104 protein-coding genes, 2 tRNA genes, 1 pseudogene and 1 riboswitch (1 of these 108 running past the window's edge) are annotated in these 113,412 nt (G+C 63.4%); of the genes and pseudogenes, 71 read left to right on the top strand and 36 right to left on the bottom strand.

Going from position 1 to position 113,412, the window contains the following annotated elements; translation table 11 throughout:
- A protein-coding gene (locus MUO32_RS17020) for a DUF1049 domain-containing protein (RefSeq protein WP_257949559.1) crosses the window boundary here: on the top strand, nt 1-101 show its 3' end. It extends 238 nt beyond the left edge of the window; only the last 101 of its 339 coding nucleotides appear in the window; its start codon lies off the left edge, out of view; it ends in the stop codon at nt 99-101.
- A gap of 1 nt (nt 102) precedes the next feature.
- On the opposite strand, the gene MUO32_RS17025 is transcribed toward MUO32_RS17020, so the two are convergent.
- Entirely contained in the window at nt 103-549 is a 447-nt protein-coding gene (locus MUO32_RS17025; RefSeq protein ID WP_257949560.1) for a carbon monoxide dehydrogenase subunit G, read from the bottom strand.
- A gap of 135 nt (nt 550-684) precedes the next feature.
- Here MUO32_RS17025 and MUO32_RS17030 point away from each other — a divergent pair, with 135 nt between their 5' ends.
- The 5 genes from MUO32_RS17030 to MUO32_RS17050 all read left to right on the top strand — a co-directional run bounded on the left by MUO32_RS17030 (nt 685) and on the right by MUO32_RS17050 (nt 6,404).
- Nucleotides 685-1,764 (top strand): class I SAM-dependent rRNA methyltransferase, encoded by a 1,080-nt coding sequence (locus MUO32_RS17030; protein WP_308311303.1) that lies wholly within the window; start codon nt 685-687, stop codon nt 1,762-1,764.
- Nucleotides 1,761-2,615: an RNA methyltransferase gene (locus tag MUO32_RS17035; protein WP_257949561.1), complete on the top strand. Its 855-nt coding sequence runs from the start codon at nt 1,761-1,763 to the stop codon at nt 2,613-2,615. Before MUO32_RS17030 ends, MUO32_RS17035 begins: the two co-directional genes overlap by 4 nt.
- Nucleotides 2,612-3,103, top strand: a complete 492-nt coding sequence (lspA, locus tag MUO32_RS17040; protein WP_257949564.1) for a signal peptidase II — start codon at nt 2,612-2,614, stop codon at nt 3,101-3,103. The genes MUO32_RS17035 and lspA overlap by 4 nt, the downstream gene beginning before the upstream one ends.
- Before the next feature lie 56 nt (nt 3,104-3,159).
- A complete protein-coding gene (locus tag MUO32_RS17045) occupies nt 3,160-5,442 on the top strand; it encodes a hybrid sensor histidine kinase/response regulator (RefSeq protein WP_257949565.1) in 2,283 nt (760 codons plus the stop codon).
- 83 nt (nt 5,443-5,525) lie between these two features.
- Nucleotides 5,526-6,404, top strand: a complete 879-nt coding sequence (locus tag MUO32_RS17050; protein ID WP_257949566.1) for a GNAT family N-acetyltransferase — start codon at nt 5,526-5,528, stop codon at nt 6,402-6,404.
- A 149-nt stretch (nt 6,405-6,553) separates the two neighbouring features.
- Here the strand turns inward: MUO32_RS17050 and MUO32_RS17055 are convergent, their stop codons facing one another.
- Nucleotides 6,554-8,836 (bottom strand): NADP-dependent malic enzyme, encoded by a 2,283-nt coding sequence (locus tag MUO32_RS17055; protein WP_257949567.1) that lies wholly within the window; start codon nt 8,834-8,836, stop codon nt 6,554-6,556.
- A gap of 114 nt (nt 8,837-8,950) precedes the next feature.
- Between MUO32_RS17055 and mutS the strand changes: the two genes are divergently transcribed.
- The 3 genes from mutS to murJ all read left to right on the top strand — a co-directional run bounded on the left by mutS (nt 8,951) and on the right by murJ (nt 16,225).
- Nucleotides 8,951-11,689: a DNA mismatch repair protein MutS gene (mutS, locus tag MUO32_RS17060; protein WP_257949568.1), complete on the top strand. Its 2,739-nt coding sequence runs from the start codon at nt 8,951-8,953 to the stop codon at nt 11,687-11,689.
- A gap of 94 nt (nt 11,690-11,783) precedes the next feature.
- Nucleotides 11,784-14,627, top strand: coding sequence for a [protein-PII] uridylyltransferase (locus MUO32_RS17065; RefSeq protein WP_257949577.1), 2,844 nt, complete (start codon nt 11,784-11,786; stop codon nt 14,625-14,627).
- Nucleotides 14,624-16,225: a murein biosynthesis integral membrane protein MurJ gene (murJ, locus tag MUO32_RS17070; RefSeq protein ID WP_257949579.1), complete on the top strand. Its 1,602-nt coding sequence runs from the start codon at nt 14,624-14,626 to the stop codon at nt 16,223-16,225. The genes MUO32_RS17065 and murJ overlap by 4 nt, the downstream gene beginning before the upstream one ends.
- A 9-nt stretch (nt 16,226-16,234) precedes the next feature.
- Here murJ and MUO32_RS17075 read toward each other — a convergent pair whose 3' ends face one another.
- Nucleotides 16,235-16,705, bottom strand: a complete 471-nt coding sequence (locus MUO32_RS17075) for a DUF882 domain-containing protein (RefSeq protein WP_257949581.1) — start codon at nt 16,703-16,705, stop codon at nt 16,235-16,237.
- 283 nt (nt 16,706-16,988) lie between these two features.
- On the opposite strand from MUO32_RS17075, the gene trpS reads away from it, so the two are divergent.
- The 15 genes from trpS (at nt 16,989) to trmB (ending at nt 30,327) form a co-directional block, all read left to right on the top strand.
- Entirely contained in the window at nt 16,989-18,056 is a 1,068-nt protein-coding gene (trpS, locus tag MUO32_RS17080) for a tryptophan--tRNA ligase (protein WP_257949582.1), read from the top strand.
- A gap of 36 nt (nt 18,057-18,092) precedes the next feature.
- Entirely contained in the window at nt 18,093-18,584 is a 492-nt protein-coding gene (locus tag MUO32_RS17085; protein ID WP_257949584.1) for a universal stress protein, read from the top strand.
- Nucleotides 18,585-18,681: 97 nt separating this feature from the next.
- Nucleotides 18,682-19,251: a NifU family protein gene (locus tag MUO32_RS17090; protein ID WP_257949585.1), complete on the top strand. Its 570-nt coding sequence runs from the start codon at nt 18,682-18,684 to the stop codon at nt 19,249-19,251.
- A 30-nt stretch (nt 19,252-19,281) separates the two neighbouring features.
- The gene (gene tsaB, locus MUO32_RS17095) at nt 19,282-19,923 is read left to right on the top strand and encodes a tRNA (adenosine(37)-N6)-threonylcarbamoyltransferase complex dimerization subunit type 1 TsaB (RefSeq protein ID WP_257949592.1); all 642 of its coding nucleotides are present in this window, start codon (nt 19,282-19,284) and stop codon (nt 19,921-19,923) included.
- 3 nt (nt 19,924-19,926) lie between these two features.
- Nucleotides 19,927-20,421 (top strand): GNAT family N-acetyltransferase, encoded by a 495-nt coding sequence (locus tag MUO32_RS17100; protein WP_257949593.1) that lies wholly within the window; start codon nt 19,927-19,929, stop codon nt 20,419-20,421.
- 37 nt (nt 20,422-20,458) lie between these two features.
- On the top strand, nt 20,459-20,884 hold the full coding sequence (locus MUO32_RS17105; RefSeq protein WP_117367711.1) for a Fur family transcriptional regulator: 426 nt from the start codon (nt 20,459-20,461) through the stop codon (nt 20,882-20,884).
- A 40-nt stretch (nt 20,885-20,924) separates the two neighbouring features.
- Entirely contained in the window at nt 20,925-21,713 is a 789-nt protein-coding gene (locus MUO32_RS17110) for a 1-acyl-sn-glycerol-3-phosphate acyltransferase (RefSeq protein ID WP_257949595.1), read from the top strand.
- Between the two features lie 39 nt (nt 21,714-21,752).
- Nucleotides 21,753-23,144 carry a tRNA (N6-isopentenyl adenosine(37)-C2)-methylthiotransferase MiaB gene (gene miaB / locus MUO32_RS17115; protein ID WP_257949597.1) on the top strand — a complete coding sequence of 464 codons (1,392 nt, stop codon included), beginning with the start codon at nt 21,753-21,755 and terminating at the stop codon, nt 23,142-23,144.
- Between the two features lie 27 nt (nt 23,145-23,171).
- A complete protein-coding gene (locus tag MUO32_RS17120; protein WP_257949598.1) occupies nt 23,172-24,224 on the top strand; it encodes a PhoH family protein in 1,053 nt (350 codons plus the stop codon).
- A gap of 14 nt (nt 24,225-24,238) precedes the next feature.
- Nucleotides 24,239-24,748, top strand: a complete 510-nt coding sequence (gene ybeY / locus MUO32_RS17125; protein WP_257949599.1) for an rRNA maturation RNase YbeY — start codon at nt 24,239-24,241, stop codon at nt 24,746-24,748.
- Nucleotides 24,749-24,757: 9 nt separating this feature from the next.
- Complete coding sequence (locus MUO32_RS17130; protein ID WP_257949601.1) at nt 24,758-25,909, top strand: hemolysin family protein; 1,152 nt, start codon at nt 24,758-24,760, stop codon at nt 25,907-25,909.
- Nucleotides 25,910-26,030: 121 nt separating this feature from the next.
- Entirely contained in the window at nt 26,031-27,617 is a 1,587-nt protein-coding gene (lnt, locus tag MUO32_RS17135) for an apolipoprotein N-acyltransferase (RefSeq protein ID WP_257949603.1), read from the top strand.
- Between the two features lie 147 nt (nt 27,618-27,764).
- Entirely contained in the window at nt 27,765-28,184 is a 420-nt protein-coding gene (locus MUO32_RS17140) for a helix-turn-helix domain-containing protein (RefSeq protein WP_257949604.1), read from the top strand.
- Between the two features lie 194 nt (nt 28,185-28,378).
- Nucleotides 28,379-29,617 (top strand): methionine adenosyltransferase, encoded by a 1,239-nt coding sequence (metK, locus tag MUO32_RS17145; RefSeq protein ID WP_257949605.1) that lies wholly within the window; start codon nt 28,379-28,381, stop codon nt 29,615-29,617.
- Between the two features lie 8 nt (nt 29,618-29,625).
- Nucleotides 29,626-30,327 carry a tRNA (guanosine(46)-N7)-methyltransferase TrmB gene (gene trmB / locus MUO32_RS17150; protein WP_257949606.1) on the top strand — a complete coding sequence of 234 codons (702 nt, stop codon included), beginning with the start codon at nt 29,626-29,628 and terminating at the stop codon, nt 30,325-30,327.
- A 22-nt stretch (nt 30,328-30,349) separates the two neighbouring features.
- Here trmB and MUO32_RS17155 read toward each other — a convergent pair whose 3' ends face one another.
- Both MUO32_RS17155 and MUO32_RS17160 read right to left on the bottom strand, forming a co-directional pair.
- Nucleotides 30,350-30,610, bottom strand: coding sequence for a DUF1150 family protein (locus MUO32_RS17155; protein ID WP_257949607.1), 261 nt, complete (start codon nt 30,608-30,610; stop codon nt 30,350-30,352).
- A gap of 131 nt (nt 30,611-30,741) precedes the next feature.
- Nucleotides 30,742-31,173: an Hsp20 family protein gene (locus tag MUO32_RS17160; RefSeq protein ID WP_257949609.1), complete on the bottom strand. Its 432-nt coding sequence runs from the start codon at nt 31,171-31,173 to the stop codon at nt 30,742-30,744.
- A gap of 183 nt (nt 31,174-31,356) precedes the next feature.
- Between MUO32_RS17160 and MUO32_RS17165 the strand changes: the two genes are divergently transcribed.
- Together MUO32_RS17165 and MUO32_RS17170 are read left to right on the top strand one after the other, a co-directional pair.
- Nucleotides 31,357-32,298: a nucleoside hydrolase gene (locus tag MUO32_RS17165; protein WP_257949610.1), complete on the top strand. Its 942-nt coding sequence runs from the start codon at nt 31,357-31,359 to the stop codon at nt 32,296-32,298.
- Nucleotides 32,298-32,657 (top strand): hypothetical protein, encoded by a 360-nt coding sequence (locus MUO32_RS17170; RefSeq protein WP_257949611.1) that lies wholly within the window; start codon nt 32,298-32,300, stop codon nt 32,655-32,657. Before MUO32_RS17165 ends, MUO32_RS17170 begins: the two co-directional genes overlap by 1 nt.
- A gap of 17 nt (nt 32,658-32,674) precedes the next feature.
- Here MUO32_RS17170 and MUO32_RS17175 read toward each other — a convergent pair whose 3' ends face one another.
- The gene (locus MUO32_RS17175) at nt 32,675-33,562 is read right to left on the bottom strand and encodes an LOG family protein (protein WP_257949612.1); all 888 of its coding nucleotides are present in this window, start codon (nt 33,560-33,562) and stop codon (nt 32,675-32,677) included.
- 185 nt (nt 33,563-33,747) lie between these two features.
- Between MUO32_RS17175 and dapD the strand changes: the two genes are divergently transcribed.
- The 4 genes from dapD (at nt 33,748) to MUO32_RS17195 (ending at nt 36,860) form a co-directional block, all read left to right on the top strand.
- Nucleotides 33,748-34,605, top strand: a complete 858-nt coding sequence (gene dapD, locus MUO32_RS17180; RefSeq protein ID WP_244761236.1) for a 2,3,4,5-tetrahydropyridine-2,6-dicarboxylate N-succinyltransferase — start codon at nt 33,748-33,750, stop codon at nt 34,603-34,605.
- 3 nt (nt 34,606-34,608) lie between these two features.
- On the top strand, nt 34,609-34,995 hold the full coding sequence (locus tag MUO32_RS17185) for a DUF805 domain-containing protein (protein WP_257949613.1): 387 nt from the start codon (nt 34,609-34,611) through the stop codon (nt 34,993-34,995).
- Between the two features lie 88 nt (nt 34,996-35,083).
- The gene (gene dapE, locus MUO32_RS17190; protein WP_257949614.1) at nt 35,084-36,277 is read left to right on the top strand and encodes a succinyl-diaminopimelate desuccinylase; all 1,194 of its coding nucleotides are present in this window, start codon (nt 35,084-35,086) and stop codon (nt 36,275-36,277) included.
- The gene (locus tag MUO32_RS17195) at nt 36,264-36,860 is read left to right on the top strand and encodes a hypothetical protein (RefSeq protein WP_257949615.1); all 597 of its coding nucleotides are present in this window, start codon (nt 36,264-36,266) and stop codon (nt 36,858-36,860) included. The genes dapE and MUO32_RS17195 overlap by 14 nt, the downstream gene beginning before the upstream one ends.
- Here the strand turns inward: MUO32_RS17195 and truA are convergent.
- The 3 genes from truA to def all read right to left on the bottom strand — a co-directional run bounded on the left by truA (nt 36,857) and on the right by def (nt 39,159).
- Nucleotides 36,857-37,600 (bottom strand): tRNA pseudouridine(38-40) synthase TruA, encoded by a 744-nt coding sequence (gene truA / locus MUO32_RS17200; protein WP_257949616.1) that lies wholly within the window; start codon nt 37,598-37,600, stop codon nt 36,857-36,859. The genes MUO32_RS17195 and truA overlap by 4 nt on opposite strands.
- Nucleotides 37,600-38,544 (bottom strand): methionyl-tRNA formyltransferase, encoded by a 945-nt coding sequence (fmt, locus tag MUO32_RS17205; protein ID WP_257949617.1) that lies wholly within the window; start codon nt 38,542-38,544, stop codon nt 37,600-37,602. The genes truA and fmt overlap by 1 nt, the downstream gene beginning before the upstream one ends.
- Nucleotides 38,545-38,634: 90 nt before the next feature.
- Nucleotides 38,635-39,159: a peptide deformylase gene (def, locus tag MUO32_RS17210; RefSeq protein WP_257949618.1), complete on the bottom strand. Its 525-nt coding sequence runs from the start codon at nt 39,157-39,159 to the stop codon at nt 38,635-38,637.
- A 124-nt stretch (nt 39,160-39,283) separates the two neighbouring features.
- On the opposite strand from def, the gene MUO32_RS17215 reads away from it, so the two are divergent.
- The 3 genes from MUO32_RS17215 (at nt 39,284) to MUO32_RS17225 (ending at nt 44,044) form a co-directional block, all read left to right on the top strand.
- Entirely contained in the window at nt 39,284-40,477 is a 1,194-nt protein-coding gene (locus MUO32_RS17215) for a DNA recombination protein RmuC (protein WP_257949619.1), read from the top strand.
- 43 nt (nt 40,478-40,520) lie between these two features.
- Entirely contained in the window at nt 40,521-41,423 is a 903-nt protein-coding gene (locus tag MUO32_RS17220; RefSeq protein WP_257949620.1) for a ribokinase, read from the top strand.
- A gap of 290 nt (nt 41,424-41,713) precedes the next feature.
- Entirely contained in the window at nt 41,714-44,044 is a 2,331-nt protein-coding gene (locus MUO32_RS17225) for a methyl-accepting chemotaxis protein (protein ID WP_257949621.1), read from the top strand.
- Nucleotides 44,045-44,213: 169 nt separating this feature from the next.
- Here the strand turns inward: MUO32_RS17225 and MUO32_RS17230 are convergent, their stop codons facing one another.
- Complete coding sequence (locus tag MUO32_RS17230; protein WP_257949622.1) at nt 44,214-45,182, bottom strand: EF-hand domain-containing protein; 969 nt, start codon at nt 45,180-45,182, stop codon at nt 44,214-44,216.
- 135 nt (nt 45,183-45,317) lie between these two features.
- Complete coding sequence (locus tag MUO32_RS17235) at nt 45,318-46,013, bottom strand: pyrimidine 5'-nucleotidase (protein WP_257949623.1); 696 nt, start codon at nt 46,011-46,013, stop codon at nt 45,318-45,320.
- Nucleotides 46,014-46,114: 101 nt separating this feature from the next.
- Between MUO32_RS17235 and MUO32_RS17240 the strand changes: the two genes are divergently transcribed.
- On the top strand, nt 46,115-47,017 hold the full coding sequence (locus tag MUO32_RS17240) for a DMT family transporter (RefSeq protein ID WP_257949624.1): 903 nt from the start codon (nt 46,115-46,117) through the stop codon (nt 47,015-47,017).
- A 34-nt stretch (nt 47,018-47,051) separates the two neighbouring features.
- On the opposite strand, the gene argB is transcribed toward MUO32_RS17240, so the two are convergent.
- Nucleotides 47,052-47,939, bottom strand: a complete 888-nt coding sequence (gene argB, locus MUO32_RS17245; RefSeq protein WP_257949625.1) for an acetylglutamate kinase — start codon at nt 47,937-47,939, stop codon at nt 47,052-47,054.
- A 123-nt stretch (nt 47,940-48,062) separates the two neighbouring features.
- Between argB and MUO32_RS17250 the strand changes: the two genes are divergently transcribed.
- The 3 genes from MUO32_RS17250 to MUO32_RS17260 all read left to right on the top strand — a co-directional run bounded on the left by MUO32_RS17250 (nt 48,063) and on the right by MUO32_RS17260 (nt 50,078).
- Nucleotides 48,063-48,602 carry a sigma-70 family RNA polymerase sigma factor gene (locus MUO32_RS17250; RefSeq protein WP_257949626.1) on the top strand — a complete coding sequence of 180 codons (540 nt, stop codon included), beginning with the start codon at nt 48,063-48,065 and terminating at the stop codon, nt 48,600-48,602.
- Nucleotides 48,599-49,333, top strand: a complete 735-nt coding sequence (locus MUO32_RS17255; RefSeq protein WP_257949627.1) for an anti-sigma factor domain-containing protein — start codon at nt 48,599-48,601, stop codon at nt 49,331-49,333. The genes MUO32_RS17250 and MUO32_RS17255 overlap by 4 nt, the downstream gene beginning before the upstream one ends.
- A 187-nt stretch (nt 49,334-49,520) precedes the next feature.
- Nucleotides 49,521-50,078 carry a fasciclin domain-containing protein gene (locus tag MUO32_RS17260; protein WP_257949628.1) on the top strand — a complete coding sequence of 186 codons (558 nt, stop codon included), beginning with the start codon at nt 49,521-49,523 and terminating at the stop codon, nt 50,076-50,078.
- 108 nt (nt 50,079-50,186) lie between these two features.
- Here MUO32_RS17260 and yihA read toward each other — a convergent pair whose 3' ends face one another.
- From yihA to rpmH, 5 genes are all read right to left on the bottom strand, one after another.
- Nucleotides 50,187-50,840 (bottom strand): ribosome biogenesis GTP-binding protein YihA/YsxC, encoded by a 654-nt coding sequence (gene yihA / locus MUO32_RS17265; protein WP_257949629.1) that lies wholly within the window; start codon nt 50,838-50,840, stop codon nt 50,187-50,189.
- A gap of 52 nt (nt 50,841-50,892) precedes the next feature.
- Complete coding sequence (locus MUO32_RS17270; protein ID WP_257949630.1) at nt 50,893-51,804, bottom strand: DMT family transporter; 912 nt, start codon at nt 51,802-51,804, stop codon at nt 50,893-50,895.
- Nucleotides 51,805-51,967: 163 nt separating this feature from the next.
- Nucleotides 51,968-53,761 carry a membrane protein insertase YidC gene (gene yidC, locus MUO32_RS17275; RefSeq protein ID WP_257949631.1) on the bottom strand — a complete coding sequence of 598 codons (1,794 nt, stop codon included), beginning with the start codon at nt 53,759-53,761 and terminating at the stop codon, nt 51,968-51,970.
- Entirely contained in the window at nt 53,761-54,150 is a 390-nt protein-coding gene (rnpA, locus tag MUO32_RS17280) for a ribonuclease P protein component (protein WP_257949632.1), read from the bottom strand. Before rnpA ends, yidC begins: the two co-directional genes overlap by 1 nt.
- 33 nt (nt 54,151-54,183) lie before the next feature.
- Nucleotides 54,184-54,321: a 50S ribosomal protein L34 gene (gene rpmH, locus MUO32_RS17285; protein WP_083242913.1), complete on the bottom strand. Its 138-nt coding sequence runs from the start codon at nt 54,319-54,321 to the stop codon at nt 54,184-54,186.
- A 425-nt stretch (nt 54,322-54,746) separates the two neighbouring features.
- Here rpmH and MUO32_RS17290 point away from each other — a divergent pair, with 425 nt between their 5' ends.
- The 10 genes from MUO32_RS17290 (at nt 54,747) to MUO32_RS17335 (ending at nt 67,403) form a co-directional block, all read left to right on the top strand.
- A complete protein-coding gene (locus tag MUO32_RS17290; RefSeq protein WP_257949633.1) occupies nt 54,747-56,753 on the top strand; it encodes a methyl-accepting chemotaxis protein in 2,007 nt (668 codons plus the stop codon).
- Nucleotides 56,754-56,936: 183 nt separating this feature from the next.
- A complete protein-coding gene (locus tag MUO32_RS17295; protein WP_374708672.1) occupies nt 56,937-58,406 on the top strand; it encodes a sensor histidine kinase in 1,470 nt (489 codons plus the stop codon).
- Between the two features lie 137 nt (nt 58,407-58,543).
- Nucleotides 58,544-58,620 (top strand) — tRNA-Arg (locus tag MUO32_RS17300).
- Nucleotides 58,621-58,875: 255 nt separating this feature from the next.
- Nucleotides 58,876-60,180 carry a PHB depolymerase family esterase gene (locus MUO32_RS17305; RefSeq protein ID WP_257949634.1) on the top strand — a complete coding sequence of 435 codons (1,305 nt, stop codon included), beginning with the start codon at nt 58,876-58,878 and terminating at the stop codon, nt 60,178-60,180.
- A 408-nt stretch (nt 60,181-60,588) separates the two neighbouring features.
- A complete protein-coding gene (ytfQ, locus tag MUO32_RS17310) occupies nt 60,589-61,551 on the top strand; it encodes a galactofuranose ABC transporter, galactofuranose-binding protein YtfQ (RefSeq protein WP_257949635.1) in 963 nt (320 codons plus the stop codon).
- Between the two features lie 149 nt (nt 61,552-61,700).
- Nucleotides 61,701-63,218 carry a galactofuranose ABC transporter, ATP-binding protein YtfR gene (gene ytfR, locus MUO32_RS17315; RefSeq protein WP_257949636.1) on the top strand — a complete coding sequence of 506 codons (1,518 nt, stop codon included), beginning with the start codon at nt 61,701-61,703 and terminating at the stop codon, nt 63,216-63,218.
- Nucleotides 63,215-64,240, top strand: a complete 1,026-nt coding sequence (locus MUO32_RS17320) for an ABC transporter permease (protein ID WP_257949637.1) — start codon at nt 63,215-63,217, stop codon at nt 64,238-64,240. The genes ytfR and MUO32_RS17320 overlap by 4 nt, the downstream gene beginning before the upstream one ends.
- Entirely contained in the window at nt 64,237-65,205 is a 969-nt protein-coding gene (gene yjfF / locus MUO32_RS17325) for a galactofuranose ABC transporter, permease protein YjfF (RefSeq protein ID WP_257949638.1), read from the top strand. Before MUO32_RS17320 ends, yjfF begins: the two co-directional genes overlap by 4 nt.
- Nucleotides 65,206-65,290: 85 nt before the next feature.
- Nucleotides 65,291-66,022, top strand: coding sequence for a FadR/GntR family transcriptional regulator (locus MUO32_RS17330; protein WP_257949963.1), 732 nt, complete (start codon nt 65,291-65,293; stop codon nt 66,020-66,022).
- A 133-nt stretch (nt 66,023-66,155) separates the two neighbouring features.
- Nucleotides 66,156-67,403, top strand: coding sequence for an alpha/beta hydrolase (locus tag MUO32_RS17335; protein ID WP_257949639.1), 1,248 nt, complete (start codon nt 66,156-66,158; stop codon nt 67,401-67,403).
- Nucleotides 67,404-67,452: 49 nt separating this feature from the next.
- Here the strand turns inward: MUO32_RS17335 and MUO32_RS17340 are convergent, their stop codons facing one another.
- A complete protein-coding gene (locus MUO32_RS17340) occupies nt 67,453-68,088 on the bottom strand; it encodes a DUF1236 domain-containing protein (RefSeq protein ID WP_257949640.1) in 636 nt (211 codons plus the stop codon).
- 123 nt (nt 68,089-68,211) lie between these two features.
- Nucleotides 68,212-69,018 (bottom strand): phosphodiesterase, encoded by an 807-nt coding sequence (locus MUO32_RS17345; protein WP_257949641.1) that lies wholly within the window; start codon nt 69,016-69,018, stop codon nt 68,212-68,214.
- Between the two features lie 164 nt (nt 69,019-69,182).
- Here MUO32_RS17345 and MUO32_RS17350 point away from each other — a divergent pair, with 164 nt between their 5' ends.
- Nucleotides 69,183-70,217: a proline racemase family protein gene (locus tag MUO32_RS17350; RefSeq protein WP_257949642.1), complete on the top strand. Its 1,035-nt coding sequence runs from the start codon at nt 69,183-69,185 to the stop codon at nt 70,215-70,217.
- A 46-nt stretch (nt 70,218-70,263) separates the two neighbouring features.
- On the opposite strand, the gene MUO32_RS17355 is transcribed toward MUO32_RS17350, so the two are convergent.
- Entirely contained in the window at nt 70,264-71,289 is a 1,026-nt protein-coding gene (locus tag MUO32_RS17355) for a tetratricopeptide repeat protein (protein WP_257949643.1), read from the bottom strand.
- Nucleotides 71,290-71,477: 188 nt separating this feature from the next.
- On the opposite strand from MUO32_RS17355, the gene MUO32_RS17360 reads away from it, so the two are divergent.
- On the top strand, nt 71,478-72,119 hold the full coding sequence (locus MUO32_RS17360; protein ID WP_257949644.1) for a FecR family protein: 642 nt from the start codon (nt 71,478-71,480) through the stop codon (nt 72,117-72,119).
- Between the two features lie 2 nt (nt 72,120-72,121).
- Here MUO32_RS17360 and MUO32_RS17365 read toward each other — a convergent pair whose 3' ends face one another.
- The 3 genes from MUO32_RS17365 to MUO32_RS17375 form a co-directional block, all read right to left on the bottom strand.
- Nucleotides 72,122-73,963 carry a CHASE2 domain-containing protein gene (locus tag MUO32_RS17365; RefSeq protein WP_374708684.1) on the bottom strand — a complete coding sequence of 614 codons (1,842 nt, stop codon included), beginning with the start codon at nt 73,961-73,963 and terminating at the stop codon, nt 72,122-72,124.
- Between the two features lie 36 nt (nt 73,964-73,999).
- Nucleotides 74,000-74,704, bottom strand: coding sequence for a Crp/Fnr family transcriptional regulator (locus tag MUO32_RS17370; protein ID WP_257949646.1), 705 nt, complete (start codon nt 74,702-74,704; stop codon nt 74,000-74,002).
- A gap of 117 nt (nt 74,705-74,821) precedes the next feature.
- Nucleotides 74,822-75,010: a hypothetical protein gene (locus MUO32_RS17375; RefSeq protein WP_257949647.1), complete on the bottom strand. Its 189-nt coding sequence runs from the start codon at nt 75,008-75,010 to the stop codon at nt 74,822-74,824.
- A gap of 194 nt (nt 75,011-75,204) precedes the next feature.
- Between MUO32_RS17375 and MUO32_RS17380 the strand changes: the two genes are divergently transcribed.
- From MUO32_RS17380 to MUO32_RS17395, 4 genes are all read left to right on the top strand, one after another.
- The gene (locus MUO32_RS17380) at nt 75,205-75,630 is read left to right on the top strand and encodes a DoxX family protein (protein ID WP_308311305.1); all 426 of its coding nucleotides are present in this window, start codon (nt 75,205-75,207) and stop codon (nt 75,628-75,630) included.
- Between the two features lie 133 nt (nt 75,631-75,763).
- Nucleotides 75,764-76,462, top strand: coding sequence for an orotate phosphoribosyltransferase (locus MUO32_RS17385; RefSeq protein WP_257949648.1), 699 nt, complete (start codon nt 75,764-75,766; stop codon nt 76,460-76,462).
- 63 nt (nt 76,463-76,525) lie between these two features.
- Entirely contained in the window at nt 76,526-77,455 is a 930-nt protein-coding gene (locus MUO32_RS17390; RefSeq protein WP_257949965.1) for a carbohydrate kinase, read from the top strand.
- A gap of 48 nt (nt 77,456-77,503) precedes the next feature.
- A complete protein-coding gene (locus MUO32_RS17395) occupies nt 77,504-78,589 on the top strand; it encodes a glycosyltransferase family 1 protein (protein ID WP_257949649.1) in 1,086 nt (361 codons plus the stop codon).
- Here MUO32_RS17395 and pgi read toward each other — a convergent pair whose 3' ends face one another.
- Both pgi and MUO32_RS17405 read right to left on the bottom strand, forming a co-directional pair.
- Nucleotides 78,590-80,215 carry a glucose-6-phosphate isomerase gene (pgi, locus tag MUO32_RS17400; RefSeq protein ID WP_257949650.1) on the bottom strand — a complete coding sequence of 542 codons (1,626 nt, stop codon included), beginning with the start codon at nt 80,213-80,215 and terminating at the stop codon, nt 78,590-78,592.
- A 126-nt stretch (nt 80,216-80,341) separates the two neighbouring features.
- Complete coding sequence (locus MUO32_RS17405; RefSeq protein ID WP_257949651.1) at nt 80,342-82,042, bottom strand: long-chain-fatty-acid--CoA ligase; 1,701 nt, start codon at nt 82,040-82,042, stop codon at nt 80,342-80,344.
- Nucleotides 82,043-82,339: 297 nt separating this feature from the next.
- Here MUO32_RS17405 and MUO32_RS17410 point away from each other — a divergent pair, with 297 nt between their 5' ends.
- Nucleotides 82,340-83,536 carry an AI-2E family transporter gene (locus tag MUO32_RS17410; protein ID WP_257949652.1) on the top strand — a complete coding sequence of 399 codons (1,197 nt, stop codon included), beginning with the start codon at nt 82,340-82,342 and terminating at the stop codon, nt 83,534-83,536.
- Nucleotides 83,537-83,643: 107 nt separating this feature from the next.
- Complete coding sequence (locus MUO32_RS17415) at nt 83,644-83,880, top strand: DUF4189 domain-containing protein (protein ID WP_257949653.1); 237 nt, start codon at nt 83,644-83,646, stop codon at nt 83,878-83,880.
- A gap of 721 nt (nt 83,881-84,601) precedes the next feature.
- Here MUO32_RS17415 and MUO32_RS17420 read toward each other — a convergent pair.
- Nucleotides 84,602-85,090 (bottom strand): histidine kinase, encoded by a 489-nt coding sequence (locus MUO32_RS17420; RefSeq protein WP_257949654.1) that lies wholly within the window; start codon nt 85,088-85,090, stop codon nt 84,602-84,604.
- 501 nt (nt 85,091-85,591) lie between these two features.
- Between MUO32_RS17420 and MUO32_RS17425 the strand changes: the two genes are divergently transcribed.
- Nucleotides 85,592-86,692 carry a helix-turn-helix transcriptional regulator gene (locus MUO32_RS17425; protein WP_257949655.1) on the top strand — a complete coding sequence of 367 codons (1,101 nt, stop codon included), beginning with the start codon at nt 85,592-85,594 and terminating at the stop codon, nt 86,690-86,692.
- Between the two features lie 388 nt (nt 86,693-87,080).
- Here MUO32_RS17425 and MUO32_RS17430 read toward each other — a convergent pair.
- Together MUO32_RS17430 and MUO32_RS17435 are read right to left on the bottom strand one after the other, a co-directional pair.
- A tRNA-Thr gene (locus MUO32_RS17430) sits at nt 87,081-87,156 on the bottom strand.
- Nucleotides 87,157-87,269: 113 nt separating this feature from the next.
- Complete coding sequence (locus MUO32_RS17435; protein ID WP_257949656.1) at nt 87,270-88,232, bottom strand: nitronate monooxygenase family protein; 963 nt, start codon at nt 88,230-88,232, stop codon at nt 87,270-87,272.
- Between the two features lie 374 nt (nt 88,233-88,606).
- Here MUO32_RS17435 and MUO32_RS17440 point away from each other — a divergent pair, with 374 nt between their 5' ends.
- Nucleotides 88,607-89,755: a biotin transporter BioY gene (locus MUO32_RS17440; protein WP_257949657.1), complete on the top strand. Its 1,149-nt coding sequence runs from the start codon at nt 88,607-88,609 to the stop codon at nt 89,753-89,755.
- A gap of 9 nt (nt 89,756-89,764) precedes the next feature.
- On the opposite strand, the gene ppk2 is transcribed toward MUO32_RS17440, so the two are convergent.
- The gene (gene ppk2 / locus MUO32_RS17445) at nt 89,765-90,646 is read right to left on the bottom strand and encodes a polyphosphate kinase 2 (RefSeq protein ID WP_257949658.1); all 882 of its coding nucleotides are present in this window, start codon (nt 90,644-90,646) and stop codon (nt 89,765-89,767) included.
- Nucleotides 90,647-90,791: 145 nt separating this feature from the next.
- Between ppk2 and phoR the strand changes: the two genes are divergently transcribed.
- The 7 genes from phoR to phoB all read left to right on the top strand — a co-directional run bounded on the left by phoR (nt 90,792) and on the right by phoB (nt 98,558).
- The gene (phoR, locus tag MUO32_RS17450) at nt 90,792-92,093 is read left to right on the top strand and encodes a phosphate regulon sensor histidine kinase PhoR (RefSeq protein ID WP_374708673.1); all 1,302 of its coding nucleotides are present in this window, start codon (nt 90,792-90,794) and stop codon (nt 92,091-92,093) included.
- A gap of 189 nt (nt 92,094-92,282) precedes the next feature.
- Nucleotides 92,283-93,317 (top strand): substrate-binding domain-containing protein, encoded by a 1,035-nt coding sequence (locus MUO32_RS17455; protein ID WP_257949659.1) that lies wholly within the window; start codon nt 92,283-92,285, stop codon nt 93,315-93,317.
- A gap of 119 nt (nt 93,318-93,436) precedes the next feature.
- A complete protein-coding gene (pstC, locus tag MUO32_RS17460; RefSeq protein ID WP_257949660.1) occupies nt 93,437-94,921 on the top strand; it encodes a phosphate ABC transporter permease subunit PstC in 1,485 nt (494 codons plus the stop codon).
- Nucleotides 94,918-96,246, top strand: a complete 1,329-nt coding sequence (pstA, locus tag MUO32_RS17465; protein ID WP_257949661.1) for a phosphate ABC transporter permease PstA — start codon at nt 94,918-94,920, stop codon at nt 96,244-96,246. Before pstC ends, pstA begins: the two co-directional genes overlap by 4 nt.
- Before the next feature lie 13 nt (nt 96,247-96,259).
- A complete protein-coding gene (pstB, locus tag MUO32_RS17470) occupies nt 96,260-97,075 on the top strand; it encodes a phosphate ABC transporter ATP-binding protein PstB (protein ID WP_257949662.1) in 816 nt (271 codons plus the stop codon).
- A 50-nt stretch (nt 97,076-97,125) separates the two neighbouring features.
- The gene (phoU, locus tag MUO32_RS17475; protein ID WP_257949663.1) at nt 97,126-97,854 is read left to right on the top strand and encodes a phosphate signaling complex protein PhoU; all 729 of its coding nucleotides are present in this window, start codon (nt 97,126-97,128) and stop codon (nt 97,852-97,854) included.
- A 20-nt stretch (nt 97,855-97,874) separates the two neighbouring features.
- The gene (gene phoB / locus MUO32_RS17480; RefSeq protein WP_244761181.1) at nt 97,875-98,558 is read left to right on the top strand and encodes a phosphate regulon transcriptional regulator PhoB; all 684 of its coding nucleotides are present in this window, start codon (nt 97,875-97,877) and stop codon (nt 98,556-98,558) included.
- Nucleotides 98,559-98,689: 131 nt separating this feature from the next.
- Here phoB and MUO32_RS17485 read toward each other — a convergent pair whose 3' ends face one another.
- The gene (locus MUO32_RS17485; protein WP_257949664.1) at nt 98,690-99,220 is read right to left on the bottom strand and encodes a GcrA family cell cycle regulator; all 531 of its coding nucleotides are present in this window, start codon (nt 99,218-99,220) and stop codon (nt 98,690-98,692) included.
- Nucleotides 99,221-99,644: 424 nt separating this feature from the next.
- Between MUO32_RS17485 and MUO32_RS17490 the strand changes: the two genes are divergently transcribed.
- From MUO32_RS17490 to MUO32_RS17500, 3 genes are all read left to right on the top strand, one after another.
- On the top strand, nt 99,645-100,835 hold the full coding sequence (locus MUO32_RS17490; protein ID WP_257949665.1) for an aspartate aminotransferase family protein: 1,191 nt from the start codon (nt 99,645-99,647) through the stop codon (nt 100,833-100,835).
- Between the two features lie 28 nt (nt 100,836-100,863).
- Nucleotides 100,864-101,775 carry an ornithine carbamoyltransferase gene (gene argF, locus MUO32_RS17495; RefSeq protein WP_257949666.1) on the top strand — a complete coding sequence of 304 codons (912 nt, stop codon included), beginning with the start codon at nt 100,864-100,866 and terminating at the stop codon, nt 101,773-101,775.
- Nucleotides 101,776-101,971: 196 nt separating this feature from the next.
- On the top strand, nt 101,972-102,964 hold the full coding sequence (locus tag MUO32_RS17500) for an Hsp33 family molecular chaperone (protein ID WP_257949967.1): 993 nt from the start codon (nt 101,972-101,974) through the stop codon (nt 102,962-102,964).
- A gap of 15 nt (nt 102,965-102,979) precedes the next feature.
- Here MUO32_RS17500 and apaG read toward each other — a convergent pair whose 3' ends face one another.
- Together apaG and MUO32_RS17510 are read right to left on the bottom strand one after the other, a co-directional pair.
- On the bottom strand, nt 102,980-103,372 hold the full coding sequence (gene apaG, locus MUO32_RS17505; RefSeq protein ID WP_257949667.1) for a Co2+/Mg2+ efflux protein ApaG: 393 nt from the start codon (nt 103,370-103,372) through the stop codon (nt 102,980-102,982).
- A 126-nt stretch (nt 103,373-103,498) separates the two neighbouring features.
- Nucleotides 103,499-104,683, bottom strand: a complete 1,185-nt coding sequence (locus MUO32_RS17510) for an O-succinylhomoserine sulfhydrylase (RefSeq protein WP_257949668.1) — start codon at nt 104,681-104,683, stop codon at nt 103,499-103,501.
- Nucleotides 104,684-104,726: 43 nt separating this feature from the next.
- Nucleotides 104,727-104,805: riboswitch (SAM riboswitch) on the bottom strand.
- 78 nt (nt 104,806-104,883) lie between these two features.
- Between MUO32_RS17510 and MUO32_RS17515 the strand changes: the two genes are divergently transcribed.
- The 4 genes and pseudogenes from MUO32_RS17515 to MUO32_RS17530 all read left to right on the top strand — a co-directional run bounded on the left by MUO32_RS17515 (nt 104,884) and on the right by MUO32_RS17530 (nt 108,442).
- Nucleotides 104,884-105,990 carry a 2'-deoxycytidine 5'-triphosphate deaminase gene (locus tag MUO32_RS17515; protein WP_257949669.1) on the top strand — a complete coding sequence of 369 codons (1,107 nt, stop codon included), beginning with the start codon at nt 104,884-104,886 and terminating at the stop codon, nt 105,988-105,990.
- 93 nt (nt 105,991-106,083) lie between these two features.
- Nucleotides 106,084-107,115, top strand: coding sequence for a LacI family DNA-binding transcriptional regulator (locus MUO32_RS17520; RefSeq protein WP_257949670.1), 1,032 nt, complete (start codon nt 106,084-106,086; stop codon nt 107,113-107,115).
- 198 nt (nt 107,116-107,313) lie between these two features.
- Nucleotides 107,314-107,688: pseudogene (locus tag MUO32_RS17525) on the top strand (transposase); the annotation flags it as partial.
- Between the two features lie 70 nt (nt 107,689-107,758).
- Complete coding sequence (locus MUO32_RS17530; protein ID WP_257949671.1) at nt 107,759-108,442, top strand: transposase; 684 nt, start codon at nt 107,759-107,761, stop codon at nt 108,440-108,442.
- Between the two features lie 176 nt (nt 108,443-108,618).
- Here the strand turns inward: MUO32_RS17530 and MUO32_RS17535 are convergent, their stop codons facing one another.
- Genes MUO32_RS17535 through rfaD form a run of 4 tightly spaced genes read right to left on the bottom strand, consistent with a single transcriptional unit; the run spans nt 108,619 to nt 112,760 of the window.
- Nucleotides 108,619-109,794, bottom strand: coding sequence for an AGE family epimerase/isomerase (locus MUO32_RS17535; protein WP_257949672.1), 1,176 nt, complete (start codon nt 109,792-109,794; stop codon nt 108,619-108,621).
- Nucleotides 109,791-111,227 carry a D-glycero-beta-D-manno-heptose-7-phosphate kinase gene (rfaE1, locus tag MUO32_RS17540; RefSeq protein ID WP_257949673.1) on the bottom strand — a complete coding sequence of 479 codons (1,437 nt, stop codon included), beginning with the start codon at nt 111,225-111,227 and terminating at the stop codon, nt 109,791-109,793. Before rfaE1 ends, MUO32_RS17535 begins: the two co-directional genes overlap by 4 nt.
- Nucleotides 111,227-111,781, bottom strand: coding sequence for an HAD family hydrolase (locus MUO32_RS17545; protein ID WP_257949674.1), 555 nt, complete (start codon nt 111,779-111,781; stop codon nt 111,227-111,229). The genes rfaE1 and MUO32_RS17545 overlap by 1 nt, the downstream gene beginning before the upstream one ends.
- Complete coding sequence (rfaD, locus tag MUO32_RS17550; RefSeq protein ID WP_257949968.1) at nt 111,771-112,760, bottom strand: ADP-glyceromanno-heptose 6-epimerase; 990 nt, start codon at nt 112,758-112,760, stop codon at nt 111,771-111,773. Before rfaD ends, MUO32_RS17545 begins: the two co-directional genes overlap by 11 nt.
- Nucleotides 112,761-113,412 lie beyond the last annotated feature (652 nt).

A 113,412-nucleotide genomic window follows, 5' to 3' on the forward strand; every position in this document is an offset into this window, starting at 1 on the left:
GTGTTGAAGCGAACGAGGCGGTGAAGTGGCACGGTGAAGCCGAAAAGCACCGCACCCGCGCCGAAGCGATCGCCTCGCAGGCCGTCATCCCCGCAAAATAGTCTATGGCGCGCCGTTTAGCCGCGCGCCAAAATCGGCGAAGAACTGGGTGGCGAGCTTCTTCGACGAGGAATCGATGAGGCGTGAGCCAAGCTGGGCGAGCTTACCGCCGATCTGCGCCTTCACGTCATAGGACAGGATGGTGCCGTCGCCATCCTCGGTGAGCCGCACATCCGCGCCCCCCTTGGCAAAGCCGGCGATGCCGCCCTTGCCTTCGCCCGAAATCGTATAGCTCTCGGGCGGGTTGAGGTTGGAAAGCGTCACTTCGCCGCTGAAGCTTGCAGAAACAGGGCCGATCTTGATCTTCACGGTCGCTTCCAGCTCGGTCGGCGATTTCATGGTCAGCGACTGACAGCCGGGAATGCAGGCTCTGAGGATGTCGGGGTCGTTGAGCGCTGCCCAGACGGCGTCGCGCGGCGCGGCAATGCGTTCTTCGCCGGTCATGTCCATGATCGATCCTCCCTTGAACCTTTCCGATTTATCGCAATCGGAAAGCGCTTTGCCAAGTGGGGGAGGGATGGTATGGGAGCCGCTTGTTTTCCGGCGCCGCCGGCACCCCATTCAACCGACGACGGACGACCCATCGTGAAGGACAGACCCCGCCGGCCGAAGAGCGGCCCCGCCGCGCCCGTGAAGGCGCCCGTGAAGGCGTATGTGCAAAAGGCCCCTGCCGCGAAAGCCAGCGCCCCGAAAAAGGAGCCGCGCCCGGCCCCCGAAACGCCCGCCCGCCCGCTGATGCGTCGCGAGGGCGACAAGCCCGCCGAGCGCGTGCCGGTGATCCTCGAAACCGCCGGCTCCGACCAATATCGTCTCATCGACAGCGGCGCCGGCGAAAAGCTGGAACAGTACGGCCCCTACCGCATCGTGCGGCCCGAGGCGCAGGCGCTCTGGCAGCGCAGTCTTCCCGATAGCGTCTGGGACAAGGCCGACGCGCTTTTTACCGGCGATACGGACGAGGACGGCATGGGGCGCTGGAAGTTCCCCAAGGTCCTGCTCGGCGAGACCTGGCCGATGCAGCTGCTCGGCGTCGATTTCCACGGCCGCTTCACCGCCTTTCGCCATGTCGGCGTCTTTCCCGAGCAGCTCGCCCATTGGAGCTGGATGAAGGAAAAGGTCGAGACGGCCGGTCGCCCGCTCAAGGTGCTGAACCTCTTCGGTTACACCGGCGTCGCCTCGCTGGTCGCCGCTTCTGCCGGTGCTGAAGTCACCCATGTCGACGCCTCCAGGAAGGCGATCGGCTGGGCGCGGGAAAACCAAACGCTCGGGCGCATGGACAAGCTGCCGATCCGCTGGATCTGCGAAGACGCGATGAAGTTCATCCAGCGCGAGGAACGCCGCGGCAGCAAATACGACATCATCCTCGCCGACCCGCCGAAATTCGGCCGCGGCCCGAACGGGGAGGTCTGGCATCTCTTCGATCACCTGCCGCTGATGCTCGACATCTGCCGCGAGATCCTGTCGCCCAAGGCCATCGGCCTGGTTCTGACGGCCTATTCGATCCGGGCGAGCTTCTACTCCATCCACGAGCTGATGCGCGAGACGATGCGCGGTGCCGGCGGTACGGTGGAATCGGGCGAGCTTGTCATCCGCGAGAGCGGTCCTGACGGCCGAAATGCCGGCCGCGCGCTCTCCACTTCCCTCTTCAGCCGATGGATCAGCGCATGAGCCAGGAACACCATGGGAGCCGCCGCGTCGGACAGGTGAAGGAGGTCACGAGCCTTTCCAATCCGATCGTCAAGGACATCAAGGCGCTCGCCAACAAGAAGGACCGCGACGAGACGAAAAGCTTCATGGCCGAAGGCCTGAAGCTCGTCATCGACGCGCTGGAGCTCGGCTTCGAGATCAGAACGCTGGTCTATGCCAAGAACGTCAAGGACAAGCCGCAGGTCGTGCAATGCGCGACCAAGACCGTGGCGCGTGGCGGGCTGGTGCTCGAGGTCAGCGAGAAAGTGCTGTCTTCGATCACCCGGCGCGACAATCCGCAGATGGTCGTCGGCATTTTCACGCAGCGCTGGACGAGCCTGCGCGACATCAGGCCCAAGGCGGGCGAGACCTATGTGGCGCTCGACCGCGTGCGCGATCCCGGCAATCTCGGCACGATCATCCGCACGGCGGACGCGGCGGGTGCGAGCGGCGTGATCCTCGTCGGCGAAAGCACCGATCCCTTCTCGATGGAAACCGTGCGCGCCACCATGGGCTCGGTCTTCGCCGTGCCGCTGGTGAAGGCGAGCGTGGCCGATTTCCTCGGCTGGAAGAAGGGCGCGGGCGTCTCGGTCGTCGCGACCCATCTCGCCGGCGCGGTCGACTACCGCACCATCGACTACAAGAAAAAACCCGTCGTGCTTCTCATGGGCAACGAGCAGTCCGGCCTGCCGGAGGAGCTTGCCCGCGAGGCCGATGCGCTTGCTCGCATCCCGCAGGTCGGCCTTGCGGATTCGCTGAACCTCGCGATTGCCACGGGTGTTATGCTCTTCGAGGCGCGCCGCCATCTGCTCACGCTGGAAGCGCGCGCATGAACGCTCGCATTCCGCTGATGTCGCGGCCGGTGCCGGTCGTCGTCTTCATCCTGTGCGCCCTGCTTCTCGACCAGGCCGTGAAATTCGCCGTCGAGATGTGGCTTCCCTTCCAGGAGGCGGTGCATGTCACGCCGATGCTGGCGCTCTACCGCACCTACAATTACGGCGTCGCCTTCTCCATGCTGTCGGGCATGGAGGGCTGGTTCATCGTGACGCTCCGGCTTTTCGTCGTCGGTTTCGTCATCTGGCTGTGGCGGCAGACGCCGAAGGAGCGTGGCTTTGCCCATGCCGGCTATGCCTTCATCATCGCCGGTGCTTTCGGCAACCTGATCGATCGCGCGCTGTTCGGTTATGTCATCGACTATGTGCTGTTCTACACCGAGACCTGGTCGTTTGCCGTCTTCAATCTCGCCGACAGTTTCATCACCATCGGCGCCGGCCTCGTCATCCTCGACGAGTTGCTTCTCCTGCGCCGCCGGGATCGATAAAATTTGAGCGACTTGCTGAAGCCGATTTGAACGGTCCGCGTGATAAGCGGATCGTCATGAGCGAACCCGTCAAGCTACAGAACCGGCTCCAGGCCGAATTTGCCGAAGCGCAGCGCCGTTCCAGCCGCGCCGACTCCCAGGGAGACACGGTGTCCGGTTCCCCCGACGTGGACGTCGATATCGTCGTGCCACACCCGGAGCCGGAGCGCCATGCGACGATCCGCAGCGTGATCGCCGGCATCGGCCTGTTGTCGGCCGCACTGGTTCTGGCGACCGGCATGGCGACCGGTTTCTACATCGCCGCCGCCGCGCTCGGCCTCGCCGGCATTGCCGGCGTCGTGTTCCTCTATCGCACCCGCCGTCCGTCCGTCGCCGAGACCGATCGCGATCGTTCCTGGGAGCGTAGCGAGACCTCGGAAATCCTTTCGGCCATTCATGACGTGCTCGGTGACATCGTCGTCATGCGCGCGCTCGACGGCCGCATCCTGCGCGCAAATGCCGTGCTTTCAGAGCTTACCGGCATCGCCGACGTGAAGGGCAGGACCTGCGAGGAGATCGGCCTTTCCTTTCGCTCGCAGGCAATCGCCCACCGCTACGATGTCGCTGTGAGCGGCACCGCCGGAAAGCGCATCTATTCCTGGCACGATGTCACCGTGCGCGACCCGGCTTCCGGGGAGCTCGTGGTGCATTCCATCGCCCGCGAGGTTACGGAGGAGCGCCGCGCCGAGGGCGAGCGCGAGCGCGCCCGCCAGCGCGCGGAAGAGGCCAGTGCCGCGAAATCCCGCCTGCTCGCCACCGTCAGCCACGAAATCCGCACGCCCCTGTCGGGTATTCTCGGCATGTCGCACCTGATCGGCCAGACGCGCCTGACCGCCGAGCAGAAGAACTATCTGGCCGGCATCCGCCAGTCCGGCCACGCGCTCGTGCAGCTCGTCGACGATCTGCTCGATTTCTCGACCATCGAAGCCGGCCGCTTCCAGCTCCGTCCGTCGGAAGAGCCGGTGCGTCCGATGCTGGAAAGCGTCGTGGAAATGCTGTCGCACCGCGCCCATGAAAAGGGCATCGAGATCGGTTCCTTCGTCTCGCCTGAGGTGCCGGGCCTGCTCACCTACGATGCACCGCGCCTGCGCCAGGTGCTCTACAACGTCGTCGGCAATGCGGTGAAATTCACGCATACCGGTGGCATCTCCATGGAAACGACGATGGAACGCGGCGCCGTCGTCGTCCGCGTCACCGATACCGGCCCCGGCATGAATGCCGAGGAACAGGCGCGCATCTTCCACGAATTCGAGCAGACCGGCAGCGCCGCCCAGCGCAGCGGCGGCACGGGTCTCGGCCTTGCCATATCCGCCCGCATCCTCAACGAGGCCGGCGGTGCGCTGACACTGGAGAGCACGCCGGGCAAGGGCAGCACCTTCACCATCCGCATGCCGGTCGATACCCGAAAAACCGTCGGCGGCACCTCGCGCAAAGGCGTGCTGAAGGGCAGCATGGTTTTCCTGCTGGCGCCGGCCGGTCCGGCGTCGAAGGCGCTGGTGCGCACCATCGATGCGCTCGGCGGCAGTTGCCATCTTGCCAGCTCCGTCGATGAAGCTTTCGATCTCCTGCAGGGTCTCGCCGGCCGCAAGGCCGAGCTGACGGATATCATCGTCGACAACAGGCTCGCCGGCGTCTTTCGCCGCGAACTCGCCGATCTCCACTATGTCAGAGACAGCCGCGCCCGCCGCATCTACCTCGTCAATCCCGAGGAGCGGACGGGTCGCGCCATCGGCAATGGCGAGGGCTACGATTCCTGGCTGATCCGGCCGCTGCGCGAGCGCTCGCTCGTCGAGGTGCTGCGCGGCCGCATGAAGGGCATCGAGGTGCGCGATGCGATCAACGACAACCGGCCGATCCTGAAGGACCTGCCGCAACTGGCCGAGCCCACGCCGTCATCAGCGACGGGCGCGCGCATCTTGCTTGCCGAAGACGACCCGGTCAATGCCATGCTGGTGCGCGCGGTTCTGGAGCGTGCCGGTCATACGGTGCGGCATGTGCCCGATTATCCTGCCCTCGTCTCAGCGCTTGCCGGCGCCACCGATGCCGGACCGTTTGCGGCCGATCTCATCGTCACCGATCTCGGCATGCCCGGCGGTGACGGCAGGGAGATGATCGCGCGGATCGTGCAGCGCGACTACGGCAACGCCCGCCTGCCGGTCATTGTGCTGACGGCCGACAGCCGGGCCGGCCTTGCCGAGGACCTGCTTGCCGTGGGTGCCGATGCGGTGTTGGCGAAGCCCGCCGATCCGGTGCAGCTCATCGCGGAAATCGCGCGCCTTGCCCGCTATGTGACAGCCTGATCTTCTCAAGCCGTCCTTGCGTCATTATCTTGTTGCAGAATCGTGGTTAAACCCACGGAGTTCCTGATAACGGGTATACTGCCATGACGCTCGACCTTGCCCAGACCATCGCCCCGGTGGAGATCGCCCAGAAGACCGTTCCGGTCGCCGGACGTTCGGGAACGGACGTGCTCGGCCGCATCGGCAACCTGGAAACGCGCATCGCCCGCTCCGTGAGCGAGATCGACGCCGCCCAGGCCGTGCGCTACCGCGTTTTTGCAGAGGAAATGAACGCCCGGCTATCGCCGGATGCCGTGCGCCGCAAGCGCGACATCGATGCCTGGGACATGGTCTGCGACCACCTGCTTGTGCTCGATACCTCGATCGAGGGCGACGCGGAAGAACAGATCGTCGGCACCTATCGCCTGCTGCGCCAGGACGTCGCCACCGTCTCCGGCGGCTTCTATTCCCAGTCGGAATTCGATGTGGACACGCTGATCGCCCGGCATCCGGAAAAGCGTTTCATGGAACTGGGCCGTTCCTGCGTGCTGCCGGCCTACCGGACCAAGCGTACCGTCGAGTTGCTCTGGCAGGGCAACTGGGCCTATGCGCTGAAGCACGGCATCGACGTCATGTTCGGCTGCGCGTCCTTCCATGGCGTCGTGCCGGAGGAGCATGCGCTGGCGCTCTCCTTCCTGCACCACAACGTGCAGGCTGAGGACGAGTGGAACGTTTTGGCCCGCCCCGAGATTTTCCGCACCATGGATCTGATGCCGTCCGAAGGCATCGATCCGCGCAAGGCGCTCTTCGCCATGCCGCCGCTCATCAAGGGCTATCTGCGCCTCGGTGCCACAGTCGGCACCGGCGCCGTCGTTGACCACGGCTTCAACACGACGGACGTTCTCATCGTGTTGCCGATCGGCAAGATTTCCGGCCGCTACCTCAACTATTACGGTGCGGACGCCGGACGTTTCGCCAGCTAGAGCACTTCCGCATTTCCGGACGCAAAACCGCTTCGCGCTTTTGCTGGAAATGCTCCCGGCAATCGCCCGGTTGAAACTTTCATGACGGTCAGCACAGCCAGATTTTACCGCCCGTCCCGTTATCGGGGCGGGCGGTTTTTCAGGTCTGATCAGCCGGCATTGTGGGCGGCGAGCGTCGCCATGTTGACGATGTCGCTGTCCTTCGCCCCCATCGAGACGATCTGCACGGACTTGTCGAGGCCGACGAGCATCGGGCCGATGACGGTCGAGCCGCCGAGTTCCTGCAGCATCTTGGTCGAAATCGACGCCGAGTGGAATGCCGGCATGACGAGCACGTTGCCCGGCCCCGAGAGGCGGCAGAACGGGTACTGTTCCATGATGCGCGAATTCAGCGCCACATCCGCCGCCATCTCGCCGTCATATTCGAAATCGACGCGGCGGCGGTCGAGGATTTTTACCGCTTCCCGCACCCGTTCGGACCGTTCGCCCGAGGGGTGGCCGAAGGTCGAATAGGCGAGCATCGCGACACGGGGCTCGTAGCCGAGGCGGCGGGCGAGGCCGGCCGCCTCTTCGGCGATGTCGGCCAGCTCATCGGCATTCGGCATGTCATGCACGGCCGTATCGGCGACGAGCACGGCACGGCCGCGGCACAGCGCCAGCGAGGCGCCGATCACCCGGTGACCGGGCTTGGCGTCGATGCAGCGGCGGACATCCTCGAGCGCCGTGGAATAGTTGCGCGTCAGGCCGGTGACCATCGCGTCCGCATCGCCCAGCGCCACCATGCAGGCGGCGAAATGATTGCGGTCGTTGTGGATCAGGCGCTGGGCATCGCGGTACAGAAAGCCGTTTCGCTGAATGCGGGCGTAGAGATAGTCGATATAGGCGTCGTTGCGGGTCGAGATGCGCGCATTGAGCAGTTCGATGCCCGGCCGGTCGAGATCGATGCCGGCGCGGTCGGCGACTTCCCGCATCCGGTCGTCGCGGCCGACGAGGATGGCGGTGCCAAGCTGCTGGTTGGCATAGGAGACGGCGGCGCGCATCATCTGCTCTTCCTCGCCCTCGGCGAAGACGACCCGCTTGGGGTGACGGCGCACGCGGGCGTAGATCTGCTGCAGCGTCGAGGCGATGGGGTCGCGGCGGGCCCTGAGATCGCGCGCATAGGCGTCGAGATCGGCAATGTCCTTGCGCGCGACGCCCGTCTCCATCGCCGCCTTGGCGACCGCGACGGGGATCGCCGAGATCAGGCGCGGATCGAACGGCACGGGGATGATGTACTGCGCGCCGAAGCGCGGGCGCACACCCTGATAGGCGGCGGCGACGTCGTCGGGCACGTCTTCCTTGGCGAGCTTGGCGAGTGCCTCGGCAGCGGCGATCTTCATCGCGTCGTTGATCGTGGACGCCCGCACGTCGAGTGCGCCACGGAAGATATAGGGGAAGCCGAGCACGTTGTTGACCTGGTTCGGATAGTCCGAACGGCCGGTCGCGACGATCGCGTCGTCACGGATGCGGGCGACTTCTTCCGGTGTGATTTCCGGATCCGGGTTGGCCATCGCGAAGATGATCGGGCGCGGCGCCATGGCGCGGATCATGTCTTCCGAGAATGCGCCCTTGGCGGAGAGGCCGAACACCACGTCGGCACCTTCCATGGCCTCCGCCAGCGACCGCCGGTCGGTTTTCACCGCATGGGCCGACTTCCACTGGTTCATACCCTCTTCGCGGCCCTGGTAGATGACGCCCTTGGTGTCGCAGAGGATGACATTGTCGGGTGCAAAGCCCATCGACTTGATGAGCTCGATGCAGGCGATGGCGGCGGCACCGGCCCCGTTGCAGACGAGCTTGGTCGTCTTGAAGTCGCGGCCGGTCAGCGCCAGCGCATTGATCAGGCCGGCGGCGGCGATGATGGCGGTGCCGTGCTGGTCGTCGTGGAAAACGGGGATGTCCATCAATTCGCGCAGGCGCTGCTCGATGATGAAACAGTCGGGTGCCTTGATGTCCTCGAGATTGATGCCGCCGAAGGACGGGCCGAGATAGCGCACGCAGTTGATGAACTCGTCGACATTCTCCGTGTCGACCTCGAGGTCGATGGAATCGACGTCGGCAAAGCGCTTGAAGAGGACGGACTTGCCTTCCATGACGGGCTTGGAGGCGAGCGCCCCGAGATTGCCCAGACCGAGAATGGCGGTGCCGTTCGAAATGACGGCGACCATGTTGCCGCGCGTCGTGTAGTCATAGGCGGTCGACGGATCCTCGGCGATGGCCTTCACCGGCACTGCAACGCCGGGCGAATAGGCAAGCGACAGGTCGCGCTGGGTCGCCATCGGCTTGGTCGGCGTGATCTCGAGCTTGCCGGGACGGCCGGACGAATGGAAATCCAGGGCTTCCTGGTCCGTGACGGTTGCCCTCTTACGATCTGTTTTGTCGGTTCCCGGCATATTCCCCCCTTCACACTCTTGTGGGCGATAGGCCCATAGCTTCTTACAGCTGTTGTTTTCTATATCGCTGCATGGCTAGGGTGACACCTCTTTTTTAGGAAGAACAGACTCTCCGTGAACGATCAGATCGCGCGCCAAAACGATATCCTGACGACATCCGAACTTGCCAGCGACGAAAGCCGCGCATCGGCGACGCCGATGATGGAGCAGTTTATCGAGATCAAGGCTGCCAATCCCGACAGCATGCTGTTTTACCGCATGGGGGATTTCTACGAGCTGTTCTTCCAGGACGCGGTGGATGCATCGCGTGCGCTCGGCATCACGCTCACCAAGCGTGGTCAGCATATGGGCCTCGACATCCCCATGTGCGGCGTGCCGGTCCATGCGGCGGATGACTACCTGCAAAGGCTGATCGCCGTCGGTTTCCGTGTCGCCGTCTGCGAGCAGGTGGAGGACCCGGCGGAGGCGAAGAAGCGCGGCTCCAAGTCCGTGGTGCGCCGCGATGTCGTGCGCCTGGTCACGCCGGGCACGTTGACCGAGGAAAAGCTGCTCTCGCCGTCGGACGCCAACTATCTCATGGCCGTCGCGCGCATCCGTGGCGGCGCGGAGCCTTCCATGGCGCTCGCCTGGATCGATATTTCCACCGGCATCTTCCGTTTGTCGGAGACCGCGCAGGGACAGCTTCTCGCCGATATTCTGCGCATCGATCCGCGCGAGCTGATCGTGCCGGACACGCTGTTCTACGATCCCGAATTCCGCCCCGTACTCGACGTGATCGGCCGCGTCGCGGTGCCCCAGCCGGCTGTGCTGTTCGACAGCGCGACGGCCGAGGGCCGCATCGCCCGCTATTTCGGCGTCTCGACGCTCGATGGCTTCGGCACCTTTTCGCGCGCGGAGTTTGCAGCAGCCTCCGCAGCCATCTCCTATGTCGAGAAGACGCAGATCGCCGAGCGCCCGCCGCTCGGCCGGCCTGAACGCGAAAGCTCGGCCTCGACGCTGTTCATAGATCCCGCCACCCGCACCAATCTCGAACTCGTGCGCACGCAATCGGGAGACCGCAGCGGCACGCTGCTGAAAGCGATCGACCGCACCGTCACGAGCGGTGGTGCGCGTCTGCTCGCCGAGCGCCTGATGTCGCCGCTGACCGATCCCGACACGATCAATATCAGGCTCGATTCGATCTCGACGCTCGCCGACCGTGCCTCCTTCTGCGAGGATTTGCGCCGGACGCTGAAGCGCATCCCCGACATGCCGCGCGCGCTGTCGCGCATTGCGCTTGGCCGTGGCGGCCCGCGCGATCTCGGCGCCATTCTGCAAGGTCTCTCTACCGCCGCGGAAATCGCGGGATTGATGGCGGCCGAAGAGCTGGAGGGAGAGCTCGCCGCCGCTCGCACCGCCATCGCGGCGCTGCCCGTCGCGCTTTCGCACCGCCTGTCCTTCATGCTGTCAGACGAGCTGCCGCTCCTGAAACGCGATGGCGGCTTCATCCGCGAGGCGGCCGATGGCGAGTTGGACGAGGTGCGGGGGCTGCGCGACCAGTCCCGCCGCGTCATTGCCGGCCTGCAGCTGCAATATGCCGAGGAAACCGGCGTCAAGTCGTTGAAGATCAAGCACAACAACGTGCTCGGCTATTTCATCGAGGTCTCCGCCGGCAATGCCTCCGCGCTGACCGAGGGCGACGAGGCGAAGGCCCGTTTCATCCATCGCCAGACCATGGCCGGCGCCATGCGTTTCACGACGACGGTGCTCTCGGAACTTGAAACCAAGATCGCCAATGCCGCCGACCGGGCGCTCGCCATCGAGCTTGCGGCCTTCGACGGTCTTGTCGAGGCGGTCGTCGCGGAAGCCGAGGCCATCAAGGCGGCCGCACGCGCGCTCGGCGTCGTCGATGTGTCGGTGGGCCTTGCGGCACTTGCCGAGGAACAGGCCTATTGCCGCCCGGTGGTCGATAGTTCCACGATGTTCGCCATTGTCGGCGGACGCCACCCCGTCGTCGAGCAGGCGCTGCGCCGCCAGCATGCTACCGCCTTCGTCGCCAATTCCTGCGACCTCTCGCCCGTGGACGGCAAGAGCCATGGTGCGATCTGGCTTTTGACCGGCCCGAACATGGGCGGTAAGTCGACTTTCCTGCGCCAGAACGCGCTTATCGCCATCCTCGCCCAGATGGGTGCCTATGTGCCGGCCGAAAGCGCCCATATCGGCATCGTCGACCGTCTCTTCTCGCGCGTCGGGGCATCGGACGATCTGGCGCGCGGCCGCTCCACCTTCATGGTGGAAATGGTCGAAACGGCCGCGATCCTCAATCAGGCGACCGACCGCTCGCTCGTCATCCTCGACGAAATCGGCCGTGGCACCGCCACCTTCGACGGCCTTTCCATTGCCTGGGCTTCGGTCGAGCACCTGCACGAGGGCAATCGCTGCCGCGGTCTTTTCGCCACGCATTTCCACGAATTGACCGTGCTTTCGGAAAAGCTCGCACGCCTTTCCAACGCCACAATGCGCGTCAAGGAGTGGGATGGCGACGTGATCTTCCTGCACGAGGTTGGTCCGGGTGCGGCGGATCGCTCCTACGGTATCCAGGTGGCGCGCCTTGCCGGTCTGCCCGCCTCGGTCGTGGCACGCGCAAAAGACGTGCTCGCCAAGCTCGAGGATGCCGACCGCAAGAACCCGGCAAGCCAGCTCATTGACGATCTGCCGCTGTTCCAGGTCGCGGTGCGTCGCGAGGAGATGAAGCGCGACGCCACGCCGTCGAAGGTCGAGGCGTTGGTGAAGGATTTGAACCCTGATGACATGACGCCGCGCGAGGCGCTGGATGCGCTCTATGCGCTGAAGAAAGAACTTGGCAATCGGTAGCGGCTAGGATCATTGTCCTCGCGTGCTGAAAGGGTCTATAGGCATGCGAACCGAACGGGCGATGGACGAGAAGCGGGACGCAGGCCGGCATCCAATGGAACACAAGCTCTTGGCACCGGCTCAGTCCGGTCTTCTCGACGTGCCGGCGCTGCGCGCCAAATGCGAATTCATCGCCAGCACCAATGCAGACTACCGCGACCGCATGCGCAGCGCGTTGCTGGCCGAGTTCAAGGCCGCCAATGCCGCCGGCCGCGAACGCGCCCGCGAACTGCTCTTTGCCGATGGCAGCGGGCTGCAATGCGCCGCCCGCATTTCCTGGCTGCAGGACCAGCTGATCGCCGTCCTGCATGATTTTGCGCTGAACCACGTCTTCAGCGCCGGCCAGGCGCCGCCGGCAACGCGCATCACGGTGACGGCTGTCGGCGGCTATGGTCGCGGCACGCTGGCGCCGGGCTCGGATATCGACCTGCTCTTCCTGCTGCCGGCAAAACCCGCCGCCTGGAGCGAGCCGGCCATCGAATTCATGCTCTATATCCTGTGGGATCTGGGCTTCAAGGTCGGCCACGCCACCCGCAATCTGGAAGAGTGCATCCAGCTCTCCAAGAGCGACATGACGATCCGCACCGCGATCCTCGAAGCGCGCTATATCGGCGGCTCGGTCGCGCTGTTCGAGGAGCTGGCGGTGCGTTTCGACCGCGAGATCGTGCGTGGCACCGGGCCGGAATTCATCGCCGCCAAGCTTGCCGAGCGTGACGAGCGCCACCGCAAGGCCGGCGACACGCGCTACCTCGTCGAGCCGAACGTCAAGGAAGGCAAGGGCGGGCTTCGCGACCTGCACACGCTGTTCTGGATCGCCAAGTATTTCTATCACATCAAGGACCCGGCCGAACTGGTGAAGCTCGGCGTGCTCTCCAGGCAGGAATACAAGCTCTTCCAGAAGGCCGACGATTTCCTCTGGGCCGTGCGCTGCCACATGCATTTCCTGACGGGCAAGGCCGAGGAGCGGCTGTCCTTCGACATCCAGCGGGAAATCGCCGAGTGCCTCGGCTACCAGCCGCATCCGGGCCTCTCGGCCGTCGAACGCTTCATGAAGCACTATTTCCTCGTCGCGAAGGATGTCGGAGACCTCACGCGCATCTTTTGCGCCACGCTGGAAGACCAGCAGGCCAAGGAAGCGCCCGGCATCACCGCCGTCATCAGCCGTTTCACCCGCCGGACGCGCAAAATCGCCGGCACGCTGGATTTCCTCGAAGACCGAGGCCGCATCACGATTGCCGATGCGGAAGTCTTCAAACGCGATCCGGTCAATCTCGTCCGTCTCTTCCACATTGCCGATCTCAACGGCCTGGAGTTCCACCCCGACGCGCTGAGGCTGGTGACCCGTTCGCTCGGGCTGATCAATTCGGCGCTACGTGAGAACGAGGAGGCGAACCGGCTGTTCCTGTCGATCCTCACCTCGCCGCGCGACCCGGCGCTCATCCTTCGCCGGATGAACGAGGCGGGCGTGCTCGGCAAGTTCATTCCGGAATTCGGCAAGATCGTCGCGATGATGCAGTTCAACATGTATCATCACTACACGGTCGACGAGCATCTGATCCGCGCTGTCGGCGTGCTCGCCAATATCGACCAGGGCCGCGAGAAGGATGCCCACCCGCTGAGCTATCAGGTGATGCCCTCGATCGAGGACCGCATGCCGCTTTACGTTGCCGTGCTCCTGCACGACATCGCCAAGGGCCGGCCGGAGGACCACTCCGAGGCGGGCGCCAAGGTGGCGCGCAAGCTCTGCCCGCGCTTCGGCCTGTCGCCCAAGCAGACGGAACTGGTCGTCTGGCTGATCGAGGAACACCTGACCATGTCCATGGTCGCGCAGACCCGCGACCTCAACGACCGCAAGACCATCGTCGACTTTGCCGAAAAGGTGCAGTCGATGGAGCGGCTGAAGATGCTGCTGGTGCTGACCGTCTGCGACATCCGCGCTGTCGGCCCGGGGGTGTGGAATGGCTGGAAGGGCCAGCTGCTGCGCACGCTCTACTACGAGACGGAACTGCTGATTTCCGGCGGGTTCTCCGAGTTGTCGCGAAAAGAGCGCGCCCAGGCCGCCCGCGAAATCCTCTCCAATGCGCTGCCGGCGGACTGGAACCAGAAGGATCGCAAGACCTATACCAAGCTGCACTACGATCCCTACCTGCTGACTGTGTCGCTGGAGGATCAGGTGCGCCATGCCGGCTTCGTGCGCGAGACGGACAAGGCGGGTCAGTCGCTTGCCACCATGGTGCGCACTCATTCCTTCCACGCCATCACCGAAATCACCGTGCTCTCGCCGGACCATCCGCGCCTGCTGACGGTGATTGCCGGTGCCTGCGCGGCCGCTGGCGCCAACATCGTCGACGCGCAGATCTTCACCACGTCGGATGGCCGCGCGCTCGACACGATTTTGGTCACCCGCGAGTTTCCCAACGATGCCGACGAGACCCGCCGGGCCGGCACGATCGGCCGCATGATCGAGGACGTGCTGGCGGGCCGCAAGCGCCTGCCCGAAGTGATCGCGACCCGCACCAGGAGCCGCAAGCGCAGCCGCACCTTCACCGTGTCTCCGGCCGTCACCATCTCCAATGCGCTGTCGAACAAGTTCACCGTCATCGAGATCGAGTGCCTCGACCGCCCGGGCCTGCTCTCGGAGGTGACGGCCGTGCTGTCCGATCTCTCGCTCGACATCGCGTCGGCGCATATCACCACCTTCGGCGAGAAGGTCATCGATACCTTCTACGTCACCGACCTCGTCGGCCAGAAGGTCACCAACGAGAGCCGGCACGCCAATATCGCCGCCCGGCTGAAGGCCGTGATGGCCGACGAGGCGGACGAGCTGCGCGACCGCATGCCGCCCGGCATGATCGCGCCGGTCGCGCCGACGCCAAGAAGGGTCAAGGCACAACAATGAGTCTGGTCAAGAAATTCGCGACCGTCGGCGGCGCGACGCTCGGCAGCCGCGTGCTCGGCTTTGCCCGCGAGACGCTGATGGCCGCAGCGCTGGGCACCGGCCCGATGGCCGACGCCTTCTATGCCGCGTTCCGTTTTCCGAACCTCTTCCGTCGCCTCTTCGCCGAGGGTGCCTTCAACGCCGCCTTCGTGCCGCTCTTCGCCAAGGAGATCGAGGCGGGTGGCCTCGACGGCGCGAAACGCTTCTCAGAAGAAGTCTTCGGCGTCCTGTTCTCCGTGCTCTTGATGCTGACCATCGCGATGCAGCTGCTCATGCCGCTCATCGTCGCCTGGGTCATCGCGCCGGGCTTCGTGGACGATGCGGAAAAGTTCGACGTGACGGTCAAACTCGCCGTCGTCATGTTCCCCTATCTCATGTGCATGTCGCTGACGGCGATGCTGTCGGGCATGCTGAATTCGCTGCACCACTATTTCGCCGCCGCCATCGCTCCCGTCTTCCTCAATATCGTGCTGATCGGTGCGCTGGGCTATGCGCTTTGGGACGGTGCCTCTCCGTTGGAGACGGCCTGGTATCTCTCCTGGGGCGTGCTTGCCTCCGGCCTTCTGCAGATGGCGGTGCTCTATGCCGGCGTGCGCCATGCCGGCATGCGGATCGGTTTTCGCCGCCCGCGCATAACGCCGAACGTCAAGCGCCTGCTTTGGCTCGCCTTCCCGGCGGCCGTCACCGGTGGCATCACCCAGATCAACCAGCTCATCGGCCAGATGATCGCCTCCACCAAGGACGGTGCGATCTCGGCCCTACAATATGCCGACCGCGTCTACCAGCTGCCGCTCGGCGTCGTCGGCATCGCCGTCGGCGTGGTGCTTCTGCCGGAACTGGCCCGGGCGCTGAAGGGCGGCCACGAGCGCGAGGCCGGCAATCTGCAGAACCGCTCGATGGAATTCGTGCTGTTCCTGACGCTGCCCGCCGCCGCCGCTCTCTGGGTCATCTCCGACGAGATCGTGCGTGTGCTCTACGAGCGCGGCGCCTTCAGCCCGGAGACCACCTCCGTCGTCGCCGGCACGCTCGCCATCTATGGTCTCGGTCTGCCGGGCTTCGTGATGATCAAGGCGCTCAATCCCGGCTTCTTCGCCCGGGAGGACACCAAGACGCCGATGCGCATCACCCTGCTGTCGGTCGTCATCAACTGCGTGCTTGCCGTCTCGCTCTTCCCGCTGTTCCATGAGCGCGGCATCGCCACGGCCGAGACCGTCTCCGGCTGGCTGACGGCGTTGCTGCTCTTCGTGACGCTGGTGCGCCGTGGCCACTGGCCGCTGGAGAAGGCGCTTGTCTGGCGCGTCGCACGCCTGCTGATCGCCGCGGTCATCATGGCCGTCGCGCTCGAATACGCCTCCGACTACCTGGCCGATCGTCTCGTATCGGCATCGCCGCTCTTCGAACAGCTCATGGCGCTCGGCCTTCTCATCGGCTTCGCCATGGTCGTCTACTTCTCCGTCGCCTTCCTCATCGGCGGCGCCGATCTCGGCATGATCCGCCGCAACATGAAGCGCCGGCCACGCGCCGAGAGCCCGCCGTCCGAGGGCGGGTCGGCGGAGTAAGGCGCGGTGTCAGCGCGCGGCGAGCTTTGCGCGTGCCTTCAAGCGGGCCAATCCGCCGCAATGGTGCCAGTTGCGCTTCGGCCCGACATCGACATGGACGATGCCATTGCAGTAGGTCCCGATACCGCCGATGGCGGGCGCGGAGCGGGCTGCTGCGATGATCCTCTTCACGGAGACGCCGGGCACGCGGATGTCCGCTGCCAGGCATTTGCGATGATAGGATCCTCTACGGCCTTTTGATCGATGCCCTGACGTGACGAGGGGCCGACGCCCGACACTGCGGGCGATATGGGCCAGAACCGCGCGCAGCTTTCCGGGAAAACATCGGTGCCGTACGCGCGGCGTCTGGATCGCGTAGACTTTCGTCACGGTCGCCTTGTCGCTTCTGTGCTTGTGGCTGCGGCCTGCCTCGGTCTCGCTCGCGAACAGGGATGTCAGCGCTACGACGCAGGCAAGCAGAATAGAACCGTTCTTTCGCACGGGTCAGCTCCGTCTTGTGCCCCTTCGTCACAAAACGACCGATCGGGATCGGCCTTCCCCTCCAAATCCCCGGCGGGAGGGAACGACCGGAAAATGTCTTTTATAAGGGCTTCCTCATGCGCCATGGCGCCCGGTGCCAGCCCCCTTGATCGGCGCTGCGGTGCCGTGCATAAGCGCCCCGTATTTTCTTACGCAGTTCCGGCTGGAAAACCGCTTCGGATTTTTCCTGGAATTGCTCGTGCAACAGGGACCAGGCCCTCCACCCGCCTGAAGGAAAACCGTCATGAGCGCATTCAAGCCTCTCGTCTTCTCCGGCGTCCAGCCGACCGGCAATCTGCATCTCGGAAACTATCTCGGCGCGATCCGCAAGTTCGTGGCGCTGCAGGCAGACAACGACTGCATCTATTGCGTCGTCGACCTGCACGCGCTGACCGCGCAACTGGTGCACGAGGACATGCGGGGCCAGATCCGCTCGATCGCCGCGGCCTTCATCGCCTCGGGCATCGACCCGAAGAAGCACATCGTCTTCAACCAGTCCGCCGTGCCGCAGCATTCGGAGCTCGCGTGGATCTTCAACTGCGTGGCGCGCATCGGCTGGATGGAGCGCATGACCCAGTTCAAGGACAAGACGGGCGGCAAGAATGCCGAGCAGGTCTCGCTCGGGCTGCTCGCCTATCCGAGCCTTATGGCAGCGGACATCCTCGTCTACCGGGCAACGCATGTACCTGTCGGCGACGACCAGAAGCAGCATCTGGAACTGACCCGCGACATCGCGCAGAAATTCAACATCGACTTCGGCGGCCATATCCGCAAGGAGGGCACCGGCATCGACATCGTTGTCGGCGAAGAGCCGGTCCACGCCTATTTCCCGATGGTCGAACCGCTGATCGGTGGTCCGGCGCCGCGCGTCATGAGCCTGCGTGACGGCACCAAGAAAATGTCGAAGTCGGATGCATCCGACCTCTCGCGCATCAATCTCACCGACGATGCCGACACGATCTCCAAGAAGATCCGCAAGGCCAAGACCGATGCGGATGCGCTGCCGAGCGAAGTCGAAGGCCTCAAGGGTCGCCCGGAGGCCGAAAACCTCGTCGGCATCTACGCCGCGCTGTCCGACAAGACCAAGGCGGACGTGCTTGCCGAATTCGGTGGACAGCAGTTCTCGGCCTTCAAGCCGGCGCTGATCGACCTCTCGGTCAACGTGCTCTCGCCGATATCTGACGAGATGCGCCGCCTGATGGACGACACCAGCCATATCGACGCGATCCTCAGGGACGGCGGCGAACGGGCGCGGGCGCGGGCGGAAAAAACCATGAAGGAAGTCCGCGACATCGTCGGTTTTGTGCAGTAAGGTCCCCGCGAAACGTCCTTGAGATAAGGGGGCCATATGGTTTCTCGACGACTTTCCCGCCTTGAAGGCCATCGCCGGAAATTTCTGGCGGTCATTGACGACACGCCGGAATGCCAGCGCGCCGTCCACTATGCGGGAATGCGGGCGAAGAACTCCAATGGCGCCGTCGTGCTGCTCTATGTGATCGCCAATGGCGACTTCCAGCAATGGCTGGGAGTCGAGGAGATCATGCGGGCGGAAGCGCGCGAGGCGGCGGAAGCGGTGCTGGCCAAGGCCGGGCAGGCGCTTCGCGAAGCCATCGGCATCGAGCCGGAAACGGTGATCCGCGAGGGTGTCGCCAGCGAGGCGATCAACGGCCTGATCGAGGAGGACCGCGACATCGCGATCCTCGTTCTCGCCGCAGGCTCGGCCAAGGAAGGGCCGGGACCGCTGGTCACGTCGCTTGCCAGCCGCGCGCAGGCTTTCCCGATCCCGGTCACGGTCATCCCGGATCAGCTGAGCGACGAGGAACTGGACGCGCTGAGCTGAGCTTGCGACCTTGAAGAACGGCGCCAAAACGCCTATCTTCTTTTGAACCATTCTAAGATTTTGGCCGACGAAGACGCCTGGCCGGACGGAGACGAACATGTTCATCCAGACCGAATCGACGCCGAACCCGTCGACCCTGAAGTTCCTGCCCGGCAAGGTGGTGCTGGAGACCGGCACGGCCGAGTTCCGCGACGAGACGGAAGCGCGCGCCGCGTCCCCGCTCGCCGCCCGCCTTTTCGGCGTTCCCGGCGTCACCGGCGTGTTCCTCGGTTACGATTTCATCACCGTCACCAAGGACAGCGCCGACTGGCAGCACATGAAGCCGGCCATTCTGGGCAATATCATGGAACACTTCATGTCCGGCCAGCCGATCCTCGCCAGCGGCGCGCTCGGCGGCAGCGACGAGGACGAGGGCGAATTCTTCGAAGAGGGTGACGAGACCATCGTCGCCACCATCAAGGAACTGCTCGACACGCGCGTGCGGCCGGCCGTGGCGCAGGACGGCGGCGACATCACCTTCAAGGGGTTCCGCGACGGCGTCGTCTATCTCAACATGAAGGGTGCCTGCTCCGGCTGCCCGTCTTCGACGGCAACGCTCAAGCACGGCGTCCAGAACCTTCTTCGCCATTTCGTACCGGAAGTGCAGGAAGTTGAAGCCGTCGTATAAGGTCCGCTCCGCAACGGGGAGGTGCCCGGCATGATCGTTCTGGCGATCGATACGGCAGGCACCGGCTGTTCCGCGGCGCTCTATGATTCCGACAGGGATGTTGTGCTCGGTGCTGCCGGCGCCGATATCGGCCGCGGCCATGCCGAGCGGCTGATGGAGTTCGTCGACGGCGCCCTCGAAGCCGCCGGTATCGACCTTCCCGCCGTCGACCGTATCGCCGTCACCGTCGGTCCCGGTTCCTTCACCGGCATCCGCGTCGGCGTTGCCGCCGCTCGCGGGCTGGCGCTCGCGCTTGGCGTTCCCGCCGTTGGCGTCTCCACGCTTGCCGCCCTTGCCGCCGACCGCCAAGGCCCGCTTCTGGTTGCGATCGATGCCAAGCGTGACGAGGTTTACTGGCAGGCCTTTGCAATCGATGGCAGCGAAGCCACGCCTCCGGCCATTGCCTCGGTCGAAGAGGCGAAGGTCATCGCCGGAATGCACAAAGGCGCGCTTGCCGGCTCGGCTTCCGCTTTGCTGCGCGAGGGCGCCATCGCGGAGACGGACGGCGTTTCCATCGCTACCGTTGCCCGTCTCGGCGCCGGCCTCGACCCGGCGGCCAATCTGCCCCGGCCGCTTTATCTGCGCGGTCCCGATGCCAAGCCGCAGGCGGGTTTCGCGATTCGGAGAGCATGATCCATGGCGCTCACCGACTATTTCACCCGCAAGCCGGTCTTCGAAATCTTCCCGCTCGAAACGACCGACGCTCGTCTCGCGGCGGCGCTGCACCAGGCGCGGTTTCCCCAGCCGTGGAACGACGGCGAGTTCCATTCGCTGCTGTCCCAGGATCCGGTCTTCGGCTTTCTCGCACTGAAGCAGGGCGTGCCCGGCCGCACCGCCGGCGGCTTCGTGCTGGCGCGCGCCACGGCGGGCGAAGCGGAGATATTGACGATCAGCGTGGACCAGCGCTTCGGGCGCGCCGGCCTTGGCTGGCGGCTGATGCAGGCGGCGCTGCGCGAGGCCAGGATGCGCGGCGCGGAGGACATTTTCCTCGAGGTTGACGAGGTAAACCACGCCGCCCGTGGCCTTTACGGCAAGCTCGGCTTCATCAAGGCCGGCGAGCGCAAGGCCTATTACGCCGCCGCCGACGGCAGCCGTTCCTCGGCGCTTGTCATGCGGCGCGATCTTCGCTAGTCCCCTATCGGGGGGCGACAAGAGAAGGGCAGACGGTATGGCGGATGCGGAAAAATCGCTGGAAGAGCTTTGTGTCGAGCGCGGCATGCGCATGACCGAGCAGCGCCGCGTGATTGCGCGCGTGCTGGAATCCTCCGCCGATCACCCTGACGTCGAAGAACTCTATCGCCGTTCCTCCGCCGTCGATTCGCGCATTTCCATCTCCACCGTCTATCGTACCGTCAAACTGTTCGAGGATGCCGGCATCATCGAGCGGCACGATTTCCGCGATGGCCGCTCGCGTTACGAGACGGTGCCGGACGAGCATCACGATCACCTGATCGACCTGAAACACGGTCAGGTCATCGAGTTCCATTCGCCGGAGATCGAGGCGCTGCAGGAGCGTATCGCGCGCGAGCATGGCTTCAAGCTCGTCGGCCATCGGCTGGAACTCTACGGCATTCCGCTCAAGGAGGGCGAGTGAGGTGGATTTTCGCGCCTTGTGACCGCCCGCCGGTGATCCCTTGATCACCTGGCTGCGCATTGCTTTCGGTGCGATCGTTCTTCTCGCTGCAACGCTTGTCCTGCTGCCGATCCAGCTCGTCGGCCTGCGCTTCAATCTCAATATCCGTCGCCGCCTGCCGCGTCTGTGGCATCGCGTCGCCTGTTGGGTCCTGGGCCTCAGAGTGCGCTTGCATGGTACGCTGGAGCCGAACCGGCCGCTGCTTCTGGCCGCCAACCATGCTTCCTGGAAGGATATTCTCGTGCTCGGCTCGGTGGCCGACGTCGTCTATATCGCCAAGGCGGAGGTGCGCGGCTGGCCGGTCTTCGGCATCCTCGCCCGTCTGCAGGCGACGATCTTCGTCGAGCGCGAGCAGCGCCAGAAGACCGGCGATCAGATCAACGAGATTGCGCAGCGCCTTACGGCGGGCGAGATCGTCGTGCTCTTCCCCGAGGGCACGACATCCGACGGCAACCGGCTCATGGACATCAAGACCTCGCTCTTCGGTGCCGCGGCGTCGGCCGTGCCGCATGCGCCCGATGGCGTCGTGTTCATCCAGCCGATCTCCATCGCCTATACCGGGGTGCACGGCATGGCCATGGGCCGTTTCCACCGGCCGCTTGCCGCCTGGCCGGGTGATATCGAGCTTCTGCCGCATCTCATGGGCGTGGTGCGCGAAGGGGCCGTCGATGTCGACATCGATTTCGGCGAGCGCGTGGACTATTCGCGGGCAAGCAACCGCAAACAGGTGAGCCGTGAAGTCGAGACGCGAATCCGGGCGATGCTGGGCGCGCGGCTGCGCGGCAGATAAAGCTTCATTTTTCGGGGTATTTCCAATATGGAAGCGGCCATGAGCGAACAGTCCCTTACCCTGCCCGAACCCACCATGGCCACGCCGAACACCCGCAAAGTCTTCGTGAAGACCTACGGCTGTCAGATGAACGTCTATGACAGCGAGCGCATGACGGACGCCCTGGCAAAGGACGGCTATCAGGCGACGGACGTGCTGGAAGAGGCCGACCTCGTTCTCCTCAACACCTGCCATATCCGCGAGAAGGCGGCGGAAAAGGTCTATTCCGAACTCGGCCGCCTGCGTGACATGAAGAAGGCCCGCGCGATGGACGGTCGCGAGATGGTGATCGGTGTCACCGGCTGCGTTGCCCAGGCCGAAGGCAAGGAAATCCTGCGCCGTGCGCCGGCCGTCGACCTCGTCATCGGCCCGCAGACCTATCATCGGCTGCCCGAGGCGCTGCGCCGCGCCAAGGGCGGCGAGCGCGTCGTCGAGACGGACTATGCTATCGAGGACAAGTTCGAGCATTTGCCGGCGCCGGAAAAGGCCAGGACCCGCGCCCGCGGCGTCACCGCCTTCCTCACCGTGCAGGAAGGCTGCGACAAGTTCTGCACCTTCTGCGTGGTGCCCTACACGCGAGGCTCGGAGGTTTCCCGTCCCGTCGCGCAGATCGTCTCCGAGGCCGAGCGTCTCGTCGAGGGCGGCGTGCGCGAAATCACGCTGCTCGGGCAGAACGTCAATGCCTGGCACGGCCTCGGTCCTGATGGCGCCGAATGGAGCCTTGGCGACCTTCTCTGTCGGCTTGCGGAAATCGAGGGTCTCGCGCGCCTGCGCTATACGACGAGCCACCCGCGCGACATGGATGACCGGCTGGTCGAGGCGCATCGCGACCTGCCCAAGCTGATGCCCTACCTGCATCTGCCGGTGCAGTCCGGTTCCGACCGTATCCTGAAGGCCATGAACCGGCGTCATACGGCGGCCGAATATATCGCCCTCATCGCGCGCATCCGCGCCGTCCAGCCGGACCTCGCGATCTCCGGCGATTTCATCGTCGGCTTCCCCGGAGAGACGGACGAGGACTTCGAAGACACGATGCGCCTCATCGAGGCCGTTGGTTATGCACAGGCATTTTCGTTCAAATATTCCATCCGTCCCGGCACGCCCGGCGCGGAGATGGATGGGCATATCGACGAGCGCGTGAAGTCCGAACGCCTTGAAAGATTGCAGGCTTTGCTGTTTCGCCAGCAACGGGAATTCGCCGCCGGCTGCGTCGGCAAGGAGATTGACCTGCTGCTGGAGAAGCCCGGCCGCATGCCCGGCCAGCTCGTCGGCCGCTCGCCCTGGCTGCAGCCTGTGAATGTTGATGCAAAAGTGTCTGAAATCGGTGACATTATACGGGTACGAATCACCGATGCCGGGCCCAACAGCCTCTTCGCAGAAGCGATCGGGTGACGGGCGGATCGCAAGGAGCTTGACCGCTTGAACGGACACGAACTGACGACGTCATCGCCGCGCCAGTCAAAAACACAGACCGACGCAAATCAATTCGTGCTCACGTTCGAGAACAATCGATACGCAAGCGAGCTCTTCGGACAGTTCGACCAGCATCTGAAACTGCTCGAGCAGCGCCTCCATATCGATGCGCGGGCACGGGGAAATTCCGTCTCGATCTCCGGCGATGTGGTGGCCACCAACCAGGCCCGCCGCGCGCTGGATTATCTCTATGATCGTCTCCAGAAGGGCGGTTCGATCGAGCTATCCGACGTGGAGGGTGCCATCCGCATGGCGATTGCCGCCGACGACCAGCTTTCGCTGCCGACCATGGAGCGCAAGGCCAAGCTGTCGATGTCGCAGATCTCCACCCGCAAGAAGACCATCGTTGCCCGCACGCCGACGCAGGATACCTATATCCGTGCGCTGGAGCGGTCCGAGCTGGTCTTCGGCGTCGGCCCTGCCGGCACGGGCAAGACCTATCTCGCCGTCGCCCATGCCGCCCAGCTTCTGGAGCGTGGTGCGGTCGATCGCATCATCCTGTCGCGTCCGGCCGTCGAAGCCGGCGAGCGCCTCGGCTTCCTGCCCGGCGACATGAAGGAAAAGGTCGATCCCTATCTGCGCCCGCTCTATGACGCGCTCTATGACATGATGCCGGGCGACAAGGTCGAACGCGCCATCGCCGCCAACGTCATCGAAATCGCCCCGCTCGCCTTCATGCGCGGCCGCACGCTCGCCAACGCCGCCGTCATTCTCGACGAGGCGCAGAACACGACGTCGATGCAGATGAAGATGTTCCTGACGCGTCTTGGCGAAAACGGCCGCATGATCGTCACCGGCGATCCAAGCCAGGTCGATCTGCCGCGCGGCGTGAAGTCCGGCCTCGTCGAGGCCCTGCAGATCCTCAAGGGCGTCGAGGGCGTCTCGGTCGTGCGCTTCAAGGATGTCGACGTCGTGCGTCACCCGATGGTCGCCCGCATCGTCCGGGCCTATGAGGCGACGACCGCCGTGCAGGACGAAAGCGAGCAAACCGACCGCTGAGCGGTCCGAGCCCCATGAGTACACTCGATATCCAGATTTCCGTAGAGGAGGGCACCTGGCCCTCCGAAGAGCGCTTGCTTGAAATGAGCGAGCGCGTGCTCGGTGCCGCCGCGGACTATCTTCGCAAGACGGAAAAGCAGCCCTTCCCGAAGACCGGTGCGCCGGAAGTCTCCCTCGTCTTCACCAACGATGCCGCGATCCGCGGCATCAATGCGGAATGGCGCAGCCAGGACAAGCCGACCAATGTTCTATCCTTCCCCGCTTTCCCCGTAATACCGGGAAAGATGCCGGGTCCCATGCTCGGCGATATCATCTTTGCGCAGGAAACATTGACCCGCGAGGCGGGTGAACTCGGCAAGTCCTTCGACGATCATCTCACGCATCTGATGGTGCATGGATTTCTGCATCTCTTCGGTTATGATCACATGGAAGATGAAGAAGCGGAAAAAATGGAGGGGCTTGAGACTCGCATTCTTGCCGAGCTTGGCCTATCTGACCCCTACGGGGATGACCCCGATGAATAGTTTGGACCAATGAGCGACTTCAGAAACCAGTCGGCAACGACGGAAAAGCACGAGGCGGACGCCTCAAGTCAGGACGAGGCGGGCAGTAGTAGCAGCGCGCCGAAGCAGGAAAGCGGGGGCCGGACATCCTTCTGGTCCCGCGCGACACGGCTTTGGCGCATGACGGGCGCCTCGACGCTGCGCAAGGACCTCGCCGAGGCCCTGATGACGGAAGACAGCGGCGGCGAGCCGGCCTTCCTGCCCGAAGAGCGGGCAATGCTGCACAACATTCTCCGGTTCCGCGAGGTGCGGGTCGAGGACGTCATGGTGCCGCGCGCCGATATCGAGGCCGTCGACCAGGACATCACGATTGCCGAACTGATGGTGATCTTCGAGGATTCCGGCCGCTCGCGCATGCCGGTCTATAACGAGAGCCTCGACGATCCGCGCGGCATGGTGCATATCCGCGACCTGCTCGCCTATGTCACCAAGCAGGCCCGCAACAAACGCCGCACCGGCGCCAAGGCCGCATCCGCCAATGGCGAGAAGCCGGCGCGTGCGCCAAAGGCCGAATTCGACCTCGGCCGCGTCGATCTCTCCAAAACCGTCGCCGAAGCCGGCATCATCCGCCAGGTTCTTTTCGTGCCGCCGTCCATGCTGGCCGCCGACCTGATGGCCCGCATGCAGGCCGACCGCACGCAGATGGCGCTCGTCATCGACGAATATGGCGGCACGGACGGCCTCGCTTCGCTGGAAGACATCGTCGAGATGGTCGTCGGCGACATCGAGGACGAGCATGACGACGAGGAAGCGATGATCCAGAGCGTCAGCGACGACGTCATCATCGCCGATGCCCGCGTCGAGCTGGAGGAGCTCGCCAAGACGATCGGCCCGGATTTCGATATCCGCGAACAGCTTGAGGATGCCGATACGCTCGGCGGCCTGATCTTCGCGTCGCTTGGCCGCATTCCGGTGCGTGGCGAGGTCGTTCAGGCGGTGCCCGGCTTCGAATTCCACGTGCTCGACGCCGATCCGCGCCGCGTCAAGCGCGTGCGCGTCACCCGCAAGCGCGCCGGCTCGGTGCGTCGCCGTGAGCGCCGGCCGGAAGGCGAGGGCGCCAACGCGTCCACCGATCGGCAGAAGACACCCGAGCAGCAGGTTGGCGAAGCGAACGCCGACTGAAGCCATCTGCCTGATTCCTAAAATGATCTGCGCCTTGTCCTGTGTTACGGCAGGACAAGGCGTTGGTTTTTTGGAAGACTGGCGCGGCTGATTCGGGGATAGCAAAACAAAAGGGGACGGCATGGAGCGGCTCGCGGGCACGGTCATGCTCCTGTCTGGAACGAGACGGGCGCTTGCGGCATTTCTTGCGGGTCTGATCGGGGTGCTGGCGCTGCCGCCCTTCGGTTTCTTTGCCGCCTTCTTCGTATCCTTTACCCTTCTCGTCTGGCTGCTGGATGGTGCGAGTGCTGCACCGGAGGCGGGTTTTCTCAGGCGTCTCGCGCCCGCTTTCCGTGTCGGCTGGTTTTTCGGCTTCGGCTATTTCGTCGGCGGGCTCTGGTGGCTCGGCAACGCGCTGCTGGTAGAGGCTGACGACTATGCCTGGGCGCTGCCGCTCGCCATGCTCGGCCTGCCTGCTTTCCTCGCCATCTACTACGGGCTCGCCGCCGCCATCGCGCGTCTGCTCTGGTCGGACGGCATGGGCCGCATCGCCGCCCTTGCCTTCGCCTTCGGTGTCGGCGAGTGGCTGCGCGGCACGCTCTTCACCGGCTTTCCCTGGAATGCGGTCGGTTACGGCGCCATGCCCGTGCCGCTCCTCATGCAATCCTCCGGCGTGCTCGGCATCGCCGCCATCAATGCGCTCGCCGTCTTCGTCTTCGCGGCCCCCGCGCTGATCGGTACGCGACGCGGCCGGATCCCCGGACTGGCGCTTGCGGCCCTGCTTTTCTTCGCCCATGTCGGCTACGGATACTACGCTCTCCATATCGTACCGGCGCCGGCAAACGCGGCGACCGTCGTCCGCCTCGTCCAGCCGGTCATCGACCAGGCGATGAAGCTCGACGATTCCGCACGCGCCGAGATTTTTGAAAAACACCTGAAGCTGAGTGCCGAAAAGCCCGTAGACGGTGGCAAGCGACCGGATATCGTCGTCTGGCCGGAGACGTCCATTCCCTTCATCCTCACGGACAATCCGGATGCCCTGGTGCGTATCGCCGATGTGCTGGAAGACGACCAGGTGCTGATCGCCGGCGCGGTGCGCACGGAAAGTGCGGGCTCCGGCAAGGCGCCGCGCTACTACAATTCCATCTATGTGATCGACGGCAAGGGCCAGATCGTCGCCGCCGCCGACAAGGTGCACCTCGTGCCCTTCGGCGAATACATGCCTTTCGAGGAGGTTTTCGAAAGCCTTGGCGTCGCGGCTGTCGCGGCCATGCCCGGCGGTTTCTCCGCCGCCCGCGAGCACCAGCTTCTGACGGCCTCGGGCCAGGGCTTCTATCCACTGATCTGCTATGAGGCGATCTTCCCGTCCGAGATCAATGCATCGGCCGAGGAGGCCGCAGCTCTCCTCAACGTCACCAACGACGCGTGGTTCGGCAACACACCCGGCCCCTACCAGCATTTCCTGCAGGCGCGTCTGCGCGCCGTCGAACGCGGTCTGCCACTGATTCGCGCCGCCAACAACGGTATTTCGGCGGTCGTGGACAGTCGGGGGACTATCGTCACGGGCCTATCATATGATACGCCCGGCTTCGTCGATGCAACTCTCCCGGGAAGAAATCCAGCGGTCGATCGGGTGAAACGGCAGAACTGGTCGTTTCTGGCGACGCTCGCTGTTCTCTTGGCGACGGCCGGCATTTCTCGCATTGGTTTTAGAAACAGGATGAATTGACCCAAAACCCCTAAAATAGCATAGTGCCCTCCGCCGGCCGTTCTCCTGTAATGTGGTGACCCTTAAGAGGTTGCGCATACAACGTGACGTTAAGTCTCCGTTAGGGCAGCCGGAAGGGTGGGGCCATTCCGCGTTAGGACGAAAGTGATGATGGAAAACAAAAAGAAGCCGAATCCGATAGATATTCATGTCGGCAGCCGGATCCGGCTTCGCAGGACCATGCTTGGCATGAGCCAGGAGAAGCTGGGCGAAAGCCTCGGCATCACCTTTCAGCAGATTCAGAAATACGAGAAGGGCACGAACCGCGTTGGCGCCAGCCGCCTGCAGAACATTTCGAGCATTCTCAACGTACCCGTCTCCTTCTTCTTCGAGGATGCGCCGGGCGAGCAGGCGGACCTTCAGTCCGGTCTTGCCGAGGCATCGAGCTCCAACTACGTGGTCGATTTCCTGTCCTCCTCCGAGGGCCTGCAGCTCAACCGCGCTTTTGTGAAGATCGGCGATCCCAAGGTTCGCCGCAAGCTCGTCGACCTCGTCAAGGCGCTTGCCGCCGAAGCCGAAGCCGAGTGATCTTTTCCATCGTTGCAATGGATGAAAGGGCGGCGGGCAGGCCGCCCTTTCTCTTTGCGCATCTGCGTTTTCGCGGCGGCATATCGCCCGGAAATCCGGGACATAAAGACATTCTTATGTCCTTGTGTGCTTGTCTTTCCCCGACGAACTGAATAACAACGTCGAAGTCTATTTTCTTTGAGGGGAATTCCCGCATGCGCAGCAGCTATCTCTTCACCAGCGAGTCCGTCGCCGAAGGCCATCCGGACAAGGTATGCGACCGTATCTCCGACGAAATCGTCGATCTGGTCTATCGCGAAGCCGTGAAGTCGAAGGTCGATCCCTGGTCGGTCCGGATTGCCTGCGAGACGCTTGCGACGACGAACCGTGTTGTGATTGCCGGTGAAGTGCGGCTGCCGCCGAGCCTTTTGAAGAAGGACAAGGACGGCAAGGACGTCATCAACCCCTCCAAGTTCAAGTCGGCCGCCCGCAAGGCGATCCGCGATATCGGCTATGAGCAGGACGGCTTCCATTGGAAGACGGCGAAGATCGACGTGCTCCTGCACTCGCAGTCCGCCGATATCGCCCAGGGCGTCGACAATGCCGCCGACAAGCAGGGTGACGAGGGTGCCGGCGACCAGGGCATCATGTTCGGTTACGCCTGCCGCGAGACGTCGGAACTCATGCCGGCGCCGCTTTACTATTCGCACCGCATCCTTCAGCTGCTCGCGGCCGCCCGCAAAACGGGCGAGGGCGATGCCGGCAAGCTCGGGCCGGACGCCAAGAGCCAGGTGACCGTGCGGTACGTCGATGGCAAGCCCGCCGACGTCGCCTCGATCGTGCTTTCCACCCAGCATCTCGACGAAAGCTGGGATTCCGGGAAAGTGCGCGAAGTGGTCGAGCCCTATATCCGGGAGGCCCTGCACGACATCAAGATCGCCGACGATTGCGCCTGGTACATCAACCCGACGGGCAAGTTCGTCATCGGCGGCCCGGACGGCGACGCCGGCCTCACTGGCCGCAAGATCATCGTCGATACCTATGGCGGTGCTGCCCCGCATGGCGGCGGCGCCTTCTCCGGCAAGGACACGACCAAGGTCGACCGGTCGGCGGCTTATGCCGCGCGCTACCTCGCGAAGAACGTCGTGGCCGCCGGCCTTGCGGATCGCTGCACGATCCAGCTGTCCTATGCCATCGGCGTCGCCCAGCCGCTTTCGGTCTATGTCGATCTGCACGGCACGGGCAAGGTCAGCGAAGACGCTGTGGAAGCTGCGATCCGCAAGGTCATGGACCTCTCGCCGTCGGGCATCCGCCGTCATCTCGACCTCAACAAGCCGATCTATGCCAAGACGTCCGCTTATGGCCATTTCGGCCGCAAGGCCGGCCGTGACGGTTCGTTCTCCTGGGAACGCATCGATCTCGCCAAGGCCCTCAAGGACGCCGTGAAGAACTGAGACCCGATATGAGCGATGCCGAGCACCCCACCCGCGCAAGCGAGGCCTTCTTCGGTCGCCGCAAGGGAAAACCCCTGCGCGAGCGGCAGGTGCAGCATCTCGAAACCCTGCTGCCGGAACTGAAGGTCGATCTGTCGGCCGAGGCTCCGGCAGACATCACGTCGCTTTACGGCTTCAAGCCGGAGCGCATGCGCCTCGAAATCGGCTTCGGCGGCGGCGAACATCTCATTCACCGCGCGCTGGAAACGCCTCAGACCGCCTTCATCGGCGTGGAACCCTTCGTCAATTCCATGGCGAAGCTGATCGGACGCGTCGAGGAAACGGGCGCGAAGAACATCCGGCTCTACGATGACGATGCGACGGAGTTGCTCGACTGGCTGCCGGCCAATTCGATCGACCAGATCGATCTGCTCTATCCGGATCCGTGGCCGAAGAAGAAACACTGGAAGCGGCGGTTCGTGTCCAAGGTCAATCTGGACCGCTTTGCCAGGGTGCTGAAGCCGGGCGGGCTCTTCTGCTTCGCGTCCGACATCGACACCTATGTCAACTGGACGCTGATGCACTGCGGGGCGCATCCCGCTTTTGTGTGGACCGCGGAAAACGCGGCCGATTGGCTGACGCCCTATGCCGGCTGGCCGGGCACGCGCTACGAGGCCAAGGCCAAGCGCGAAGGCCGCAAGTCGGCCTATCTCACCTTCCGTCGTCTCTGACGGAAGGTCCGATCTTCAAATCTCAGTGCAAGCTGACGGTGCGCAGTTCGTCCTCGGCAGCCTTGTAGAAGGTGCTGGAACGGTTGTCGGTCAGCAGGATCGGCGTGCCGTCGGCGCCGAACAGGGCCCACAGGTCCAGGCTGGGGTCGATTTCCGGCGCTTCCGGGAAGACGCGCGACACTTCGTCGGCCTTCATCTTTCTGATGTATCCGACTTCGCCCGCGCCGAGATGCGCAAGGTCGGCCTTCGATACGGTGGTCGGAGTTGCGGTTTTCAGTCCCATCTTTGCCTCCATGGCAATGCCGGCAGGTGCCGGCCGCTGGGCGCCCGCGGCCACAATGGCGCTCGGTGCGTCAGCGATCAGGTTACGCTCGAGACGGTCCGGCGGATGTTCCCGCAGGAACGGCTCATGATCTAGTCTGATACGGAAATGTTAATTTTCTTTACCATTCGCACCGGCTCGGGCCGGACGAGATCGACCGCCAGAAGGCCGTTCTTCAGTTCGGCGCCCGAAACGCGCATGCCGTCGGCAAGCACGAAGGTGCGCTGGAACTGGCGGGCGGCAATGCCGCGGTAAAGATAATCCCGTTCGCCGCTGTCGACCTGGCGGCCGCGAATGACGAGCTGGTTTTCTTCCGTCGTCACGTCGAGCTCCTCTTCGGAGAAACCCGCGACGGCGAGCGTGATGCGCAGGCGCTCGGGCGCGCCGGTATCGCCGTTTGGTCGGAGACGTTCGATATTATAGGGGGGATAGCCATCATTACCCTTGGCGATGCGCTCGAGGGTCTTTTCCATGGCGTCGAAACCCAGCATCAGCGGGCTGGCAAAAGGGGTCATGCGTGTCATCGTCTAGTCCTTGGCTTTCAAGCGACTGTGGCGGGACCCGGTCTCGGCATCCCGATGGCTGCAATATGGTGATTGCGCGCCTGTGGCGCAAGACGCTTGCGAACGGCGATTTCGCAAATATAGTCGCCGCTTCGCCTGCCCGAGCGTCGGCAGGATTCATAAACACCAAGGGACGGAAACGGCATGTCTGAGCCAAGGAAAATCATTATCGACACCGATCCGGGGCAGGACGATGCCGCCGCGATCATGCTGGCGCTCGGCAGCCCGGAACTTGATATCCTCGGCATCACCACCGTTGCCGGCAACGTGCCGCTGTCGCGCACCTCGACCAATGCCCGCATCATCCTGGAATTCTGCGCGCGTACCGACGTGAAGGTCTTTGCCGGCGCCGACAAGCCGATCGCTCGCCCGCTGATCACCGCCGAGCATGTGCACGGCAAGACCGGCCTCGACGGCCCGGAACTGCATGAGCCGCAGATGCCCTTGCAGACGCAGCACGCCGTCGATTTCATCATCGAGACGCTGCGCAGCGAGCCGGAGGGCACCGTCACCCTCTGCACGCTCGGCCCGCTCACCAATATCGCGACGGCGCTCGAGAAGGCGCCTGATATAGCCGGCCGCGTGCGCGAACTCGTCATGATGGGTGGCGGTTTCTTCGAGGGCGGCAACATCACGCCGGCCGCCGAATTCAACATCTATGTCGACCCGGAAGCAGCCAGCATCGTCTTCCAGTCGGGCATCCCGATCGTCATGATGCCGCTCGACGTCACCCACAAGGTGCTGACGCTGAAGAGCCGCGTGGCCGAGCTGCGCGCGATCGGCAACCGCCCGGCGACCGCGCTGGTGGAGATGCTCGAATTCTTCGAACGCTTCGACGTGGAAAAATACGGCTCCGACGGCGGCCCGCTACATGACCCCACGGTCATCGCCTACCTCCTGAAGCCGGACCTCTTCGCCGGCCGCGACTGCAATGTCGAGATCGAGACGGCGTCGCCGCTGACGGTGGGCATGACGGTCGTCGACTGGTGGCAGGTCACGGGCCGCAAGCACAATGCGCGCGTCATGAAGGATGTCGATGCCGACGGCTTCTTCGCGCTGCTGACCGAGCGCGTCGGCCGGCTGTGATGCGCGGCCCCCGTAGCGCCAGCCCTGCCGTGGAGGCCCGTTTCCACAAGGAGATGATGGGCCTCTACGACCGTTTTGCCGACCTCGGCTTCCGTCCGGTCCTGCTGCGTCGCTTCGTGCTGCTGAACGGCGGCGTGGCTGCCGCGAAGGACCTCGTCTTCAAGCCCGGCACGACCGGGCTTGAGCGCATGCTTGACGCGGGCACACCGGAGTTTTCCATGGAAGCCCTGATGCTGCGGCCGGAATACCAGTCGCTGTTTTCCGAGCTGGAGCTGAAGGAAGCCACGCAGCGTCTTGCCAGCGCCGCGCGCTCCCGGTCGCGCGGCCGGCTGCAAGCGCAGCCGACCGAGCGAAAGTAGCAGAGGGCGAGGCCGTCTCAGCCGTGTGCGGCCTGCTCGGCTTCCATCTTCTCGTAGAACTTCACGATGATGTCCCAGGCCTCGTCGGCCGTCTCGACGAACTGCATCAGCTCGACATCGCCGGGCGCGATCGTGCCGAAGGCGGCGAGCGCGTCGAAGTCGATGATCTTGTGCCAGAAGTCCTTGCCGAACAGGATGAGCGGCACCAGCGCCATGCGGCCGGTCTGCATCAGCGTCACCGTCTCGAACAGCTCGTCCAGCGTGCCGAAGCCGCCCGGAAACACCGTGACCGCCTTGGCGCGCAGCAGGAAATGCATCTTGCGGATCGCGAAATAGTGGAAATTGAAGCTCAGCTCCGGCGTCACATAGGGGTTCGGCGCCTGCTCGTGCGGCAGCACGATGTTGAGGCCGATCGAGGGCGCGCCGACATCGGCCGCCCCGCGGTTGCCCGCCTCCATTACGCCCGGCCCGCCGCCGGTGACGACGACATATTCCTTGTGGTCCAGCTCCGCCGACCGCTGCGAGCACATGCGGGCGAATTTGCGCGCTTCCTCGTAGTAGACCGAGGCTGCCTCGAGATTGGCGCGCTGCGTCTCGTTGCGCGCCGCCCATGCTTCCTGACCGGGGGCCGGAATGCGCGCGCCGCCGAACATGACGACGGTCGACTTGATGCCGCGCTCGGCCAGCATCATCTCGACCTTCAGCAGTTCGAGCTGCAGGCGCACCGGGCGCAGCTCCTCGCGGCAGAGGAAATCGTCATCGACATAGGCGAGCCGGTAGGCGGGATGCGCCGATTGCGGCGTCTGCGGCACCACGGCGGCGCGGTGCTTGTCCTGCGCGCTGTCGGCCAGCGGATCCCACACGCCGTCCTTGCGGCGCAGGTTCTTCTTCTTCAGTCTTGCCATGTCACTTTCCTGCTTTCCGGTCTGCTTTCGGCCGCGCGGGATTACCATTTCGCCCGTGCGACAGTATCTGCCGGAAAGGGGCTTCATCTTTCCCGGCACTTGCTCTAGAGCATCTGCTGATTGATGAAATCGACCTTCCGGCATCCCGACAACAGAAAATAAGCGTCGAAGTTTAAGGAATTCCGATGAGCACGTCCAACCTGTCCGCATTGTCTGCAACCATCGACCGCGCCTTCGAGGAACGCGACAGCATCTCGACCTCCACGCGCGGTGAATTCCGCGATGCGGTAGAGACATCGCTGAACCTGCTCGACACCGGCAAGGTGCGCGTCGCCGAGCGTGGCGAGGACGGCAACTGGACGGTCAACCAGTGGCTCAAGAAGGCCGTGCTGCTCTCCTTCCGCCTCAATCCGATGGAAATCGTCAAGGGTGGCCCGGGCGAATCGTCCTGGTGGGACAAGGTGCCTTCCAAGTTCGACGGCTGGAGCGTCAACGAATTCGAGAAGGCCGGCTTCCGCGCCGTGCCGAACTGCGTCGTGCGCCGTTCGGCCTATATCGCGCCGAACGCCATCCTGATGCCCTCCTTCGTCAATCTCGGCGCCTATGTCGGCGAGGGCACGATGGTCGACACCTGGGCGACGGTCGGTTCCTGCGCGCAGATCGGCAAGCATGTGCATCTCTCGGGCGGTGTGGGCATCGGCGGCGTGCTGGAGCCCATGCAGGCCGGCCCGACCATCATCGAGGACAATTGCTTCATCGGCGCCCGCTCGGAAGTCGTCGAAGGCTGCATAGTGCGTGAAGGCTCCGTGCTCGGCATGGGCGTCTTCATCGGCAAGTCGACCAAGATCGTCGACCGCGCCACCGGCGAGGTGACCTATGGTGAAGTGCCGCCGTATTCCGTCGTCGTCGCCGGCTCCATGCCGTCGGACAAGACGATGCCGAACGGCCTGCCGGCGCCCGGCCTCTACTGCGCCGTCATCGTCAAGCGCGTCGACGCCCAGACCCGCTCGAAGACCGGCATCAACGAACTTTTGCGAGACTGAGCCATGGCTGCCGTCGAAGAGCAGGGGCCGAGCCTTACCTGGCTCTTCTTCGGCTGGTCCGGCCGCCTCAGCCGTGCGCCCTTCGCGCTCGGCTGGGCGTTCTGGCTGATGCTGCTGTCGGCCGCGCTGACGCAGATCATCGTCGTGCCCAAGGAGGATCCGTCCTTCCTGTTCTGGTCCTTCGTCTTCGTCGGCGTCGGCATCGCCTCGACGGTCTCCTCCATCCTGCTGACGATCAAGCGGCTGCACGACATGAACCTGCCGGTGCCGCTGATCATCTGCCTGTTCATTCCCGCCATTTCCTTCTTCGCGCTCATCGCCTTCCTGGTCTGGCCGGGCACCGACGGCCCGAACCAATATGGCCGCGTGCCCAACCGTCCGAAAGACTGACGGCAGCGGCCCATGGCCGCGCGTGACAAATCCCCGGGCGACCGCTACATCTCGATTCTCTCTGTACTCATGCCGTGACCGCGTGCCCATGACCCCTGCCGACCCGATCCAAAACCTCGCCACGCTCATCCGCTGCCCCTCCGTGACGCCCGCCGAGGGCGGTGCGCTGACGGCGCTTTCCGCCATGCTGGAGCCGCTCGGCTTCACGGTGGAGCGCATGGTCGCGACAGAGCCCGGCATGCCCGACATCGAGAACCTCTATGCCCGCATCGGCACGGAAGGTCCGCACCTGATGTTCGCCGGCCATACCGACGTCGTGCCCGTCGGCGATGCGGACGCCTGGACGCATGACCCGTTCGGCGCGGAGATTTCCGGTGGCGAGATGTTCGGCCGCGGCGCCGTCGACATGAAGGGCGGCATCGCCTGCTTCGTCGCCGCCGTCGCCCGCCACATCGAGAAGAACGGCCCGCCGAAGGGATCGATCTCCTTCCTCATCACCGGCGACGAGGAGGGCCTTGCTGTCAACGGCACGATCAAGCTCCTGCAATGGGCAGCAGAACGCGGCGAGCGCTGGGATGCCTGCCTCGTCGGCGAGCCGACGAACCCGGACCAGCTCGGCGACATGATCAAGATCGGCCGGCGCGGTTCGGTTTCCGGCACGATCACCGTCCATGGCGTGCAGGGCCACGCCGCCTATCCGCACCTTGCCGACAATGCCGTGCGCGGCATCGTCGCGCTCACCGATGCGCTGATGTATCCGCCCTTCGACGCCGGCACGGAAAGTTTTCAGCCGTCGAACCTGGAAGTGACGACCATCGATGTCGGCAACCGCGCGACCAATGTCGTGCCGGGCAAGGCGACGGCAAGCTTCAACATCCGCTTCAACGATACCTGGACGGCCGAGACGGTGATGGGCGAGATCGTACGCCGTCTCGATGCCGCGGCCGCCGACGGGAGGCTGCGGCCGGACCGCGCGCCGCTCAGCTACGACATCACCTGGGCCGAACGCCCGAGCCACGTCTTCCTGACGCGCAACAACAGCCTGATCGCCTCGATGTCCGGCGCCGTGGAAGCCGTCACCGGCCGGGCACCGAAACTCTCGACGACGGGCGGCACGTCGGACGCGCGCTTCATCAAGGACTATTGCCCGGTGCTGGAATTCGGCCTTGTCGGCCAGACCATGCACATGGTGGACGAGCGCGTGGCAGTTGCCGATCTGGAAACGCTGACCGTGATCTATCAGACCTTTATCGAACGCTGGTTCGGCGATGCCCGGGCTTGACGAGGTTCTATACTATCTCACCGGCATCTACCTGCTCCTGAAACAGAAGCAGGAGGGTTTTGGCTGGCTGGACCTGACGATGCGCGGGCTGGCGCGGTCCTTCTGGGCCGTCGTCTGGTGCCTGCCGGCCTTCGCCGTCATCTGGGCCTCCTGGCGGCTCTACTATCTCGCCGGCATGCCGGCGGAGACGCAGGCCGGGGTCAGCTTCTTCGTCAAGCTCGCCGTGATCGACATCGTCGGCTGGCTGTTGCCGCTGGTGCTGCTCGCCGTACTGGCCCGCCCGCTCGGTTACGGCAAATATCTCGCGACCGTCGTGACGGCGAGCAACTGGCTCGCCGTGCCCTTCGCCTATGCGGCGGCCGTTCCCTTTGCGCTGACGCTGGTTCTGCCGGCCGGCGCACCCTTTGCCGGTCTGCTGCTCTATGCCGTCTTCGGTGCAAGCGTGATGCTTCAGTTCCGGCTGGTCTGGATGTGCGTCGGGAAACAGACGCTGCTCGCCGCGGCCATAACGACAATCTTCGTGCTGCCACCCATGATCGTCGGACAGGAATTGCAAGGCCTGCTCGGCACGCTGCCGGCCTAGTAATCCACGGCCATGAAGTAGAGCCCGTCCGGCGGCGCCACGGGACCGCACGCCGTGCGGTCGCATGCTTCCAGCGCCGCGCGCACATCGTCCGCCGTCCACTTGCCTTCCCCTACAAGCTTCAGCGTGCCGGCAAACGAGCGGATCTGGTTGTGCAGAAAGCTCTGCGCGGAAACACGCATCTCGATGAGGTCGCCGCTGCGCGTCACCTCCAGCCGGTCGATGGTGCGTATAGGGCTGTTCGCCTGGCATTTGACGGCGCGGAAGGTGGTAAAGTCGTGCCGTCCGACCAGCCGCTGCCCAGCCTCATGCATGGCCACATGGTCGAGTTCTCTGGTAACGAACCATGCCCGGTTCGCCTCCAGCGCCAACGGTGCGCGCCGCGAGATGAACCGGTAGAGATAGTGCCGCTTGACGGCCGAGAAGCGGGCGCTGAAGTCATCGGGCACTTGCGCGGCGTCGAGGATCACCACTCGCTCGCGGGCCTTGCCCAGATACGCGTTGAGGGCATTCCTCAGCGTATGCTCCGGCCATGGGCGCGTAAGGTCGGTATGGGCGACCTGCCCCATGGCATGGACACCCGAATCCGTGCGCCCCGCGCCATTGACTGAGACCGTCTCGCCGGTCAGCAGAAGGATCGCCGATTCGATAGCGCCCTGCACGGAATGACCATTCGTCTGCCGCTGCCAGCCGACATAGGGCGTACCGTCATATTCGATCAGGAGGCGATAGCGTGGCATCAGGCGACAACCTGACCGACGGCGACCGGCGTGCCGTGCAGGAAGTCGGCTGCATCAAGCGGCTTGCCGCCGGCCTTCTGCAGGCGCAAGAGCCGCACCGCACCGCCATCGCCGCACGCCACCGTGAGATTTTCGTCGAGCACCGTTCCTGCGGTCTTGGAAGAGGTTTCGCCGGCGAACGCGCTCGCCAGAACCTTCACGCGCTCCGGCTTGCCAGCAATCGGCAACTCGAACCACGCACCGGGAAAGGGCGAGAGACCACGGATATGATTGTGCACGTCTCTGGCGGGGCGGGAAAAGTCGATGCGCGTCTCGGCCTTGTCGATCTTGGCGGCATAGAGCACGCCCGCTTCGGCCTGCGGCGTCAGCGGCAGATCGCCGGCCTCAAGCTTGGCCATGGCCTCGGCCATCAGCGTGCCGCCCGCCTGCATCAGTTTGTCATGCAGCTCGCCGGCCGTCATGGTGTCGCCAATCGCAACACGGCGTGTCATCGCGACGGGGCCGGTATCGAGCCCCTTGTCCATCTTCATGACCATCATGCCGGTTTCGTTGTCGCCCGCCATGATCGCCCGCTGGATCGGCGCCGCGCCCCGCCAGCGCGGCAAGAGCGAGGCATGGCCGTTATAGCAGCCGAGGCGCGTTCCGGAGAGAATGGCCTCCGGCAGGATGAGGCCATAGGCGACGACGACGGCGACGTCGGCATCCAGCGCGCGAAAAGCGGCGCGATCGGCTTCTTCGCGGAAGTTGACGGGCATGTGGACGGGAATGCCAAGCAGTTCGGCCGCCTGATGCACCGGCGATTTCACCAGTTCCAGTCCCCGTCGTCCGGCGGGGCGGGGCGGCTGCGAATAGACGGCGACGATCTCGTGGCCCGCATCAGCAAGCGCTGCCAGCGTCGGAACGGAGAAATCCGGCGTGCCCATGAAAATGATGCGAAGGGCCATCGGTCAATCTCCGTGAAAGCAATTCCAGCAAAAGTGTAAAGCGGTTTTGCGTCCGGAACTGCGTAAGAACAAAAGCCGCTGCAAGCGCGCTTAGAGCGCCTTGCTGCCACGCATCTTAGAGGCTTTGGTGAACTTGCGGATCACCATTTCGCGCTTCAGCTTGGAAATGTGGTCGATGAACAGCACGCCGTTCAGATGGTCAATCTCGTGCTGGAGGCAGGTTGCAAGCAGGCCGTCGGCCTCCGTCAGCTGTTCCTTGCCGTCGCGGTCGAGATACCTGACGGTGATGCCGGCCGGGCGCTCGACCTCGGCATAGTAATCCGGGATCGACAGGCAGCCCTCTTCATAGACCGAACGGGCATCCGTGGACGAGACGACTTGCGGATTGATGAAGACGAGCGGCTGCTTGTCCTCGCCGTCCTTCGACACGTCGAGCACCAGCATGCGGCGGGCGACGCCGATCTGGATCGCGGCCAGGCCGATGCCGGGGGCATCGTACATGGTTTCCAGCATGTCGTCGGCGAGCTTCCTCACCTCGCTGTCGATGGTCTCGATTGCGCTCGAAACCTGGCGAAGGATGGGATCGGGAAGGATAATCAGCGGCTTGATGGTCATGCGCCTCCTTAGCGCGGTTTTTTTGCGCTTTCAATCGGGTTTGACTGCGCCGCGAGGCGCGGTGCCCTGGATATGTTCACGTTATGATCTGGTTTTCATGCGAATCCATGTTATGGTCGCCCGCATGATTGATCCCAGCTTCGATATTCTGCTTTCCGCTTTTCTCGCCCGCCTTGGTGGTCCCGGCCCGGCGCTGATGTTGCTTGCGGCCGTGCTCCTTGGGGCCTTCGGCCTGATTTCGGCTCTCCGAAGCCGGTCGCGCCAGCGCGAAGAGGCGGTGATCGCCGAGCAGCGCTTCACCGAACTTCTCAAGGCGCAGACGGAAATGCAGGGGCGTGTCGCCGCCATGGCCGAGGTTTTCGGCGCCAAGCAATCGGAGACCAACCAGGCGATCAACACGCGGCTCGACGGGCTGACGCAGCGGCTCGGCCAGTCGATCTCTGAACAGACCCGCTCGACGCATGAAAACCTGCGCCGCCTGCAGGAGCGCCTTGCCGTCATCGACACTGCCCAGACCAATATCCAGTCTCTGGCCAAGGACGTCGTCGGGTTGCAGGCCATCCTCTCCAACAAGCAGACGCGCGGTGTCTTCGGTCAATCGCGCATGGAGACGATCATCGCCGATGCACTGCCGTCGGGCGCCTACCAGTTCCAGGCACAGCTTTCCAATGGCGTGCGTCCGGACTGCACCATCCGCATGCCGAACGGCCAGCCGCCGCTGGTTGTCGACGCCAAGTTTCCACTGGAGGCGTGGAACGCCATGTCGGATGGGCGGTCGCCGGAAGCGGCCAAGGCTGCGGCCCAGCAGTTTCGCCGCGATATGGAGACCCATATCCGCGATATCGCGGAAAAATACCTCGTGGCCGGCGAGACGCAGGATACCGCCTTCCTCTTCGTGCCTTCGGAATCGATCTTCGCCAGTATCCACGAGAATTTCGAGGCCGTCGTGCAAAAGGCGCACCGCGCGCGCATCGTCATCGTCTCGCCCTCGCTGCTGATGCTCTCCGTGCAGGTACTACAGGCACTGCTCAAGGATCAGCGCATGCGCGAGCAGGCCCATGTCATCCAGGGCGAGGTCAGCAGGCTGATGGACGATTTGACGCGGCTCGACGATCGGGTACGCAAGCTGCACGGCCATTTCACCTCGGCGCAGAAGGATGTCGACCTTATTCTTACCTCGACCGAGAAGCTGACGCGCCGTGGCGCGCGCATTGGCGAGCTGGAATTCGAGACTGTTGCCGCCCTTTCGCAGCCTGCGGAAAAGGTTGTCGAGAACAGGACAGGGCAGTTGCACCTGAGGGTGGTTGACGAGGACTGACCGCCTCAGGCAGTGTCCGGCGGAAACAACAGGGGCAGCTCTCATGATCACCGTCTTCGGCTCCATCAACATGGACCTCATCGCCACGCCTGAACGCCTGCCGAAGCCCGGCGAAACCGTCATGGGCACGAGCTTCACCACCGCGGCCGGCGGCAAGGGCGCCAACCAGGCGCTCGCCGCCCGCCGCGCCGGCGCCATTGTGCGCATGGCCGGTGCCGTCGGCGACGACCGCCTCGGCAGCCAGGCGCTCGCGCTGCTCGCCGATGCCGCCGTCGACCTCAACGGCGTGCGCTATGCCGCCGAGGCCACCGGCACCGCGCATATCCTCGTCGCCGAGGATGATGGCGAAAACGTCATCGTTGTCGTTCCAGGCGCCAACGCCACCGTCACCGACGAGGATGCCCGGCGTACCGTCGGCGGCATGACGCGCGGTGACTACCTGATGCTGCAGTTCGAGATCATGAACGGTTCCATCGAGGCGGCCCTTGTCGCCGCCAAGCAGAAGGGCGTCACCTCGATCGTCAATATCGCCCCTTTCAGCGCGGAAGCCCGTCGCCTCGGCGCCATGGCCGACATCCTCGTCGCCAACGAGACGGAATTCGACCTCTATGTCGGCAAGGGTGAATTGTCGGACGAGGCGCGCGAGGCCACCATGCGTGGGCTTCACGCGGAAAGCAGCCAGACGATCATCGTGACGCTCGGTGCCGATGGCGTCATCGCCATCCGCAAGGGTGAAATCTTCCGCGCCGCCGGCCTCGCCATCGAGCCGGTCGATACGGTGGGGGCGGGCGATACATTCTGCGGCTATCTCGCCGCCTCGCTCGATGCAGGCCTCGCCTTCAAGGATGCGCTGCGCCGCGCGTCGGTCGCGGGTTCGCTTGCCTGCCTCAAGCCCGGCGCCCAGCCTTCCATCCCCTTCGCCGCAACCGTCGATGCCCGGATCTAGGCTGGTTACACAACCGTTCCGGTCATGAAGTTTCGCAAATGGCAAACCAGGCGTCGCATTGTCCGCGACGCCTGAAAATTCAAACGGTTGAGCCGTTTTGGCGCGCCGAAATTTGGTTATTTATTAATATTTTATGGGTTACTGAAGTTTTCAGACACCGTATCCGGAAGGGAGCGGTCCGTCTCTGGCGCTGGTCGTGCGCCCCGCCCTCCATGATGGAGACCCCCAGCCCAAGTGAATGTGCTTCTTCGCGGCCGTCCGCCGCGGACGTCTATCATCGTGAGGATTTCATGTTCAAGTTCAAGGCCAAGTCGCTCGCGACGAAGCTCATCGCCGTCACCGGCGGTACGATCGCCCTGGTGATGCTTGCCTCCAACACCGTTCTCATCAGCCAGACCCAGAGCCGCGTCTCCGACCTCGTCTATGCGCAGGCCGACACCGAGGCGAAGGCGATCGCTTCCGACATCGCTGCGGACATCGGCGCCCTTGCGGGTGCGGCCCGTGCCATGGGTGGCGTCATCGAGCAGGGCCATGCAGGCGGCCTGATGGACCGCAAGGAAGTCGTCAGCATCATCAAGGCGAACACCGAGAAGAACAGCTTTGCGCTCGGCAGCTGGTTTGCCGAAGAGCCGAACGCCTTCGACGGAAAATCGCGCGAGACGGCGGAACAACTGGACACCGGAACGTTCAAGGACGGCTCGTTCAACCCCTATTGGACGAAGCGCAAGGACGGGTCGATCACGCTGTCGACCTTCGAATCCGACTATAAGGCCGAGTGGTATTCGCTCGCCGCCAAGAGCGGCAAGGGCGCCATGAGCCAGCCCTATCAGGAGACCTCCACCGGCGAAGGCCTGACCATGGCCTCCATCGCCTACCCGGTCAATGTGAACGGCAAGATGATCGGCGTCACCGGCGTCGATGTCTCGCTGAAGACGCTCTACGAAAAGCTTAGCCAGCTAAAGCCCTTCGGTGAAGGCCGCGTCATGCTGGTCTCGCAGGGCGGCAACTGGATCGTCGCGCCGACGGTCGAGCTGCTGATGAAGGCATATGACGGCGAGGGTAACGAGGTCGTGAAAGACTCGCTGGCAACCGGCAAGGTCGGCCATATCGCCAACCTGAGCTTCGGTGAGCTGGCTTCCTTCGACCGCGTCGTCTACCCGTTCGCGCTGCCGGACATCAACACGACCTGGGCCGTCATCGTCGACGTACCGCGTGCGGCGATCAATGCGCCGGTGCAGGACCAGACCTATATGATGATCATCGGCGGCCTGATCGTTCTCGGCGCCGTGCTCGCCGGTCTCTACTTCGCCGTGCGCACCTTCGTGCAGAAGCCGCTTGCCGGCCTCGTCGCCGACGTGGCGACGCTCAGCAACGGCGTCTATACCCAGCCGATCGCCGGCCAGGACCGCTCGGACGAGACGGGCTCCGTCGCCAAGGCGCTCGAAGGCTTCCGCCATCAGCTCGCCGACACCAAGCGCCTCGAAGCCGAAGCCAACAGCCAGCGCCAGCTGACCGAGGCCGAACGCGGCCGCTCGGAAGCCGAGCGTGCGGAATCAGGCGCCCTCCAGCGCGATATCGTCGCCCGCCTTGGCGACGGCCTTGCTCAGCTTTCCTCCGGCAACCTGACCTTCCGTCTTTCCGGCGATTTCCCCGGCGAATACGGCAAGCTCAAGACCGACTTCAACTCGGCCATCGCCAGCCTCGAAGAGACGATCCAGACGGTGAACGCCTCGGTCGGCAATATCGGCGGCGGCACCGGCGAAATCTCCAAGGGCGCGGCCGACCTTTCGCAGCGCACCGAGCAGCAGGCGGCAAGCCTGGAAGAGACAGCAGCCGCCCTCGATGAGTTGACCTCGCAGGTCAATTCGAGCGCCGACAATGCCCGCGTCGCCGCGAAATCCGTGGAAACGGCAAGCAGCGACGCCAGCAAGTCCGGCGAGGTCGTGCAGAAGGCGATTGCCGCCATGCATGGTATCAAGAATTCGTCGGGCGAAATCTCCAACATCATCGGCGTGATCGACGAGATCGCCTTCCAGACCAATCTGCTCGCCCTGAACGCCGGTGTCGAAGCCGCCCGCGCCGGTGAAGCCGGCAAGGGCTTTGCGGTCGTCGCCCAGGAAGTGCGCGAGCTTGCCCAGCGTTCGGCCAAGGCCGCCAAGGAAATCAAGGCGCTGATCAACACCTCGGAAGTGCAGGTGCGTGATGGTGTCGATCTCGTCGGCAAGGCCGGCGAGGCACTGGAAAACATCGCCGATCAGGTCATCCAGATCAACGGCCTGATCCGGCAGATCTCGCAGTCCGCTTCCGAACAGGCCGTCGGCCTCAAGGAGATCAACTCGGCCGTCAACCAGATGGACCAGGTGACGCAGCAGAACGCCGCGATGGTGGAGGAAACCACTGCCGCCTCCATGACGCTGAACGACGAGGCCCAGATGCTGAAGTCGCTCGTCGCCCGCTTCCGCGCCGGTGCTTCGGCCATGGCCGCCCAGCCGGTCCAGCAGGCGGCCCGTCCGCAGGCTGCCGCGCGCAGCAGTTACCAGGCGCCGCGCATGACGGCCCGCTCCATCCCCCAGGTTGCCGGCAACACGGCACTTGCACAGGATGAGTGGGAAGAGTTCTGAGCCTGCTTGAAGAAACAGCAAAGGCCGGCGGAAACGCCGGCCTTTTTCGTTTGAAGCACGTCACGGACGGGTTGCCGACGTTCTGTTCGATCGTGCTGCGCCCCGGCCAAAAAAGACGCCCCGGTTTTGAGGCCGGGGCGTTCCAGTCGGACGTGCTGTGCTTGGAATGCTAGCGGTTGTGGCGTTTGCCGATCTCGTCCGAAGTGAGGAAGCCGTCGCCGTTGCGATCGCGCTGCTTGAACATCGCGGCGGCTGCGGTTTCCATTTCGGCCTTGGTCAGCGTACCGTTCTTGTCGGCGTCGGCGCGTTCGAACATACGGGCACCCATGCGGTCCATGCGCGCTTCGCCAAGCGCTTCACGGGCAGCCTTGCGGGCTTCGTCGTCCGTCGACTTCACCTCGCGGAAAGCCTTGCGGGCATCGCGGAAGGCGTCGCGCCTGGCATCTAGTTCCGCCTTGGACACCTCGCCGTTTTTATCCGCATCGAAGCGCTGGAAGATTGCCGAGGCCTGAGCAAGCATCTCCTCCTGCGAGACCTTGCCGTCGCCATTGGTGTCGATACGCTTCAGCATGCGTTCGGCACGCTCATCGCCGCCCTTGCCGTGGTGTTTCTTGCCGGAGTGCTCCTTGCCCTTCATCGGGCGGGCATCCGCCGTATCCAGGGCACCGTCTCTGTTGCTGTCACGGCGCTCGAAAATCTTTTCCGCCGCGGCGAGCACTTCGGCTTCAGAGAGTTTGCCGCTCTTGTCCGTATCGGCACGGTCGAACATCTTGCCGGCACCCGGCAGCATGAAGGGGCCGGCGGCCGAAAACGCTTCGCGGGCCTTGTCCTTGTCGGCATCGGACGCATTGCGAACGGCCTTGCGGGCATCCTTGAAAGCGTCGTGGCGGGCCTTGATCTCGGCGTTCGTGACCTGGCCGTCGCCATCGGCATCGAAGGTCTTGAAGGTGGCGGCGGCGTTGGTCTTGAATTCGTCGAGCGAGACCTTGCCATCCTTGTCGGTATCGAGGCGTTCGATCATCGCGGCGTGGCGCGGGTGGTGCTTGCCTTCGCCCTTGGCGGCGAAAGCCGGAGCGCTGGCGCCCGAGAAAAGGAGGCCGGCGGCAACGGCGCCGAGAAGAAGTTCCTTTTTAGCCATGGTCGTTCCTTTCATCCATCATCGTCCCTTGAGGGGCAGGATAGAGGGAACGCCGACAGGCGCCAGTTACAAATTGGTAATTCAACCCTTTGGCAGAAAAGGGTTTTTTCCATGTCTGGAATATGTCCTGCTTAATTAGAGCAGGGCGTTGAGGAAGGCCGTGAGGTTCGACGTCGCATAATCGATATGCTGGTCGTCCTCCGTCCGCTTCTCCCAGGCATCGACGAATTCGTGGTTGTCGTCCCGCGGCACGAGCAGCACGGTCTTCATGCCGAGCGTCTTCGGCACGACGAGATTGCGCGGCAGATCCTCGAACATGACGGCATGCGGTGTATCCACCCGGTGCAGCGCCATGAACTTGTCGTAGGTCGCACCCGCGGGCTTCGGCACATATTCCGCCGCCACGATATCGAAGACATCGTCGAAATGGTGGAAGATGCCGAGGGCCTTGGCCGCCATTTCGGCGTGCTTCACACTGCCATTGGTAAAGATGAATTTGCGGCCCGGCAGCGCCTGGATCGCTTCGCCGAGCGACAGATCCGGCGACAGCACGTCGTAATTGATGGCATGCGCCTTCTCGAGGAAGTCGGCCGGGTCGATCTTGTGATGGATCATCAGCCCGTTCAGCGTGGTGCCGTGATCGTAATAGTACTGCTTCTGAAGCGCCCGCGCATCTTCGCGCGACAGGCCGAGCAGGGCCGAGACGTAACCCGTCATGTTCTGGTCGATCTGGGCGAAGAGATCGACGTGGTGCGGATAGAGCGTGTTGTCGAGGTCGAAGACCCAGTCACGCACGTTGGCGAAATCGGCTTTGTTCGGAAGATCGGTCATGGGCGTCTTATGACACGGGCGCCTGCCGAGGAAAACGGAAATTTCCATGCCGGTTACCGCTGCCGATGGATTTGCCGGATGTCGCATGCTAGCGGCAGGGCATGGAACTCTGGATCCCCATCACTATCGCCGCCGCCTTTCTGCAGAACCTGCGTTCGGCCCTGCAAAAGCACCTGCAGGGCAAGCTCGGCACGCGCGGCGCGAGCTTCGTGCGCTTTGGCTACGGCTTTCCGCTGGCGATCCTCTATGTGGTGGTGCTGCACTGGGGTATCGGGTTTGCTTTGCCCGGTCTCAACTGGGGCTTCGCCTTCTGGGCGGTCATCGGCGGGCTTGCCCAGATCTTTGCGACCATGCTGCTGGTCTATCTCTTCTCGCTTCGGAATTTCGCGGTCGGCACGGCCTATTCCAAGACCGAACCGGTACAGGCGGCGATTTTCGGCTTTGTGCTGCTCGGTGAGCGCATCACTTTCGGCGCGGTCATCGCCATCGTCGTCGGCGTCATCGGGGTGATGTTGATCTCGATTGCCCGCGCACCGCTCTCCTGGCGCAATACGTTTACGGCGCTCACCAGCCGCACCGCGCTGATCGGCATCGCTTCGGGCGCGGTCTTCGGCGTCTCGGCAGTCGCCTATCGCAGCGCCTCTCTGTCGCTTGATGGTCCGAGCCCGATCGTGAACGCGGCCGTGACGCTCGCCTGCGTCACCACCTTCCAGACGGCCTTCATGCTGGTCTGGATGCTGTGGAAGGACAAGAACGAGATCGTGCAGGTATTGCGGAGCTGGCGCTCGTCGGCGCTGGTGGGCATTGCCGGCGTATTGGGCTCGGCCTGCTGGTTCACGGCGATGAGCCTGCAGCAGGTCGCCTATGTGCGCGCGCTCGGCCAGATCGAGCTCGTCTTCACCTTCATGGCCTCCTACTTCCTGTTCCATGAGCGGGTGAACCGCACGGAAGTGGCGGGATGCCTGCTGATCGTCTGCGGCATCCTCGGCCTGCTCTTCTGGTAGGCGACCGGCGGCCCGGGGCCGCCGGTAAACAGGATCAGGGAACGATCAGCGTGCCGGCGCCGTGCTCGGTGAAGATTTCGAGAAGCACGGAATGGGCGGTCTTGCCGTTCAGGATGACGACGCCCTGCACGCCGTTCTTGATGGCGTCGATGCAGGTTTCGACCTTCGGGATCATGCCGCCGGAAATCGTGCCGTCCTTGATGAGTTCCCGGGCCTGGGCGACGGAGAGCTCCTTGATCAGCTGGCCGTTCTTGTCGAGCACGCCGGGAACGTCGGTGAGGAACAGCAGGCGCGTCGCGTTCAGCGCACCGGCGATGGCGCCGGCGAAGGTGTCCGCGTTGATGTTGTAGGTGTGGCCGTCGCGGCCGGGCGCGACCGGGGCGATGACCGGGATCATCTCGGACTTGGCGAGAAGGTCGATCAGCGTGCGGTCGACTTCCACCACCTCGCCGACGAAGCCGAGATCGAGGATGCGCTCGATATTGCTGTCGGGATCGACGACGGTCTTCTTGGCCTTTTCGGCGAAGACCATGTTGCCGTCCTTGCCGCACAGGCCGATCGCCCATTCGCCCGTCTGGTTGATGAGCGCGACGATTTCCTTGTTGATCGATCCGGCCAGTACCATCTCGACGATCTCGACCGTCTTCTGGTCGGTAACGCGCAACCCGCCTTCGAATTTCGATTCGATGCCCATCTTGGTCAGCATCGCGCCGATCTGCGGGCCGCCGCCATGCACGACGATCGGGTTGACGCCCGACTGCTTGAGAAGCGCGATGTCGCTGGCGAAAGCCTTGCCCAGTTCCGGATTGCCCATGGCGTGGCCGCCATATTTCACGACGATGGTCTTGTTCTCGTAGCGCTGCATATAGGGCAGGGCCTGGGCGAGAAGGCGGGCTTGGGTTTCGCTTTCGGATAGGGACATGGCGGCCTCGTCGGATTGGATGGGCGCCTGTTTAACGCATGTTTTGTGACGATGGAATGATCCGTCGGCCACATTGCTGCGTAAGCGAGAAAAAGACTTTGCTTGAGCAAACGGGAGCCGTACGTGATCGGCAACGACATATCCTATCTCATCGGCCGTGTGTCACTGAAGGACCGCAAGGCCTTCGCCGTGCTCTATGAGAAGAGTGCGTCGAAACTTTTTGGCATCTGCTTGCGTATCCTCCGGGACAGAAGCGAGGCGGAAGAGGCGTTGCAGGATGTCTATGTGAAAATCTGGCAACGCGCCGACCGCTATGTGGAAAGCGAGACGAACCCCATGGCCTGGCTTGCGGCAATCGCGCGAAACCAGTCGATCGATCTCGTCAGGGCGCGAAGACCGGTGACATCGGATATCGATGCGGCCTATGATATCGCCGACCCGCTCATGTCGCCGGAGGAGGCGGTCGTGCTCAGGTCGGAGGGCCGCCGGATCGACGGATGTATGGAAACGTTGGAGCCTGACAGGGCATCGGCGGTTCGGCGTGCCTATATAGAAGGTCTGAGTTATGACGAGCTCGCCGAAATCCACGGCGTGCCATTGAATACGATGCGAACCTGGCTTCGCCGAAGCCTGTTGAAACTGAGAGAGTGCATGAGCCGATGACGGCGTCCGACAAAGAGATGAGAGACCCCCGCCGCGACGAGGTGATCGCCGGCGAATATGTGCTCGGGGTGCTCTCGGCCGAAGACCGCCGCAAGGTGGAGGCCCGGCTTGCCAAGGATCGCCAGTTCGCCGCGATGGTGAACCGCTGGGAGGAAAACCTTTCCACCTTCAATGACGACTATGAGGCGCTGCAACCGTCGCCGCGCGCCTACTCCGCCATCGAGCAGCGCATCCTGGGCACAGCGCCGCCCGATGCAGCCTTCTCCGGCAAGGTCGCGGGCGGGTTCTGGAATTCGCTCGCGCTGTGGCGCGCGCTCGCCTTCGCGTCGCTGGCTGTCTCCCTCGGGCTTGCGCTTCTGATGAGCGCGCTCTTGGCGCCGCGCCCGATGAGCGGCGGCCGGCTGGTTGCGGATCTCGCGGGTGAGAATGCGACGATCAATCTCGTGGCACGCTATGACGATGCGGATGGCGCCCTGCGGATCACACCCGTCGCCGCCGGCAAGGAGAAGGAAAAGTCGCTCGAACTCTGGCTGGTCGAGGAGGGCAAGTCGCCGGTCTCGCTCGGTGTGCTGCCGCAGACCGGCGAGGGCGAACTGGCGGTTCCCGCCGTCATGCGCGGCCGCCTGGTACAGGGCGCGGTGCTGGCCGTCAGCGTCGAACCTTTCGGTGGATCGCCGACCGGCGCCGTGACCGGTCCCGTCATTGCTTCGGGCGCCGCAAGGTTCGATTGAACGGATGCCTTCTTTTGCAAAGCCGCGCTCTGCGCGGCTTTTTTGTTTTGAAATCAATTTCTTCCAAAAAGATCGCCTGGCCTGAAACTCTTTTCTCGATGCCCCCGTTGCTCGCAGTGATCGCCCGATGGGCATCGCTAACGGGAGGACCCGCATTCCGCGGGCCGAAAAGAAGGACCACTCCGCCATGATCCGTTTCACACTTCGCACCGCTGCCCTTGCCTCGGTCCTCGCGCTCGGCAGCTTTGCCGCTCATGCCGAAAATCCGATGGTCGGCGGTGCAGCGATGTATGCTGAAAAGAACATCGTCGAGAATGCCGTCAATTCGAAGGATCACACGACGCTCGTTGCCGCGGTGAAGGCTGCCGGCCTCGTCGAGACGCTCTCGGGGAAAGGTCCGTTCACGGTCTTCGCACCGACGAACGAAGCCTTCGAGGCGCTGCCGGCCGGTACGGTCGATACGTTGCTGAAGCCGGAGAACAAGGACCAGCTCACCAAGGTTCTGACCTGCCATGTCGTGGCCGTCGATGCGATGTCGGATGCGATCGGCAAGATGATCAAGGACGATGGCGGCGCGCATCCGGTGAAGACCGTCGGCGGCTGCATGCTGACGGCCAAGATGGACGGCGACAAGATCACGCTGACCGATGAGACGGGCGGTGTCGCGACGGTGACGATCGCCGACGTCAAGCAGTCGAACGGTGTGATCCATGTCATCGACAAGGTTCTGCTGCCGAAGGCCTGAAACGATATCCCGCGCTTAACGGACCCACGCGGGATGTAAGTCTTTCGCCAGCCCTGGCCGCCGGTTTTCCGGCGGCCTTTTTTTGGCGCGCTTCGGCACGCCGGCCTTCTATCGTGCGATGGCCGTCAGGATGGCATTGCGCAGCTCGTCGAGGCCGCGGCCCTTTTCCGAGGATGTCGAGAGCACATCCGGGAACGCGGCCGGCCGCTTGACGATCTTCAGCCGGGTCTCCTCGATAAGGCGCGGCACGCCGGCATCCTTGATCTTGTCGGTCTTGGTCAGCACGACCTGATAGGAAACCGCCGCCTTGTCGAGCAGGGTCAGCACGTCCTCGTCGTTCTTCTTGATGCCGTGGCGGCTGTCGATCAGCACATAGACGCGCTTCAGCGTCGAGCGGCCGCGCAGGTAGTCGAAGACCAGCTTGGTCCAGGCATCGACATTGTCCTTCGGCGCCTGGGCATAACCGTAGCCGGGCATGTCAACCAGCGCCATCGGCGGGAGGTCGTCGTCGGCACCGGAAAAGCCGTCGGGCACGAAGTAGTTGAGCTCCTGCGTGCGGCCGGGCGTATTGGAGGTGCGCGCCAGGCCCTTGTGGCCGACGAGCGCGTTGATCAGCGACGACTTGCCGACATTCGAGCGGCCGGCAAAGGCGATCTCCGGCGGGCCTTCGGGTGGCAGGAATTTCATGGCGGGCACGCCGCGGATGAAGATCCACGGCCTGCCGAACAGTGGCTTGTCGCCCGGTATCGTCGTCTCGGTCATTGCTTTGGCCTTTGTTGTCAGGCCCATCGCTTCCGGGTTTTGGCCGCGAAAGTCAAGCGCGGCGCTGCCGCCACAACTCCACGCCGAGATAGCAGATGAGCGCCGTGAGCACGATGATGCCGCCGACGACGGTGTAGGTGCTGGGGATTTCACCGTGGATGAGCGCTACCCAGAGCGGTCCGAGCACCGTCTCGGCGGTGCCGAGCAGGGCGGCGAGCGCGGAGGGAATGAGCCGGGCGCCGGTGACGAAGAGTGCCAGGCCGAGACCGAAATTCAGCGCGCCGAAGACGACGAGGATGCCGAGTTCGCTTGCCGTTATGGCAAAGCCGGAGGCCTGGCTCGCCGCGGTTGCGCCGGCGATGACCGTGCCGAGGAAGACGGCGGGCGTCATGCGGACATGCGCGAAACGGCGGGTGATGATCGTGGCCGTGGCAAAGGCGAAGGCGATGAGCAGCGCGAGGCCGTCGCCGATCATCGAGGTGCCGCCGCCGAGCGATTCCGAGACCATGATGGCGACGCCGCCGATCACGGCGGCGATCGCAATCCAGGTATGGGTCGCGATCGTTTCACGAAAGAGTATCCAGGCCATCAGCGCCGCGATCAGCGGCACGCCGGCCTGGATCAGCATGACATTGGCGACCGTCGTATAGGCCAGCGCCAGGATGAACGAGGTGGAGGCGGTGGCAAAGCAGATGCCGACCGCAACGCCCGCAAGCCCCATGCCCCGGAAGAGCTGGACGGTGCCGCGCGGTCCGTCGCGCAGCAGCATGAAGCCGAGCAGGAAGAGGGCGGCGAAGAGCGAGCGCCAGAAGACGACCGTCCAGCCGTCCTCAATGTGCAGGAAGCGCGCCAGCGTGCCGCCGAAACTCCAGGCCAGGGCCGCACCGAGCACCAGCGCCGCGCCAAAACCCTGGCCGCGGGTCTCCGGGAGGGTGGGGTTGGCCGGAAGCGTCGTGGCGGACATGGGGCGCTCGCAGAAAAGGGATTGTCGCGAGCATGACAGGGATAGGCCCGCATTGCTTCCATGCCAGCGACGGGCCCATGTCGCAAGCGGGCAGTCATGGAAAGAATCGGGCAAAAGAAAACCCCGGCGCGAGGCCGGGGTTCTGTCTCAGGTCCAGAGGATGTCAGGACGATGGTTTGGGCTTCTTGGCGAACAATCCCTTGAGATTGTCGAAGAGTTCGATCTTCACGCCGTGGCGCCTCATGATGATCCCCTGCTGGATGATCGAGAGCGTGTTGTTCCAGGCCCAGTAGATCACGAGGCCGGCCGGGAAGGTCGCCAGCATGAAGGTGAAGATCAGCGGCATCCAGGTGAAGATCATCGCCTGGGTCGGATCCGGCGGCGTCGGGTTCATGCGCATCTGCAGGAACATGGTGACACCCATGATGAGCGGCCAGACGCCGATCATCAGGAAGTGCGGCACATCGTAGGGCAGAAGGCCGAAGAGGTTGAACAACGACGTCGGATCGGGCGCGGACAGATCGTGGATCCAGCCGAAGAACGGGGCATGACGCATCTCGATGGTGACGTAGATCACCTTGTAGAGCGCGAAGAACACCGGGATCTGCAGAAGGATCGGCCAGCAGCCCGCCAGCGGATTGATCTTCTCTTCCTTGTAGAGCTGCATCGTCGCCTGCTGCAGCGCCATGCGGTCGTCGCCGTGCTTGGCCTTCAGCTCCTCCATCTTCGGCTGCATCTTCTTCATGTTCGCCATGGAAGCGTACTGCTTGTTGGCGAGCGGGAAGAACAGAGCCTTGACGATGATCGTGGTGATCAGGATCGCGACGCCGAAATTGCCGAAATAGCGGTAGATGAAGTCCATCAGCTGGAACATCGGCTTGGTGAAGAACCAGAACCAGCCCCAGTCGATCATCAGATCGAAATGCGGGATCGCATAGGATGTCTTGTACTGATCGATGACAGGCACTTCCTTGGCGCCGCCGAAGAACAGGTTCTTGACGTCGGCCTTCTGGCCGGGCGCGATGGTGATGTCGTCCTGGCGATAGTCCGCCTGGTAGCGCGGACGGCCGTCCGTGAAGTAGGAGAAGCGCGTCTCGTAGGGCGTGGCCTGGGGCGGCACGAGCGCGGTCGCCCAGTACTTGTCGGTAATGCCGAGCCAGCCGCCGGTCGCCTTGCCGGGCGCGACTGTCGTGTCTTCTTCGGTGGCCGTGTACTTCACTTCGTGCAGGCCGAGCTCTCCGAGCACGCCGATGAAGCCTTCGTGCAGCACGTAGACCGATGGATCCTTCGGCTTGAAGAAACGCGTCGCGCGGCCGTAGGGCGACAGCGCGATGGCCGTGTCCGTGGGGTTCTCGATGCTGTCGGCGACCGTGAACATATAGTGTTCGTCGACCGAGACAGTGCGGATGAAGACGATGCCCTTCTCGTTGGTGAAGGTGAGCGTCACAGGGGTCGTCTGCGTCAGCTTGCCGGTGCCCTGCTGGGTCCAGACGGTTTGCGGGCCGGGAACGGTGCCGGTCGCGTCGCTGCCGACATAGCCGATTTCGGCGAAGTAGCCGTGTTCGCTCTCGGCGGGGCTGAGCAGCGTGATGATCGGGCTCGTCTTGTCGACGGTCTCGTGGAATTCCTTGAGCTTCAGGTCGTCGAAGCGGGCGCCGGTGAGGTTGATAGAGCCGGAAAGCGAGGGCGTGTCGATCTCGACGCGGGCAGACCGGGCGAGCGCGGCTTCGCGCGTCTCTGTCGTCGTCGCCGTTGCCGCGCCGCCGGGCAGGGTGCCGTTCGTGGTCGTCGTCGTGCTGCCGTCAGCCGCCGTCGTCTGCTGCGTCTGGGCGGCCTGCTGCGCTTCGAACGCGGCGCGGTCCTTGTCCAGCTTGGGGTTCACATAGAGGAACTGCCACGCGACGAGGATCAGCACGGACAGTGCGATCGCCACGAAATAATTGCGGTTTTTTTCCATCACTCTTTCCCGGGAGCAGCAGGGCGCTGCTGCTTCTGTTTCTGCCGCGTCGCGATCCGGTCCTTCAGACCGGCCTGCAAGGTTTCGAAGGACGCGCTGAGCACGTCCCGTCTGGCGACAACCACATAGTCGTGTCCGGGCTCCATTGCAAACCCGGCCGATAGCCGCACCGCCTCTTTCAGGCGTCGGCGCATGCGATTGCGTTCCACGGCGTTGCCGTGCTTCTTGGTAACGGTGAAGCCGACGCGGGGCTGTTCGTCCGGCATCTGCCGGTCGCGCACTTCGAGAAGGAACAGCGGTCCCTTGCGCTTTTCGCCCTCGCGCACAGAAAGAAACTGCGGACGGCTTTTCAGCCGTCCGACAGCAGATTGTCTAGTTTTTTTCGTCATATGCCCGTCGCCTCTGTTCGGGCACCAACGGCCTTAGGCCGAGAGGCTTGCGCGGCCGCGTGCACGGCGTGCGGACAGGACCTTGCGGCCGCCCTTGGTCGCCATGCGGGCACGGAAGCCGTGACGGCGCTTGCGAACGAGCTTGGAGGGTTGGTAGGTACGCTTTGTCATTTATTTAATACCGCGGTGTGCGGCCCTTCTTGGGTTTGCTTTACGCAATCAGCGTTGAAAGTCCGGCACGGGCTCGCCCTCGCGGGAAGCCAGGCTGTCCGAACGTGCGCGGCTTATAAGGGCAAAACCGGTCAAGAGTCAATTGCGGCTTTGACGTGGGCCCGGCTGTCACAATCGTTAAGGCGGAAACCACTTTCGGTTGCGTATTTCTTGTGTTTCGTCAGGTTAAACTGACGTAACGTTACCTTGGGTCTCTGATTTTCCTCAGTATTTCTCTGAGGACGCAACATTAGTAATATTCAAAATGCTTAACTGCTGAACGGTTGCATCAAAATCTAATTAACCTTTAGCGTTTACCGTCGCTTTCATGGGGAGGAGCGGCCCGGCCGTTTTTCCAGTCGTTGGTTGTGCCTTTGGAGTGTGACGTGAAGATACGCGGCAAGATTTACCTCATCGTGGGTGTGATGGGCTTTATTTCCGTCCTCATCGGCGCCATCGCCGTTCATGTGGTCTCGGAATACAGCGACAAGCTCCATCAGTACGAGAACGCCGCGGACCGCGCCTTCCTCGGCGAGCATCTGAACCGCCAGGTCACCGCCGTCGTCATGGAAGCGCGCGGAGTCTATGCGGCCAAGGATACCGACGGCGCCAAGAAGTTCGCCGAAGGCATCACCAAGGAGCTCGACGGTATCGACGCGACGCTCAAGGAATGGCAGCCGCTCGTGCCGGACGCGCAGAAGGCCGCCTTCGATGCCGTCGTTTCGCGGGCCGCCGAATTCCGCACCTTCCGCATGGAAACGGCCCGCCTCGGCACCACGGAATCGATCGCTGCCGCCAACGAGCAGGGCAACAACGAGCTGAACCGCGCCAACCGCAAGGCCTTCCAGAAAGAAATCGACGCCGTCGTCCAGACGGACAACGAGAATCTGACGGCGATCAAGGGCGACATCGCCGCCTTCGAGACGCTCATGCTGACACTCGTGCTTGGCACCGTGGGGGCCGGTCTCGTGCTCGGCGGTGGTATCGCATTCTACATCGCGACCAACGAACTCAGCCGCCCGATCCAGAACGTCACCGACACGATGAACCGCCTTGCCGGCGGCGATCTCGAGACGGAAGTGCCCTATGCCGGTCGCCAGGATGAAATCGGCGAAATGGCCGCGGCCGTCGCCGTCTTCCGCCAGAACGCCATCACCGTGCGCGATCTCAATGCACAGGAGCAGGTGCTGCGCGAAAAGAGCGCGGATCTGCAGTCCTCCATCGCGACCGTCGTGCATGCAGCTGCGTCGGGCGACTTCTCCTCGCGCATCAGCAAGGATTACCATAACGAGGACCTCAACCGTTTCGCACGCAGCGTCAACGAGCTGGTCGCGGGCGTCGAGGAAGGCATTGCCGAAACCCGCCGTGTCATCGGTTCGCTGGCCGACGGCGACCTGACGCAGACCATGAACGGCAACTTCCGCGGCGCCTTCGCCGAGTTGCAGCAGAACGTCAACGCGACGCTCGCCACGCTCCAGCGCACCATGCGCGAGGTGCGCGGCTCGACGGATGCCATCAACGCCAATTCCGGCGAACTGCGCAGCGCCTCGGACGACCTGTCCAAGCGCACCGAGCAGCAGGCCGCCGCGCTGGAAGAAACGTCCGCCGCGCTCGAAGAGATCACCGCCGCCGTCAAGAACTCGACGGAGCGGGCCAACGAGGCGACCTCGATGGTCGGCGAGGCGACGCAGAGCGCCAAACAGTCCGGCGCCATCGTGCGCAACGCCATCGACGCCATGGGCCGCATCGAGCAGGCCTCCAGCGAGATCAGCCAGATCATCTCCGTGATCGACGAGATCGCCTTCCAGACCAACCTGCTTGCGCTGAACGCGGGCGTCGAGGCCGCCCGTGCGGGCGAAGCCGGCAAGGGGTTTGCCGTCGTCGCGCAGGAGGTGCGTGAACTCGCCCAGCGCGCCGCCAGCGCCGCCAAGGACATCAAGGGCCTGATCACCAAGTCGGGCAGCGAAGTGGCCGTCGGCGTGAAGTATGTGCAGGAGACGGGCTCCGCTCTCTCCGACATCGAAACCCGCGTCGTCACAATCAACGACCGCATCCATGCGATCGCCACCGCCGCCCGCGAACAGGCGACCGGCCTGCAGGAAATCAGCACCGCCATCAACCAGATGGACCAGGTGACGCAGCACAACGCGGCGATGGTCGAGGAAACCTCGGCCGCCACGCACAAGCTGAAGGGCGAAGCCGACAGTCTGGCCGATCTCGTCGCCCGCTTCCGCACCGGTGATGCCGCGCAGTATGTCGCGCCCGCCCGCGCCGAAAGCCGCCCGGTCGAATCGCCCGCCCGCCGCATGATGGGCAATGTCGCCCGTGCCTTCGGTGGCAACCGCGCGGCGGCAACGGCCGCCGTCGCCCAGGACAATTGGGAAGAGTTCTGATCCACTCTCGTCTTTCGGGGTAGCAACGCGGCGGTGGCGACACCGCCGCGTTTTGCATTTTGAACCGGCGTTGGAAAAATCGCCGCAATCTCTTATAATTACCGCATTGGCAGGGCAGGCGGCGCAGGACGTTCCGTCGGCCCTGTGGTGTTTGCCGTGCCTATGCCGTCCGGGAGTTGAGACATGATGGACAGAGACGCGTCTGCGTCCTTGACCGGGACGCCGGTGCCGGCGGTCGGATTTCTGTCCGGCCTGTCGGGCCGGCTGTTCCTGCTCACCGCCGTCTTCGTTCTCGTTGCGGAGGTGCTGATTTTTGCGCCTTCCGTCGCGAACATGCGCCTGCAATGGCTGCGTGACCGGTTGAATACGGCGGCGGCGGCGAGCGTCGTCATCGAAGGCCTGCCGGACCAGGAGTTGCCGCGCTCCGTGCAGCAGGAAACGTTGATGGCGACCGGGGCCAAGGCGATCGTGCTGAAGCGGCAGGATGCCTCCCGCATGGTGGCCGCTCTCGACATGCCGCCAAGCGTCGATGCGCAATACGACCTTTCCGACGTGTCGCTGCCCACGGCGATCTACGATGCCTTCGAGACGCTGCTTTTCGGCGGCAAGCGCATCATCCGCGTCTACGGCCCGGTCGGCGAGACGAGCACGCGCATCGAGCTTTTGCTCGACGAGCACAAACTGCGCCGCGCCATGCTCACCTATGCCCGCAACGTCTTCATCCTCTCCATGATCATTTCGCTCGCCACGGCGAGCCCGATTTTCTTCGCGCTCAACCGCCTGCTGATCCGCCCGGTGCGGCGAATGACGGAGAACATCCAGGCCTTCACCGCCGACCCCTCCAATCCGGCTCGCGTGCTCACGCCTTCCGGCGGGCGCGACGAGATCGCCGTCGCCGGCATCCACCTTGCCGCCATGCAGCAGACGCTGCAGCGCACGCTGAAGGAGCAGAAGAACCTCGCCGACCTCGGCCTCGCCGTGTCGAAGATCAACCACGACATGCGCAATATCCTGTCGTCGGCGCAGTTGATGTCCGACCGCCTGTCCGACGTGGACGATCCCGTGGTGAAGCGTGTTGCTCCGAAACTCCTGCGCAGCATCGACCGGGCGGTAGGCTATACCAACGAGGTGCTCTCCTACGGCCGCATGCGCGAGCCGGAGCCGCGTCGCCGCTTCGTGGCGCTGCATCCTTTGGTACAGGAAGTGTCGGAGGTGCTGGCGCTTGATGCGCGCGGCGATATCGACTTCGTGGTGCAGATCGAACCGGCCCTTCAGGTCGATGCGGACAGCGAGCAGCTTTTCCGCGTCATTCACAACCTTTGCCGCAACGCCGTGGAGGCGCTGGCGCAGGGGGCGGGCGTCGAGCGCCGTGCCGTGGTGGTGACGGGGCTGCGCACCGGCGCCGTCGTCTCGATCGCCATCGACGACAACGGCCCCGGCATGCCGATGAAAGCGCGGGAAAATCTCTTCGCCGCCTTCCGCGGCTCTGCCCGCTCCGGCGGCACGGGCCTTGGCCTTGTCATTGCACGCGAACTGGTGCTCGCCCATGGCGGAACCATCGCGCTGGTGGAAAAGGCAACCCCCGGCACACTCTTCCGCATCGAGCTGCCGGATCGGCCCGTCCCCCTCGACGCCTTCCGCCGCCGCGCCTGATTTGTCAGGCTGTTGCCGGCCGGATGTGACGGCTCGATGAAAAAAGTGCATTTTTTCTGAGAAAGACGCTTGCAATAACCCGGAGTACCCTTTAGTGAACCGCCTCACAGACGGGCACCAAACACCCCGCTGTCAGCGCACCCGTAGCTCAGCTGGATAGAGCACCAGACTACGAATCTGGGGGTCAGGAGTTCGAATCTCTTCGGGTGCGCCATTTCCAAATTATCATGTCGTGGTTGCTCTGGTCTTGGTCGCGGATTGATCCATTCGCGTGGTCCTAGGCTGGCGCTGCGTCGCGAGGAAACCTCCTCGACTGCACCCACCGCTGTTTCCGTCACTTCTGGATACGGAATTTTTTGAAGACTTCGGGATTTGCGCAAATCTACCACGGCTGCCGCCATCGACATCGGACACAGACCGGGGATCGAAGGAGAACGACGCAATGCACTCCCGCAGGAATTTTCTCATCATGAGCGCGGGCGCCGGGACACTGCTTGCCGTCGGCGCCCCGGCGCTGGCACAGAACAGCGAAGGACGGGTGAAAGCCGCTACCGCGGTGACGCAGGTCTTCGGCGAAGGTGCCAAATTGACGGCCGTCGCGGTCGAATACGACGCCCCGGTCGATGGCGCGTCTCTCTCCGCCGACAGTTTCGCGGTCGAGGGGCGGACCGTCACCGGCGTCTTTCCCAGTAGCACCGCCGATCCGGCCGACCGGGCCGCAGAGGGCCCCTTCGTCATCGTCGCCCTCTCGCCCGAGGACGAGAACGCCATATTGGCCTTGAAGGTCCAGCAGCAGGGCGGGCCCGGTGGACCCGGCGGCGGCCCAGGTCACGCAGGCGACATCCCGGCCTATGATACGACCTACCCTTCGGCCTCGGCGACGGTCTTGCAGCTCGGCCCCGTCATGCTGGCCGATGGCCGCACGGTCGAGGCCGGCGATAGCGGCCTCAAGACGACGAAGGTCAAGAACCTGATCGTCGACGATTTCCGGCAGCTCGAGTTCAACGATCCGCAGACGGGCAAACTGCTGCGCTACAACCTATTCGTCCCGAAGGACTATGATGCGGGCAGATCCTATCCGCTCGTGCTGTTCATGCATGACGCGGGCGCGACCAGCGACGTGACGCGCACCACCCTGTTTCAGGGGCTCGGAGCGATCTCGTGGGCGAGCCCCGAGGATCAGGCGAAGCGGCCGGCCTTCGTGCTGGCTCCGCAATATGCCGAAATCATCGCCGACGACGATTCGAAGACATCGGACGCGCTGGACGCCACGATCAATCTGATCAAGGCGCTGGCCGGGCAATACAGCATCGATACGAACCGGCTCTATGCGACCGGCCAGTCGGGCGGCTGCATGATGTCGATCGCCATGAACATCAAATATCCCGACTTTTTCGCGGCTTCCTTCCTCGTCGCCGGCCAATGGGAACCGGCTCTGGTGGAGCCGTTGGCGAAGAAGAAGCTCTGGATATTGGTCTCACAGGACGACGCCAAAGCCTATCCTGGCGAGAACGCGATCACCGAAGTGCTCGAAAAGGGTGGCGCGAAGATCAGCCGCGCCGTGTGGGATGGGACCTGGACGGTGGCGGAATTCCGCACCGCCTTCGAGGCAATCGATGCGCAGGACAGCCCCATCAACTACGTCACCCTCGCTCCGGGGACGGTCATTCCCGAAGGCGAGTCCACGGCGGGGGCCAGCGGGCACAGGAACACCTGGCGCATCGCCTACACGATCGAGCCCATCCGGGAATGGATCTTCCGCCAGAACGGATGAGCATTTCCATCGTCATCGGCGAAAGAATGGGCGGGCCTGAAAAGGTCGGGGAATATGGCACCTGGCGGTAGCTGGATGGCTAGACCAGCGCCCATCACGCAAACGGCGCCAGTGCCGACGGCCGCCGTGGAAATCATAAAGGCCCGGCAATAACATAGCAGTGACCGGTTTCATCCTGTCCGGCGCGCCATGTCTCTTCCTGAACAATTTTGTTGGTTGCGCTCCGCCCGAGCGGATCCTTCCTGCGCCGTTTCGGCGCTTTTTGTGTTTCTCCCTCCGAGTTGAAATCGATGTTCCCGCGACGCGATCAAAAAAATCGCATTCGGCAACTTTTGGCCGTTTACAATAGTAATACAATATGATGTTTTACCACAGCTGCTGAGGAGCAGCTTTCTTTGGGAGGACATCATGAAATTCAAAATCGCACTCGCAAGTGCCACGATCCTTGCTGCCTCGATGTTCAGCGCCGCATCCGCCGCCGACCTGACGATCGGCTTTTCGCAGATCGGTTCGGAATCCGGCTGGCGCGCTGCCGAAACCACGCTCACCAAGCAGCAGGCTGAAAAGCGCGGCATCGACCTGAAATTCGCCGACGCCCAGCAGAAGCAGGAGAACCAGATCAAGGCGCTGCGCTCGTTCATCGCGCAGGACGTCGATGCCATCCTCATCGCCCCCGTCGTCGCCACGGGCTGGGATGAAGTGCTGCAGGAGGCCAAGGACGCGGAAATCCCGGTCATCCTGCTCGACCGTACGGTCGATGCATCGAAGGACCTCTATCTCACCGCCGTGACCTCCGACCTCGTCCATGAAGGCAATGTCGCCGGCAAGTGGCTGGTCGATACCGTTGCCGGCAAGCCGTGCAACGTCGTCGAATTGCAGGGCACGACGGGTTCGTCGCCTGCAATCGACCGCAAGAAGGGTTTTGAAGAGGCTCTGGCCGGCAAGGACAACCTGAAGATCATCCGCAGCCAGACCGGCGACTTCACCCGCACCAAGGGCAAGGAAGTCATGGAAAGCTTCCTGAAGGCGGAAGACGGCGGCAAGAACATCTGCGCGCTCTACGCCCATAACGACGACATGGCCGTCGGCGCCATCCAGGCGATCAAGGAAGCCGGCCTGAAGCCCGGAACGGATATCCTCGTCGTCTCCATCGACGCCGTTCCGGATATCTTCCAGGCCATGGCCGCCGGCGAAGCGAACGCCACCGTGGAATTGACGCCCAACATGGCCGGTCCCGCGCTCGACGCGCTCGATGCGTTCCTCAAGGACGGCAAGGAGCCGCCGAAGTGGATCCAGACGGAATCGAAGCTCTATACCCAGGCTGACGATCCGGCGAAGGTCTACGAGGAGAAGAAGGGCCTCGGCTACTGATCTCCTTCCAGGGCCCCGCGTCCGGCTCCTAACTTGACGCGGGGCATCTGCCCCTTGCATTCGGCCGCCTCGGCATCTTGCCGGGACTGCCGGCTCGCCTGTCGCCTCCCCTTGGGGCGGCGGGCGACAGACGTCACACGGGTGGGATCATGCAGGCCAGTACCTCCATTCTTACGGCGACGGCGATCGACAAGATCTTCCCGGGCGCCAAGGCGCTCGATCGCGTCGATTTTTCGCTTCACAAAGGCGAGGTGCATGCGCTGCTCGGCGAAAACGGTGCGGGAAAATCGACGCTCGTCAAATGCCTGACCGGCGCCTATCGCCGCGATGGCGGGCGCATCCAGCTCGATGGCGCGGATGTCGATCCGCAGAGCACGCTGGAAGCCCAGAATCTCGGCATCGGCACGGTCTACCAGGAGGTCAACCTCCTGCCGAACCTGACGGTCGCTGAAAACCTCTTTCTCGGCCGCCAGCCGAAGCGCTTCGGTTTCATCGACAGCCGCGAAATGAACCGGCGCGCGAAAGCGCTGCTGGCCCAATACGATCTCGATATAGACGTCACCGCCGGGCTTGCCACCTATTCGGTCGCGGTGCAGCAGGTCATCGCCATTGCGCGCGCCGTCGATCTCTCCGGCAAGGTTCTGATCCTCGACGAGCCGACGGCCAGCCTCGATGCGCATGAGGTGGCGATGCTGTTCCGCATCGTGCGCCGCCTGAAGGAGCGCGGTCTCGGCATCGTCTTCATCACCCATTTCCTCGAGCAGGTCTACGACATCTCCGACCGCATCACCGTGCTGCGCAACGGAAAGCTCGTCGGCACACGCGCAACGAGGGACCTGCCGCGCCGCGACCTCATCGCCATGATGCTCGGCCGCGAGCTGGTGCAGGAAGTGGCGGCGGAACATGGCACGAAGAGCGAGGGCGGCGACGTTCGCTTCCGCTTCCGCAATTTCGGCCGCAAGGGACATATCCACCCGTTCGACCTCGATGTGCGCAAGGGCGAGGTGGTCGGCATTGCCGGCCTGCTCGGCTCGGGGCGCACGGAGACGGCGGAGATCATGTTCGGTGCCGAGCGGGCCGATAGTGGGACAGTGGAGGCCGATGGCCGCGCGCTCGATCTTTCCTCGCCGCGATCAGCCATCCGCGAAAAATTCGGCTTCTGCCCGGAGGACCGCAAGATCGACGGCATCATCGGCGACCTCTCGGTGCGCGAGAACATCGCGCTCGCCTTGCAGGCTAGGCGTGGCTGGGCGCGGCCGATCAGCCGCGGCGAGCAGGACCGGCTGGCCGACGACTACATCAAGGCGCTCGATATCCGCACCAGCGACCGCGAGAAGCCGATCAAGCTGCTCTCCGGCGGCAACCAGCAGAAGGCGATCCTTGCCCGCTGGCTCGCCACCAATCCGGATTTCCTCATCCTCGACGAGCCGACGCGCGGCATCGATGTGGGGGCGCATGCGGAAATCATCCGTCTCATCGAATCCTTGTGCGAGAAAGGCATGTCGCTGATCGTGATCTCGTCCGAACTGGAAGAACTCGTCGCCTATTCGAGCCGCGTCATCGTGCTGCGCGACCGGGCGCATGTCGCCGAACTCGTAGGGCACCAGGTGACGACGGATGGTATCGTCGAGGCGATTGCCGCCTCGGCCGCGAGGACGGACGCATGAGCCCGACGTTGAAAGCCTATGCCATCAGGCTCTTTCCCCAAGTGGCGGCGCTTGCGGTCATCCTGCTGATGGTCTCGATCGCCTTTCCGGGCTTCTTCCGGCTCGAAATGCAGAATGGCCGGCTTTACGGCAGCATGATCGATATCCTGAACCGTGGCGCGCCCGTGGCGCTGCTTGCGATCGGCATGACGGTCGTCATCGCCACCAAGGGCATCGACCTCTCCGTCGGCGCCGTCATGGCGATCTGCGGGGCGGTGGCAGCGGCCGCGATCACCTCGGGCCACTCGCTCGCCATGACACTTTTGATCACGCTCGGCACGGGCATCCTGTGCGGTCTGTGGAACGGCATCCTTGTCGCCGTGCTCGATATCCAGCCGATCATCGCCACGCTGGTGCTGATGGTTGCCGGACGCGGCATCGCGCAGCTGATCACCGAGGGCGCGATCCTCACCTTCAACGATGCCGGGTTGATCTTCATCGGCAGCGGCTCGTTGTTCGGCCTGCCCATGCCCGTCGTCGTCTGGCTGGCTTTCGGGATACTCGTGGCATTGCTCGTGCGGCGAACCGCACTCGGCATGCTGATCGAGGCGCTCGGCGTCAACCGCCGCGCCTCCATGCTCTCGGGCGTCTCGACGGGCGTGCTCCTGATCGCGGCCTATGTGCTGTCAGGCCTCTGCGCCGCCCTTGCCGGCATCATCGCCGCCGCCGATATCCGTGGGGCGGATGCCAACAATGCCGGCCTCTGGCTGGAGCTCGACGCGATCCTCGCGGTCGTCGTCGGCGGCACGTCGCTGCTCGGCGGGCGGTTCTCGATCGCCGCCTCGCTCATCGGTGCGCTGATCATCCAGTCGGTCAATACGGGCATCCTGCTCTCGGGCTTCCCGCCGGAATTCAACCTCATCATCAAGGCGGCGATCATCGTTCTGATCCTCGTCATCCAGTCGCCGCGTGCGCAGTCGGCCTTCGTCTTCCTCTCCCGTGCCGGGGCATCGGAAAAGAAGACGGAGCAGGAGGCGAAATGAACCCGCGTTACCTTCCGCTCATCGCGACGATCGCGATCTTCCTGATCGCTTACGCCGTCTGCATCGCGCAGTACCCGAACATGCTGTCGACGCGGGTGATCGGCAATCTGCTCACCGACAACGCCTTTCTCGGCATCGCCGCCGTCGGCATGACCTTCGTCATTCTCTCGGGGGGCATCGACCTCTCGATCGGTGCGGTCATCGCCTTTACCGGCGTCTTCCTCGCTGTGCTCCTGCAGGCGACGTCGATCCATCCGCTCCTCGCCTTCGTGCTGGCGCTCGCCATCACCACGGCCTTCGGCGCGCTGATGGGGGCGATCATCCACCATCTCGAAATGCCGCCCTTCATCGTCACGCTCGCCGGCATGTTTCTGGCGCGCGGCATGGCTTTTGTGCTGTCCATCGATTCGATCCCGATCAAGCATCCGTTCTATGCCACCCTGAAGAGCGCCTATTACAAGCTGCCCGGCGGCGGGCGCATCACGCTGATCGGTGGGCTGATGCTGCTGGTCTTTGCGCTCGGCATCCTGATTGCTCACCGCACCCGCTTCGGCGCCAATGTCTATGCGCTCGGCGGCGGTGCGCCGACGGCGCGGCTGATGGGCGTGCCGATCGCGCGCACGACGATCCTGATCTACGCCCTCTCCGGTTTTCTCGCCGGCCTCTCGGGTATCGTCTTCTCGCTCTACACCTCGGCCGGTTACTCGCTGGCGACGGTGGGTGTGGAACTCGATGCCATCGCCGCGGTCGTCATCGGCGGTACGTTGCTGACGGGCGGCTCCGGCTTCATCGCGGGCACGCTGGTTGGCATCCTCATCCAGGGCCTTATCCAGACCTACATCACCTTCGACGGTTCGCTGTCGAGCTGGTGGACGAAGATACTGATCGGCCTTTTGCTCTTTTCTTTCATCCTGCTGCAGAAGGGGCTGATCCACGTCACCGACCGGCGGAGGCGGCATGCCTGATCTTTTGCGCACGCGGCGTCCCATTCGTCCTCTCTGTTTTTAGACGGAGGGCAAAGCGGTGCGGAAAACAGGTCTTCTCGAAACCATGATGAATGGAGCGGTGGCGCGCACCAGCCACTCGCAGGTGGTGGGCGAACTCGGCAAGGCCATCGTCGCGGGTGAGTTCCCGGTGGGGTCGACGCTGCCGGGCGATGCGGAGATGGAGGCCCGGTTCGCGGTATCCCGCACCGTGATCCGCGAGGCGATGAAGACGCTCGCCGCCAAGGGCCTTGTCGTGCCCCGCGCTCGCATCGGCACGCGGGTCACGCCGAAGGACCAGTGGAACCTCTTCGACAGCGATATCCTGACCTGGCACTTCGCCGTCGGCGTGGATGATGCTTTCCTCATCCATCTCAGCGAAATCCGCCTCGGCTTCGAGCCCCATGCCGCCGCGCTGGCAGCGCGGCATGCGACGGAAGCGGATATCAACCAGATGATGCTGCTCGCCGTTGCCATGGGAGATCCCGAGCACACACCGGAAACACTGGCCGTTGCGGACCTGCGCTTCCACATCGCCGTCATGGATGCAGCGCGAAACCCCTTCATGCGCACCGTCGGCAGCCTCATCGAGGCGGCGCTGGCCGGTGTCTTCAAGCTGAGTTCGCCTGCGGCCGACCGCATCAAGATCGGCGATGTCGCGGCAAACCACATGCGCATCGTCGAGGAAATCCGCCGCCGCGACGAGGAGGGTGCACGCCGCGCCATGGAAAACGTCATCCGTGTCGGCCGCGCCCGCATCGCGGACGCGCTGGGTTCGCAGCCTTCAGGGGCGGCGTGACCGATATGCCACGCATCGCGACGTCGATGGGCGCGATCGTACGGCCTGTCTTCTAAACCGCGTCTCACTCCGCTAAGCAGGTGCCATCGGTGCGCCGCACCGGCGAGAATTGGAAAGCGGAAGGAAGCGGGACATGATGAACCGCGAAATGCCGCGCGTATTGCGTCGCGTGATTGTCGCCGGAGTGTTTCTGCTGGCGGGCTGCGCCGGTAGGCCCGAGGGCGTGCTGGTGCCGAGCGGTGAGACGCCGCCTGGTGTTTCGACCGTCGATCTGCTGGTCGCGACCACGCGCGCGCCCTCGCAGCAGCCGGGCGTGCTGTTTTCCGGCGAGCGCGGGTCGGACCTCCAGCTGCGCGACATCACCATCTCCATTCCGCCGGATGACAAGCGCAAGATCGGCCAGGTTCAGTGGCCGAAGAAGCTTCCGGCCGATCCCCTGAAGGATTTCTCGACCGTCAGCGTGAAGACGATCGACAAGTCGAAGGCGGGCAGCGCCTGGCTCGATCGCACCCTGCCGAAAAGCCGGCGCGTGCTGATCTTCGTGCATGGCTTCAACAACCGCTATGAGGATGCCGTCTACCGGTTTGCGCAGATCGTGCATGATTCCAAGACGGATGCGGCGCCGATCATCTTCACCTGGCCCTCGCGCGCCAGCATCTTCGATTATTCCTATGACAAGGAAAGCACCAACTATTCGCGCGACGCGCTGGAAGAGCTTTTGCGCGCGGCGGTCGATTCGCCGAAGGTCGGCGAAATCACCATCATGGCCCATTCCATGGGCACGTGGCTGGCGGTGGAAACCTTGCGCCAGATGGCGATCCGTGACGGGCGTGTGCCGAAGAAGATCCAGCAGGTCATCCTGGCCTCGCCCGATCTCGACGTCGACGTCTTCGGCCAGCAATTGCGCGCGCTCGGCAGCGAGCGGCCGCAATTCACGCTGTTCGTTTCTCGGGACGACCGGGCACTGACGCTGTCGCGCCGCATCTCCGGCAACGTCGATCGGCTCGGCCAGATCGATCCTTCGCAGGAGCCCTACCGCTCCATGCTGGAAAAGCAGGGCATCACGGTGCTGGATCTCACGGCGCTGAAATCCGGCGACAGCCTCAATCACGGAAAATTCGCCGAAAGCCCCGAGGTCGTGCGCCTCATCGGCAACCGGCTGATCGACGGTCAGACGGTGACGGATTCCGAGGTCGGTTTCGGCGACCGGCTCGGCGCCGTCGCGCTGGGCACGGCCGAGACGGTCGGCAGTGCGGCCAGCATCGTCGTCTCCACGCCGATCGCCGTCTTCGATCCTGTCACGCGCAAGAACTACGACGATCAATGGCGCCGGCTTGGGCGCTCGGTCGAGGACACCACCGTCACGGCAACGGGACAATGAAAAAGGGCGGCTCGCAGAGAGCCGCCCTTTCCATTTGCTGGTGCCCGGCTTAGCGGACCCAGATCACTTCGCGTGTGCCGCGGTCGACGAGCACCGGGCGCTGATCGACATAGATATAGCCGTAGCTCGGGCTTTCCGGCACCTCGACGATCTGTACGGTGTCCGGGATCACGGCGCCGGCCTGAACCGGACCCTCCAGCACTACGGGCTCGAGCGGATGGCGTTCCACATAGGTGATGGTCGCCTCGGGGATGTCACCCGAAATGCTGGCCGTCGTCTCGACCGCCGGCGCATAGATCACCTGGCGGCTGTCGGTGCGCACGATGACCGGACGGTTGTCGATATAGACATAGGCGAGGTCAGGGTGCTCGGGGATCGGCGTCAGGGTGACGGTGTCGTCGAAGCGGGTATCGGCCGTCAGCTGGCCGTCCAGCACGACTGGCGGCGTCGGGTTTTCCACCACATAGACACGGGCATCGTCGGGAACGGCAGCTTCCGCGCCGATCATGAAGCCGACGGCACCGCCGACAATCGCGCCCACGGGACCGCCGACGACGGCGCCTGCGGTTGCACCTGCGGCACCCAGTGCGGTGCCGCCAAGGGCTTCCTTGTCGCGATCGTCGGCCTGGGCGACGGAAACGCCGATAAGGGCCAGAGCGGCACCTGCCATGAGAATCTTACGCATGTCTTTCTCCTTCGAAGATTGGGTTTCCCACCCCTTCGGCGGAGACAACGTGACACCCCCGGCTCGGTTCCAAGAGAATGGCCCGGGAGCATCACGATGTGTAACGCGCGGTAACCGCCGGCCTCAGGCGATTTCCGATTCCCGTCTGGCGATCTCGTAGTCCTCGTGGTGAACCTGCAGGCCTTCCTCCGTCACCACGACGATGCCGTAGGCGGCAGGTTCGTCCACCGAGAGCGAGGCATTCGGCGCGTCGAACGGCATCGGCTGCTGGTGAACCGGGCTCTTGAAGATGGAGAAGGGGATACCGCGATGCGAGCCGCCGATCGTGCGGTGTACATGGCCTGCGAAGATGTGGCGGACATTGCCGTGCTTCAGCACCAGATCGTAGAAGGCGTCCTCATTGGAAAGCCGGATCGTGTCCATGCCGGTAAAACCCGTCTTGTGCGGCGGGTGATGCATGAAGAGGAGGACGGGCAGGCCGTTGGCCCCGGCAAGCGTCCCGTCGAGCCAGGCGAGGCGCGTCTCGCAGAGATAGCCGGCATGGCTCAGCGGATAGTCGTAAGGCGGGGCAAAGAGCGTATCGAGCAACACGACCCGGCAATCGGGAAAATCGATCACCTGCTGTACGAAGCCGTTCTCGTCCGGCTGGACATGGGAAAAGGTTTCGAGGAAGCGGTCGCGATAATCGTGATTGCCGATGGTGATGGCGGCCGGCGGCACGAGTTTGGCGAGAAGATTGCGCAGTCGCTCGTAGGACATCGTGTCGGCGCGGTGTGTCAGGTCGCCGGTGAAGATGACGCGGTCCGCATCCGCATGGTGGCGGTTGACGTGCTCGATGCCGGCAAGCAGCCGCTGATAGGGATCGAGGCCGATGATCTTCGTGCCTTCGGGCACCATGTGCAGGTCGGTAAAGACAATGAATTTGGTCATGAAAGGGTCTCGTTCAGGGAAGATTTCCGGTGCAGGATGGAGGCCGCGCCTGGTGCATTCGTCACGTGCGAACCTGTCGCATGAAAAGCAGTTGGAAGCGATAGCAATCTGATATATCAGAGGGGCAAAGCAGCCGGCGGGCTGACCAAACGGAGCATAACGACATGAGATGGAAGCGCACGATCCAACTGCTGGACGTTCATTGCGAGGGTGAGATCGGCAAGGTGGCGATCGGCGGCGTGCCGAAGATCCCCGGCAACACGATCGCCGAGCAGCTTAACTACATCAACACGGTCGACGACAGTCTGCGACGTTTCCTGTGTCTGGAGCCACGCGCAGCGGCGACTGGTTCGGTGAACCTGCTTCTGCCAGCCAAGCGCCCGGAGGCGGACGCCGGCTTCATCATCCTGCAGGCCGACCAGGCGCACGCCTCCTCGGGCTCCAACTCGATCTGCATCACCACGGCACTGCTCGAATCCGGCATCGTCGAGATGAAGGAACCGGAAACGGTCGTCGTTCTCGACACCGCCGCCGGCCTCGTCAAGGCGACGGCGACCTGCCGCGACGGGCGCTGCGAGAAGGTCAAGCTCACGATGGTGCCGTCCTTCGTCGAGGCACTGGATGTCGAGATCGATACGCCGCACTGGGGCCGCGTGCGCTTCGACATTTCCTATGGCGGTATCTTCTATGCGCTTGTGGACGTCGACCAGATCGGCACCAAGATCGAGAAGGCCAATGCCCGCGCGCTCGTCGATGCCGGCATGGCGCTGAAGGACCTCATCAACAAATCGATGAAGGTCGTGCATCCGGAGATCCCCGAGATCAATGGCGTCGCCTATGTCATGTTCCGCGACCGCGATCCTGACGGCACGGTGCGCACCGCCACCACCATGTGGCCGGGCCGCGTCGACCGCTCGCCCTGCGGCACGGGCAATTCGGCAAACCTCGCCACGCTGCATGCCCGCGGCCTCGTCAAGGTCGGCGACACGTTCCTCTCGCGCTCGATCATCGGGTCGCAGTTCGAAGTGGGACTGGAAGCCGAAACGGTCGTCGCCGGCCGCAAGGCGATCATCCCCACCATCACCGGCCGTGGCTGGACCTTCGGCCTGCACCAGATCGCGCTCGACCCGACCGATCCCCTGGCCGATGGTTTTGCGATGACCGACACCTGGGGTCCCCAGGCTGGCGAAATCCGCTAAAGCAAAACGACCCGAAGCGGCGCCCTGCCGCTTCGGGTCGCATGGGTTACTTGGCGGCGTAATGCTTCTCGATGGCGCCAAGGGCGATCGGGTCGATCTCCGCCGTGTCGGCGTCCTCGATCAGATCCCGGTCGGCAAGCACCTGCTTGATGGCGCGGCGCGCATCGGCCGAGAGCTGTTCCGGCTGGTCGCGCAGGATGACTTCGAGATCGACGTCGCGCATCTCGAAGGCGGCGACGAGGCTGGTCACGGCCTGCTCGATGTTCTTGACGATGCCGGTGCCACTCTGCTGCATCAGGCCGATCTTCAGCTTGCCGAAACTGTCACCCTTGTTGGCCGCCTGCTCGAAATAGCCGGCAGCGGCGGTGACATCCTGGGTGACACCTTCGCCCGATTCCAGCATGAGGCCGAGATTGATCATGGCATCGATGCTGCCGCGCTCGGCTGCAAGTTTGTAATAGGCGGCAGCACGCGCATTGTCTTCGGCGACGAGACTGCCGTCGTCGAGCAGTACGCCGAGATTGAAGGCTGCGGTCTCGTCGCCGCTGGCGGCCGCCTTGTCGAACCAGCGGGCGGCTTCCGCGCCGTTCACCTCGGTGCCGATGCCATCGCGGTAAGCGACGGCGAGATTGTAGGCGCCGAGCATGTCGCCCCGTTCGGCGGCCATCCTGTAGTGGCTGAACTCGGCGGCCGGGTCGCCGCGTTTTCCGAGCATCGCGCCATAGTTCACCATGGCGACCGTATGGCCGAGCGCTGCGGCCTCGGCATAGAGCTTCATCGCATCGAGATCCTGGCCGGCGCGTTCCAGGGCGCGTGCCAGCTGGAAGGCCATGCGCGGGCTGCGGGCCGCATTATAGGCTTCGCGACAGGCCGACAGCGCCGTGCCGATCTTGATGTCCTCGAGTGCCACCGGCGCGAAGGCCGTGTTGCGCGCCGTGTCGTAGCGGCTGCCGGCGGCGGCATCGCACTGGGCTTCGATTGTGTTGGCGCTGGCGCCATCGGCACCCGCCAGAAGGACCGCGAAGAAAAGGGCGCGGCCAGCCGTCTTCAGCATGTTGGATCGCATGTTCATGATCGGTCTCCCTTCGTTGATGGGGGCACCTTAGATGATCGGTGAAAAACGGCTGTTTCCGCGGGAACAGAGGGATGGCGGGACGCGGCGCATAAGGGTAGTCATTGCTGGCGGTGTGCACGGTGGATGTGGCGCGGCGCCCTGGTTCAATCCATCCCGGCGGGCTTGTGCCCCGCGAAAGGTGTGTCATGCGAACGCTCGATGCTCTCCGTCCGGTCCTCCTCAGTCGCAGGCTCCTCATCGCCGGCGGCGCGCTTGCGCTGACAGGCATCGGCCTTCGCGCCACGCAGGCCAATTCCATCATCGGCAAGGCCGTGGAGATCACCGGCGATGTCAGCCGCAAGCAGGCGAACCTTCTTGAGGGCCTGAAGGCCGGCGCGAGCCTGATGGACCATGATTTCGTGAAGACGGGCAAGGAAAGCTTCGCCGAACTCGCGCTGGGCGACGATACCAGCCTGCTTCTCGGCAGCGAGACGGAGCTTTTGATCGATACCTTTATCGCGGGGCAGGGCGGCACGATCGAGCTCGGCACCGGCCAGATGGTCTTCGACCGGCCGGAGGGACTTGCGAAGATCGACCTCACCATGCGCACGGCCTTCGGCATGATCGGGGTGCGCGGCACGAAATTCTTCGCCGGCCCGAGCCGGAAGGCTCCCTTCGCCGTCTTCGTCGAGCACGGCCGCGTCGAGGTCACCGGCGGTGGCGTGACCAGGTCGGTTTCCGGCGGCGAGGGCGTGGAGATCAACGCACCGGGCGCGGCACCCGGCGAAGTCGTCAAATGGGGCGAGGCCCGTATCCGCGAGGCCTATGCCAGCGTCGGCATCCGGTAGGGTCAATCCAGCGTAAACAGGTCCATCGTTCCAAACCCGCGGATTTCGTGGTTGCCGATGGCGCGGAGCGTTCGGCTGGTTTCGCTGGCCGCATGCGGGCCGATGCAGATCTGGGTGCCCAGAAACTTGTTGGCATCCTGCAGGCGGGCGGCGAGGTTCACGGCGTCGCCGTGGGCGGTATAGTCGAGCTTCCCGCCGGTACCGACTTCCCCCAGCACCGCCATGCCCGTCTCGACACCGATGCGCGTGCGGCCGAATTCCTTTTCGAGGAATGCGGGGCGGCGGCGCATCTCTTCGGTCAGCGAGCGGATCTCGTCGGCGCAGGTCAGTGCCTTGTCGACATGGCGGTCGAGATCGTCGGGGGCGTTGAAGAGCGCGTGCACGGCATCGCCCACCACCTTGTCCACCATGCCGCCATGGCGCGCGACCAGCGCGTTCACCTCGGAAAAGTAGATGTCGAGCAGCTTGACGAGATCGTGCGGTCCGATCTTCTGGGCGAGCGTCGAAAAACCCTCGATATCGGTGAAGAGCGCCGTCACCTGCCGTTCCTCACCGGCCACGCGGGCCATGTCGGGATTGTCGATGTAACGGGAGACGACCGATTGCGGTAGGTATTGCCCAAAGCGCTGGCGCGCCGTCGCCTCCGCGCGGCGGATATGGGTGAATTGCATAAGGCCGGTAGCGAGTGCGGCTGTGGCGACGACCAGCGAGACACCGATCGCATCGGACAGCAGTGCCGTGCGCAGGTAGAGCAGGCCGGAGACGCCGAAGACGAGCCCGACGAGTGCTACGCCTGCAACCGCGGCAAAGAGCGGGCGCAGCCGTGTCGCCGCCAGCGCTGCCGCCGCACCCATGAGGAAGGCGAAGCCCGCCTCGGCCGGCAGGAGGCCTGGATCGCGCATCGGGATATGGTCGGTCAATATGGCATTGGCGACGTCGGCATGGATTTGCACGGAGGGTTCGAGCGGCATGGAGGCGCTGGCGCGCAGCCCGCCGAGATTCGGCAGGCTGCTGCCGATCAGCACGACCTTGCCGGCGATTTTTTCCGGCGCGACGTTTCCGGCCACGACATCGGCGGCGGAAAACGTCCGTACGCCGATCGTCGCGGCACGGCTCGCCACGAAGCGCAGGCTGCCGTCCTCGTCGAGCCGCAGGATGCGCGCATCGTGGCGCAGCCAGACGGGATTGCCGCCGAGAACGGGCGTGCGCGCGCCGGCCGCAAGCCGCGCGGCTTCGACGCCGAGCGCCGGATAGGCGGCATTGCCGACGATGGCATAGGCCTGCACGCGTCGCACCACTGCATCCTCGTCGCCGACGAGGAAGGAGGCCGAGGCCGAAACCGCCTTGTCCTGCAGGAAGGCGCAGGAGCTTTCCGTGCCGTCGATGAACCAGAGATCGGGCACCGAGACGGGTTTCTGCAGGGCGAGCGCCGGCACGGGATGCGGCGCGCCGTCGGAGGCCTCGCCGATGAGGAAACCGAGCACGGTCGGCACCTTGGCGATGGCACCGGCAAGGGCCGCATTGGCCGGTTCGTCCGCCGCGCAATCGGTGCTGAAGACGAAATCGAAGGCGATGGCCGCTGGTTTGGCGGCGGCGAGGCGGTCGATCAATGCGGCGGTCTGGACGCGTGTCCAGTCACGGTCCGGCACGCTCTGGAAGGCCTTCCGGTCGATATCGACGACGACGATGTCGTCGCTTTCGGGTGCGGGAATGGTCTGGGTGAGGGCGTCGAAATAGAATTCGCGCTGGCGTTCCAGCGCCGTCTCGCCCAGGAAAAACAGGGCAAGCGCGCCGGCAAGGCTCGCGGCAAGGCCGGCGGCAAACGGTCTGTATTTCTTGGCGATCATGATCGGCTGCTCCCGTTCCGGGCCGCCGGCTGGTTAGTCGTCATCCGGCTCGGCGATGTTTTGCAGCCGGCCGATATGGCAATGGATGATGCCGTCGTTGCGGCGGATGGCGCCGCCTTCTTCGAGCGCCAGGATCGACCGGTTGATCTTCGGCCGGCTCGCACCGACGATGCTGGCGATCTCGGTCTGGCTTAGCGACAGCTGGAGGTTCGCGCTCTCGGGCAGCTCGTCTCCATGGATGTTGCGCAGCGTCGCCAGGAAGAAGCGGGCGACGCGGGCGTCGAGATCGTAGAGGGCAATCGTTTCGAGCTGCTCGGTCGTCTCGCGCAGCTTGGTGCAGAGATAGTGGATGATCGCATGCGCGGCGGTCGGATTGCGGGTGAGGACGTCGAGGAAATCGCGCTTGGCGATGACATAGCCCTCGGTCGCCGTTACCGAGGTCGCATCCGCCGAGCGCGGCTGACCGTCGAGGATCGCCATCTCACCGAGGATGGAACCGGCTTCCAGCTGGCGCAGCGACAGTTCCTTGCCCTGCGGGGTGATCAGCGACAGTTTGATGCGGCCGGTGACGAGCACGATGAGATAGGTACCCTCGTCGCCGCGCTGGAAGATGACCGTTCCCGCCGGCCATCGGCGCCAGGACGCGATGGAGGCGATCTCGCCGATCGTTTCCTTGCTGAAGCCCTCGAAAATCGGAAAAGAACGCCAGAACGCGGCACTCTTGTTGATCTCGTTCATATCCGGTTTCCCCCGGCCGCCCCTGATACAATGAAGACGGGCCGCATGGGCGAAATCTTCGCCCAGCCGGTGAGCGCTTGCAACAGAAAACAGCGGTGTGCCGGAGACGGTCCCGTTCTATTGGCAGATGCGCACGCGTTTGGTGACGGTTTTGCCCGTGTGGTCTTCCATGCGCATGCGCTTGGTGATGCAGTTTTGCTGGTAGTGGCCGTAGTAGCCATCGGCATAGGCCGTGCCGGCATGGCCGGGTGCGGTGAAGGCAAGCGATGCGGCGGCGAGGGCCAAGGCAAGAAGATATTGGCGCATGATGTATCCGGAAGAGGGAAGGCGGCGGGGTGGTGTCTCCTTTTCGCACAGGGCCGAGCCGGTTTCTGTTCCGCCGGGAACAGGAGATCGTTCACAAAATGCGAACGATCTGTCTCCTGACTGCCCGACTAGTTTGACGATGGAAAGCTGTTATTTCTCTGCCAACGAAACGCCCCAAGCCTCAGGAGCTTCCCATGCCGCAGAACGCCGTCGTCCTCGTCGGACGCATTCTTCTTTCCCTCATGTTCATCACCGCGGGCTTCCCCAAGCTCATCGACCCCTCGGGCACCGCCTGGATGATCTCCAATGCCGGCCTCCCGGCTGCCACCGCGCTCGCCTATCTCGCGGGCATTTTCGAACTCGTCGCCGGCCTCTTCATCCTCGTCGGCTTCCAGACGAAGATCACCGCCTGGCTTCTCGCTCTCTTCTGCGTTTTCACCGCCCTCGTTTTCCATAGCGGCGCGATCAACAACCCGGACTTCCCGGAAGGCGCAAACGGCCTGCTGACCGTCTTCAACGGCCTGATGATGTGGAAGAACATCACGATCGCCGGTGGCTTTCTGGTGCTTGCCGCCTTCGGCCCGGGCTCCATCTCGGTCGATGCCCGCCGCGGCGCATAAGCCGACAGCAGACAATCTGATCCTCCAGAAACCCTTCCCTGCCTCCGGGGAGGGTTTTTCGTTGTGGGAATGCTGGAAAGCCGCCGCTCTTGCTGCTATGCGCACGATGATAAAAATCATGCGGGAGATGTCGATGTTTTCCAATTCCTTTCCGGACCGAGACGTGATGGCGGAGCTGATGGCCCGCATGCTGTGGGAGATCAAGGCGGTGCATTTCCGCCCGGAGGAACCCTACAAGCTCGCTTCCGGCATGGCCTCTCCGGTTTACATGGATTGCCGCAAGCTGCTCTCCTATCCGCGCATCCGCTCGGCCATCATGGATTTCGCGGCCGCGACGCTCACCCGCAATGTCGGCTTCGAGCGCATCGACGTGATTGCCGGCGGCGAGACGGCGGGCATTCCCTTCGCGGCACTTCTGGCTGATCGCCTCAGCCTGCCGATGATCTATGTGCGCAAGAAGCCCAAGGGCCATGGCCGCAATGCGCAGATCGAGGGCGTAATGCCCGAGGGCGCGCGCGTGCTCGTCATCGAGGATCTCGTGACCGTCGGCGGCTCGATGTTCACCTTCATCGACGCGATCCGCGCTGCGGGCGGCGTCGTCGATCACGGCATGTCGCTGTTCTACTACGGCATCTTCAAGGAGGCCGAAGCCCGCTACGTCAATGGCGGCGTCAAGCTGCACCACATCGCCACCTGGCGCGATGTGCTGGCCGTCGCCCGCGCCGAAAAGCTGTTCGACGATGCGACGTTCGCCTCCGTCGAAGCCTTCTTCGATGCGCCGCTCGTCTGGTCGGCCGCCCATGGCGGCGTGGCGGAATTGCCGACGTCGTAAATGGCGCTGGCACTTTTCCGCGAGATCGTTTAAATCGATTGAAAATCGGTTGGAGGAATGCTGATGATCCTGTGTTGTGGTGAAGCGCTGATCGACATGCTGCCGCGGACGACGACGCTCGGCGAGGACGCCTATGCGCCCTATGCCGGCGGGGCGATCTTCAACACGGCGATCGCGCTCGGCCGCCTCGGCGTTCCCACCGGTTTCTTCACCGGTCTTTCAGACGACATGATGGGCGACATCCTGCGCAAGACGCTCGGCGAAAGCGGCGTCGACTACAGCTATTGCGCAACCCTGTCGCGCCCGACCACCGTCGCCTTCGTCAAGCTCGTCGACGGCCACGCCACCTATGCCTTCTACGACGAGGGCACCGCCGGCCGCATGATCACCGAGGCCGAACTCCCGGCTCTCGGTGACGATTGCGAGGCGCTGCATTTCGGCGCCATCAGCCTCATCCCGGAACCCTGCGGGTCCACCTACGAGGCGCTTCTGAAGCGCGAGCACGACAAGCGCGTCATCTCGCTCGACCCGAACATCCGCCCCGGCTTCATCAAGGACAAGGATGCCCATATGAGCCGCATCCGCCGCATGGCTGCGATGGCTGACATCGTCAAGTTCTCCGATGAGGACCTCGCCTGGTTCGGCCTTGAGGGGGACGAGGATGCGCTCGCCCGCCACTGGCTGCATCATGGCGCGAAGCTTGTCGTCGTGACGCGCGGTGCCGAAGGAGCGGTGGGCTATACGGCGGAGCACAAGGTCACGGTGCCGAGCGAGCGCGTCACCGTCGTCGATACGGTCGGTGCCGGCGATACGTTCGATGCCGGCGTGCTGGCGTCGCTGAAGATGCAGAACCTGCTCACCAAGCAGCAGGTCGGCAAGCTCACCGAAGACCAGATCGCCAAGGTTCTGGCGCTCGGCGCCAAGGCTGCCGCCGTCACGGTTTCCCGCGCCGGTGCTAACCCGCCCTGGGCGAAGGAAATCGGGCTCGCGTAGGCGGCTCGACGTTCATTCGTCTGTCATCGCCGCATGGTCAAAGGGGCCATGCTCGATCACGCCGCACCAGATTCGCTCGCTTCGGCCCGTCATGACGGGCAGGCCCCGACCATTCTCGTCGTCACCGATGCCTGGCGCCCGCAGTTGAACGGCGTCGTGCATACGCTGGAAGAGCTTGCCCGCTCGATGGCGGAGGAGGGGATCGAGGTCTTGTTCCTGACGCCGGAAAAGTTCGCGACGGTGCCGCTGCCCTCCTACTCGGAGATCCGCCTCGCGATCACGTCGAAGCGTCAGGTTCTGGCGGAGATCGAGGCGATCGCACCCGACTACATCCACATTGCCACCGAGGGGCCGCTCGGCATGGCGGCGCGGCGCGCCTGTCTGCAGCGACGGCTGCCCTTCACCACGGCCTATCACACGCGGTTTCCCGAGTTCATCAGCGCGCGCCTGCCGATCCCGGAAAGCTGGAGCTACTGGTGGCTGCGCCGCTTCCACAATGCCGGCGAAGGCATGATGGTGGCGACGAAATCGCTGGGTGCGGAAATGGCGGCACGGGGTTTCAACCGTATCAAGCGCTGGTCGCGCGGGGTTGATACCAACCAGTTCGATCCCGCCAAACGTCGTGATCTCGGCCTGCCGCGGCCGATCTTCCTCAATGTCGGGCGCGTGGCGGTGGAAAAGAACCTGCCGGCCTTCCTCGCGCTTGATCTGCCGGGCAGCAAGGTCGTCGTCGGCGACGGACCGGATCTGGCCATGTTGCGGCAGCGTTATCCCGATGTGCATTTCCTCGGCCGCAAGACCGGCGAGGATCTGGCTTCGATCTACGCTTCCGCCGACGTCTTCGTCTTTCCGAGCCGCACCGATACGTTCGGCAATGTGATGCTGGAAGCTCTGGCCAGCGGCGTTCCCGTCGCCGCCTTCCCTGTTACGGCGCCGCGCGATGTGCTGGGCGAGGCCGGCGCACTCTCGGAAGACCTGCGCGAGGCTGCACTTGCCGCGCTCGACATCCCCAGGGATATCGCGCTTGGCCGCGCGGCGACCTATAGCTGGCGCGCCTGCGCGCTGGAGTTTCTGGGGAACCTGACCCGCGTGCCGCGCGATGCTTTCGCGGCACGCCGTCTCAGCCTTCGCTGATCAGTTTGCAGCCTTGAGCAGCGCGGCAACGAGGCCGGCCGTCGAGGAATCGTGGCCTTCGGCGCTCTCCTTGCCCTCTACGACCGGCAGCAGGCCCGTCGCCAGCTCCTTGCCGAGCTCCACGCCCCACTGGTCGAAGGAGTTGATGTTGAACAGCGCGCCTTCGACGAAGACGCGGTGCTCATAGAGCGCGATCAGGCGGCCAAGCGCAAAGGGCGTCAGGCTGTCATGCACCATCGTGATTGACGGGCGGTTGCCGGCGAAGACCCGGTGCGGTGCGATCCTGTCGGCCTTCGCCTCGTCCATGCCCTTGGAGGTCAGCTGCGCCTTGGCTTCCTCGAGCGAGCGGCCCTTCATGAGGGCTTCCGACTGCGCCAGGCAATTGGCGATCAAAAGCTGGTGCTGGTGGCGCAGGGTCTTTTCGTGGCCGTTCGCCGCGATCAGGAATTCGGCCGGAATGATCGACGTACCCTGGTGGATGAGCTGATAGAAGGCGTGCTGGCCGTTGGTGCCGGGCTCGCCCCAGACGACCGGGCCGGTCTTGCCCTCGACCGGCTTGGAATCCAACGTCACGGACTTGCCGTTCGATTCCATGTCGAGCTGCTGAAGATAGGCCGGGAAGCGTGACAGCCGCTGGTCATAGGGCAGGATGGCGCGCGACGGGTAGTTCAGCACGTTGCGGTGATAGTAGCCGATGAGGCCAAGCAGAACAGGAATGTTTTCCCGGATCGGCGCGGTGCGGAAATGATTGTCGATGGCATGGCCGCCGGCGAGGAATTCGGCAAAGTTCTCCTTGCCGATGGCGATCATCAGCGGCAGGCCGATGGCCGACCAGATCGAGTAACGCCCGCCGACCCAGTCCCAGAAGCCGAAGACGCGCTCTGCGCCGATGCCGAAGGCCGAGACCCTGTCGAGTGCGGTGGAGACTGCGCAGAAATGGCTGCCGACGGCGGCGTCGCCCAGCTTGCCGGCGATGAACGCGCGCGCGGTGGCGGCATTGGTCATCGTCTCGATGGTGGTGAAGGTTTTCGACGCGACGATGAACAGCGTCGTCTCGGCTTCGAGCAGCTTCAGCGTATCGGCGATATGCGCGCCGTCGATATTGGAGACGAAGTGCAGGCGCGGGCCGTCGTGGAAGGGTGCAAGCGCCAGTGTCGCCATGACCGGGCCGAGGTCGGAGCCGCCGATGCCGATATTGACGACGTCGGTGATCTTCTTGCCGGTGGCACCCTTCAGCGTGCCGGAGCGGATACCGTCGGCAAAGGCGCCCATGGCGTCGAGCACGGCGTTGACGTCAGGCATGACGTCCTTGCCATCGACGAGAACCGGCGTGTTGGAACGATTGCGCAGCGCGGTGTGCAGCACGGCGCGCTCTTCGGTGATGTTGATGATGTCGCCTGCAAACATCGCGTCGCGCTTCTTCTCGACGCCGGCCTGCTTGGCAAGTTCCTCCAGCCCGTCGAGCACGGCGTCGTTCACCGCGCATTTGGAATAGTCGAACAGGAAGTCGTCGAGCGTCGTGCTGTAGCGGGAGAACCGCGTGGGGTCGGCCGCGAAGGCCGCCCTTATGTCTGTGGCGTTGGTGTCGCGGACGATGGATTTCAGCTTTTCGACAAGCGCGTTCATCGGCGTCTTCCCTGGCTTTGGACGATGCCGCTAGCTAGTCGCTTTGGTATGCGCAAATCAAGACCGAAAACGCGTCTCGGACGAAAAAACTAAATCGATTTAGAGGCGGCGGAGCCGGGGCTATGCTCAGCCCCGGAGATCCTTGCGCAAGATCTTGCCGACATTGGATTTCGGCAGTTCGGTGCGGAACTCGATGAAGCGTGGGCGCTTGTAGTTTGTGAGGTTCGCCGCGCAATGGACCTTCACCTCCGCCTCGGTCAAGGCCGGGTCCCTCTTCACCACGAAGAGCTTCACCGCCTCGCCGGAATGCTCGTCCGGCACGCCGATCGCGGCACATTCGAGAATGCCGGCAAGCGACATCGCAACCTCTTCCACCTCGTTCGGGAAGACGTTGAAGCCGGAGACCAGGATCATGTCCTTCTTGCGATCGACGATCTTGGTGAAACCTTCCGCCGACATGAAGCCGATATCGCCGGAGCGGAAGAAGCCATCCGCCGTCATCACCTTCGCCGTCTCGTCCGGCCGCTGCCAGTAACCGACCATGACCTGGGGCCCGCGAATGCAGATTTCGCCGACACCGCCCAGCGCGAGCGTGTTGCCGTCGTCGTCGCGGATTTCGATCTCGGTGGAGGGAAGCGGCAGGCCGATCGTGCCGGTGAACTCCGCGCGGTCGAAGCGGTTGGCGGTCGCCACCGGCGAGGTTTCCGAGAGACCGTAGCCCTCGATGACCGCGCAGCCCGTCGTCTTCTGCCAGCGTTCGGCGACCGGCCGCTGCACCGCCATGCCGCCGCCGAGCGTCAGCAGCAGGTCGGAGAGATCGAGCTTGGCGAAGTCCGGGTTGTTCATCAGCGCGTTGAACAGCGTGTTGAGGCCGGGGAAGATATGGACACGATACTTGCCCAGTTCCTTGACGAAGGCGGGAATGTCGCGCGGGTTGGCGATCAGCACGTTGTGGCCGCCGAGCGCGATGCCCATCAGCCCGTTCACCGTCAGTGCGAAGATATGGTAGAGCGGCAGCGCGCAGATGAAGACGAGCTGGTCCGGCCGCTTCTTCACGTGGAAGATCGGCTCGATCCACAGCTTGATCTGCTCCATGTTGGAAAGCAGGTTGGCGTGCGTCAGCGTCGCGCCCTTGGAAACGCCCGTCGTGCCGCCGGTATATTGCAGGAAGGCGGTGTCGCCGGGGGCGACGGCGACCGGCTTCAGCGTGCCGCGCGCGCCCTCGGCCATCGCCTGCTTGAAGGGAATATGTCCGGGCAGCGACCAGGCCGGCACCAGCTTCTTCACCTTGCGCACGACGAGATTGACGATCAGCCCCTTGAGGCCGAGCATGTCGCCCATCGTGGTGACGACGACGTGCTTCACCGCGGTGCGCGAGACGACCTGCGCCACCGTGCTTGCGAAGTTCTCCAGAACGAACAGCGCCTTGGCGCCGGCATCCTTCAGCTGGTGTTCGAGTTCGCGCGGCGTGTAGAGCGGGTTGACGTTCACGACGACGAGGCCAGCGCGCAGGATGCCGAAGATGATGACCGGGTTCTGCAGGATGTTCGGCATCATCACGGCGACGCGGTCGCCCTTTTCCAGGCCCTTGGCCTGAAGCCAGGCGGCGATCTTTTTCGAGGCGGCTTCGAAATCGCGAAACGTCAGCGTCTTGCCCATGCTGGTAAAGGCGGGGCGATCGGCAAATTGGGCGCAGCAGCTTTCGACCAGCGCGCCAATGGAGGGATGCGCCAGCGGCGCGATGTCACCGGCCATGCCATCCGGATAGCTGGCAAGCCAAAAACGGCCGGTCGGCTCGGTGGAAGGGGCCTCGATTGTGACCGTCATATATGCTCTCCTCCTTGGGCGCGGGCATCGTCCGTCCAGCCGGCACCGAATGGTCCTCCAACCACGCGATACGGACAAGATGATGCTTTTAGCGGGCGCCATCAAGAAATATCGCTATCTTACATTGACGTAAACGTCAACAAGCGACAATGGCGTGGCAAGTCGCTTTTTCGTGAACCTGAAGCGAGCTGCGGCGTCTCACCGCGCCTTCCACCAAAAAACCGCGTATATGTTTAACATTCATCGGGTACACCTTATCTAGGGGATCCCGGCCGGACGCCGGAGACAGTGGAGTGCATGAGTTTGCTGCATCAGGAACACCGCAGAAGTGAGCCACGGTTTCTCGGCGCCGCGCGCCAGAGCGGGGCTGCTCTCATCTCGCCGATTTCCGCGGCGCGCTGGCTGCTCGTGCTCGTCGTTTTCGCCGGAATCTACTTCTTCCACGGCTTCGTCGTGCCTGTGCTCGCGGCGCTCGTCATCGCCTTTGCCAGCTGGCCGCTCTATACGCGCCTGCTGGCGCAGGTGAACGGCAACCGCACACTCGCCGCCTCCATCGCCATCCTGCTCATCCTCGCCTTCATCATCGGCCCGATCGTCATCGCCTCCACCTATGCCCTGCACGAGGTGCGCGACTGGGTCGGCTGGGCGGTGGAAACCAACCGCACCGGGGCCGCGACGCCGGAATGGATCCGCGCACTGCCGGTCATCGGCGGCTGGCTGGCCATGCAGTGGACGCGTTTTCTCGATCATCCCGGCGCCATCGGCGAGCTGACGCAGGTCGTCAGCGGCGCCAATATCGGCAATATCTACCGCGTGGCGCTGGCGGCCGGCGGCAAGGCCTTCAACCTGCTGCTCGCCGCGCTCTTCATGCTGATCGCGCTGTTCTTCATCTATCGCGACGGCCAGTCCTTCGCCGGCCAGGTCGACCGCCTCGGCGAACGCATCCTGCCGATGCGCTGGGAGCGCATTTCCCGCATCGTGCCCGCAACCATCAGCTCCACCGTAACAGGCATGACGCTGATCGCCATCGGCGAAGGCATCGTGCTCGGTGTCGCCTACTGGATCGCCGGCGTGCCGTCGGCCGTCACGCTCGGCGTCATCACCGGCATCATGGCGCTTTTCCCCGGCGGCGCGCCGCTCTCCTTCACGCTGGTGTCGGTCTATCTGGTCTCGAGCGGTTCGCCCGTCGCAGGCCTCGCCCTCTTCGTCTGGGGTTCCGTCGAACTCTTCATCGTCGACAAGACGCTGCGTCCCCGCCTCGTCGGCGGCCCGATCAAGCTGCCGTTCCTGCCGACGTTCTTCGGTCTCATCGGCGGCGTGAAGACCATGGGCTTCCTCGGCCTGTTCATAGGCCCTGTCCTCATGGCGCTGCTCGTCGCCATCTGGCGCGAGTGGATCCGCGAAGTGGAGGCAAGCGATCCTCCGTCGCCGATCATTCTCGATCCCCATGCCGAACCGCCTGTCACGCCTGATCAGGAACGCAATCTCGGCTGAGCCGGCAGGCGCTTTCCCGGATCGCATGCGGCGCAATTGCTTGCAAATACAACGGATGGAGCCATAGTGTTTCCCGCGCATTTTGCGCAGCTTGAGGGGAATACATCATGACATCCGCCAAACGGACAGCGCTTGCCGCGCTCGTCCTTACGACCGCTTTTGCGACCTCCCAAACCTCGGCGCTTGCCTGGGGCTGTATCGCCGTATCGGAAGAGGGCAGCTACGGCTACAGCTACAGCTATGACAATGAAGGCGACGCGCGCGAAAAGGCGCTGACGGAATGCGCCAACCGCACGACCGAAGAATCCGTGTGCGAAATCACGGAATGCGACGAGGACGATTGAGACGCCGCGATTGCGGAGCCCGCCACCGCTGCGGGCTCCGTTCCGCGCCGCCTTGCCCTATTGCGGCTGGCGTGCCAGCGGAACAATTTGGTCAAAATTGACAATTCGAAACTCCGTGGCAGATGCGCCCGGTATCGCGCAGCAATGCCGTGGAGGCCCGCGTTCTTTCCGCACGGTCTGCGCCGCTCTGGCATTGCTCTCGTGTCTGCGGTTTCGCTTGCCGGAAAAGTCGTCCAGGTCGCCTCGACGTCGCAGCGTTCTGCACGCGCCACGAAGGTTACGGCTGCTCAAAGGGAATCTATCTGGACGGCCAGCGTGATCTCGCGGCAGCAACGTGACGTCAATCGGTCGCCCGACCCCGATCTAAAACTATCGGCAGTCGCGTCCACGCCGCTTCTGACAGACTAAGCCGATGTCGTCCAGCCTAAACAGAAGCCGGAATGTTCGCCCAGCCTCTTGCAAAGAGGTTTGCAAGATTGCCTGCGGCGGCGTGGAGGTTCGTTTGAGCAAAGACGTTCGCTTGCCGCTGCATTGGCCCGGACGCTTTTGCTCCCCATCAGGGCAGATCCGCGAAGAGCAGGGCGCATCGAAGATGACGCCCTGCTTGCTAGGCATTGATCCGGCGCGGGCCGAGAAGCCATCCGCGTTGCAGGCCGACACGGGTTCTGCCTTGCCTTGGAATACAAGGCCGCGCTCGACCTTCAGGCCGACTGCGGGTGATTTACTGGGCGATTGGCTTCAGGGAGTTGAAAATCGCGCCGATCGCTTCGCCATGTGCCTTCTGTTCTTCGGTGCCTCCCCAGTAGGTAACGACCAAAGTCTTGTCGGCGCCGGCCACCAGTGCCGTCAGGCCAATGGTCACAGGGCCGTCATTGTCCTTGCCGGACCAATAGACATTGTAGGCCTGCATGCCATTGATCTTGCCTTCCTCTTCTTTCTTGGTCGAATCGTCGACCGTGATATTTTGGCTCGCGAGATATTCAACAGCCTCTGTGACTGTCTCACTGGTATCCTTGCCGTCCTGCGCATCGATAGAAAAATACACGGCGTCATCGTCGGATTGAACCTCGATGCCGCTCTCGGTCTGTGTCGTTTTCCATCCATCGGGAATGGTGATGACGGCAACCGGTGCCTCGGCCGGAAACTTGAATTCGGCAGCCTGCGTGGCGCTGGCGAACAAAAGCGTGGCAACAAAGATGGCATGCTTCATGACGATCTCCTCCATAACGACGACGCTGAGTGGCTTCAAGCGTCGATTGCAAAAAAACCTGTATAGTTTCAGAAGGTTAATCTGCAGCCGGTCACTTGATTTCGGCCGAGATCAACTTGGCTTGGAGACGTTCACCCGATGGTATCGAATCCGCCCGCAGTCCGTTTCAGGTCGGGATCGAGCTTGGCGAACCGCGCAGGGCACCCTTGTCAAAACCGGTCGCGCAGCTCTTTCGGCGTTCAACGCTCGGTCAACAACAACGCACCGGGCTGAGAGATTTGTGCATTTTAGAAGAGCAGGCTGCGGTTTTCACCGTCCATTTTTGACATCTGCAGCGAAGGACGAAAATGGACGATAGGGAGCACCCATAGCTGGAGATGTCTTGTCGACCGATCCGCCCCAATGAACGACGACATACACATTGCGTCGTTGTTGTCGTAGCCCGGGCGATTTGGCTAATATAGGCTTTACTGGTTTGACGGATAGGCTGGACAAGGCAGCATGACCCTGAATTTGGAAAAGCTCGATCGCGCGCTGGACCGCTCCCTGGAGGCCGCCGTCGATCCGACCTTGTGGCCGAAGATTTTGGACGAGGTGGTCGAGGCGACAGGCTCGTTCGGAGCCAACCTCATCCCGACAGCCGCCATTCGGCCGGACGTGGTCATGTGCACCGAGAGCATGAAGCCTGGGTTTTCACAATATTTCGCGGATGGCTGGCATCTCAACGACTGGCGATTGCAAGGCGTTCCCCTGCTCAAGAAGACCGGAACGGCGCGCGATCAGCAGTATACCTCTCGCGATCAGTTCGAGCGGCATCGGTTTTATCGCTTTCAAGCCAAGTACGGGATCGGCAGGAGTTGCATCATAGGTTTCGCGTCGTCTCCTGATGAAATCCTGACCCTGACGCTCCACCGGACATTGGATTGCGATTTCTACAGCGACGAAGAGGCGGTGGTTTTTCAAAGGGCGGGCACGCGCCTTGCGGCCTCCGCGAGGATTGCCCGGGCGATGTCGGGCAGCAGGGTCGCGGGAATGATGGAGGGCTTTCAGGCAGCAGGCGTCGCGGCCGTGTTCTTCGACAGGTTCTGCCGGGTAACAAGCGTGACCGCTGCGGCAGAAGCGCTCTTCGGCCCTGACATCGACGTCAACAATCGCGTGCTGGTTTGTCATAGCCATAGCACAACCAGCGCGATCCAGAACAGAATGCGCGCGGTGATTGACGCACACTGGCTTAAGTCGGATCGCCCTTCGGGCGCTGTTTCGGTATCACGGCATGGCGGTCGGCCGTTGAAGGTGCTGGTTCAGCGTCTGGGAGGCAATCTTCCCGATCTCTTCGCCCACTCCGTCGGCGTCTGCTTGATTACGGATCTGGCGCGGGAGGCGGAACCCAATGCACAGCATCTCTGTCTGCTGTTCGGCCTCACGGCCGCCGAGGCGGCTGTCGCCATCACGCTTTCCCAAGGCATGACCTTGCGAGAGATCGCGGAACGCAAGGGGATTTCCTACGAAACAGTACGCACCTACCTGCGCTCGATTTTCAGCAAGACCGACACGAAGCGTCAGGCGGAGCTTGTGAAGCTCGTGACGCGGCTTGGCGCTTAATAGGCTGCGGGCCTTCACTGATCACGGCAGGCTACGTTTTGTCGTTGTGTCCCGAACCGGGAGAGGTCTCGCCAGCCTATGGATTGACCGGCGCTGTTTGTGACGAGGTGGCCGGGGATGGACAGGCGGGGCAGCGAAATAGCCGGTTCGACGGCGAGGGATAGGCAGCAGCGTGCATATGGAAGGCTCTGAAACGAAAAGAGCACTCCGAGGGGTGCTCTCTCTGAAACGTTAAGGCGCCGCCGAATGCTATTTGCCCGGTGTATTCATCCCCCAGCCGCTCCAGCAAAGGGTTACCTGGCAAGCCCGAGCGTTCCCGGCAGCACCCGCTGCTTCGTGCTGGCGCTTTTCGAGGTTGCTGAAGACCCTAGCGAAGTGCTTGAATTGATGGTGCCGCTTAGCAGACTCGAACTGCTGACCCCGTCATTACGAATGACGTGCTCTACCAACTGAGCTAAAGCGGCCTCCAGCGGTCCCGAAGCATGTCGGGGCCGGAATGGATGCGCTGATAACCGCAATGGGAAAAGATTTCAAGCGGCTAGTTTCAACTTCCGCATTTTTCCCGTGCGGTTCATGGTCAGGCGGCGCAGATGCGGGCGCGGGCGGCCTGGTATTCGCGGTCGAGGCGGGCGACGAGATCCTCGACGGGACCGATGGCCTTTACCGCGCCGATGCCCTGGCCGCAGCCCCAGATGTCCTTCCAGGCCTTCGCGCCGCTCGTCGCGGTTTCGAAGTCCATCTTGGACGGATCGGCTTCGGGCAGGTGATCGGCGTCCATGCCGGCGGCGGTGATGGAAGGCTTCAGGTAGTTGCCATGGATGCCGGTGAAATAGTTGGAATAGACGATGTCGGCGGCGGCGCTGTCGACGATCATCTGCTTGTAGGCGTCAGCGGCCCGCGCCTCCTCCGTCGCGATGAAGGCCGAGCCGATATAGGCCATGTCGGCGCCCATCGCCTGGGCGGCGAGGATCGCTCCGCCGGTCGCGATGGCGCCCGACAGGAGAAGGGGGCCGTCGAACCACTCGCGGATTTCCTGGATCAGGGCAAAGGGGGAGAGCGTGCCGGCATGGCCGCCCGCGCCGGCCGCAACGGCGATGAGGCCGTCCGCGCCTTTGCGGATCGCTGAGCTGGCGTGGCGGTTGTTGATGACGTCGTGCAGCACTATGCCGCCATAGGAATGGATCGCGGCGTTCACCTCGGGCACGGCGCCGAGCGAGGAGATGACGACCGGTACCTTGTATTTCACGCACATCAGCAGGTCGTGTTCCAGCCGCTTGTTGGAGCGATGGACGATCTGGTTGACGGCGAAGGGCGCGGCCGGGCGGTCCGGGTGCTTCGCATCATGGGCGGCGAGCCCCTCGCTGATTTCCGCCAGCCACTCGTCGAGCTGGGCTTCCGGGCGCGCATTCAGCGCCGGGAAGGCGCCGATGACACCGGCCTTGCATTGTGCAAGGGTCAGCGCGGGATTGGAGACGATGAAGAGCGGTGCGCCGACGACGGGCAGACGCAGCTTGTCCTTGAGGATCGCGGGCAGGGCCATGACGGAAATCCAAATCCAGTTTGACGTTTACGAAAACGTCAAAATCATAGCAGCGGGAAATGGCGCTGAAAAGAGGGCGCGCGATGGCATTCCTTGGGTCTCGGGACGGTCTGTTGCGTCAGGGAGGTCGATGGGCGTGAGAGGGCGGCGATCGCGAGACGCTGTGAAGCACTGCGCCGATCGCAAGACTATAGGGGGCCGGTTGGTGTTTCAGTGCCGGCTTATCCCCGGCCAAGGTCGCCGGTTTGAGAGGGGAGGCTTGCAGAAAGTTGCGGCAAACGTTACGCAAAACCTAACAAAAGTCGGAAAGCGCAGCTCTTTCCACAGATGGATCATGGTCGCGTCGTCTGGCGGCTCCCGCAGAAGGGTCTCATGTGAGCGGACTGGAAACGGCTATCAGAAACGCGCTGGCGCGCTCTGAACGTGCGAATGCCGAGGTTCGGGCGCGCATCTACCAGTCGGCGCGCAACGCGCTGGAAGCTGGTCTGCGCAAGCAGGAGATCAACGATCCCGAGACGATGACCGCCCAGCGCCATCGCCTGGAAGCGACCATCCACGAAATCGAGGCGGAAGAGCGCGCCGCCGTGACGCGGGCGCCTGTCCGCGAGGTTCGCGTCGATCCGGTCGTCGAGGCGCATCCGCAGCCGGTGTTGCGCGCCGAACGTGATGTGCGGGCCGAGAGCACGTTTGATACGCAGCCAAGGGGCGAGGTCCGGCCTGCTGCGACAGGCGATACCAGCGATATCGGCGCCATCCGCCCCGAGCGCGGCGACGGCTTTGCCAAGGGCGCTGCCAGACCGGCTGCTGCAAGCGCCACCGTCAACGAAGCCTCCGATTTTCGGCCGGAGCGCGTGGCCAAGGCCCGCAAGCGCCGTGGCCGGCTGTTCTCCTTCCTGCTTGTCGTCGCCACGCTGATTGCGGCTTTCGGCGCGCTTGCCTGGTGGGTTGAGAACAGCGGCCTTTTGAGGGACCTGCAAAACGGCGCGGACGATTCGACCCCGCCGGCCACCGTTTCGGGCGAGGACTTTGCCGGCGAGGATCCGATCAAGAAGGCGCTCGACACGCAGAGCCGCTTCTCCGCCGACTGGCGGCCCGTCTTCTCGCCGGGCGATACCGCGAAACTGTCGGCAAGCGCCGCGGGCCGCTTCGAAACCGTCAGCACGAATGAAGGGCCGGCCGTTCGCGTGACGTCCACCGATCCGGACCGCGAGGGTGCGGTGCGCATCGAGGTTTCGCCTGACGTGCTGAACGAAATGGGCGGCAAGACCTCGACGGTGGCACTGACGGTTCAGGCGGTGGGCGACAAGCCCGTACAGGTCTCGGTGGAGTGTGACTTCTCCACCATGGGCGGCTGCGGCCGCCACCGCTTCACCGTATCGGAACGCACCGACCTGCTGTTCCAGGTCGAATTCGACCGTTCGCTCTCGCCGAGCGAACCTGGCCATATTCTTCTCAACAGCGATATCACCGGCAAGGATGCGAGCGTCAATCTCTATGCCGTCCGCATCCAGCCCGGCGAATAAGCTCCAGGCTTACTTGACGAAACCTGGCCCGGCGCCGACGATCTTGTCGTCGATTTCGCCGATCGCCTGTGTGTCCTTGCCCTCGTAGTCGAGCGTCTTGAGGATGTGGCGGATCAGGTTGATGCGGGCGCGGCGCTTGTCGTTGGCGCGGATCACCGTCCAGGGCGCGTGGTCCGTATGCGTCTCCTTCAGCATCCGGTCGCGTTTTTGCGTGTAGTCGTCCCATTTGTTGAGGGCCGCGATATCCATCGGCGAAAGCTTCCAGATCTTCAACGGATCGTGCCGGCGGTCGTGAAAACGCTTCAGCTGCATCTCGCGGCCGATGTTGAGCCAGAACTTGAAGAGATGAATGCCCTCCGAGGTGATCATCTTCTCGAAGCGCGGCGTCTCCTTCAGGAACTTCTCGTATTCCTCCGGCTTGCAGAAGCCCATGACCGGCTCGACGCCCGCGCGGTTGTACCAGGAGCGGTCGAACAGCACGAACTCACCCGCCGTCGGGAAGGTCGAGACATAACGCTGGAAATACCATTGGCCGCGCTCGGTCTCCGTCGGCTTGGTCAGCGCCACGGTGCGTGCGGAGCGCGGGTTCATGTAGGCCATGGTGGCGTGGATGGCGCCGCCCTTGCCGGCAGCATCGCGGCCCTCGAAGACGCTCATGATGCGCGTGCCCGTCTTCTGCTGCCAGAACTGCACCTTCACCAACTCGATCTGGAGAAGTTTCAGCGTCTTCTCGTACTCTTTGCTGTCGAGCTTCTTGTCGCAGGGGTAGTCGCCGGAGCCGAAAGCTTTTTCTTCGATCCAGTCGGGCAGCTTCGGGTCGTCGATGTCGTACATCCGCTTCTTGCCGCGAATATCCAGCTCCACCGCCCGGCTTTCGGCCTTTTCCGCCATGGTCCACTCCTTGATATATGGGGGCAGCTGACGCTGCGTGAGCCAGAAGGTGGCCACAACCGCATTGCGAATTCAAGCCGGCCGTGAAAAACATGTCATGAAGTCGCGCTATTCCTGCAGAATCGGTGGAGGCGCGGAGACTATGATGCTTGCGAGGGAATGGGTGGCGATTTCGGATCAGCGGACGGGTCTCGGCTGGCTGGCAACACAACTGTGGGGCGTGCGCGTCCTGATCGCCTCGGCGGTTTTTGTCGGCTTCATGATCTGGCTTGCCGGCCTGCATCTTGGCTGGGTGTCGTTCACGGTCCTGCTGCTCATCATCGCCGGCCTGCTGCGCACAGACAGGCGCATGGTGGAGACCGGCCGCACCATGGCCGTCGGCCCATCCGCCGTTGCGGTGCCGGATGCGTCGCCCACCGATCCACACAAGGATGAATTCGCCGCCATCGCTGCTGTGCTCGGTGCACTCGATGCGCCGGCCATTCTGCTGTCGGGTCGCGAGACGATCAAACTCCAGAATCGGGCTGCCGAGGCGATTTTCGGCACGATCCCCGCAGGCAGCGATCTTGCCGGCCGCATCCGCGCGCCTGGCATTCTCGACATGGTGCGCGATGCGATCGCCGCCGGCCAGCCGCGCGAGACCGAACATGCCGAGCGTCTGCCGTCGGAGACCGTCTATGTCGTGCGGGTCGCGCCGCTGGCGGAAAAGACCATCGGCGAACCGCTCTGGCTCCTGACCTTCCGCGATGTCTCGCAGGCGCGCCGCATCGATCGCATGCGCTCGGACTTCGTCGCCAATGCCAGCCACGAGCTGCGCACGCCGCTCGCCTCGCTGCGCGGCTTCATCGAAACCCTGCAGGGGCCGGCCAAGAACGACGTGAAGGCGCATGAGCGCTTCCTCGGCATCATGCACGAGCAGGCAACGCGTATGAGCCGCCTCGTCGACGACCTGCTTTCGCTCTCGCGTCTGGAGCTGCGTTCGAACCTCACGCCGGACCAGACGGTGGACCTCGTACCGCTGATTGCCCACGTGCGCGACAGCTTGCAGCCGCTCGCCGGCGACCTCGGCGTGGAGGTCCTGCTCGACCTGCCCAAGCATCCCGTCACCGTCAATGGCGACCGGGACGAGCTGGTAGAGGTCTTCGAGAACCTCATCGAGAACGCCTGCAAGTATGGCCAGGAGGGCAAGCGGGTGGATGTCGTGCTGACTGGGGGAGGCGAGGCGCCGGTCGAATTGTCCGTCACCGACTATGGCGCCGGTATTCCACCCGAACATGTCCCGCGTATCACCGAACGTTTCTACCGGGTTAACGTGGAAGCGAGCCGGTCCAAAAAGGGCACAGGGCTGGGCCTTGCCATCGTCAAGCACATCCTTACCCGCCACCGGGCGCGCCTGGTGGTGAAGTCCGAGGTGGGCAAAGGCACGGTCTTTACCGTGCGTTTTTGACATAAAGAAAAGCGCTTCTGTCGCCTCGCTTTAAAAAAGCAAGCAATTTCAAATAATTGGCTTGTCACAAATGTTTCGTCAAACTGACATAAAAGAGAGGGCGTCCGGGGTTTAGAGAAGAGCCGCCGGCCAACGGCAGAGAGCGCAAAAGACGCGCTTCCAACACACGTCCTCTTCGGGAGAACCCAGATGAAATCTCTTAAGCTCACCCTCGCGGCGCTCGTTGCCTCCGCCGCATTCGCTGGCGTTGCCGTTGCGCGCGACCAGGTCCAGATCGCCGGCTCCTCCACCGTTCTTCCCTACGCCAAGATCGTCGCCGAGACGTTCGGCGAGACCTTCCCCGACTTCAAGACCCCGATCGTCGAATCCGGCGGCACGGGCGGCGGCCTCAAGGAATTCTGCAAGGGCGTCGGCCCGGAAACCCTCGACATCGCCAATGCTTCGCGTGCGATGAAGGACAGCGAAATCGAGGCCTGCAAGGCAGCTGGCGTCACCGAGATCCAGGAAGTAAAGATCGGCTACGACGGCATCGTCTTCGCCACCGACAGCAGCAATGCCGACCTGAAGCTCGAGCCGAAGGACCTTTACCTCGCGCTCGCCGCTGAAGTCGTCGTCGACGGCAAGCTCGTGGCCAACCCCTACAAGAAGTGGTCGGAAGTCAACAAGGACCTGCCGGACGCTGAAATCGCCGCCTATATCCCGGGCGAAAAGCACGGCACCCGCGAAGTCTTCGACGAGAAGATGCTCGCTGCAGGCTGCAAGGCTACCGGTGCTCTCGACGTGATCAAGGCTGCTGTCGCCGACGAAAAGGAACAGCATGCCAAGTGCATCGCCGTTCGCAAGGACGGCCTGGCTGTCGACATCGACGGCGACTACACGGAAACGCTTGCCCGCATCGCCGCCAACAAGACCGGTCTTGGCGTATTCGGCCTGTCCTTCTACGAAAACAATGCCGACAAGCTGAAGGTCGCGACCGTCAGCGGCATCGTTCCGTCGACCGAGACGATCGCTTCCGGCGAATACCCGGTTTCGCGCCCGCTGTTCTTCTACGTCAAGAAGGCGCATCTCGGCGTTATCCCGGGCCTCAAGGAATATGTCGAGTTCTTCACGAGCGACGACATGATCGGCCCCGACAGCCCGCTGGCTGAATACGGCCTGGTTCCGGCTCCGGACGCCGAGCGTGAAGAAGTCCGCAAGGCCTTCGTCGACGGCAAGATCATGTAATTGGCTTGGCCGGCGCGGCGTCTCTCCGGAGATGGTGCGCCGGCCGCTCCTTTCGGGCGGTTTTCGCCCCCTCGTCGCATAATGACACCGCGGATGATCTCGCCGGGAGAATTTCCTAAATGAGTATTTCCCTTCTTCTGCTCATCGTCGCCGTGATCGGCGTGGCGGGCTATCTTATCGGCAGCTGGCGCGCCAACGCGCTTGCCGGCGGCAAGCTTTCAAACCTGCATTCGCGGCCGGGCTATTACGGCTCCTTCGTCGCCATATGGTCCATTCTTCCCGCGGTCGTCGTCCTGTTCGTCTGGGTCATCGCCAGCCCGATCTATATCAGCTCGACCGTCCGCGCCGGCTTTCCGGAAGAGGTGAAGGCCGAGCCGCAGGCAACGCAGAACCTCAACTACAACATGATCAGCGCCATCGCCCGCGGCTTCAAGGTGCTGACGGCGGAAGAACGCGAGGCGCTGTTCAAGGACGGCGCCACGGCGCGTGACGTGCTCGCCAGCAAGGGCGTGCCGGTCGCTGCCGAGCCTGCGCCCTACATGCTGAAGTCGGCCGACGACCTCAACCGCATGACGACGACGAGCAGCACCTGGCTGTCGATCCTCGTCGTCATCGTCGCCGCCGTCGGCGCCTTCTTCTCCTACCGGTCGATCGCGCCGAAATTCCGGGCCCGCAACCGTGTCGAAGGCATGATGCTGGTCGGCCTCATCGCCGCCTCGTCGATCGCCATCCTGACGACCGTCGGCATCGTCGCCTCCATGGCGACGGAAGCGATCCACTTCTTCAACATGGTGCCGGCCTGGGAATTCTTCTTCGGCACGACCTGGGATCCGCGCTTCGCCGCAGCCGGTGCCACAGCTTCCGCCGGCCAGTTCGGCCTGATCCCGTTGCTTGCCGGCACGCTCTATATCGGCTTCGTCGCCATGCTGGTCGCCGTGCCGGTCGGCCTCTTCGCCGCCATCTACATGTCGGAGTATGCCTCGCGCCACGTCCGCTCCGTGGCAAAGCCGCTGCTCGAAGTGCTCGCCGGCATCCCGACCATCGTCTACGGCTTCTTCGCCCTCGTGACGGTTGGCCCTTTCCTGCGCGATATCTCCGCCCAGCTGAACGGCCTCGTCACCGGCAACTATTCCAACTTCATCCAGGCGCAGAGCGTTCTGACGGCCGGTTTCGTCATGGGCATCATGCTGATCCCCTACGTCTCCTCGCTGTCGGACGACATCATCACCGCCGTGCCGCGCGCCCTGCGTGACGGTTCGCTCGGTCTCGGCGCCACCCGCTCGGAAACGATCAAGCGCGTCATCCTGCCGGCCGCTCTGCCGGGCATCGTCGGCGCCCTGCTGATGACCGCGTCGCGCGCCGTCGGCGAAACCATGATCGTGGTGCTGGCGGCCGGCGTTGCCGCCCGCATGCAGCTCAATCCCTTCGAACCGATGACGACGGTGACCGTCAAGATCGTCAACCAGCTGACGGGCGACCTCGAATTCACCTCGCCTCAGACGCTGGTGGCCTTCGCGCTCGGCATCACGCTGTTCGTCATCACGCTTTGCCTCAACATCTACGCCCTCTACATCGTGCGCAAATATCGGGAGCAGTACGAATGAGCCAGGTCTCCACGAGCCCCTCGATGGCCACCCTAGGTGCTGCCTCCAAGCCTGAACGCCGCGATATCGGCCTGCGTGGCCGCTACGCCGCCGAACGCCGCTTCCGCCTCTTCGGCATGGCTGCGATCGCTTTCGGCCTCCTCTTCCTGTTCCTGCTGCTGTTTACGGTCGTCTCCAAGGGCTACACCGCCTTCCAGCAGTCGATGATCACCATTCCGGTCGAGTTTTCCGAACAGATCATCGACAAGAACAACGAGCGCGCCACCAACCCGCAGAAGCTGGTTTCGGCCAACTACCCGGTCGTTGCCCGCAACGCTCTCGCCAAGGTGCTTGGCGTCAGTGAAGACGACCGCGCCGGCCTCAAGGCCGTCAACGGCATGATCTCGGACAGCGTGAGGGTGCAGCTTCGCGACCTCGTCACGGCCAATCCGTCGATCATCGGGACCACCCAGACGGTGACTTTCCTCGCCCACGGCGACCTCGACTCGGCCTTCAAGGGCCAGATCGATCTCTCGGTCGCGGAAAACAACCGCAAGATCTCCGACAAGCAGGTCGGCTGGATGAACACGCTTGCCGAAAGCGGCGCGCTTTCCAAGCACTTCAACACCGGCCTCTTCGTCAACGGCGCATCGAGCCGTCCGGAGGCCGCCGGTCTTGGCGTCGCCGTCGTCGGCTCGCTCTACATGATGCTGATCGTGCTCGTGCTGTCGCTGCCGATCGGCGTGGCCGCCTCGATCTATCTCGAGGAGTTCGCTCCGAAGAACCGCTTCACCGATCTTATCGAGGTGAACATCAACAATCTCGCGGCCGTGCCGTCCATCGTCTACGGTCTGCTCGGCCTCGCCGTCTTCATCAACTTCGCGGGTTTCCCGCGCTCGGCAGCCCTTGTCGGTGGCCTGGTGCTGACGCTGATGACGCTGCCGACGATCATCATCGCGACGCGTGCCGCGCTGAAAGCCGTGCCGCCGTCGATCCGCTCGGCAGCGCTCGGCCTCGGCGCCTCGAAAATGCAGACCGTGTTCCATCACGTCCTGCCGCTCGCCATGCCCGGCATCCTGACGGGTACGATCATCGGCCTCGCCCACGCGCTGGGCGAAACCGCACCGCTGCTCCTCATCGGCATGGTTGCCTTCGTGGCCGATGTTCCCGGAACGCCGCTCGACCCGGCAACCGCGCTTCCGGTGCAGATCTACATGTGGGCGAACGAGGCCGAGCGCGCCTTCGTCGAGCGCACATCGGGCGCCATCATGGTGCTCCTCATCTTCCTCATCCTCATGAATGTTGGCGCCATCCTGTTGCGCCGCCGTTTCGAACGGCGCTGGTAGAAGGACCGATCCTATGAACATGATGTCAGAAGCAGCAGTCGAGAAAGCGCTGGACAAGAAAATGAACGACATTTCCTACAAGATGATCGGCAAGGACGTTTCGGTCTATTACGGCGACAAGCGCGCCCTCTACGACGTCAACCTGAACGTCCGTGAAAACACCGTGACGGCGCTGATCGGCCCGTCGGGTTGCGGCAAGTCCACGTTCCTTCGCACGCTCAACCGCATGAACGACACGATCGACGGCTGCCGCGTCACCGGCCGCATCACGCTCGATACGGACGATATCTACGATCAGAACATCGACGTCGTCGAACTGCGCGCCCGCGTCGGCATGGTCTTCCAGAAGCCGAACCCGTTCCCGAAGTCGATCTACGAGAATGTCGCCTACGGCCCGCGCATCCACGGTCTCGCCAAGTCGAAGGCCGATATGGATGCCATCGTCGAAAAGAGCCTGCAGAAGGCGGGCCTCTGGAACGAGGTGAAGGATCGCCTGCAGGAAGGTGGCACCGGCCTTTCCGGCGGCCAGCAGCAGCGTCTTTGCATCGCGCGCGCCGTTGCCGTCAGCCCTGAGGTCATCCTGATGGACGAGCCCTGCTCGGCGCTCGACCCGATCGCGACCGCCAAGGTGGAAGAACTGATCCACGAGCTTCGCGCCAACTTCACCATCGTCATCGTGACGCACTCCATGCAGCAGGCGGCCCGCGTCTCGCAGCGCACCGCCATGTTCCACCTCGGCAACCTCGTCGAAGAGAACGACACCGACAAGATGTTCACCAACCCGGATGACCAGCGCACGCAGGACTACATCATGGGCCGCTTCGGCTGACGTTTCCGTCGCCGAACCCCTGAAAACCCGAGCGCATTAAGGACACAACCATGTCATCGACCCATATTGTCTCGATCTATGACGAAGAACTGAAGTATCTTTCCCGCCGTATCTCCGAAATGGGCGGCACAGCCGAGCAGATGGTGGCGGATTCCGTCCGCGCCCTCGTCACGATGGACGTGGCGCTGGCCCAGAAGGTCATTTCCGAGGACGTCATCCTCGACAATGCCGAACGCCAAATCAACGACAAGGCGATCGTCACTATCGCCAAGCGCCAGCCGATGGCGGCGGATCTGCGCGAGATCATGGGCACGATCCGCATCGCGGCCGAACTCGAACGCGTCGGCGACCTCGGCAAGAATACCGCCAAGCGCGTGATTGCCGTGCAGAGCTCGGGCATGCCGCGCAAGCTCGCCCGCGGCCTGGAGCATCTCGCCGAACTGGCGCTGATCCAGCTCAAGGAAGTCCTCGACGTCTTCGCTACCCGCTCGGTGGACAAGGCGAAGGCCATCCGCGAGCGCGACGACGAGATCGACGCGATCTACACCTCGCTGTTCCGCGAACTCCTGACCTACATGATGGAAGATCCGCGCAACATCACGCCCTGCACGCATCTCCTGTTCTGCGCCAAGAATATCGAGCGCATCGGCGACCACGCCACCAACATCGCCGAAACCATCTACTACATGGCGACCGGCTCGCAGCCGGAAGGCGAGCGTCCGAAGGACGACACATCGACATCCGTCGTCGCGGCCGATGTCGCCGACGCCTCTGAGTAATCTGATTAGGGGTTCACTCCATGGTGCCCAGAATAGCCGTCGTTGAAGACGAGGAGGCGCTGAGCGTCCTCCTGCGCTACAATCTCGAAGCCGAGGGTTTCGAGGTGGATACGATCCTGTCCGGTGACGAGGCCGAAATGCGCTTGCAGGAGCGCATGCCCGACCTCCTCATCCTCGACTGGATGCTGCCGGGCGTCTCCGGCATCGAGCTGTGCCGGCGCCTGCGCCAACGGCCGGAAACCGAACGCCTGCCGATCATCATGCTGACGGCGCGCGGCGAGGAAAGCGAGCGCGTGCGCGGCCTTGCCACCGGCGCGGACGACTATGTCGTCAAGCCCTTCTCGACACCGGAACTCGTCGCCCGTGTGCGCGCCATGCTGCGCCGTGCCAAGCCCGAGGTCGTCTCGACGGTGCTGCGCTGCGGCGATATCGAGCTCGACCGCGAGACGCATCGCGTCCATCGCCGCACCCGCGAGGTCCGCCTCGGTCCGACGGAATTCCGCCTGCTGGAGTTCCTGATGACCTCGCCCGGCCGCGTCTTCTCGCGCTCGCAGCTTCTGGATGGTGTCTGGGGTCATGACATCTATGTCGACGAGCGCACTGTCGACGTGCATGTCGGGCGCCTGCGCAAGGCGCTCAATTTCGCGAACATGCTGGATGTCATCCGCACGGTCCGCGGCGCCGGCTATTCGCTGGAAACCTGAGGATAGGAATTCCTCCCAAGGACGGAAATGGGCCCTGCGGGGCCTGTTTGCGTTTTGCGCCTGCCTTCATGTCCGCAAATAAAAACGGAGCCTTTCGGCTCCGTTTCTCATTTCAGGGTCGCTGCTGTCTGTCAGCGCATCCGGCGCCGTTCGGCCGAAGGCTGGTAGGCGAGGCGCTGGTGGTAGGTGCAGTAGGGCGAATTGTCCGGAGACTCGTTGCCGCAGAAGTGGAAGTCGTCATTCAGCGGGTCGCCGATCGGCCACTTGCAGGTGCGCTCGGTAAGCTGCGTCAGTTCCAGCTTGCGCGACATGGGAACGACGGACTTGTTGCCGTTGGCCGGGACCGGGAGCTGTTCGACCTCGACCTCGAAAGCCGTGTCCAGATCGTCCTTGGCTGCTACCGCCGGGCGAGCCACGCTACGGGCGGTGACGGCGCGGGCCTGGAAGGTGGCGGGGCGCGGAGCGGCCGGAGCAGGGCGCTTCGGGCGAGCGGCGTTCTGCGCGCCGCCGGCCTTGGCGCGGCCCGGCAGGTTCAGCCGGTGCACCTTGCCGATGACGGCGTTGCGGCTGACGCCGCCGAGTTGCGCCGCGATCTGGCTCGCGCTCAAACCCTCGGCCCAGAGCTTCTTAAGTCTTTCGACGCGCTCGTCTGTCCAGTTCATGTTTTCGTCTCCGCTCGGCGTTCGATGCGGGAATCCCTCGTCGCGTCCCGGACAGATCCGGAACCTGAACGCCTTCAACTCTTTTGGTGACTAGTTCCGCCGCATGCAGTCTAGTAATTGGTCTTTAACCTAGAGACCGGGGGACTCTGTGACAAGAGTCGCAGGAATCGGCGCGAATCGATTTCTGGGTTTTCCCCAACTTGCTGGTCTGGTGTGACTCGATGGAGACACCTTCCGCGCGTGGCGTGAATCCTCACCTTGCGGGAGGTTCAGCGTCCTTTCGGGCTGCGATTTTGTTGACATCGCCAAGTGAAATGCCGATAGTGCCGCATGCCGCCGCGAGGCGGCTTTTGATTTTTCTGAAGCCCGGAAAAGTCAAGTGTGAGACTTCTTTTTCCGCATCTCTTTTCGGAGGATACGCGCCATGGCCGATGCCGCGCCGCTCTATGAAACCTATATGCGTGCACCGCTCCGGTTCACGCGCGGGGAGGGCGTCTGGCTGATCGCCGAAGATGGCGAGCGATATCTCGATTTCGCCGCCGGCGTCGCCGTCAATTCGCTGGGTCATGCGCATCCGCATCTCGTCGCAGCCCTGAAGGACCAGGCCGACAAGGTCTGGCACCTGTCCAACCTCTATGAGGTGCCCGGCCAGGAAAGCCTCGGCCGCCGGCTGACGGACGCGACCTTCGCCGACAAGGTGTTCTTCACCAATTCGGGCGCGGAAGCGCTGGAATGTGCGATCAAGACCGCGCGGCGCTATCACTTCGCCAAGGGGCATCCGGGCAAGTTCCATATCATCACCTTCGACGGCGCCTTCCATGGCCGCACGATCGCGACGATCGCGGCCGGCGGACAGGAAAAGTATATCGAGGGCTTCGGCCCGAAGGCGCCGGGCTTCCTGAAGCTTCCCTTCGGCGATATCGCCGCTGTCAGGGATGCAATCACCGAGGAAACCGCCGGCATCCTGATCGAGCCGGTGCAGGGCGAGGGTGGTATCCGCCCCGTCTCCAAGGAATTCATGCAGGAGCTGCGCCAGCTCTGCGACGAATACGGTCTGCTGCTGATCCTCGACGAGGTGCAGTCCGGCGTCGGCCGCACGGGCCGCCTCTTCGCCCATGAATGGTCCGGTGTGGCGCCTGACATCATGGCGGTGGCCAAGGGTATCGGCGGCGGCTTCCCGCTCGGCGCCTGCCTCGCCACGGAGGAGGCCGCCTCCGGCATGGTCGCCGGAACGCATGGCTCGACCTATGGCGGCAATCCGCTCGCCATGGCCGTCGGCAATGCCGTGCTCGACGTCGTGCTCGAAGACGGCTTTCTCGAGCATGTGCGCGACGTGGCGCTGGTCTTCCGCCAGGGCCTTGCGGCGCTGAAGGATCGTTTCCCCGAGGTGATCGAGGACGTGCGCGGCGAGGGCCTGATGCTCGGCATCAAGGCGAAAATCCCCGTTGCCGATCTGCTCAAGGCCGTGCGTGCGGAAAAACTGCTGGGTGTGCCGGCGGGCGACAATGTGCTGCGGCTGCTGCCGCCGCTCACCGTCACGGCCGAAGAGGCACGCGAAGGGCTCGCCCGCATCGAGCGTGCAGCCGAAAAGCTGACGGCGGCGAAAGCCGCCTGATCAGGCACCGGGACAGACAGGACACATCATGGCCAAGCATTTTCTCGACCTTTCCGCCGTTTCGGAAAGCGATCTCCGCGTCATCATGGACGATGCGCACAAGCGCAAGGCAGCCAACAAGGCCGGCACCGAAGAGCGACCGCTCGCCGGCAAGATGCTTGCGATGATCTTCGAGAAGCCCTCTACCCGCACGCGCGTCTCCTTCGATGTCGGCATGCGCCAGCTCGGCGGCGAGACGCTGTTCCTCTCGGGCACGGAAATGCAGCTCGGCCGCGCCGAGACGATCGGCGACACGGCCAAGGTCCTGTCGCGTTATGTCGATGCCATCATGATCCGCACCACGGACCATGCGCGCATGCTGGAGCTTGCCGAACACGCGACCGTGCCGGTCATCAATGCGCTGACCGACCTGACGCATCCCTGCCAGATCATGGCCGACGTCATGACCTTCGAGGAGCATCGCGGGTCGGCGAAGGGCAAGACCTTCGCCTGGACGGGTGACGGCAACAACGTGCTGCATTCCTTCGTCGAGGGGTCTGCCCGCTTCGGCTATTCGATGAAGATGGCCGTGCCGATGGGCTCCGAGCCCGACGACAAGATCTTGAACTGGGCGCGTGACAATGGCGGCGACATTCTGCTCGGTCATGATCCTGAGACCATCATCGACGGCGTCGATCTCGTCGTCACCGACTGCTGGGTCTCGATGAACCAGGAGCACCGCGCCCGTGGCCACAACATCTTCCAGCCCTATCAGGTCAACAAGCAGCTGATGGCGCGCGCCGGCAAGGACGCGCTCTTCATGCATTGCCTGCCGGCCCACCGCGGCGAGGAGGTGACGGACGAGGTGATAGACGGCCCGCAGTCCGTGGTCTTCGACGAAGCGGAAAACCGCCTGCACGCGCAGAAATCGATCCTCGCCTGGTGCCTCGGCGCCGTCTGAGACGCGTCTTGAAAAACAGCGCCGCCCGCACGATCTAGGGGCCATCACGAAGCGCCGAAGGGCGCTTTCTCTAGCGTATGCCCGCTCGGTATGGAATGATCGGGCGATAGCGCGCTCAAATCACGGTAGAACGCCGGTCGAAATCAGCCGGGCCCATGGCCCGGTGGCTTCCCGGTGTGCAAGGAGCAGAACGATGATGGCGGAAAGTGCCCTGAAACTCGGTGAAGTCGGCTTCTCCGGCGACGACCATGTCCTGCCATTCCAGGTGGAGGGTCTCGATGTTCGCGGTCGCGCCGTGCAGCTCGGCCCGATGCTCGACACCATTCTGGGGCGGCATGATTATCCCGCGCCCGTCGCGCGGCTGGTGGCGGAAGCCATCACGCTCACGGTGCTGCTCGGTACCTCGCTGAAATTCGAGGGCAAGCTGATCGTGCAGACCAAGGGCGACGGCCCTGTCGATCTGCTGGTTGCCGATTTTTCCGCACCGCATGACGTGCGCGCCTATGCGCGCTTCGATCAGGACGCGCTCGACGCGGCGATTGCCGCCGGCGCCATCGAGTCGCATGAACTGCTCGGAACAGGCATCCTCGCCTTCACCATCGATCAGGGGGCGCACACCCAGCGCTACCAGGGCATCGTCCCGCTCGACGGCCACACGCTGGAGGAGATCGCCGGTGTCTATTTCCGCCAGTCGGAGCAGATCCCGACCAAGGTACGCCTCGGCGTCGCCGAACTCTACGACCGCGACGAGGCCGGAAAATCACGGCATCGCTGGCGGGCGGGCGGCATGGTCGCGCAGTTCCTGCCGCAGGCGCCGGAGCGCATGCGCCAGGTCGACTTGCCGGGTGGCGATGGCGACGAGGCCGGTCACAAGATCACCGACGACGACAACTGGGCCGAAGCGAAAGCCATGGTCGAGACGATCGACCTCGACGAGCTGACGGATCCCAATGTCGGCACCGAACGGCTGTTGTTCCGCCTCTTCCACGAGCGGGGCGTGCGGGTCTACGATCCCCAGCAGGTCTTCGACCGCTGCTCCTGCTCGCGTGAAAAGCTGAAGAGCGTGCTCGCCGGCCTCAGCGCCGACGATATCGCGCATACGGCAGACGACAAGGACGAGATCGCGGTGACCTGCGAGTTCTGTTCGACGACATACCGCTTCGAAGCCGCGGAAGTGCTGCCGCAGTGAGGCTCAAGCACATCCTCAGTTGAGGGTGCGCGCCTGTCCCGGTGTGTCCAGCGAGAAGGCCGGAATGGCGACGTCGAAAGCCTCGCCGCTCTCCGCCTCCATGCGGTAGCGCCCGAACATGATGCCCGACGGTGTCTCCAGCGGGCAACCTGACGAGTACTCGTAGGTGTCGCCGGGGCGCAGCACCGGCTGTTCGCCGATGACGCCGGGACCGTTGACCTCGTCCACCTGACCGTTCTGGTCGGTGATGTGCCAGTAGCGCGTCACGAGACGGACGGCGATGTCGGAGTGGTTTGAAATGACGACCCTGTATCCCCAGACATAGCGGCTGTCGTCGGGATCGGACTGATCGGCCAGGTAATACGGCTCTACGGTCACTTCGATGTCGCGGGTCAGCGCACGATACATAGGCAAGCCTTGAACTGATTAGCTCCTGCTATTCTACAGGAATGTGGTTTCGTCAAGGATAAGCAAGGAAGGCACCGGCTTCGTCGGCCGGTGCCTCCGCATTTGTCCATCTTGCGTCGGTCAGGATCAGGCTTTGACCTTGGAAAGCGCGTGGGCGAAATCCTCGAGCAGATCGTCGCTGTCTTCGATGCCGGCCGAGAAGCGCACGGTGCCGTCGGACATGCCGAGTTCGGTGCGCGCCTCGTCCGTCAGGTTCTTGTGCGTCGTCGTCGCCGGATGCGTGATCAGGCTCTTGGCGTCGCCGAGATTGTTGGAGATCTTCACGACATCGAGCGCATCCTGCAGCGCAAACGCTGCTTCCTTGCCGCCCTTCATCTCGAAGCAGACGAGCGTCGAGCCGCCCGTCATCTGCTTGGCGATGATATCGGCCTGCGGATGATCCTTGCGGCCCGGATAGATCACGCGGGCGATCTGCTTCTGGTCGGCGAGGAAGTCGGCAATACGGCTCGCATTCTCCGTCTGCTGTTTTACGCGCAACGGAAGCGTTTCAATCCCCTTCAGCAGCGTCCAGGCGTTGAACGGCGACATGGCCGGGCCGGTGTGGCGGAAATAGTCGTGCAGGTTCTCGTCGATCCACTTTTTGTCCGACAGCACGACGCCACCGAGGCAGCGGCCCTGCCCGTCGATATGCTTGGTGGCGGAGTAGACGACGATATGCGCGCCGAGCTCCAGCGGCTTCTGGAAGAGCGGCGTCGCAAACACGTTGTCGACGACGACCTTGGCGCCGATCTGGTTGGCGAGTTTGGCAACGCCTGCGATATCGATGACCTCGAGCGTCGGATTGGTCGGGCTTTCCAGGAAGAACACTTTGGTGTTCTTCTGGATCGCGCCTTCCCAGTTGGCGAGGTCCCGGCCGTCGATCAGCGTGCACTCGATGCCGTATTTCGGCGCGAGCGTCTCGACCACCCAGCGGCAGGAGCCGAAGAGGGCACGGGCGGCGACGATATGGTCGCCGGCCTTCAGCTGGCAGAGGATCGCGGCCGTCACGGCCGCCATGCCGGATGCGGTAGCGCGCGCATCTTCCGCGCCTTCCAGCATGCACATGCGCTTTTCGAACATGTCATTGGTCGGGCTGCCGTAACGGGCATAGATGAAACCGTCCGTCTCGCCCTTGAAGCGGGCTTCGGCCGCAGCCGACGTGTCGTAGACGAAACCCTGCGTAAGGAAGATCGCTTCGGCGGTTTCGCCGTGCTGGGAGCGGGTGGTTCCGCCGTGAACGAGTTGGGTGGCCGGGCGCCAGGACTTGCTCATGTGATCGTCGCCTTCAAACAAAAAAACCGGCCGCAAAAGCAGGCCGGTTTTGAACCCGGCCTTTTTAGCTACTTGTTTAACGTGGCTGCAAGCCGGCCGGCCAAATCACCACGGGATAATCTGCTAATACTGCGCGCCTGCGCTTGCGTCAATTGCCGGCATTTGGTTTTGTGCGAACCCTCTGACAGGACGGGAATATCATGGCTTTTGCGACGCGCAGCGCGGGCATTCTGGCGGACAACGCCATCAGCGGCTTGTTCGACAGCGGGCGGCTGAAAAGCGAGGCCGCTCTGGATGACGACCAGATCCAACCGGCGAGCCTCGATCTGCGTCTGGGCGCCATCGCCTTCCGCGTGCGCGCCAGTTTCCTGCCCGGTCCGTCTCATCTCGTCGCCGACAAGCTCGACCGGCTGAAGCTCCATATCATCGACCTGTCCGAGGGCGCGGTGTTGGAAACCGGCTGCGTCTATATCGTGCCGCTGATGGAAAGTCTCGATCTGCCGGCAGACCTCGCGGCTTCCGCAAATCCGAAAAGCTCGACCGGTCGCCTCGACATCTTCACCCGTGTCATCACCGACCGCGCACAGGAATTCGACAAGATCCCGGCCGGCTATTCCGGTCCGCTCTATCTCGAAATCTCGCCGCGCACCTTCCCGATCGTCGTGCGCCGCGGCTCGCGCCTGTCGCAGATCCGTTTCCGCAAGGGCAAGGCCCTGCTGAACGAAAGCGAGCTGCTCGCGCTCCATGCCTCCGACACCCTCGTCGCCAGCGAGACGCCGAATGTGTCGGGCGGGGGCATCGCGCTCTCGATCGACCTCAAGGGCACCGGCCCGGACGGTCTCATCGGCTATCGCGGCAAGCACCATACTTCCGTCGTCGATGTCGACCGCAAGAACCAGCACGACATTTTTGACTTCTGGGAGCCGCTGTTCAGCCGCGGCCGCAACGAACTGATCCTCGATCCCGACGAGTTCTACATCCTTGTTTCCCGGGAGGCGGTGCATGTGCCCCCGCTCTACGCGGCCGAAATGACGCCGTTCGACCCGTTGGTGGGCGAATTCCGCGTGCACTATGCCGGCTTCTTCGATCCCGGTTTCGGCCATGCGCCCGCCGGCGGTTCCGGTAGTCGCGCGGTGCTGGAGGTGCGCAGCCACGAGGTGCCCTTCATCCTCGAACATGGTCAGATCGTCGGCCGCCTTGTCTACGAGCACATGCTCGACGCTCCGGAAGGCCTCTACGGTTCCGGCCTCGGCTCGAACTACCAGGCGCAGGGCCTGAAGCTCTCGAAACACTTCCGCGCCGGTTGAAGCACGGCGGCAGGGCGCTTTACAATAAAGTTAAACGTTTTTATTGTGCGGGAATCGCGCTTCTTCCGTGCGCAAGACGAAGACGAGCGTTCCATGCCAAGACCGACGATCAAGACCATCGCACAGGAAACGGGCCTTTCGATCGCCACCGTATCGAAAGCGCTGAACGACAGCCCGCAGGTGCGGCCGGAAACCCGCGCCCTCGTCGTTGCCGCGGCCGCGCGCGTCGGCTACCAGCTCAACATGCACGGCGTGCAGCTGCGCACCGGCAAGACCTATCAGGTCGCCGCCATCATGACCGCGCCCGGCCCCAAGCAGAACGAATGGGAAGGCGTCGAATACGCCCAGCTCCTGAGCGGCATTTCCTGGGCGCTGGAGGATAGTCCCTACCGTGTCGCGCTCTATGCCGTGCGCACTTTCGAAGAGAGCCTGACCACCATCCGCCAGATCGTCTCGCTGAAGAAGGCCGACGGCATCATCGTCTCCGGCACCCACGCAGACGATCCGCGCGTGCGTATCATGCAGGAGGCGGACTTTCCCTTCGTCACCTATGGAACGACGATCCACAACGCGCCGCACGCCTATGTCGACGCCGACAATGAGCAGATGATCCGCCACGCGGTGGCGCGCCTTGCCGAGCGCGGCCACCGCCGCATCGCGCTGATCAACCCGATGGCCGAACTCAGCTATTCGCTGACGCGCCTTCAAGCCTACCGCGGCGCTCTCGACGTAGCCGGGCTCTCCTTTGATCCGGCGCTCGTCGCGCACGGCCACCTCACGCCGGCCTTCGGTCGTGAAAACGTGCTTGTCATGTCCACGCGTCCGGATGCGCCGACCGCCTATATCTGCGCCAACGAAGCCTCCGCCCTGGGCGCCTTCTCCGGCTTCCACGCCCGCGGCCTCGTGCACGGCCGCGACGCCGTCATCAACGCGACCGACGACCTCAATGTCAGCCAGTATTTCGCCCCGCCGATCACCACCTATTTCCTGCCGATCCACGAGCCGAGCGAAATGCTCGGTCGTTACATCCTGCGCCGCATGGAAGGCGAGGCGCCGCAGGCGCTGCAGACGCTCATCATGCCGAAATTGATCGAACGTTCGGATGATCGGCTGATGAGCGGCTAATGCTATAGTTGCATATTGGCAAATCGTGATTTCTATTCGTGGTTTAGGCGGCGATGGATGATCGATCATGGCGGTATCGGACTGGGTTGGGACGCTTCTTGACTGGCGACAGGCGCCAGCAGAACTGAAGCAGTCACTGGCGGCGGCGTTTAGGCGGCGGAGCAGCGGGAATCAGCGAGCGCTTTTATTGATGAGCTTCTGTCATGGGCGGAGCGCAAGACGGGCTGGATGCTGGCGGAAGAGGCTGGCCTTGATCGGCCCTATCGGTTGCAGTCACTTCTGGGGCGCTCATCCTGGTCGGCGGATGCGCTGTGTGATCGGGTTCGCCGGCATGTGATCGATGCGCTTGGTGAAGCCGATGGCGTGCTTGTGGTGGACGAGGCCGGTTTTGTGAAGGAGGGGGAGCATTCCGTCGGCGTAGCGCGGCAATACTCCGACACGGCCGGATGGGTGGAGAGCTGCCAGGTGGGTGTCTTTGCGGCCTACGCCAGCCGCCTCGGCCATACCCTCATCGACCGGCGGCTCTTTCTGCCCAAAGGATGTGCGGAGTGCCAAGCCCGGCGAGCGAAAGCCTGTGTGCCGGCGGATGTGGCTCTCGCCACCAAGCCAGCGCTGGCGCGTGAGATGGTCTCGTGCCTTCTCGATGAAGGCACTTCCCTGTGCTTTCGTGCTGGCGGACGCCCTCTATGGGCCGGGTTCCCAGTTCAGACGCATGCTGGAGAAGCGGGGGCAGGTTTATGTGCTGGCGATCCGGTCCAACCATGTCTTGCGGTTTCTGGAAGAGTGGCGGTTCGTACAAACCGATCCGGCAACACTTGTTGGCGATCTTGAAGCGCAGGCCTGGCAGCCGCTGTCGGCCGGCGAAGGCGCAAAGGGACCGCACCTCTACGGCTGGGTACGCCTGCCTCTCAACTGGGAAACCGAAGACAGTTTCGCGCGCTGGCTACTGGTGCGCCGTAGCCTGCGCGATCCCGACGCCGTCGCCTCTTACTTTGCCTACAGGCCAGCCGAAACCACGCTGGCGGAACTGGCCGCCGCTGCCGGACTGAGATGGACGATCGAGGAATGCTGCCTGCGCGCCAAAGACGATCTCGGTCTCGATCATTGCGAAGCGCGATATGAGCCTGGTCATGGCTGCGCCTGCAAGGAATGCAGAACGAAAGAAGTCCAGCCGTTCAAGTCGCAGCCGCATGATGCCGAAATCCTGGTAGCCCTACACGACGCTGGAAATCCCGTATCTGTTCCGCCCGGCTTATGCCGCGCCACGATCTTGTCGATCGCTTCATTATACAGTGGCCCCGATGGTGCCGGCAACGCCAGTTTCTAAGCGGCCAGCGCACACAGGAAAATGCGCAGTAATATGCAACTGTAGTAACTGGGTGCCTCATGCCATAGGAATGCATCTGCGAAGTCTGGACAAAGAGAGACAGAAAGGCTCGAGCCAATCCGTCAAATCCCGGAACTGAACAGCGAGCTTCAGGCCTGCCATGTGCAACGAAGCAGTCAGCGGTTGGGGCTGGTATCGTAGCACGCGGCGGAATCAAAAATCGCGCCTGAAATGTGATAGAGAGTGCTCGCGGGCATCAGCGATACTGTCGGCTGGTCATGCTCATCGAGGCGGTCATACCATCCGCCGCCCAGATTTTCAGGGCAGTGCCGCAGCCGAAGGCGACGCATGAGCCTAACAAGAAACGCGTTGTCGTCAAACCATCCGCCGCCGCGTTCGTGACTCAACACCCTCAGAGCTTCCGTCTGAGGCCATACTCGGCTCCCGGTGGAGCAAGCACTCCCATCCTCCAGGACAAGATCGCTCACCTTACCCTGCAGGCGATCGGTTCCATTCTCCCAAGCGAACTTCAGCATCGGCCCCTTCTCCTGAGCGGGTGCTGTACCGCTTAGGCGCGCATATTCTGTCAAAAGCCATGCCCATTCGAACTGATGTCCAGGCTCAACGACATTGCGCCCGGTTTCGGCGGTCGGCTGCCACTGCGCATTGAAATCCTCCAGAACCACGCCGTAGCAGCTGATGAGTCGCTTGCGCATAAGGGCGACAAGATACGACGCACGATCGAGATCGGCTTGATCCCTGGAAAAAGAAAACAAAGCCAAAACGGCTTCGAGAAGGTGCATATGTGGGTTTTGTTGGCGCAGATCCACAGCCGATCCCGCCTCACTCACATAGCCGTCGTCACCCGCCGCGAAAATCCTATCAATGACCGACAATGTCTCGGCTGCGATATCACGGTAGCGCTGCGCACCACTTAGGCCGTACATCCATGCGCAGGCATAGACGACAAATGCGTGGGCGTAGAGATCGCGTTTCGGGTCGCTGACCGCTCCCAGAGGCGTAAGCGAAAAGACCCATCCGTCCGCACCATCGACCCGGTAGTAGCGACGAAGCATGTTATCGAAGGCGTCGCTGGCGATCGCGCCGCCTCCGGGAAAGGCCCCGCTTAAATCCGCCCGGGCAAAGGTGGCGATCTGCCGAGCTTGCACCATTACTCTATAGTTCAGAGGCGCCTTAATGTGGCCGGGAAATGGAAGCGCCTCCTCAAACCGGCGGCTGACGGCATCGTATCCTTCGTTTGCCCACAACGGTAACAACCTTTCACGCAACCAAGCGTGCAAAAGGGCAAACTCCTCGTTGGTGTCGGTGGCCTTCAACGACACGCTCGTCATGGTGCCTTCCCCATGGAGGCCCGAACGATGAGCTTGCTGGATGATTGTCCCTCAATCAATGGAACAAGCACGACACGACCGCCTGCGGCCTTGACGAGATCGCCGCCCACAACCTCGTCCTCGCGATAGTCCGCGCCCTTCACGACCACTGTCGGCCTGATCTTCTGGATGAGCTGTAGCGGCGTTTCTTCATCGAAAAGAATCACCAAATCGACAAATCGCAACGCGCCGAGTACCCGAGCCCGGTTGTCTTCGGTTTGCACAGGCCTAGTCGGTCCTTTGAGGCTCGATACCGACCGATCGGTGTTCAAGCCGACAACCAGCCGCGTGCCTTCCTTTGCCGCCGATTCGAGAATGTGGATATGGCCGGGATGGATGATGTCGAAGCAGCCATTGGTGAAAACAATGTCATCACCGCCTAGACGCCATCGATCGACAATCAGCTTCGCTGTCGCGACATCGACGCAGGATCCAGCATGTATGTGGATATTGTCGTCTGCGCTTGCGGCAGCAATCTCCTCGCTGGTGACGACAGCGGTGCCAAGCTTGGAAACCGCTATTCCTGCAGCAAGATTGGCAATCCGCGAAGCCGTTTCGAGGTCTTGTCCACTCGAAAGAGCAAGGGACAGTGCCGCGAGGCAGGTATCGCCCGCGCCAGAGACATCGGCGACTTCCTTCACATGCGTGTGGATGTGAACAGGGGGCGCGTCCGGGCGGATCAGCGTCATACCGGCTTCGGCGCGCGTCACGAGGAAGGCGGAAGAAAATCGTTCGGTGACCAATTCCGCCGCCAGTTCGATCTCGCGATCGCTGGAGCACGGACGGCCAACCGCCTTCTCGAACTCATGGCGGTTCGGCTTGATGACGTCGGCGCCTCCATAGATATCAAGCTGTGGCCGTTTCGGATCTACGATCGTCTTCACACCTCTCGACTGTGCTTCGGCGATCAATCGACGGATCACCCGATCAGTCAGCAGGCCCTTGGCATAGTCCGACAGTACGAGGACGCGTACTCTGGAAAGGGCGTCGATTGCAGCGGAAAGCAGAAGAGTTTCTGTGGCCTCTGAAATCGCGTGCGTTTCCTCATCGTCGATGCGTACAATCTGCTGCTGACCAACAACAACCCGCGTTTTGGTCGTCGTCGCCCGCTCGGCATCGGTGATGAGCAAATCTGTCGCCACGCCATACCGCTTTAAAATATCGCCGAGCTGCTCGGCCGACTCGTCCGATCCGACCGTACCGAGGAGAAGCGGTGTACCCCCCATGGCTGCAATGTTGGCGGCAACATTGGCCGCACCGCCCGCCACTGCCCGGCGGTTACGCTTCCTCAGCACCGGGACTGGTGCCTCAGGTGAAATCCGGTCGACGGAACCTTCAATATATTCGTCGAGCATAAGGTCGCCGACGACGAGGATTGGCATCGTATTAAGCATTATGAAACAGCCCGCACAGCATGAGGAGTGTTCAAGGATCCGCTCGCGATCAACGTTTCAACAAAATCTAGAAGCGAAGTCTCCGGATCGAACAGGAAACCTGCCACCTTGGCAGCGTTGGCAGCCTCGATATCGGTGTCCTTGTCGCCGATCAGAAACGAAGCCTCGCGGTCGATAGCGAAATCGGACATGGCACGCAGCAGCATACCGGGCTTCGGCTTCCGATCGGGGTGATCACACCGGAATGCTTCCACGACGCCTTCCGGGTGATACGGGCAGTGATAGATCGCGTCCAGCCGCGCCCCGAAGGAGCCGAGCCTCTCTGACATGACCGCATGAAACGCTTCGAGCTCATCGATCCCAAAATACCCACGCGCAACGCCCGACTGGTTGGTAACGACGATAACCCGATAGCCAAGCTCGTTCAGCTTGCGGATCGCCTGTGGTGCGCCGTCCACGAATACCAAATCGTCGGAACGATAGACATAACCGAAATCCCGGATAATGACCCCATCGCGATCGAGAAACGCCGTAGGCTTCGCACTATTGCTCATCATAGAGGTCCCTGGTCTCGGTCATTGCGGCGACATATGCACCGACGCCAGCTTCAAGCGACATGAACTCGCCGTTGAAGCCGTGCCGCCGGAGCTTCGACATGTCGGCCTGCGTATAATACTGGTAACGATCGCGGATATGCACCGGCATGTCGTTGTAAACGATCTTCACCTCGGCGCCTGCCGCAGAGAATGTTGCCTCTGCAAGCTCGCGAAATGATCGCGCCACACCAGTTCCCACATTGAAAATGCCGCTTACCGAAGGCATGCGCAGCAGCCAGAGAACAACAGCAACACAATCGTCCACGTGGATGAAGTCGCGCAACTGCCCGCCGTCAGCATAGTCGGCACGATGCGACTTGAAGAGTGAAACCGTCTCACCGCGCTGGACCACCGGGAACATCTTGTTGACGACCGAGCGCATGTCATTCTTGTGCGCCTCATGGGGGCCGTAGACGTTAAAGAAGCGCAAACCCGCCCATTGCGGCGGATGCGGGCGTCCCTCACGAACATCACTTACAAAGCGCCGGTCGACGGCGAGCTTGCTCCAGCCATAGGGATTGAGGGGACGCAAACCGAGTAGGTCTTGCATATCCTCGCTATCCACAAAGCCGAGATTGCCGTCACCATATGTGGCAGCGGAAGAGGCGTATATGAATGGAATCTGTCTGGCCGTTGCGAAGGACCAGAGATCGATGCTGAGCCGGATATTGCGTTCGACGATGAGGTCCACGTCACGTTCGGTGGTTGCGGAGATCGCACCCATGTGGATGATCGCCGCAACGTGATCGCCATTCTCCGCCAACCAGATCGGAAGCCGATCCGGATTGATGATGTCGTGGAAAACGACATCCTGAAGGTTCTTCCACTTTTCATGCAGGCCCAGCCAGTCGGAGATCACCACCGAGTAGCCCGCGTTGACTAGCGCCCGCGCAATATTCGAGCCGATAAAACCCGCCCCGCCGGTGACCAGGGCAATAGGCTTGTTTTCCATGAATATTTCTCCCGCAGGCCAAAATTAAGGTACACGTTTCTAATATCTCCCATGTATTTTCAAGGGGAAATTTTCCCCCCACATGCCGATGCTTATTGGAGGGGCGCTGCAGCGAACGCTGAGAGGCGCACGTGTGCTGCAAATATGCTGATCCGACAGCGGATAAGATGGGAATGGGTCAAGCGGTCGGAGACTTCACCTTTCGGGGATGGATTTCATGAGAGCCTAGAGATTTGACACCTACGTCCAGCCCTCCCGTTGAGAGCTCGAAAATAATCGGAAGTCGGTGTTCAGCTCATCGTCCGCAGACCGCGCCTTTTATGGGTTGCCGTGCAATCTTGACCGACCGTCCATCTTCGCGACGGAGACGGGATGCTCAGACCAAGCTTGCGCTGGTCGTTCAATCGGGCACGTCTGAGTTTCTGCCTGCGGCATTGCCCGCCTTCCCCCCCCTGGAGCATTGTTCTACGCCGAAGCGGAATCATTCCCCCATCGAATAACGCATTAAAAACGAAACAATAGGGTATTTCCGGTGAGCTGGAGCTCGTCGGAAATACTCCAGAAACGAGCCCGTGGAATCATCCCGACACGCTGCCAGCCATGTGAAATCACCATCAAGGTGCCACTTCATCTCAAG

Source organism: Shinella sp. CPCC 101442 (genome assembly GCF_024704725.1).
Lineage (GTDB): Bacteria > Pseudomonadota > Alphaproteobacteria > Rhizobiales > Rhizobiaceae > Shinella.

Excerpts from the sequence above, each read along its gene's own strand:
- phoU (WP_257949663.1), top strand. The coding sequence starts at position 97,126 with ATGTCATCGACCCATATTGTCTCGATCTATGACGAAGAACTGAAGTAT.
- fmt (WP_257949617.1), bottom strand. The coding sequence starts at position 38,544 with ATGGCCCTTCGCATCATTTTCATGGGCACGCCGGATTTCTCCGTTCCG.
- MUO32_RS17335 (WP_257949639.1), top strand. The coding sequence starts at position 66,156 with ATGATGAACCGCGAAATGCCGCGCGTATTGCGTCGCGTGATTGTCGCC.
- MUO32_RS17175 (WP_257949612.1), bottom strand. The coding sequence starts at position 33,562 with ATGGCAAGACTGAAGAAGAAGAACCTGCGCCGCAAGGACGGCGTGTGG.
- ppk2 (WP_257949658.1), bottom strand. The coding sequence starts at position 90,646 with ATGGCGGAAAAGGCCGAAAGCCGGGCGGTGGAGCTGGATATTCGCGGC.
- MUO32_RS17105 (WP_117367711.1), top strand. The coding sequence starts at position 20,459 with ATGGCGGATGCGGAAAAATCGCTGGAAGAGCTTTGTGTCGAGCGCGGC.
- yidC (WP_257949631.1), bottom strand. The coding sequence starts at position 53,761 with ATGGAAAAAAACCGCAATTATTTCGTGGCGATCGCACTGTCCGTGCTG.
- MUO32_RS17160 (WP_257949609.1), bottom strand. The coding sequence starts at position 31,173 with ATGACACGCATGACCCCTTTTGCCAGCCCGCTGATGCTGGGTTTCGAC.
- MUO32_RS17235 (WP_257949623.1), bottom strand. The coding sequence starts at position 46,013 with ATGACCGATCTTCCGAACAAAGCCGATTTCGCCAACGTGCGTGACTGG.
- apaG (WP_257949667.1), bottom strand. The coding sequence starts at position 103,372 with ATGTATCGTGCGCTGACCCGCGACATCGAAGTGACCGTAGAGCCGTAT.
- MUO32_RS17255 (WP_257949627.1), top strand. The coding sequence starts at position 48,599 with ATGACGGCGTCCGACAAAGAGATGAGAGACCCCCGCCGCGACGAGGTG.
- truA (WP_257949616.1), bottom strand. The coding sequence starts at position 37,600 with ATGCCACGCTATCGCCTCCTGATCGAATATGACGGTACGCCCTATGTC.
- MUO32_RS17085 (WP_257949584.1), top strand. The coding sequence starts at position 18,093 with ATGGTTTCTCGACGACTTTCCCGCCTTGAAGGCCATCGCCGGAAATTT.
- MUO32_RS17395 (WP_257949649.1), top strand. The coding sequence starts at position 77,504 with ATGCTCGATCACGCCGCACCAGATTCGCTCGCTTCGGCCCGTCATGAC.
- argB (WP_257949625.1), bottom strand. The coding sequence starts at position 47,939 with ATGTCCCTATCCGAAAGCGAAACCCAAGCCCGCCTTCTCGCCCAGGCC.
- MUO32_RS17270 (WP_257949630.1), bottom strand. The coding sequence starts at position 51,804 with ATGTCCGCCACGACGCTTCCGGCCAACCCCACCCTCCCGGAGACCCGC.
- MUO32_RS17045 (WP_257949565.1), top strand. The coding sequence starts at position 3,160 with ATGAGCGAACCCGTCAAGCTACAGAACCGGCTCCAGGCCGAATTTGCC.
- MUO32_RS17165 (WP_257949610.1), top strand. The coding sequence starts at position 31,357 with ATGTCTGAGCCAAGGAAAATCATTATCGACACCGATCCGGGGCAGGAC.
- MUO32_RS17345 (WP_257949641.1), bottom strand. The coding sequence starts at position 69,018 with ATGACCAAATTCATTGTCTTTACCGACCTGCACATGGTGCCCGAAGGC.
- MUO32_RS17425 (WP_257949655.1), top strand. The coding sequence starts at position 85,592 with ATGACCCTGAATTTGGAAAAGCTCGATCGCGCGCTGGACCGCTCCCTG.
- MUO32_RS17220 (WP_257949620.1), top strand. The coding sequence starts at position 40,521 with ATGATCACCGTCTTCGGCTCCATCAACATGGACCTCATCGCCACGCCT.
- MUO32_RS17090 (WP_257949585.1), top strand. The coding sequence starts at position 18,682 with ATGTTCATCCAGACCGAATCGACGCCGAACCCGTCGACCCTGAAGTTC.
- dapE (WP_257949614.1), top strand. The coding sequence starts at position 35,084 with ATGACCCCTGCCGACCCGATCCAAAACCTCGCCACGCTCATCCGCTGC.
- MUO32_RS17500 (WP_257949967.1), top strand. The coding sequence starts at position 101,972 with ATGGCGGAAAGTGCCCTGAAACTCGGTGAAGTCGGCTTCTCCGGCGAC.
- MUO32_RS17050 (WP_257949566.1), top strand. The coding sequence starts at position 5,526 with ATGACGCTCGACCTTGCCCAGACCATCGCCCCGGTGGAGATCGCCCAG.
- MUO32_RS17490 (WP_257949665.1), top strand. The coding sequence starts at position 99,645 with ATGGCCGATGCCGCGCCGCTCTATGAAACCTATATGCGTGCACCGCTC.
- MUO32_RS17370 (WP_257949646.1), bottom strand. The coding sequence starts at position 74,704 with ATGAACGAGATCAACAAGAGTGCCGCGTTCTGGCGTTCTTTTCCGATT.
- MUO32_RS17230 (WP_257949622.1), bottom strand. The coding sequence starts at position 45,182 with ATGGCTAAAAAGGAACTTCTTCTCGGCGCCGTTGCCGCCGGCCTCCTT.
- MUO32_RS17485 (WP_257949664.1), bottom strand. The coding sequence starts at position 99,220 with ATGAACTGGACAGACGAGCGCGTCGAAAGACTTAAGAAGCTCTGGGCC.
- metK (WP_257949605.1), top strand. The coding sequence starts at position 28,379 with ATGCGCAGCAGCTATCTCTTCACCAGCGAGTCCGTCGCCGAAGGCCAT.
- MUO32_RS17100 (WP_257949593.1), top strand. The coding sequence starts at position 19,927 with ATGGCGCTCACCGACTATTTCACCCGCAAGCCGGTCTTCGAAATCTTC.
- MUO32_RS17520 (WP_257949670.1), top strand. The coding sequence starts at position 106,084 with ATGCCAAGACCGACGATCAAGACCATCGCACAGGAAACGGGCCTTTCG.
- ytfR (WP_257949636.1), top strand. The coding sequence starts at position 61,701 with ATGCAGGCCAGTACCTCCATTCTTACGGCGACGGCGATCGACAAGATC.
- miaB (WP_257949597.1), top strand. The coding sequence starts at position 21,753 with ATGAGCGAACAGTCCCTTACCCTGCCCGAACCCACCATGGCCACGCCG.
- pgi (WP_257949650.1), bottom strand. The coding sequence starts at position 80,215 with ATGAACGCGCTTGTCGAAAAGCTGAAATCCATCGTCCGCGACACCAAC.
- MUO32_RS17375 (WP_257949647.1), bottom strand. The coding sequence starts at position 75,010 with ATGCGCCAATATCTTCTTGCCTTGGCCCTCGCCGCCGCATCGCTTGCC.
- MUO32_RS17035 (WP_257949561.1), top strand. The coding sequence starts at position 1,761 with ATGAGCCAGGAACACCATGGGAGCCGCCGCGTCGGACAGGTGAAGGAG.
- ybeY (WP_257949599.1), top strand. The coding sequence starts at position 24,239 with ATGAGTACACTCGATATCCAGATTTCCGTAGAGGAGGGCACCTGGCCC.
- MUO32_RS17530 (WP_257949671.1), top strand. The coding sequence starts at position 107,759 with ATGAAGGCACTTCCCTGTGCTTTCGTGCTGGCGGACGCCCTCTATGGG.
- MUO32_RS17415 (WP_257949653.1), top strand. The coding sequence starts at position 83,644 with ATGACATCCGCCAAACGGACAGCGCTTGCCGCGCTCGTCCTTACGACC.
- MUO32_RS17380 (WP_308311305.1), top strand. The coding sequence starts at position 75,205 with ATGCCGCAGAACGCCGTCGTCCTCGTCGGACGCATTCTTCTTTCCCTC.
- MUO32_RS17130 (WP_257949601.1), top strand. The coding sequence starts at position 24,758 with ATGAGCGACTTCAGAAACCAGTCGGCAACGACGGAAAAGCACGAGGCG.
- MUO32_RS17455 (WP_257949659.1), top strand. The coding sequence starts at position 92,283 with ATGAAATCTCTTAAGCTCACCCTCGCGGCGCTCGTTGCCTCCGCCGCA.
- phoR (WP_374708673.1), top strand. The coding sequence starts at position 90,792 with ATGCTTGCGAGGGAATGGGTGGCGATTTCGGATCAGCGGACGGGTCTC.
- lnt (WP_257949603.1), top strand. The coding sequence starts at position 26,031 with ATGGAGCGGCTCGCGGGCACGGTCATGCTCCTGTCTGGAACGAGACGG.
- MUO32_RS17055 (WP_257949567.1), bottom strand. The coding sequence starts at position 8,836 with ATGCCGGGAACCGACAAAACAGATCGTAAGAGGGCAACCGTCACGGAC.
- yjfF (WP_257949638.1), top strand. The coding sequence starts at position 64,237 with ATGAACCCGCGTTACCTTCCGCTCATCGCGACGATCGCGATCTTCCTG.
- def (WP_257949618.1), bottom strand. The coding sequence starts at position 39,159 with ATGACCATCAAGCCGCTGATTATCCTTCCCGATCCCATCCTTCGCCAG.
- MUO32_RS17305 (WP_257949634.1), top strand. The coding sequence starts at position 58,876 with ATGAGCGCGGGCGCCGGGACACTGCTTGCCGTCGGCGCCCCGGCGCTG.
- MUO32_RS17225 (WP_257949621.1), top strand. The coding sequence starts at position 41,714 with ATGTTCAAGTTCAAGGCCAAGTCGCTCGCGACGAAGCTCATCGCCGTC.
- rpmH (WP_083242913.1), bottom strand. The coding sequence starts at position 54,321 with ATGACAAAGCGTACCTACCAACCCTCCAAGCTCGTTCGCAAGCGCCGT.
- MUO32_RS17355 (WP_257949643.1), bottom strand. The coding sequence starts at position 71,289 with ATGAACATGCGATCCAACATGCTGAAGACGGCTGGCCGCGCCCTTTTC.
- MUO32_RS17240 (WP_257949624.1), top strand. The coding sequence starts at position 46,115 with ATGGAACTCTGGATCCCCATCACTATCGCCGCCGCCTTTCTGCAGAAC.
- ytfQ (WP_257949635.1), top strand. The coding sequence starts at position 60,589 with ATGAAATTCAAAATCGCACTCGCAAGTGCCACGATCCTTGCTGCCTCG.
- MUO32_RS17215 (WP_257949619.1), top strand. The coding sequence starts at position 39,284 with ATGATTGATCCCAGCTTCGATATTCTGCTTTCCGCTTTTCTCGCCCGC.
- pstB (WP_257949662.1), top strand. The coding sequence starts at position 96,260 with ATGAACATGATGTCAGAAGCAGCAGTCGAGAAAGCGCTGGACAAGAAA.
- MUO32_RS17350 (WP_257949642.1), top strand. The coding sequence starts at position 69,183 with ATGAGATGGAAGCGCACGATCCAACTGCTGGACGTTCATTGCGAGGGT.
- MUO32_RS17515 (WP_257949669.1), top strand. The coding sequence starts at position 104,884 with ATGGCTTTTGCGACGCGCAGCGCGGGCATTCTGGCGGACAACGCCATC.
- MUO32_RS17330 (WP_257949963.1), top strand. The coding sequence starts at position 65,291 with ATGATGAATGGAGCGGTGGCGCGCACCAGCCACTCGCAGGTGGTGGGC.
- MUO32_RS17140 (WP_257949604.1), top strand. The coding sequence starts at position 27,765 with ATGATGGAAAACAAAAAGAAGCCGAATCCGATAGATATTCATGTCGGC.
- MUO32_RS17065 (WP_257949577.1), top strand. The coding sequence starts at position 11,784 with ATGGAACACAAGCTCTTGGCACCGGCTCAGTCCGGTCTTCTCGACGTG.
- MUO32_RS17185 (WP_257949613.1), top strand. The coding sequence starts at position 34,609 with ATGGCTGCCGTCGAAGAGCAGGGGCCGAGCCTTACCTGGCTCTTCTTC.
- MUO32_RS17390 (WP_257949965.1), top strand. The coding sequence starts at position 76,526 with ATGATCCTGTGTTGTGGTGAAGCGCTGATCGACATGCTGCCGCGGACG.
- MUO32_RS17025 (WP_257949560.1), bottom strand. The coding sequence starts at position 549 with ATGGACATGACCGGCGAAGAACGCATTGCCGCGCCGCGCGACGCCGTC.
- MUO32_RS17420 (WP_257949654.1), bottom strand. The coding sequence starts at position 85,090 with ATGAAGCATGCCATCTTTGTTGCCACGCTTTTGTTCGCCAGCGCCACG.
- pstA (WP_257949661.1), top strand. The coding sequence starts at position 94,918 with ATGAGCCAGGTCTCCACGAGCCCCTCGATGGCCACCCTAGGTGCTGCC.
- rfaE1 (WP_257949673.1), bottom strand. The coding sequence starts at position 111,227 with ATGCTTAATACGATGCCAATCCTCGTCGTCGGCGACCTTATGCTCGAC.
- phoB (WP_244761181.1), top strand. The coding sequence starts at position 97,875 with ATGGTGCCCAGAATAGCCGTCGTTGAAGACGAGGAGGCGCTGAGCGTC.
- MUO32_RS17195 (WP_257949615.1), top strand. The coding sequence starts at position 36,264 with ATGCCCGGGCTTGACGAGGTTCTATACTATCTCACCGGCATCTACCTG.
- MUO32_RS17535 (WP_257949672.1), bottom strand. The coding sequence starts at position 109,794 with ATGACGAGCGTGTCGTTGAAGGCCACCGACACCAACGAGGAGTTTGCC.
- MUO32_RS17510 (WP_257949668.1), bottom strand. The coding sequence starts at position 104,683 with ATGAGCAAGTCCTGGCGCCCGGCCACCCAACTCGTTCACGGCGGAACC.
- MUO32_RS17260 (WP_257949628.1), top strand. The coding sequence starts at position 49,521 with ATGATCCGTTTCACACTTCGCACCGCTGCCCTTGCCTCGGTCCTCGCG.
- murJ (WP_257949579.1), top strand. The coding sequence starts at position 14,624 with ATGAGTCTGGTCAAGAAATTCGCGACCGTCGGCGGCGCGACGCTCGGC.
- lspA (WP_257949564.1), top strand. The coding sequence starts at position 2,612 with ATGAACGCTCGCATTCCGCTGATGTCGCGGCCGGTGCCGGTCGTCGTC.
- MUO32_RS17385 (WP_257949648.1), top strand. The coding sequence starts at position 75,764 with ATGTTTTCCAATTCCTTTCCGGACCGAGACGTGATGGCGGAGCTGATG.
- MUO32_RS17170 (WP_257949611.1), top strand. The coding sequence starts at position 32,298 with ATGCGCGGCCCCCGTAGCGCCAGCCCTGCCGTGGAGGCCCGTTTCCAC.
- MUO32_RS17435 (WP_257949656.1), bottom strand. The coding sequence starts at position 88,232 with ATGGCCCTGCCCGCGATCCTCAAGGACAAGCTGCGTCTGCCCGTCGTC.
- rnpA (WP_257949632.1), bottom strand. The coding sequence starts at position 54,150 with ATGACGAAAAAAACTAGACAATCTGCTGTCGGACGGCTGAAAAGCCGT.
- MUO32_RS17295 (WP_374708672.1), top strand. The coding sequence starts at position 56,937 with ATGATGGACAGAGACGCGTCTGCGTCCTTGACCGGGACGCCGGTGCCG.
- yihA (WP_257949629.1), bottom strand. The coding sequence starts at position 50,840 with ATGACCGAGACGACGATACCGGGCGACAAGCCACTGTTCGGCAGGCCG.
- MUO32_RS17340 (WP_257949640.1), bottom strand. The coding sequence starts at position 68,088 with ATGCGTAAGATTCTCATGGCAGGTGCCGCTCTGGCCCTTATCGGCGTT.
- MUO32_RS17410 (WP_257949652.1), top strand. The coding sequence starts at position 82,340 with ATGAGTTTGCTGCATCAGGAACACCGCAGAAGTGAGCCACGGTTTCTC.
- dapD (WP_244761236.1), top strand. The coding sequence starts at position 33,748 with ATGAGCACGTCCAACCTGTCCGCATTGTCTGCAACCATCGACCGCGCC.
- MUO32_RS17155 (WP_257949607.1), bottom strand. The coding sequence starts at position 30,610 with ATGGGACTGAAAACCGCAACTCCGACCACCGTATCGAAGGCCGACCTT.
- MUO32_RS17320 (WP_257949637.1), top strand. The coding sequence starts at position 63,215 with ATGAGCCCGACGTTGAAAGCCTATGCCATCAGGCTCTTTCCCCAAGTG.
- MUO32_RS17405 (WP_257949651.1), bottom strand. The coding sequence starts at position 82,042 with ATGACGGTCACAATCGAGGCCCCTTCCACCGAGCCGACCGGCCGTTTT.
- trpS (WP_257949582.1), top strand. The coding sequence starts at position 16,989 with ATGAGCGCATTCAAGCCTCTCGTCTTCTCCGGCGTCCAGCCGACCGGC.
- trmB (WP_257949606.1), top strand. The coding sequence starts at position 29,626 with ATGAGCGATGCCGAGCACCCCACCCGCGCAAGCGAGGCCTTCTTCGGT.
- tsaB (WP_257949592.1), top strand. The coding sequence starts at position 19,282 with ATGATCGTTCTGGCGATCGATACGGCAGGCACCGGCTGTTCCGCGGCG.
- argF (WP_257949666.1), top strand. The coding sequence starts at position 100,864 with ATGGCCAAGCATTTTCTCGACCTTTCCGCCGTTTCGGAAAGCGATCTC.
- MUO32_RS17545 (WP_257949674.1), bottom strand. The coding sequence starts at position 111,781 with ATGAGCAATAGTGCGAAGCCTACGGCGTTTCTCGATCGCGATGGGGTC.
- MUO32_RS17360 (WP_257949644.1), top strand. The coding sequence starts at position 71,478 with ATGCGAACGCTCGATGCTCTCCGTCCGGTCCTCCTCAGTCGCAGGCTC.
- pstC (WP_257949660.1), top strand. The coding sequence starts at position 93,437 with ATGAGTATTTCCCTTCTTCTGCTCATCGTCGCCGTGATCGGCGTGGCG.